The organism is Microbacterium sp. HA-8 (assembly GCF_046111165.1).
Classification (GTDB): domain Bacteria; phylum Actinomycetota; class Actinomycetes; order Actinomycetales; family Microbacteriaceae; genus Microbacterium.
Genome location: NZ_CP162025.1, coordinates 2279830 through 2392520 on the forward strand (window position 1 = coordinate 2279830; position 112691 = coordinate 2392520).

Genomic DNA, 112691 nt, shown 5'->3' on the forward strand with positions numbered 1-112691 from the left:
TCGGCATGTTCCCCTATCCCTCCGGCGACATGCACATGGGTCACGCGGAGAACTACGCCTACGTCGACGTCGTGGCGCGGTTCTGGCGTCACCGCGGCTACAACGTGCTCAATCCGATCGGCTGGGATTCGTTCGGCCTGCCCGCCGAGAACGCGGCCATCCAGCGCGGGGCCGACCCCCGCGAGTGGACCTACGCCAACATCGAGCAGCAGAAGACGAGCCTGAAGTCCTTCGGCACCTCGTACGACTGGAGCCGGGTGCTGCACACCAGTGACCCGGAGTACTACCGCTGGAACCAGTGGCTGTTCCTGCAGCTGCACGAGCGGGGCCTGGCGTACCGCAAGGAGAGCCCTGTCAACTGGTGCCCGAACGACCAGACGGTGCTCGCCAACGAGCAGGTCGTCGACGGTCGCTGCGAGCGCTGCGGCCACGAGGTGGTCAAGAAGAAGCTCACGCAGTGGTATCTGCGCATCACCGACTACGCCGACCGCCTGCTCGATGACCTCAACCAGCTCGAGGGATTCTGGCCGCAGAAGGTCATCCAGATGCAGCGCAACTGGATCGGTCGCTCGGTCGGGGCCGACATCGATTTCGAGATCGAGGGGCACCCCGACAAGGTCACCGTCTTCTCCACCCGGCCCGACACGCTGTACGGGGCGACCTTCTTCGTCGTCGCGCCCGACTCCGACCTCGCCGCCGAGCTCGCCGCCGGGGCGGACGCGGATGTGCAGGCGCGGTTCCAGCAGTACCTCGAGGGCGTGCAGCGCTCGACCGACATCGAGCGGCAGAGCACGGATCGGCCCAAGACGGGCGTCTTCCTGGGGCGGTACGCGATCAACCCGGTCAACGGCGTCCGCCTGCCGATCTGGGCTGCCGACTATGTTCTGGCCGACTACGGCCACGGTGCCGTCATGGCCGTGCCCGCCCACGATCAGCGCGACCTCGACTTCGCGCGCGCGTTCGACCTGCCGGTGACGGTGGTCGTCGACACCACGGCACCGATCACGGGCGCGATCCCGGTGATCGAGCTCGACGAGAACGGCGATCCGATCGATCCGGGCGACGACGGCGATGCGCTGGCCGACATCGACCCCGCGCGCACGGGAGTGGCTCTGACGGGCGAGGGGCGGATGATCAACTCGGGCCCGCTCGATGGCCTGTCCAAGCGCACCGCGATCGCCCGCATCATCGACCAGCTCGAAAGCACCGGCACCGGCCGCGCGGCCAAGTCATACCGCCTTCGGGACTGGCTGATCTCGCGGCAGCGGTTCTGGGGCACACCGATCCCCATGATCCACACCGCTGACGGGCGGGTCGTCCCCGTGCCCGCCGACGAGCTGCCGGTGCGCCTGCCGCAGGTCGACGGCCTGGATCTCACACCCAAGGGCACGTCCCCGCTCGGTGCGGCCGCCTCCTGGGTGCAGACCGTCGATCCGACGACGGGTGAGCCGGCGCTGCGCGACGCCGACACGATGGACACATTCGTCGACAGCTCGTGGTACTTCCTGCGCTTCCTGTCCCCGAACGCCACGGGCGAGGCGTTCTCGCCGCGCGAGGCGTCGCGCTGGGCCCCGGTCGATTCATACATCGGCGGGGTGGAGCATGCCATCCTCCACCTGCTGTACGCGCGGTTCCTGACCAAGGTGCTCTTCGACATGGGCCTGATCGATTTCACCGAGCCGTTCTCGACCCTCATCAATCAGGGCATGGTGCTGCTCGGCGGTTCGAAGATGTCCAAGAGCAAGGGCAACCTCGTCGAGTTCGCGGCGAGCATGCAGTCGCCGGGCGCCGACGCCGTGCGCGTGGCCATCGCCTTCGCGGGCCCCGTCGAGGACGATATCGAGTGGGAGGATGTCTCGACCACCGGTGCGCAGAAGTTCCTGGCGCGCGCGTGGCGCATCGCCCACGATGTCGTCAGCGAGCCCGACGTGATCTGGGCCGAGGGTGACCCGGCGCTGCGCCGGGTCACCCACCGCCTGCTCGCCGACGCACCCGGCCTGGTCGAGCAGACCAAGTTCAACGTCGTGATCGCCCGCCTGATGGAGCTCGTCAACGCGACCCGCAAGGCGATCGACTCGGGTGCGGGGCCCGCCGACCCCGCCGTGCGCGAGTCGGCCGAGGTCATCGCGATGGTGCTCGATCTCTTCGCCCCGCACACGGCCGAAGAGATGTGGGAGATGCTCGGGTACGAGCCTTTCGTCGGACTCGTGCCGTGGCGCCAGCCCGACCCGACTCTACTGGTCGAGGAGAACGTGACCGCCGTCGTGCAGATCGACGGCAAGGTGCGGGCGACGCTCGACGTGCCCGCTCGCATCGGTGCCGACGAGCTCGAGTCCCTGGCCCGCGGTGACGCGCGTGTGGTCCGCTCGCTCGGCGACCGGGCGATCGCGAAGGTCATCGTGCGCGCGCCCAAGGTCGTCTCGATCTCCACGCGTCCCGCCTGACCTCTCCTCCCCAGCCGGTCCCTCGCGGACGGGATGCCGGCATCCGTGCGACGCGTCGCGGCCGTCATCGACCCCGCCCCTAGCGTGGGGCGATGCCCGCCGAGCCGCCCACCGTGCTCCCCGACGCATCGATCCCCGACGCAGGGCCGGCCTACCGGCGCGCGCCCGCGAGGGTGCGGCTGACGGTCGGCGCCGTCCTCGTCGTCATCGTGCTGGCGCTGGGTGCGACCGTCGCGGTGGCGGTCCTCCGCTCCTCGACGGCGGCTCCCGAGACGATCGCGCCGACCGCCCCCGCGGCGCGCGTCGATCCCGCCGCGCTATACGTGCACGTCTCGGGTGCCGTCCGCGAACCCGGGCTCTACCGGCTCGACGGGAGTGCGCGCGTCGTCGACGCGATCGCCGCCGCCGCGGGGTTCGCCGATGATGCGGATCGAGACGCCGTCAACCTCGCGCGGGCGCTGAGCGATGGCGAGCAGCTCGTCGTCCCGGTCGAAGGCGCGAACGAGCTCGGCGTCGTTCCCGGAGCGGGCGGGTCGGTCTCCGCCCCAGCCGACGGGCTCATCGATCTGAACACCGCCGATCTCGCGTCGCTCGACACGCTTCCGCGCGTGGGACCCGCCATCGCCCAGCGCATCATCGACTGGCGCGAGACGAACGGCCGTTTCACGAGCGTCGAGGACCTGCTCGCCGTGCCGGGCATCGGAGACAAGATGCTCGAGAGCCTGCGCCCGCTGGTGCGGGTATGACCGCCGAGACCCGTGTGCCCGCCGTCGGGGCGATTCTGACCGCTGCCGCGGGCGTCTGGACGACGGCGCTCGTGGTGATCCATGTCCCGGCGCCGGCGGGGATCGCCTGTCTGTCGGCCTTCACGGCGGCGCTGCTGCTGAGCGGGTTGCTGTTGCGCCGCGCGGGTCGCCGGCGGTCCCTGCTCGCGACGACCGCCATCGTGCTCGCGCTCGCGGGGGCCGTCGCCGGACACGTCGCCCTCGCCGAACCCGCACGGGCGCGCGCGGGCGACCTCGCCGTCGACGGCGGGCGCGCGCTCTCGGTCTCCGGCGTCGTCTCCTCGAAGATCGAGCGCTCGGCCGTGGGCCTGCGGTTCGACCTCGACGCGCACTCCGTGCACACGGGCCCCGTCATGCAGACCATCGCCGCGCCGGTCACCGTCCGCGTGGCCCCGGGCGACGTGCTCGCGGGGCTGGACCTCGGCAGCGAGGTCGTCGTCACGGGCACGGCGCGCGCGGCGGATGCGGGCGACCGATCGGTGCTGGTCGTCTTCGCGTCGCGCGGGGTCGAGGTGCGGCATCCCCCACCCACTCTGCTGTCGGAGGCGGCGGCGTTGCGGCAGGGGTTCCTCGCGGTCGCGGCGACCCTGCCCGGGGCGGGCGGCGACCTCCTGCCGGGGCTCGCGGTCGGCGACACGTCGGCGGTCACCGACGACCTGGATGCCTCGATGAAGGCGAGCTCGCTCAGCCACCTCACCGCGGTCTCGGGCGCGAACTGCGCCATCGTCGTCGCGCTGGCCTACGCCGCGGCATCGGCGTGCCGGCTGCCGCGGCCCGCACGCATCGCGACCGCGCTGGTCTGCCTCGGCGGCTTCGTCGTTCTGGTCACCCCCGAGCCCAGCGTGCTGCGCGCCGCCACGATGGCGGCGATCGCCCTCATCGCGCTCGCTCTCGATCGCCCCGTCCGAGGAATGGGGGTGCTCGCGGTCGCCGTCATCGTCGCGCTCATCGCCGATCCGTGGCTCGCCGCGACGCTGGGGTTCGCGCTCTCGGTCGCCGCGACGGCGGGCCTGCTGCTGCTCACGCGGCCGCTCACCCGCGGCCTCGCGCGTATCATGCCGGGCGCGGTCGCCGCGGCCGTGGCCGTTCCGCTGGCTGCCCAGCTCGCGTGCGGGCCGCTGCTCATCCTCATCGACCCGGCGGTGCCGCTGTACGGCGTCGTGGCGAACATGATCGCCGGGCCCGCGGCCCCCGCCGCCACGGTGCTCGGTCTCGCGGCGTGCCTGGTGCAGATGCTGCCGCCCGTGGCGCAGGCTCTCGCCTGGGTCGCGTGGGTCCCCGCGGCCTGGATCGCGGGCGTCGCCGAGACGTTCGCGGTGCTGCCCGGGGCTCGCGCGCCGTGGCTCGAGGGAATCGGTGGGGCACTCGCCCTGCTCGCGGCGGGAGCGGCGGTCGCACTGGTGCTCGGCACGGGCGGCGCGCGGTGGCGGGTGCCCCGGGTGGCCTCGGCGCTGGCCCTTGCCGCGCTTCTCGGGGCCGGAGCGGGTCATGCCGTGCTCTCCGGGCCGCTCTCGACGCTGAGAGCACCGCAGACGTGGAGCATCGCGCAGTGCGATGTGGGGCAGGGGGATGCCGTCCTCGTGCGCTCCGGCGACGTGACGATGCTCGTCGACACCGGTCCGGAGCCCGACGCGCTGCACGCCTGCCTGTCGACGCTCGGGATCGCGAGCGTCGACCTCTTGGTGCTGACGCACTTCGACGCCGACCATGTCGGCGCCGCCGACATCCTGCGCGGGCGGGTGGGCACAGTCATGCACGGACCGGCGGCGGATGCCGAGGCCGACGCCGTCCTGCGACGGCTGGCGGGGGGAGGTGCACACCTGGTGGCGGGCACAGCCGGGATGACGGGCACGGTCGGCGCGGAGCGCTGGCGCGTGCATTGGCCGCGCGCGGCCGGCGCGGGGTTCGACGCCGGCAACGACTCGAGTGTCGTCCTCGAGATCGGCGCGGCCGGGGGTGCAGTGCCGCGCACCCTGCTGCTCGGGGACCTCTCCGAATCCGCGCAGCGGGCGCTGATGGCGCAAGGCTCGGTCCGGGGCGCCTTCGACGTCGTCAAGGTCGCCCATCACGGCAGCGCGGACCAGGCTCCGGAGCTCTACCGCACCCTCGATGCCCGCGTCGCCCTCATCGGCGTCGGCGCAGACAACGACTACGGGCATCCACGTGCGACGTTGCTGACGATGCTGTCCGATGAGGGGATGTCCATCGGACGCAGCGACACCGACGGCCTCGTGCTCGTCGGCAGCGAGGAGGGCGAGCTGCGCGTGTGGCGACAGCATCCCCGCGGCTGATGTCGGCGCGCTCGTTAGGCTGTTGCCATGGCCACGAAACCCCGTCGCGCGCCCGCCAGACCGGCGGCGCGCAGCAGCATCCCGCAGCTGTCGTGGCGACGCCCCGAGCCCGCGCCGCTCGTGTTGGTGTCGGGTCCCGAAGAGGTTTGCGCCGAGCGGGCGATCGCCGGGCTGCGCGACTATCTCAAAGCCGAAGACCCCTCCCTCGAGGTCACCGACGTACGCGCCGATGCCTACGCCCCCGGCACACTGCTGGCGGTCTCGTCCCCGTCACTGTTCGGTGAGCCCCGCCTGGTGCGCATCTCGGGCGTCGAGAGGTGCACGGACGAGTTCCTCGCCGAGGCGCTGTCCTATCTCGCCCAGCCGCAGGAGGGCGCGACGATCGTCCTGCGTCACACGGGAGCGAGCGTGCGGGGCAAGAAGCTGCTCGAGGCGATCCGCGGGGGCCAGGGCGGTGGCGTCGAGATCGCGTGTCCCGCCGTCAAGCGCGATTCCGACCGGTTCGACTTCGCGGCGGGCGAGTTCCAGGCGGCGGGGCGTCGCATCGCCCCGCCGGCATTGCGCGCGCTCACATCGGCCTTCGCCGACGACCTCACCGAGCTCGCCGCGGCGTGCCAGCAGCTCATCGCCGATGTCGACGGCGACATCACCGAGCAGATCGTCCGGCGCTACTACGGCGGGCGCGTCGAGACATCCGCCTTCACGGTCGCCGACACGGCGATCGCGGGGCGTTACGGCGAGGCTTTGGTCGCCCTCCGCCACGCCCTCGCTTCCGGCTCGGATCCGGTGCCGATGGTCGCCGCGATCGCGATGAAGCTGCGGGGCATGGCGCGGGTGGCGGGAACGAGGGAGTCCTCCGCGCAGCTCGCGGCGCGCCTGGGCATGAAGGACTGGCAGGTCGATCGAGCCCGGCGCGACCTGATCGGGTGGAACGACGATCAGCTGGGCATCGCCATTCAGGCCGCGGCACGCGCCGACGCCGAAGTCAAGGGCGCCTCGCGCGATCCGGTGTTCGCGCTCGAGCGTCTCGTGACCGTCATCGCCACGCGGGCGCCGTTCGCATCGTGATCGCGCCGCGGACCGCGCCCGCCCTCAACGACGAAGGTCCGCCACCCGGCAGGGGAGCGGACCTTCGTCGTCGAGCGGGGTGCGTCAGAGCGACGAAACCTGCTTGGCGATCGCCGACTTGCGGTTCGCGGCCTGGTTGCTGTGGATGACGCCCTTGCTGACGGCCTTGTCGAGCTTCTTGGTCGCGGTGCCGAGAGCGGTCTCGGCGGCGGCCTTGTCGCCCGCGGCGACGGCCTCGCGGGTGCGACGCACGGCGGTGCGCAGCTCGCTCTTGACGGCCTTGTTGCGCTCGTGCGCCTTCTCGTTGGTCTTGTTGCGCTTGATCTGCGACTTGATGTTTGCCACGTGTCGGGGTCTTTCCGTTAGGTGTCTGCCTGGATGAAATGCCGACGGCGAGAGAGGGATGCCGAACGGCGGTCGTGAGGGGAGTGAGACCCACACGCAAGCCAATCAAAGAGTCTAGCAGGTCGACGGCTCGGCGCCCGCGCGCGCCCGGGCAGGGTCGGTGTCGGGGGCAGGGGCGGCGCCGACGGTGGCGATCGCGAGATCGAGGACCGCGTTGAACACGCGCGGCCGCATGGCGGTGACGAGGTGGCTGGTGCGGGGAACCACGATGAGCTCGGCATGCGGGACGAGACGCTGGAACAGTCGCTCATTCGCGCGCAGCTGGTCGAACTGACCGTTCACGAACCAGGTCGGCACACGGATGTGCCGCAGGGCGTGCATGAGGTCGAGCATCGACAGCGAGCGCAGCGCGATGTCCTGCGCGTCGAACGCGTACCCGCCGGCGCCGAAGTCGGATCGGGTCTCATCCGGCAGGGTCCGGGCCAGGACCATCTCCGTGAGCCGCATGCCGCGATCGGGCAGGCTGTCGAAGCGTCTCGCCAGCGCGCGGTAGGTGGCAAGCCCTACGCCCCGGGGGATCGCCGTGCAGGAGGCGGCGACGAAGGCCGCGACGGGCGGCGGGTCGGGCGCGCCGACATACTCGCAGCTGATCAGCCCGCCCATCGAATGCGCTGCCAGCACGACGGGACCGCGTTCGGCTGCCGTGCGCACGGCCGTGTCGATGGTCTCGAACGCACCCTCGAGCGTGAAGGTCTCGCCCATGCGGGTTCCGTGCCCCGGAAGATCGATCGCGGTCGCCGCGATGTCGCGACCGTCCAGGTGCGCACGCTGGGCCCGCCACATCGTCGCCGAGGTGCGGATCCCGTGCACGAGGACGACCTGAACAGCCATACGTCCAGCCTAACTTTCGCCGGTGCAGCGGGCCCCGACGCGGAGCGGCCCCCGCCCGACGCGGGCGAGGGCCGATCCGGCGGAGCGGTTCTTAGAAGAGCACGCGCACACCGACCGTGCGGCTGGTCGACCCCTCGACCGCGCCCGGGTCAGCGGGTACGAACTCGGCCGTGTAGCGGTGTGTGCCTCGCGAGAGCCGGGGCAGCGTGGTGGCGGCCAACCCTGCGCGCGTGAGCGCCACCTCGGCGACGACACGGTCGCCTTCGCGGAACACGACCGTGCCCTCGGCGCGTCCCTCGGACTGCGAGACGTACGCGATGAGGCGCGAGTGCAGCAGGCCGTTGATGTGCACGGGCGGCAGGGCGACGAGCGTCGTGCGCGATGTGACCAGCGGGACGGGCTGCTCGATCGTGAGCGGGACCGTCACCGATGTGCCGCCGGCATCCGTCGTCAGAACCAGGGCCGAGGCGCCCGCTGCCGTGCCCGCGGGCACCGTGACGGCGACCGTGGCGGCCCCGGCCGTGACCGGCACCGTGGCGAGGGTCTGGCCGCCGAGGGTGACGGTCAGGGCGGTGACCTCGGGGGCGCCACGACTGGTCATGTTCACTCCCGAAACCGAGAACGACACCTCGGCGCCGGCCTCGACCGCGTCCGGCACACCCTGCACCGAAACCGCCTGCTTGGCGTAGGAGGGCTCGACGGGCGAGGAGTCGGCGAGGTAGTCCACCCATGCCTCGTAGTCCAGCAGGCCGGTGTCGACGTAGTCCGTGCCCTCGGTGAAGACGCGGAAGTTGTCGCCGCCCGTGGCCAGGAACGACAGCGTGCCGATCCGGTACTCGGCGTCGGGATCGAGCGGCTCGCCGTCGATCGTGACCGACGTGATCCGCGATCCCTCGGCGAGGTTCGGATCGTAGGTGTAGGTGACGTTGTCGGAGAGTCCCAGCTGCAGATAGGGCCGGCTCGGCACGTTGCCGGCCGCGTCCCGCTGCCACTGCTGCTCGAGCAGCGTCGTGAACTGCGCACCGGTGAGGGTGACGAGCGCCATCGTGTTGTTGAACGGCAGCACCGCGTTGGCCTGCGAGAACGAGACCGTTCCATCCGGCATGCCCGGCACCGCGGTCGCACCGAACTCCGCCTGCGTGTCGAACAGGTCGGCGCGCAGGCCCCCCGGATTGGTCACGCCGATCTGTGCACCGCCGGGCAGGGCGGAGAGCGAGTCGCGGATCGACGTGGCGACGAGGTTTCCGAGAGCCGATTCCGAGGCTCGGTCATCGCGCGTCCCACCCGTCCACACGCCGTCGACGAATGCGCCGCCGGAGTACGCCGTGGTGATGTCGTCCGAGACCTCTGCCACGGCGGTGTTGCCGATCTCGGCGGCGTCGGCGAGGGCCTGGGCGACGATCGCCTCCACCTCGGCGACGCGGGGGTATGCCGCGATCAGGTCGGCCGCCGGTGCGGTCGTGCGTGCGACGTTCTCCTGCGTGTGCGAGAGCACCGCTCCGGAGGACGCGTCCAGGGAGAGCGTGATCTTGCCGATCCGCGCCCCGTAAGAGCCCGTCTGGACGATCGGTCGGGTGCGGTCGGTGCCCGGAATCTCGGCGGACCACGCGTATTCCTTGTGTGTGTGGCCGGTGAAGATGGCGTCGACGTCGGCATCCGTGTCGTTCACGATGGCGGCGAACACGCCGCCGGCGGCCAGCTCCTGCTCGAGCGAGGATCCGTCGGGCGTTCCGGCGCCCGCGCCCTCGTGATACATCGCGACCAGCACATCGGCTTCGCCGTTGGACGACTCGCCGTCGCTGAGCTGCCCGGCCACCCGATTGACGGCGGCGACGGGATCACCGAAGTCGAGGTCGGTGATGCCCGCGGGGGAGACGAGTGCCGGAGTCTCCTCGGTGACGGCGCCGATGACGCCGACGGTCATGCCGTCGACCTCGATGAGCTCGTACTCCTGGAGTGCCGGCGTCTCGGTGCCGACCTCGTAGACGTTCGCGCCGAGGTGCCAGAAGTCCGCCTCGTCGGTCACCCGTCCGGTCAGATCGGCGAATCCGCGGTCGAACTCGTGGTTGCCCACCGCGGATGTCTGCAGGTCGAGCGCGTTCAGCACGTCGATCGTCGGCTGATCCTGCGCGACGGAGGAGGCGAAGAGCGACGCGCCGATGTTGTCGCCGGCGGAGAGGAACAGCGTCGGCCCCTCTGCCTGCGCGCGCAGCTGCTCGATCGTGCCGGCGAAGGCGACGGTGTTGGCGTCGATGCGACCGTGGAAGTCGTTGATGCCCAGGAGCGTCAACTCCACAGGAGCCGCTTCGGCGCTCAGGCCGACGATCACGGGGTCGTGGTCGGAGGAGCGGTAAGGCCCTTCTTCGTGGAAGAGCGTGCCGTGGTAGCCGTAGCGGCTGTACTCGAGCGCGACCGACTCGCCCGAGTTGATGTTCCAGATGTCGCCGCCGGTCGCGCGGGACAGTGCGGCGTCGTTGAGGAGGATGTGATCGAGCGAGCCGACCAGACCCGAGAAGGAGTAGCTCGAGGTGTCGATGTCGAAGGCCGCTTCGGCGCCGGTGTAGCCGGCCTCGTAGAGCACCTGGAGCGGATCCTCCTGGCCGTAGGAGTTGAAGTCTCCCGCCAGCAGCACGGCCTCGGTGTCGCCCTGGATCTCGGCGACCCAGTCGCGCAGCGCAGTCGCCTGACGCACGCGGGACTCGTTCGCGTTGCCCTGACCGTCGCCGGCATCGACGTCACCCGGCCACGGACCCGCCGAGCCCTTCGACTTGAAGTGGTTGACGACGAACAGGAACTCGGCGCCGCCGTCGGTGGGCGCGAAGACCTGCCCTATCGGCTCGCGTGCGTTCTGGAACGCCTCGCCGCTCTCGCTCTGGTCGCCGAGCGCGCGCGAGTCGCCGACGCGTTCGACGAGCGCGGGCTGGTAGATGATCGCGTTGGTGATGACGTCCTGACCGGATGCTGCGGGCAGCTCGTCCGAGGAGGGCACGAACGCCCATTTCTCGGTACCGGCGGCCGCGTTGAGGGCGTTCACGAGAGTCGCCGTCGCCTCGTCGACGCTCTCGCCGAGCGCCGCGGAGTTCTCGATCTCCATCAGACCCACGACCGCGGCATCCAGTGCCTCGATCGCATCGACGATCTTGGACTCCTGGCGCTCGAAGTCGGCATCCTCCCAGGCCCCGCGCTGGTCGCATCCCTCGCGCACCGAGACGGGGTCGCCCGACGGATCGGTGTAGGGCACGCACGTCGCGCCCTCGTCGCCGAGGGTGGTGAAGTAGTTGAGCACGTTGAACGAGGCCACGCTGACATCGCCTCCCACCGCCGCGGGGGCGGAGGTGCGGGTGTTCTCGAACGTCACGCCGTCGGCGCCGCTGCCGTCCGCGGTGAGCGCGCTCGTGGGGTTGAGCTTCCACGACCCGTTGCGCCAGTCCACGATCACGGGCTCGGTGAAGGTCGCGGCCGCGCCGACGATCACCGGTTCGACGAGCGAGACGTAGGCCGGGGTCAGCGCGCTGTTGGCTCCGGAGAGGAAATTGATGGACGCGCCGTCATCGAGGATCACCGCACGTGCGGCGTTGTCGGCGGCGACGGCAGCGGCCTCGGGGGAGCCGGGGCGTGCGACGTCCGTGGGCTGGCGCAGCGGTGTGGTGCCGGCAGCGAGGCCGACCTCGCCGTACTGGTTCGTGCTGTAGGTGTTCGACACCGTGAACTCGCCCTGGGGAGCGATGAGCATCGATTCGAGGGCCTCGCGTTCGGCATCGGTCGTCGGCCAGCCGATGGTTGCGGGCAGCGGTGCGGGCGCGTCGGCGAGCACCGTGGCCGCGCCGGGTGCGACGGTCAGCTCGGTCAGGCCGTTGAATTCGCTCACGACGCCGGTCACGCGCACGGTGTCGCCCAGGGCGACCTCGCCCTCGGCCCCGGGTGCGTAGACGAAGACGGCGTCGGATGCCGTGTGCGCTGCGGCGTCGATCGCGCCGCCGGTGCCGGAGGTCTGGATGACGTAGCCGCGGAAACCGCCGGTGGGGTAATGCGCGGTGACGACACCCTCCGTGGTGACGGTCTGCCCGGCGAGAGGGGATTCGGCACCGGTGCCCTGGATCGCATCGATCGCCACGACCACGGGGTCCTGTGGCTCCTCGGGATCGACGGGCTCTTCCGGTTCTTCTGGCTCCTCCGGCGTCGTGCCGGACGCCATCGGGGTGGGCGCGCCGGCCGTGAAGTCCGCCGCGTTGTCGGCGGTGTTGGTGTGCGTCTCGTCCCGCGTCGCGCTGGTGCTGTTGTTCAGCGCGGGCGCCGCGCCGGATCCCGCGAAGTCGCTCGCCGAGCCATAGCCGACGTAGTCCACGACGCTCTCCGCAGTGCCGGCGACGCCGGTGGCGCCGCTCAAGGGCGTCGCCTCGGAGACCAGGGCCACCTTGCCCGACCCCGCGGCCATCGCGATCGACCCGGTGGCATCCGGCGTCGGCAGCGGGGTCGTCCCGCCCGAGCCCTGCGCGTGCTGCACCAGATAGAAGCCCCCGGGCTCGATCGAGCCCGTCAGGGCCGTCTGCTGCCAGCTGCCCCCCGCGGAGGAGGCGTACTGCACCGTCCAACCCTCGAGCGACACGGGCTGGTCTGTGACGTTGACCAGCTCGACGAAGTCGTTGGTGAACGTCGCGCCGGAGTTGCCCCCACCGCCGTAGACCTCGTTGATCACGACCGGGGCATCGGTGCTCACCGCGGCCTGCGCGGCGGGCGCGAGCCCCACCGCGGCGAATGCCGTCACCGCCGCGAGAGAGGCGGCGAGCGCGGCGCGACCCCGGAGCGCGGGCGCCAGGGTCGAGGCTGACGGGGAGGCAGGGGGTGTCTGCTGTGGCACGAGCGTCTCCGAAGCGGCACGGGCGCGACTCTGGGGAAGCCGCGCGGGGACCGACCGCACTCTGAGCATTCTTTGCAGTCCGGGCGCCGCGCAAGTGTCTTTATGGTTAACAAACTCTCATCGACTGTTTACATCCTGCAAGCTGGCGTGTCCCCGCATCCACGGTCTAAAGTGCCGCGACGATCGACCGGTGGGCGCGTGCGCGGGGCCGTAGAATCGAGCGGATATGTCTCCCCGCGCCCTCACGCCCCTCGAGCCCGCCGCCACGCCGCCCGAGCGCATCCGAAACTTCTGCATCATCGCGCACATCGACCACGGCAAGTCGACGCTCGCCGACCGGATGCTGCAGATCACCGGGGTCGTCGCCGACCGCGACATGCGGGCCCAGTATCTCGACCGCATGGACATCGAGCGCGAACGCGGCATCACCATCAAGAGCCAGGCCGTGCGCATGCCGTGGACGGTCCCTTCGACGGGCTCAGGGACCGGGGGCTCGGGCTCAGGGACCGGGGGCTCGGGCTCAGGGACCGGCGCCGAGACGTTCGCCCTGAACATGATCGACACCCCCGGCCACGTCGACTTCACCTACGAGGTCAGCCGTTCACTCGCCGCCTGCGAGGGGGCGATCCTGCTGGTCGACGCGGCGCAGGGCATGGAGGCGCAGACCCTCGCCAACCTCTACCTGGCCCTCGAGAACGACCTGCAGATCATCCCCGTCCTCAACAAGATCGATCTGCCCGCCGCCGACCCGGACAAGTACGCGCGCGAACTCGCCAGCCTCATCGGCGGCAGCCCGGATGATGTGCTGCGGGTCAGCGGCAAGACCGGCATGGGCGTGGAGGATCTGCTCGACCGGGTGGTGGAGCAGATCCCCGCGCCGCAGGGTGATCCGACGGCGCCGTCGCGCGCGATGATCTTCGACTCCGTGTACGACTCGTATCGCGGCGTCATCACCTATGTGCGGGTCGTGGACGGGGCGCTGAGTCCGCGCGAGCGCATCCAGATGATGTCGACGCGCGCCGTGCACGAGCTGCTCGAGATCGGCGTCTCGTCGCCGGAGCCGACCCCGACGAAGGGTCTGGGCGTGGGCGAGGTCGGCTACCTGATCACGGGCGTGAAGGACGTGCGCCAGTCCAAGGTCGGCGACACGGTGACCAACGCCGCCAAGCCCTCGAAAGAGGCGCTGCCCGGCTACACCGACCCGAAGCCCATGGTCTTCTCGGGGCTGTACCCCATCGACGGCAGCGACTACCCGGTGCTGCGCGAGGCGCTCGACAAGTTGAAGCTGTCGGATGCTTCGCTCAACTACGAGCCCGAGACATCCGTCGCCCTCGGCTTCGGTTTCCGCTGCGGGTTCCTCGGATTGCTGCACCTCGAGATCGTGACCGAGCGGCTCGAGCGCGAGTTCGGTCTCGACCTCATCTCGACGGCGCCGTCCGTGACGTACGAGGTGATGACCGATGACAAGAAGACCTTCACGGTCACGAACCCGAGCGAATTCCCCTCTGGCACCAAGATCGCAAGCGTCACCGAGCCGATGGTCAAGGCCGCGATCCTCGCGCCGAAGGACTACGTCGGCACGATCATGGAGTTGTGCCAGCAGCGGCGCGGCACGCTCTTGGGCATGGAATACCTCGGCGAGGACCGCGTCGAGATCCGCTACTCGATCCCGCTCGGTGAGATCGTGTTCGACTTCTTCGACCACCTCAAGTCCAAGACGGCCGGGTATGCGTCGCTCGACTACGAGCCCAGCGGTTCCCAGGAGGCCGACCTGGTGAAGGTCGACATCCTGCTGCAGGGCGAGGCGGTCGACGCCTTCAGCGCGATCGTCCATCGCGACAAGGCCTACGCCTACGGTGTGCTGATGACCGAGCGTCTCAAGAAGCTCATTCCCCGCCAGCAGTTCGAAGTGCCCATCCAAGCCGCGATCGGCGCGCGCATCATCGCCCGCGAATCGATCCGCGCCATGCGCAAAGACGTCCTCGCCAAGTGCTACGGCGGCGACATCAGCCGCAAGCGCAAACTGCTCGAGAAGCAGAAGGAAGGCAAGAAGCGCATGAAGATGGTCGGCCGCGTCGAGGTGCCCCAGGAAGCCTTCATCGCGGCGCTGTCGGGGGATGTCGAGGCGAAGGCGAAGTAGGGTGGAGCGCATGCGCCGCGGGAGCTTCCGGGATGACACCGTCGACTACGCGGCCGTCGGGGCAACCCAAGCGGCCGACCTGATGCACTTTCCGCCCGAGCGCAGCATCCCCGCCGAGGAGACGCTGCGCATCGGCTCGGGTGAGGCGAGGTTCCACTCCGCCGGCGAGTCCCTGCTCTCGTGGGCGGCTCTGAAGGGCGCGGGTCTGCGCCTGTCGGATGTGCGTCCCGCGGCCGGTCCGATGTACACCGGTGTCGGCTTCGATGACGAGGGCAACCCGGTCGCCCCCGCCCGCAGTGAGAGTGAGCAGCGCTTCGACGCGGACGGCACGCCGTTCGTCGGCGCGGGTACGACCGTGCACGTACGAGGCCGGGCCGGCGGGATGAAGGCGGATGCCGAGCTGCGCGTGATCTTCGTCGTGGAGGAGCCGCGGCGCATCGGGTTCGCCCTCGGCACGGTCGGAGGATCGGTGGTCAGTGGCGAGGAGTCGTTCATGCTCGACTGGCGCACGAACGATGAGGTGTGGTTCACGGTCCGCGCGTTCGATGCGCCCACCGGTCTGCTCCACCGGGTGCTGCCGGGGCTCACCCGCCGTCGGCGCAAGGCCCTGTTCACCGGCTACCTGCGCGCCATCTCACCGATGTACAGCACACCCTCCTGACGTGGCCGGTCCTCTTCCCCCGGGCGATCCCGCTCCGGCCGACGGTCTGCTGCCCGCCGACGTCGCCGTCGACGCCCGCGCCCCGTTCGGCGTCTACCTGCACGTGCCCTTCTGCCGCGTGCGATGCGGCTACTGCGATTTCAACACCTACACCGCGACGGAGCTGCGCGGTACGACCCAGGCCGCGTACGCCGACACGGTGCTGCAGGAGGTCGCCCTGGCGCGCCGTGTGCGTGACGCGGTGACCGACAGCCGCCCCGTGCACACGGTCTTCTTCGGTGGGGGCACGCCGACGCTGCTGCCGCCGGGAGACCTCGCGCGCATGCTCGACGGTGTGCGCGAGGCGTTCGGCGTCGAAGCGGGCGCCGAGATCACGGTCGAGGCGAATCCCGACACGCTCAGCCGCGATGTCGCCGACGCCCTGGCCGCGGCCGGGGTCACCCGGGTCTCGATCGGCATGCAGTCCAGCGTGCCTCACGTCCTCGCGACCCTCGACCGCACCCACGACCCGCGCAACGTCGCCACCGCCGTGGCCGCGGCGCGCGAAGCCTCGCTCGATGTCAGTCTCGACCTGATCTACGGCACGCCGGGGGAGTCCCTGGCCGACTGGGAGCGATCGCTCGAGACCGCCCTCGCGCTGCGCCCCGATCACCTGTCGGCGTATGCGCTCATCGTCGAAGACGGCACTCCGCTGGCTCGGCGCATCCGCCGCGGTGAACTCGAGGCGCCGGACGACGACCTGCAGGCCGACATGTACGAGCTCGCCGACGGGATGCTGTCCGCCGAGGGGTTCTCCTGGTACGAGATCAGCAACTGGGCCCGAAATCCGCACGCCCGCTCGGAGCACAACCTGGGCTACTGGCGGGGCGGCGACTGGTGGGGCTTCGGCCCCGGCGCCCACAGTCATGTCGCCGGCGTGCGCTGGTGGAACGTGAAGCACCCCGCCGCGTACGCGCAGCGTCTCGCCGCCGACACGTCTCCCGCCGCCGCCCGGGAGCGGCCGGATCCTGCCACCGCAGAACTCGAGCGCGTGCTGCTTCGCACCAGGATCAGCGAGGGCCTGCCGCTCGATTCGTTGGCGCCGTCGGGCCGGCGCGCCGTGGCGGGCCTGATCGCGGACGGCCTCGTGGACCCCGCCGCGGCGCTCGGCGGGCTGGTGCGCCCGACACTGCGGGGTCGGCTTCTCGCGGACGCCGTGGTCCGCGCCCTCGTCGCGGACTGACCCGGTCCCGCTGCGCCTCGCGCGGGCCCTTCCCGGGTCGGGCTAGAATTGGCACTCAGACTTCTCGAGTGCCAGCATCCGGAGGGGGAGCCATGGTCAGCGAACGCGGACTGCAGGTGCTCCGTGCCATCGTGCAGGACTACGTCGAGACCCACGAGCCGGTGGGCAGCAAGTCGATCGTGGATCGGCACGCGTTCGGCGTCTCGGCCGCGACGATCCGCAACGACATGGCGCTGCTCGAGGACGAAGAGCTCATCGCGGCCCCGCACACCTCCTCGGGGCGCGTGCCCACAGACAAGGGCTATCGCGTGTTCGTCGATCATCTCGCCGAGGTGCGGCCCCTCTCGCCGGCCCAGCGCAGCGCCATCTCCACCTTCCTCGGAGACCCGGGCGATCTCGACGACATGCTCGCCCGCACTGTGCGTGTGCTCTCGCAGCTGACCGGTCAGGTCGCGATCGTGCAGTACCCCTCGTTCGCGCGCGCGACGATCACGCACGTCGAGCTCGTCGGTCTGGCCCCGACGCGGTTGCTCGTGATCATCGTCACCGACACGGGCCGGGTCTCGCAGCGCATCGCCGGCCTCTCGGCGCCGCTCGGCGACGACGAGATCCCGATCCTGCGCGCGCGGGTGACGACCCTGATCTCCGGGATGCCGGTGGGCGATGCCTCCGACCGGGTCGATGCGCTGCGCTCCGTGCCGCAGCAGGCTCCCGCGCCCGTGGAGGCTGCCCTGCTGCAGATCGCGCACGTCGTCTCCGAGGAGCTGGAGGAGTTCCGCCAGGATCGCCTCCTGATGGCGGGTGCCGCAAACCTCGCGCGGCGGGAGTCCGACTTCCGCGGCAGCATCTATCCGCTGCTCGAGGCGATCGAGGAGCAGGTCACGCTGCTGCGACTGATGACGGAGATGGTCGCGGACTCGCAGGGGCTCGCCGCGAGCATCGGTCGTGAGAACGAGCCGTGGGGTCTCGGCGAGGCATCCATCGTGACGAGCGACTACGAGACCTCCGGCACCGTCGCCCGCGTGGGGGTGCTGGGGCCGACCCGCATGGACTACCCGAGCAACCTCGCGACGGCGAGGGCCGTCGCCCGCTACCTGTCGCGACTGCTCGACGAAGACGAGAACCGGCGCTGACGCGCCCCGCCCGCCGCGCCCGCGTCGGCGGGCGCTACCTGTGAAAGGCGAATGTGGCTGACCATTACGAGGTGCTGGGTGTCGCGCGCGACGCGAGCACCGAAGAGATCAAGAAGGCCTACCGCAGGCTCGCTCGCGAGCTGCACCCCGATGTGAACCCCGGGGCTGATGCGTCCGAACGCTTCAAGCTGGTCACGCACGCCTACGACGTGCTCAGCAACCCCGAGGAGCGTCGCAAATACGACGTGGGCGGCGATCAGGCCTTCGGCGGCGCCGGGGGATTCGGCGGCTTCGGCGACATCTTCGAGACGTTCTTCGGCGGCGCGGGCGGGGGGCGGGGTGCGCGTCCCCGGTCGCGCCGTGAGCGTGGTCAGGACGCGCTCGTGCGAGTCACCCTCGAACTGGCCGATGTCGTCTTCGGCACCCACCGCGACCTCGAGGTCGACACGGCCGTGCTGTGCGAGACCTGTCAGGGATCCTGCTGTCAGCCCGGCACTCAGCCGGTGACGTGCGACATCTGCCGCGGCAGTGGACACGTGCAGCGCACGGTCCGCAGCCTTCTCGGCAACGTCGTCACCAACCAGCCGTGCGCCAGCTGCCAGGGGTACGGCACGACGATCCCGTACCCGTGCTCCACCTGCCAGGGTCAGGGGCGCGTCCGTTCGCGCCGCACGGTTTCGCTCGACATCCCCTCGGGCGTGGAGACGGGGCTGCGCCTGCAGCTGCCGGGGTCGGGCGAGGTCGGCCCTGCCGGCGGTCCGCACGGCGATTTGTACATCGAGGTGTCGGTGGCTCCGAACGAGGTGTTCAGCCGCGAGGGTGATGACCTGCTCGCGACGCTCGAGGTGTCGATGCCCGACGCGATCCTCGGCACCACGACGACGATCCAGAGCCTCGACGGCCCCGTCGAGCTCGAGGTGCGTCCCGGTGTCCAGGCCGGCGATGTGCTGACGATCAAGGGCCGCGGCATCACTCCGCTGCGGGGATCGCAGCGCGGTGACCTCCGCGTGGGCGTGCAGGTGGTCACGCCCACCCGGCTCGACGGCAAGGAGCGGGCACTGGTGGAGGAGCTGCGCAAGCGCACGAAGGCGCCCGCGCCCCAGCTCGCCCACTTCCACCAGGGTGTGTTCGCCAAGCTCCGCGACCGGTTCCGGAACGGCTGATGCCGCTGCACTTCGTGCAGGACGGCGCCGGTTCTTCGGAAGTGGGGGATGCCGTCGTCCTGACGGGTGCCGAGGCGCACCACGCCGCGGCGGTGCGCCGCGTTCGCGTCGGCGAACAGGTCACGGTCGGAGACGGGCGCGGTGTCTGGCTCGAGGGCGAGTGCGAGGCGGTGTCGCCGAAAGAGGTCGTCGTGCGTGTCGACTCGCGCCGATTCGTCGAGCCCCCGCATCCACGGGTCGTGCTCGTGCAGGCCCTCGCGAAGGGGGACCGCGACGAGTTGGCGGTGCAGTCCGCGACGGAGCTGGGCGTCGATGCGATCGTGCCGTGGCAGGCTGCGCGCAGCATCTCGAGGTGGGACGCGGCGAAGGCGGTCAAGGGCGTCGCGCGCTGGCAGAGCATCGCGCGCGAGGCTGCCAAGCAGGCCCATCGCGCGTGGCTGCCGGAAGTGGAGGATCCCGTCACGACCGCCGAGCTCGCCTCCCGCGCCGCGATCTCCCTCGTGCTGGTGCTCGAACCCACCGCCGACGAGCCCCTCACCGCGCTCGAGGCCATCGCGGCAGAGCGCGGCGACATCCTTCTCGTGGTCGGACCCGAGGGCGGGATCGCGCCCGAGGAGCTCGAACGGCTGCAGCGGGCGGGAGCGCGGACGGTGCGACTGGGGGACACGGTGCTGCGCACCTCGACGGCCGGACCCGCCGCGCTGGCGGTCGTCAGCGCCGCCCTCGGCCGCTGGTGAGTCGGCCTCGGTAGACTGGCGTGGTGTCAGACGAACCCTCGATCTTCACGAAGATCCTCCACGGCGACATCCCCGCCGAGATCATCGCCGAGACCGAGAACGTCTTCGCGATCCGCGACATCGCTCCGCAGGCGCCCGTGCATCTGCTGGTGATCCCGAAGCGGCAGACCTACCGCAACGTGGTCGAGCTCGCCGCGGGCGATCCGGGGTTGCTGGCCGAGGTCGTCGGTGTGGCCAACACCCTCGCCGCGCAGCACGCGGGCGGTGACTTCCGGCTGGTGTTCAACACGGGCGCCGAGGCGGGCCAGACGGTCTTCCACGTGCACGCGCACGTGCTGGGCGGCGGCCTCGCAGAGGGGAGCCTCGGTGGCTGACGCCGATTCCGAGATCGTCACCGAGCGTCTCCTCGCCGACGGCGTGGCGATGGTGCAGCTGCTCGGCCCGCAGGACCGCCTGCTCCGGGTCGTGGAGCGCGAGCACCCCGATGTCGACGTGCACGTGCGAGGCAACGAGATCGCGCTGAGCGGCACAGTCGAGGCCGTCGCGGCGGCGCGCACCCTCGTCGAGGAGCTGCTGACCATGACCAAGTCGGGCCACGCTCTCGGACCCACCGACGTCTCCTCGTCGGCGCGCATCCTCGGCCGAGACGGTCAGCGCCCCTCCGAAGTCCTCGGCGAGGCCATCCTGACCTCCCGTGGGCGGGCGATCCGCCCCAAGACCCTCGGACAGAAGGCGTACGTCGACGCGATCGAGCTCAACACGATCGTGTTCGGCATCGGTCCGGCAGGTACGGGAAAGACCTACCTGGCCATGGCGAAGGCTGTCCAGGCGCTGCAGCGCAAGGAGGTCAGCCGCATCATCCTGACCCGCCCCGCGGTCGAGGCGGGCGAGCGCCTGGGATTTCTGCCGGGCACGCTCAACGACAAGATCGATCCCTATCTGCGCCCTCTCTACGACGCGCTCAACGAGATGATGGATCCCGAGATCGTGCCCAAGCTCATGGCCACCGGCACGATCGAGGTGGCGCCCCTGGCCTACATGCGCGGTCGAACGCTCAACGACTCCTTCGTCGTCCTCGACGAAGCGCAGAACACCACGCCCGAGCAGATGAAGATGTTCCTCACACGGCTCGGCTTCAACACGCGCATGGTCGTCACCGGCGACATCACGCAGGTCGACCTTCCCGGCGGCAGCTCCGGCCTGCGGCTCGTGACCCGGGTGCTCGACGGCATCGACGACATCCACTTCGCGCGCCTCACGAGCGAGGACGTCGTGCGCCACACTCTGGTGGGCAAGATCGTCGATGCCTACAGCGCGTTCGACGAACAGCGCGCGGCGGCGCGGCACGAGCGCGAGCAGGCGGCCGAGTTCGCGAACCGCGCCGAACGCCGCTCGTCGACCCGACCCCTCGGTCCGAAGGACCGCCTGCCCAAGCGAGGCCGCTCATGACCATCGAGATCACCAACGAGTCCGGGTTCACGGTCGACGAGCCCAAGCTGCTGCGTCTCATGGAGCACCATCTCGCCGAGCTGCACGTCAGTCCCGAGGCGGATGTCGCGATCATCCTCGTCGACGAGGGCGCGATGGAGGCGCTGCACGTGCAGTGGATGGATGAGCCCGGGCCCACCGACGTGCTGAGCTTTCCGATGGACGAGCTGCGGCCCGGCACCGAGGATGTGCCCACCCCGCCCGGCCTGCTCGGAGACATCGTGCTGTGCCCGCAGGTGGCCGAGACCCAGGCGCGCGACAATGGGCAGTCCACCGAAGACGAGCTGCTCATGCTCACGACGCACGGGCTGCTGCATCTGCTCGGCTTCGATCACGCCGAACCCGACGAAGAGCGCGAGATGTTCGGTCTGCAGAAGGAGCTGCTGGTGGGCTTCGCGATGCGTGAGCGTCGCCGGCGCCGCGCATGACGCCGCTTCTGCTGATCATCGCTTCGGCGGTGCTCGTGGCCTTCGCGGGACTGATGGCCGCTCTCGAGGCCGCGTTGGGCGTGACGTCCCGGGGCGATCTTGTCGACTGGTCAGTGGGCGCGCGGACGGCGCGGTCTCTGCGCCGCATCGCCGAACAGCCCGATGCGCACACGAACGCGGTCGTCTTCATCCGCATCCTGGCCGAGACCGCCGCCGCAGTGTTCGTCACGACGGCGCTGACGATCATCTTCGGGTCGATCTGGTGGGCGATGCTGGCCGCGGTCGTGCTGATGACGGGAGCGAGCTTCGTGCTCGTCGGCGCGAGCCCGCGCTCGGTCGGGCGTCAGCACGCGACGGGGCTGCTCAAGACCTGCGCGCCGATCATCCGCTTCGTCCGCGTGATCCTGGGACCCCTGGCGAATGCGCTCGTCGCGGCCGCCAACCGCTCGACACCCGGGGGACGCAGCGCCGCCCCCTTCGCCTCCGAAGAGCAGCTGCTGAGCATGGTCGACGAGGCGGTCGAGGCCGACCTCATCGAGGACGAGGACCGCGAGCTCATTCACTCGGTGTTCGATTTCACCGACACCTTCGTCCGTGCGGTGATGATCCCGCGCACCGACATGGTGACCCTCGACGCGGGGGCATCGTCCGACGAGGCGATGGCGCTGTTGCTGCGCACGGGTGTGTCGCGGCTTCCCCTCGTCGAGGGCGATGACGACGACGTGGTCGGGATGCTGTACCTCAAGGACCTCGTGCAGTTCAGTTTCGGCGCGGTCGATGGCTGGCGCATGCACGGCGTGCGCGGCATCGCGCGCCCCGCGGTGTTCGTGCCGGAATCGATGATGGCCTCGACGCTTCTCGCGCAGATGAAGCGGGACGCGGTGCACGTGTGCATGGTCGTGGACGAGTACGGCGGCATCGCGGGACTCGTGACCCTCGAGGACCTCATCGAGGAGCTCGTGGGCGACATCGCCGACGAGTACGATCTGCCGCAGAACGAAGTGGTCGAGTTGGCCCCCGGGCAGTACCGCGTGAGCACCCGGCTCTCGCTGGACGACCTCGGCGATCTCTTCCACATCGAGCTCGAGGACGATGACGTCGACTCGGTCGGTGGTCTGTTCGGCAAGGCGCTCGGTCGAGTGCCGCAGCCGGGTGCGCAGGCCACGCACAGCGGCATCCGCATGACCGGCGGCGCCTCGCGGGGGCGCGGGCGCGGCATCAGCACGGTGTTCGTGGAGGCGACGCCCGAGCTTGCCGCCGCCGAGGAGGCATTCCTCGCGCTGTCGACGGGCGAGATCGCGACCGTGGACGGCAGAGAGGCGCGAGAGTCGCGCGAGAGCAAGAAACGCCGAGGAGAATCGCGTGACTGAGGACTCCGAAGAATTCCGCAGCGGCTTCGTGACCTTCGTCGGTCGGCCCAATGTGGGAAAGTCGACGCTCACGAACGCCCTCGTCGGCGAGAAGGTCGCCATCACGAGCGACAAGCCGCAGACGACGCGCCGCGCGATCCGGGGCATCGTCAACCGTCCCGCGGGTCAGCTCGTCGTCGTCGACACCCCTGGACTGCACAAGCCCCGCACACTTCTCGGCCAGCGCCTGAACGATCTCGTCGAACAGGTGCTCGGCGATGTCGATGTCATTGGCTTCTGCGTCCCCGCCGACGAGAAGGTGGGCCCGGGCGACCGGCGAATCGCCGAGTCCCTCGACGGATACGGCAGGGCGAAGAAGGTCGCGATCGTCACCAAGACCGACGCGGCGGGCCGCGACCAGATCACCGAGCGATTGCTCGAGGTCGATGCCCTCCGCGAGGACTGGGCGGCCGTCATCCCGCTCTCTGCGCTGACCGACGATCAGCTCGACGTGCTCTCCGACGAGCTGCTCGCGCTCATGCCCCCGGGTCCGGCCCTGTACGAGGCGGGTGTCGTGACCGACGAGTCGATCGAGGACCGCATCGCCGAGATCATCCGCGAATCCGCTCTCGAGGGTGTGCGAGACGAGCTGCCGCACTCCATCGCGGTGACGATCTCGGACATGGCACCGCGCGAGGATTCGGACCTGACCGATATCTGGGCGGACCTGGTCGTCGAGCGCGACAGTCAGAAGGCGATCATCATCGGCCACCGTGGTTCGCGGCTGCGGGATGTCGGGGCTCGTGCCCGCGCGCAGATCGAGCCGCTCGTGGGCACGCGTGTCTTCCTGAGCCTGCACGTGCGCGTCGCGAAGGAGTGGCAGCGCGACCCCAAGCAACTGCGGCGCCTCGGGTTCTAGGGTCGGCCGGTCGGTCGGGTTCGAACCCCTACTTGCGAACGGATGCGATTGAACCGTCAGGTCGGCTTCGACTCGCCGGGTGGAGCCGTGCAGATGTTTCGGCTGCGGACCGGGTGAAGTACTTCCTTCGAAGCGGGGACTTCCTTTTCCCTCCTGCACCGCGCCTTCCGCGGAGAGCTGTAGCCCACCTATGCAGCGAGCGGCGGGCGGCCGAGGCTCCCCGGCCGCCCGCATCGGGAATCAGTCGACCTTCGTCCAGTCGCCGCAGTGCTTCGACATGAAGTCCTGTCCGTCGCCCGAGCGGTAGATCGACCAAGAGCAGGTGTCGGTCGACGACGTCGCACGGCATGTGCCGGGCTCCAGCCGACTCGCGCTCGTACGCGCCTTCGGCGGGGTTGGTGCGGCGCTGGGCGTCGTCGTCGGGCGTGCTGTCGAGTGTGCTGTCGGACATGATCATGCTCTTTCGTCGGGCCTGACGCGATGCCGCTGTGCGCCACCGGCGGATGGCCAGTCGCGCAGTTGATCATGGGGCTCCGACATCGCCCGCGATTCACGTGCGTCTGACGACCCGGTCGAGCAGTCTCGTCTTCGAGGCGGTGGCGGCGCGCCAGGTGGGTCGGCCTTCGATCCAGGTGGGGGCGAGCACTTCGGGGACGCCGTGGTTCATGCGGATGCGCCAGCCGTGGTGGTCGAGGTGGCGGTGGTGGTACCAGCACAGCAGGACGCCGTTGTCGGTGTGAGTCGGGCCGCCCCGGGAGTGTTCGGTGACGTGGTGGATTTCGCACCAGCCCGCCGGTACCCCGCATCCGGGGATGATGCAGCCGCCGTCTCGGAGGGCGATGGCGCGGCGTTGGTGGCGGTTGAAGATGCGTTCTTCGGTGCCGATCTTGCGGATGCGTCCGTTGTGGCCGAGCATGACGCGTTGGATGACGCCGGCGCAGCCGGCGTGCTGTGCGGCGGCGCGTGAGACGGGTTCGTCGGCGCCTTCGACGTGCGCCCACCCGTTCTGGGTGAGGAGGTCTTCGGCGCGCACCGAGACGACCAGCGTTGGGGCGGCGCCGCCGATCGTCGGAAGGAGCCTGCTGGACGCGGCGACGGTGAGGACGGTCGCCAGGGCGTCGTGCATCTTCTGCGCACGGGTCCGCCCATCCGTCCCGTCATCAGGGGTGATCTCGTCGGAGGGCCGGAACATCACCGACCCCTCACCGTCGCGCACGCGTGGCGAGGTGATCGCGTCGAAGGCGAACTGCAGTTGTGCGGCGATCTCGGGCAGCATTGCGCCGCGGATCGGCACCACGCCATCGGTGGTGCGGCCCAACGTGAGGCCCCGCAGGCGGAGTGCCCGTGCTTCGCGGGGCTCCGCGCCGTCCTGATCGAGTGCCGCGCACCACACCTGCGCCTGCACGCGGAGTTGATCCGCAGTCGCCGGGGGAGCGGCAGCCGGTCCCTCACCGCGCGCTTCCGCAGCCAGCACGGCGTCTGCCATCCGCACGTCATCGAGCGGGACCCGGTCCGACATTGCATCCAACGGCCCGGCGACAGCGAGCAGTCCGTCCAGCCCGATGGTGCCGTCCATCAGCGTCGCGCGGATCGCGGGGAGCAGGGGTGGCAGGGGGTCGCCGTTGAACGCCTCCCGCACCCGCACCGGCTTCGCCCCCCGCTGCAGCCGCCCCACGGTCGCCGGTGCCAGGCGCGTGGTGCGCTGGACGAGCTCGCTCACGTCATGGCACCCGTATCGGGACGTCATCCGCAGTTCCCGGTCGCGCTGCACCGACCGGCGGGCCACCTCGCCCGTCGCCTCGACGAGGACGGCATCCGTCACCCTCTGGAGCTCGGCAGCCAGAGCGAGCGCACGCATGATCTGGTCATCGGACGCGTGAAGCACACCACCCTCGCCGAGGGCGGATCGCACCCGGTCGCGTACGGGCTCGATGACCTCTTGGAGGTGTTCGAGCAGTGCGTCCATACCCACAATTCTGCCGGGGGCCACCGACATTCGAACCCCGGATTACCCCAGTCCAGAAGAGAAATCCCGAAGAACATCCGATCAACGTCGCTGCTGATTCAGTGACTCTGCCGAGCTCTTCACCGGCTGGATCTACGACGCAGAAGCGCTCCCGCGCCCCTATGACTCGTCGTTCGCCGGGCTCTCACGCGCCATAGAGTTCACCGCGGCCGCCGGCCGCCCCGTCACTCTCAAGCTCGACGTCATCCGCACGATCGGCAACGACGCCGTGCACAAGGAGGCCCCCGTACCGATCGACCGTGCGCTGTCCTCGCTCGAGCAGCTCCATCAGGTGCTGCTGTGGCTCGCGCACTCCTACGGCGATCGGGATTCGCGCCGCCCGCGTGAGATCCCTCCCTCGTTCCTCCGCCGCTCGCGGGCGTCGTCATCCGCGCGCGCCGACCTCGAACGTCTTCAGGCGCAGAACGAGGCGAAGGACCGAGAGCTCTACATCGATCTGCTCCTGAACGAGGCGGGGCGGAAGCTCGACGAGAAGCGCGACCGCGAATGGCCGGTCTCCGGCATGCCGACGCCCTGGAGCGCGAGTTCGGACAGCGTCCGCTCATCTATGCCATCAACGGCTACGAGCACTGGCTCTGGGACGGGCAAGACGCGCACAGCGATCGCGCTGGTCGACGTGATGCAGCGTGCCAACTGGGCCAAGCGCGTGCTTTTCCTCGCCGATCGTACCGCCCTGGTCCGTCAAGCAGCGCACGCGTTCAAGATGCATCTGACCGACAGCGCCACCATGAACCTGATCGACGACAACGACACCGAAGGACGCGTCACAACACCTCCCGGCTGTTCGAGCTCGAGGACGGCGTGCCGACCGACGCATTCGAACTCGATGAAGCGATCACGGGCGGTTATCTCCTGCCACCCGTCGCCCGGCCGATCGAGCGCGGCTTCATGACCCGCCCGCAACAGCCCGCATCGCCGAGCGGATCACGACGGCGCCCTCGCCGTAGGTTGCATCCGCCGCGTCCTGCAGGGTTCCGTCGTCCCAGACGACATCCACCCACAGCCATCCGTTCTCGGGGTACGAGGCGAGCAGGCTGTCGCCGAGCAGTGCAGGCAGAGCATCCTGCATATCCGCCACCTCGGCGTCGTCCGCTGTTCCCGGTTCGCCGCCCGTCGGATCCGCCGGTGCCATCGGGTCGTACAGGGCGAGCATCACCGGATCGCCGGTCACCGCGAACGACGACCCGTCGTACCTGCCCTGCACGGCGTAGGCGCCCCACGTCACATCGCCCGACGTCTCCCACCCCTCGATCCCGTCCCACGACCACCCCTCGACCGGGATGCCGCTGCACTGCGGCGGGTAAGACTCGGCGATCGGGCCGAGGCACAGCTCGGCCGCGCCCCCGACATCCATCACGGTGCCCTGTGCCATCACCTCGCCGGCGGGCGGCGACGGCGCGTCCCACACGACCGCTCCGCCCGGAGAAGCTGTCGCACAGCCGACGAGCAGGAGAACGAATGCGGTGGCCAGGGCGCCGGCGGCGAGGAAACGGCTCATACCCGGGAGTGTCAGGGCGCGCGGGATCGTCTCACGTCGACGCATCCCTGCTACCATCGGTCCCATGCGTTTGCGCGGGCTTCTCCTCCTTAGCCGCCGCGACGAGGCTTCGATCTAGGGCCTTTCTCGTCGCGGAGCTTGTCGTTGGCCCCCACCAGTTCGATCAGAGAAGCGACGACATCATGGAGAACACCCAGAAGACCTCGGGGATGCCGGTGCACAAGTACCGCCCCTATCACGAGCAGATCCGCGTCGATCTGCCCGACCGCACCTGGCCGAGCACGCGGATCACGCAGGCGCCACGCTGGTGCGCCGTCGACCTGCGCGACGGCAATCAGGCCCTCATCGACCCGATGAGTCCCGAACGCAAGCGCGTCATGTTCGAGCTGCTGGTCAAGATGGGCTACAAGGAGATCGAGGTCGGGTTCCCCTCCGCGAGCCAGACGGACTTCGACTTCGTCCGGCAGCTGATCGACGAAGACCTCATTCCGGACGACGTCACGATCCAGGTGCTCACCCAGGCACGGGATCACCTCATCGCCCGGACCTACGAGTCCATCGCGGGTGCCAAGCAGGCCATCGTCCATCTGTACAACTCCACGAGCATCCTGCAGCGCGAGGTCGTGTTCCGCACCGACCGGCAGGGCATCATCGACATCGCGCTCGAGGGTGCCCGCCTGTGCCGGGAGCACGAGAAGAGCATCCCCGAGACGAAGGTGCTCTACGAGTACTCGCCCGAGAGCTACACCGGCACCGAGCTGGAGTTCGCGCTCGATGTCTGCAACCAGGTTCTCGAGGTCTTCGAGCCCCGTCCCGACCGCAAGGTCATCATCAACCTGCCCGCAACGGTCGAGATGGCGACGCCCAACGTCTACGCCGACTCGATCGAGTGGATGAGTCGTCACCTGAACCACCGCGAGAACGTGATCCTCTCGCTGCACCCGCACAACGACCGCGGAACCGCGGTCGCCGCGGCCGAGCTGGGGTACATGGCCGGCGCCGACCGCATCGAGGGGTGCCTGTTCGGCAACGGCGAGCGCACCGGCAACGTCGATCTCGTGGCGCTGGGCGTCAACCTGTTCACGCAGGGCATCGACCCGCAGATCGACTTCAGCGACATCGACCAGGTCAAGCGCACCGTCGAGTACTGCAACCAGCTCCCCGTGCCCGAACGCAGCCCCTGGGCCGGCGACCTCGTCTTCACCGCGTTCAGCGGATCGCATCAGGATGCCATCAAGAAGGGTTTCGAGGCGATGGATGCCCGGGCCGCGGCCGAGGGCGTCTCGGTCGACGAGCTCGAGTGGGCGGTTCCGTACCTGCCGATCGATCCGAAGGACCTGGGCCGCTCGTACGAGGCCGTCATCCGCGTCAACTCGCAGTCCGGTAAGGGGGGCGTCGCCTATCTGCTGAAGAGCGACCACGCGATCGACCTGCCGCGGAAGCTCCAGATCGAGTTCTCGGGTGTCGTGCAGGCGAAGACGGATGCCGAGGGCGGCGAGGTCTCGAGCGATCAGATCTGGTCCATCTTCCGCGACGAGTACCTGCCGGCCGACGAGGCCGACTCGCGCTGGGGCCGGTTCGAGCTGCTGGCGACGCGCACGCAGAGCGACATGAGCGGCGATGTCTCCCTCGAGGTCACGCTGCGTGACGGCAATGAGCGGTTCGAGGCATCCGGTCACGGCAATGGCCCTGTCGCGGCGTTCCTCGAGGTCGTGCGCGCACAGGGCTTCGACGTGACCGTGTACGACTACGTCGAGCACGCTCTCAGCGCCGGCGGCGACGCTCAGGCCGCGGCCTACGTCGAACTCCAGATCGACGGCGAGCGCCTGTGGGGCGTCGGCATCGACGGAGACATCTCGACCGCGAGCCTCAAGGCGATCGTGTCGGGTGTCAACCGCGCGATCCGCACGCGTCAGCTCGAGTCGCGCCTCGCCGCCGTCTGATCAGTCCGGTCGCCGCACGATCGGCAGGGCGCCGGTCTCCGCCGCGACACGGCGGCGATAGAGCACGCGCTGCTCGGGCAACGACAGGTCGAAGACCACCGCCAGCACGCGGATGACCGCCGTGAGCGCGATCCCGGCGATCGCGGCGGGCACGATCGGCACCCCGATCGTCGCGGCGCCGGCTAGCAGCAGGCAGCCGGCGCCCGCGGCGACGGCATAGAGCGAGCCGACGTGCATGATGGCGACGGGCAGCCCCATGATCACGTCGCGCAGCACCGATCCCCCTACGGCCGCGCACACGCCCACGAAGACCGCGGGAACGAGCGGCAGACCGACGGCGAGGGCCTTGCTGGTGCCGAAGGCGCCGAACATGCCGATGACAACGGCATCCAGCCCCACGATCAGAGCGCTCAGTCGCTGGAAAACTCCGGCCAGGAGCATTCCGACCAGCGCGGCGCCTGTGGCCGTGAGCAGGTACCAATTGCTCTGCAGCGTCGAGGGTGGAAGACCGAGCAGCAGGTCGCGGATGAGGCCGCCGCCCATGCCGATCAGGATGCCGATGATCGCGACGCCGAGCAGATCGAGTCGACGCTGCCCGCGGAATCCGGAGGCGAACAGCGCCCCCTGCACACCGCCCAGGCCGACGGCCGTGAGATCTGCCCAGAGCGGGATGACGAAGAGGGGCTGGTCCACGCATCCATTCTCGCTCGCGCGCCCTCGCCGGACAGGTCGCCCGCGCGGCGATAATGGTCCGATGCCCACCTTCCGCGACGAGGTCGTGGTCCTGCGCACCCACAAGCTGGGCGAGGCCGACAGGATCGTGACGATGCTCAGTCGTCGGCATGGAAAGCTGCGTGCCGTGGCGAAGGGGGTGCGCCGCACCTCGTCGCGCTTCGGATCTCGTCTGGAGCCCTTCATGGTCGCGGACGTTCAGCTGTACGCCGGCCGCTCCCTCGACATCGTGCAGCAGGCCGAGAGCATCGGGGCATACGGGGCCGACATCGTCGTCCACTACGACCGCTACACCGCGGCCAACGCGATGGTCGAGACCGCCGACCGACTGAACGAGGCCGAGGCGACGGCGCAGCAGTACCTCCTGCTCGTGGGCGGTCTGCGTGCGCTGGCCCGGGGCGATCACGGGTCCCGCCCGATCCTCGACTCCTACCTGCTGCGCGCCATGGCGCTGTCGGGTTGGGCGCCCAGTCTCGCCGCGTGCGGGCGCTGCGGGGCTCCGGGGCCGCACGACACGTTCGTCGCCCAGCTCGGCGGCATCGTCTGCCGCTCCTGCGCGCCTACGGGCAGCGCACGGATCGGATCCGGTGCCGTCGCAACGCTCGAGGCGCTGATGACGGGGGAGTGGCGGCTGGTCGAGTCCGCGGAATCCCGCGATCTTGCGGCGGCGTCGGGCGTGATCGCCGCATACACGCAATGGCACCTCGAGCGCGGCATCCGTTCCCTTTCGCATCTGGAGGCACCCCGATGAGTCCCAAGCCGTACACGCATCGGGATGCCGTGGCCTATCGTCCGCTCGATTGGACCGGTGTCCATCCGCCCGCCTTTGCGCGCGGGAGTGTTCCGGAGCACGTCGCCATCGTGATGGACGGCAACGGCCGGTGGGCGAACAGGCGCGGGCTCTCGCGCGTCGAGGGACACAGAGCGGGAGAGGCGGCGCTCCTCGATGTCGTGGCGGGCGCCATCCAGGCCGGCGTGAAGCACCTGAGCGTCTACGCGTTCTCGACCGAGAACTGGACGCGTTCGCCCGATGAGGTGCGATTTCTCATGGGCTTCAACCGCGATGTGCTGCACCGGCGCCGCGATCAGCTGAACGAATGGGGGGTGCGCGTGCGCTGGGCGGGCCGCAAGCCGCGCCTGTGGGGGTCGGTGATCAAGGAGCTGCAGTACGCCGAGGAGCTCACCGCCGACAACGACGTCCTGACATTGACGATGTGTGTCAACTACGGCGGGCGCGTCGAGCTGGTCGACGCGATGCGTTCCATCGCCGACGATGTCTCCGCGGGCCGCCTCAAGCCCTCGGCGGTGACGGAGAAGCTGATCCGTCGTCGCCTGTACATCCCCGACATGCCGGACGTCGACCTGTTCGTGCGTTCCAGCGGCGAGCAGCGGACCTCGAACTTCCTGCTCTGGGAGTCCGCCTACGCCGAGTTCGTCTTTCTCGACACGCTGTGGCCCGACTTCTCGCGCGTCGATCTCTGGGATGCGATCGGGATGTACCTCGACCGCGACCGACGTTTCGGCGGCGCGATCGACCAGCCGGACGCGCCCGCGCTCTGACGCCCGATCGCCCCCTGGGCGCGGGGCGCGCACGGGTGTATCGTTCGCCGCATCACCCACTCCTATCGAGTGAGGGGCGACGACGGTCGTCGCCGCTCAGGGAGGTGCGACGTGGACCGACACCGCCGGGAACCGGCCATCCGGGCCGCCGTGATCCTGTGCGCGCTCGTTCTCGGGCTCGCGGGATGCGCGGCGGCAGAGGATGACCCGGTGGATGCTCCGGTCGCGGTCGATGTGCCCGATCCCGGCCCGCAGTCGCCCCCCGATCAGGGGGAAGAGGGCGACGCCGTCGAGGACGGCGAGGCCGATCCCGCGCAGCAGACCCGTCGGAGCGGCATCGCGACGAACTTCGGCGGCCCCGCGCACGGCGATCAGGGCACGACCGATCTGGGTGACGGGACGTGGTGTCAGGGGGTCGCGCTGTTCTGGGGAGCGCAGGTGCCCGAAGGCGTGCGATTCACCGTCGACGGCGGCGCCGCGGACGCGGAGGGAATCGCGCTGGGTCGCGGTGCATGCGGTGATGTGGGCACCGACGGCGCGTGCATCGGCCTCGTTCTCTGGCACGACGATCAGACACTGTTCTGCAGTGTGCCCCTCATCCCCGCCGAGGGCTTCACGAACGGCACTCAACTCGCGCTCGTGGGAACGCTGGAATGCGAGGAGGCGACGGACTGCGATGCCGTCATCGCCCGCGAGATCGACGCGGGACCGCCCATCTTCGTCTGCGATCCGGTGTTCGTCGCCGAGGGAAACGTCTGCGATGCCACGGCCCGTGAGAGCGGCTGAGAAGGTGATCGACGAGGGTCCCGCCCGCGCGGCGGACGCGGACGCCGCGCACGGGCTGGGGTTCGAGCGATGGGTCGGCTTCCTCACGACGTTCGTCGCCCCGGCGACCTTTCTCACCGGGCTGCTGTTCTACTTCGGCTACGTCTCGTCTCGAGAGTTCTTCCTGTATTTCGGTGTGGACATCGACGCGATCGGACTGAGTTCGCAGGAGATCGTGATGCGCAGCCCCGGAGTGCTGTTCGTCCCCGTCATGGTCGTCCTCCTCATCGCCGCCGCTCTCGTCGTCGCGCATCGCATCACGCGGGCCCGCGTGCGCGAGATGTCCGAAGCCGGACGTCGCCGAGTGATCGCGGGGCTTGCCGGTGCAGGGGTCGCTGTGCTGATGGCGGGGCTCGTGCTGGCCTTCCTGTTCGCGCCGCTCGGTGCCTGGCCGCTGTATCCCTTCCTCACCCCTCTCCTGCTCGCCGTCGGCGCCGGCCTCGCCGGCTACGCCGCATCGACGGCGCGGGTGCTGCGCGGCGGGGGCGCGGGGCGCAGCACCGTCATCCTCCTCGTGAGCGTCATGGTCGCGGGGACCTTCTGGTCGGCCGCGACCGTGGCCCAGTGGTGGGGTCTCGGGCAGGCTCGCGCACTCGCCGCCGACCTCGGCGCGCTGCCGGCTGTGGTGTTGGATACGTCGGAGCGGCTGTACCCGGGTAACCCGGCGATCACCGCGCAGCCGCTCGAGGTCGCCGACGAGGGGCAGGTCTTCCGTTATCGGTACTTCGGATTGCGCCTGCTGGTGCACGGGGGTGACCGGCTGTTCCTCGTGCCCGATGCGTGGTCGGCCGACGCGTCCACGATCGTCCTGGCCGATGACGAAGCCGTGCGGGTCCGCTTCCGTTTTTTCCCCGACGAGGATCCTCCGACATGACGCATGTACGTGCCGGGGAATACATGCACGGAGTCGGCGGTTGTCCCGGGTGTGACGGATGCCATCAAGATCGACGTGTGGAGCGACATCGCCTGCCCCTGGTGCTACATCGGCAAGCGCAATCTCGAGGCGGGGCTTGCGCAGGCCGCGACCGATGACGACGCTCCGGTCGTGGAGGTCGTCTACCACTCCTACGAGCTCTCGCCGGACACCCCGGTGGATTTCGAGGGCGATGAGCTGGACTACCTGGCCGGACACAAGGGGGTTCCCCGCGAGCAGGTACGGGAGATGCTCGACCGGGTCACCGGCGTCGCCGCCGAGGCGGGTCTCGCCTATCGCTTCGACCTGCTGCGGCACACCAACACCGTGAAGGCGCATGAGCTGCTGCACGCGGCGAAGGCCCGCGGTCGTCAGCACGAGATGGCCGAACGCCTCATGGCAGCGTACTTCACCGAAGGTCGTCACGTCGGCCGCATCGAGGAGCTGGTCGACCTCGCCGTCGAAGCGGGACTCGACGGCGACGCCGTGCGCGCCGAGCTCGACGCGCAGACTCATCTGCCGGCGGTGCGTGCCGACCAGGAACAGGCCCGGGCCTTCGGCATCACCGGGGTGCCCTTCTTCGTGATCGACGGCAAGTACGGTGTCAGCGGGGCGCAGCCCGCCGACGCCTTCGCACAGATCGCGCGCCAGGTGTGGGGCGAACACCGCGACGCCGACCGCGCACCGGCCGAGGTCTGACCCGTCGCCCGCTCAGCGCGGCAGGTGGGCCTCGATGATCTCGACCACCTCGGGGTCATCGGGCTTCACCGAGGGGCGGAATCGGTGCACCCGCCCCGACGGAGTGATCACGAACTTCTCGAAGTTCCACAGGATCGGGCCATGCCCGCCCTCGGCGTCCTCGGCACGCTTGAGCGCCTTGTAGAGAGGGGCGGCTTTGGGGCCGTTGACCTTCACCTTGTCGAAGACGGGGAATGAGACGCCCCACGTGGTGGCGCAGTAGTCCAGGATCTGCTCCATGGAGCCGGGCTCCTGGCCCATGAACTGATTGCACGGAAAGCCGAGCACCGAGAAGCCTCGCTCGCCGTAGGTGCGCTGCAGCTGTTCCAGCTGCTCGTACTGAGGAGTGAGCCCGCATTTCGAGGCGACGTTCACGACGAGAAGGACGCTGTCGCCGAAATCCGCGAGCCGCGCCTGGCTGCCGTCGGCGGCGACGAAGGGGATGTCACGGATGTCCACAGCGCTCTCGACACTCATGACTCCACCATACGGGCGCCTACCGGAGGGAAGGCCGCTCGCGTCTGGGAGAATGGTCGGGTGACAGCATCCGCCCTCGCTTCCGCGCCCGCGCTGCGGATCGGCCCCCTCGATCTCGATGTGCCGGTCGTCCTCGCGCCTATGGCGGGCATCACCAACACCGCGTTCCGGCGACTGTGCCGCGAGTACGGAGCCGGGCTCTACGTCAGCGAGATGATCACCTCCCGCGCGCTGGTGGAGCGCAACGACACCACCATGCGTCTCATCCGTCACCACGAGTCCGAGACTCCGCGGTCGATCCAGCTGTACGGCGTCGACCCCGCCACCGTCGCCGAAGCGGTGCGGATCATCGTCGCGGAGGACCACGCCGACCACATCGACCTGAACTTCGGCTGCCCCGTGCCCAAGGTCACGCGCAAGGGCGGCGGCGCGGCGCTGCCCTGGAAGACCGAGCCCTTCCGCGAGATCGTGGAGCGCGCGGCGAAGGCTTCGGGTCCCCTTCCGCTGACGGTGAAGATGCGCAAGGGCATCGACGACGATCATCTGACCTATCTCGAGGCCGGTCGCATCGCCGAGGGTGCGGGGGCGGCCGCGGTTGCACTGCACGCGCGCACCGCGGCGCAGTTCTACTCCGGCCAGGCCGATTGGTCGGCGATCACGCGTCTCGTCGAGACCGTCACGAGCATTCCGGTGCTCGGCAACGGCGACATCTGGTCGGCCGACGACGCGGTGCGGATGCGCGAGGAGACGGGATGCGCGGGCGTCGTCGTGGGTCGCGGGTGCCTGGGCCGTCCGTGGCTGTTCGGGGAGCTGGCGACGGCGTTCGGCGCCGACGCCCCGCCCGTGGACGCGACACTCGGCTTCGTCGCGTCCGCGTTCCGGCGGCACGCCGAGCTGCTCGTGGAGTTCTTCGACGACGAGGGACGCGGATGTCGCGATATCCGCAAGCACGTCGCCTGGTACTTCAAGGGCTATCCGGTCGGCGGTGACACCCGGGCGGCGCTGGCCACGGCATCCTCCCTCGAGGAGATCGACGCGCTGCTGGCGACGCTCGATCGCGACGCGCCGTATCCGGGTGCCGCGGCCGAGGGACAACGGGGCCGCGCGGGCACGCCGAAGCGGCCGGCACTGCCCGACCGCTGGCTCGAGTCTCGGCTGCTCGATGACAACACGACGGCGGGCCTGGCAGCCGCGGAGCTGGACCACAGTGGCGGTTGAGGGGGAGCGGATGCGCGCGGATGGCTACGGCGCGCGCGACGCCGAGCGGTTCTACGCGGAGCAGCATCGATCCGAGCGCGACGACTTCGCCCGCGATCGTGCGCGTGTGCTGCACTCCGCCGCGCTGCGACGCCTGGCCGCCAAGACGCAGGTTCTGAGCCCCGCGAGCCCCGCGGACTTCGCGCGCAATCGCCTGACGCACTCCCTCGAGGTCGCGCAGGTCGGCCGTGAGCTCGCGACCTGGCTCTCCCTCGCCCCGGACGTCGTGGATGCGGCGTGTCTCAGCCACGATCTGGGGCATCCGCCGTTCGGCCACAACGGCGAGCGTGCGCTCAACGACTGGGCCGAGGAGATCGGCGGTTTCGAGGGCAACGCGCAGACGCTGCGGATCCTCAGCCGTCTCGAGCCCAAGGTGTTCGACGACAACGGTCGCACGCACGGCCTCAACCTGACCCGCGCGAGCCTCGACGCCAGCTGCAAGTACCCGTGGACCTCGGATCACCCGCTGCCCGATCCGGGCGGGCGCCTGAAGTACGGCGTGTACGCCGACGACGAGCCCGTCTTCCGCTGGATGCGGGAGGGCGCGCCCGGACGCGTGCGGTGCATCGAGGCCGAGGTGATGGACCTCTCGGACGACATCGCCTACTCGGTGCACGATTTCGAAGACGCCGTCACCAACGGCTACCTCGATCCGGCCCGGCTCACCTCGACCGCAGAGCACGAGGGTCTCGTGACGGCGATCCAGGCGTGGGTAGGGTTCGACTTCGCGAGGGACGAGCTCGACGATGCCCTCTACCGCCTCACCCGGATGTCGGAGTGGATCACCGAGTTCGACGGGTCGCGCGCCGCTCTCGGCCGTCTGAAGAACCTGACGAGCGATCTGATCGGGCGATTCGCCCGCGCCGCGACGACCGCCACTCGCGAGGCTTACCCGGCGCGAGCCCTCACCCGCTACTCGGCGCACGTCATCGTGCCCCGCGTCGTCGAGGCCGAGGTCGCCGCGCTCAAGGGCATGGTGGGCGCGTTCGTCGTATCGATCGACGGACGCAAGGAGCTGTATCGCGAGCAGCGGCGGATGCTCAAGCGGCTCGCGACCGCGCTGTGGGACGCCGGCCCCGCCGCGCTCACCCCCGCGCTGCGTGCGGACTTCGACGCCGCGGACGATGACACGGCGAGGCGCCGGGTGATCGTCGACCAGGTGGCCAGCTTCACCGATCAGGACGCCATCTCCTGGCACACCCGACTCGTCGGAGATGTCGATGCCGCCTCCCTCGGCATCTGGACACCGGCATCCCGCGCGCCCTCCGACGTGCTCGGCGAGGACTGATGGCCGGACGCATCCGCCAGGCCGACGTCGAGGAGGTCAAGGCGCGCACCAACATCGCCGACGTCGTCGGTGAACGGGTCGCGTTGAAGCCGGCGGGTGTCGGCTCGATGAAGGGCCTGTGTCCCTTCCACGACGAGCGCAGCCCGAGCTTTCATGTGCGTCCCCAGGTCGGCTTCTATCACTGCTTCGGGTGCGGCGAATCAGGTGATGTCTACACCTTCCTGCGCAAGATGGACCACCTCTCCTTCACCGACGCGGTCGAGCGGCTCGCGGGGCGCATCGGATTCGCGCTGCACTACGAAGAGGGCGGCGGTCCCGCCCCGGAGACCAGCGGACGCGCACGCCTGTACGCCGCGAACATCGCGGCAGCGGAGTTCTTCGCCTCCCAGCTCTCGAGCGCCGAGGCGGAGGCGGGACGGCGGTTCCTCGGGGAGCGGGGCTTCGACGCGGGTGCGGCGTCCCATTTCGGAGTGGGTTACGCTCCCCGCGGTTGGGAGGGCATGACCAAGGCGCTCACCGCACAGGGTTTCACTCGCGACGAGCTGGCGGCGGCGGGCCTGGTGTCGCAGGGTCAGCGCGGCGTGTACGACCGGTTCCGCGGGCGCCTCGTGTGGCCGATCCGCGATGTCACGGGGCAGACGGTCGGGTTCGGGGCGCGCAAGCTCTACGACGATGACCAGGGCCCCAAGTACCTCAACACCCCCGAGACGCCGATCTACCGCAAGTCGCAGGTGCTCTACGGCCTCGACCTCGCCAAGCGCGACATTTCCCGCGAGGACCGGGTCGTGGTCGTCGAGGGCTACACCGACGTCATGGCCTGTCACCTCGCGGGCATCACGACGGCGGTCGCGACCTGCGGCACGGCCTTCGGCAGCGATCACATCACGGTGTTGCGTCGGGTCATGGGCGATGACACGGCCTCGGGCGAGGTCGTGTTCACCTTCGATCCCGACGCCGCGGGTCAGAAGGCGGCGCTGCGTGCCTTCGCCGAGGAGCGCCGCTTCCAGGCGCAGACCTATGTGGCTGTGGCGCCCGAGGGCCTGGACCCCTGCGACCTTCGCCTGCACCGGGGCGACGGCGCGGTGCGCGCTCTGCTCGACCACAAGCAGCCGATGTTCGAGTTCGTCATCGACCGACGGCTCGCCGACTACGACCTGGCAAGTGTCGAGGGGCGCGTGGGAGCACTGCGGGCGGCCGCGCCGATCGTCGCCGAGATCCGCGATCCTTCGCTGCGACCGGGCTACACGAGGGTCCTCGCGCGCCGGCTCGGCATGGATATCGGCGAGGTGCGACCGGCGGTGGATGCTGCGGCTCGGCGCTCCGCCGTCCCCGCCGATGCGCGCGGTGGCAGCGAGGGTGAGCGCGGCCGGCCCCCGGCATCCGATCCCGACGACGCTCCGGCCGTCGCCGCGCCGAGGCTCGCGACGCTGCCGCGCACCCCCGATGTGATGCTCGAGCGCGAGGCCGTGATGGGGTACCTGCAGTACGGGCACACGATCCCCGATGTGCTGCGCGAGCGGGCCTTCGCCGAACCGCTGCGCCACCCGGCACTGGAGGCCATCCGCGCCGCGATCGCGGCGGCGGACGTGCACCGGGCGGGCTGGTCACTGACCGCGGTCGAGGAGGTGCGCGAACCCTACCGAGGGCTTGCCGCCGATCTGCTGGCAGCCCCCTTCCCTGCCCGAGACGAAGCGGGGGCCCGGGCCTCGGCCACGTCGCTCGCTCGGCGGATCGTGCTGCGCGCGTACGACGCGCAGAAGGCCGAGCTGCTCGGTGCCGTCCAGCGCGTGCCGGCCGATTCGCCCGACGGCCGCACGCTGCGGATGCGGCTGCGCGACCTCGATGCCGAACGACACGGCTGGGCCTCCGAGGAGTGATGCTGGCCCATGGGCCCGCCAGAGGGCAGGATGAACCCATGGGCCGACGCGAGGAGAGCACGACGCCGGTCGTCGTCGAGGACCTCAGCGTCGCGCACGCGTCGGGTTCGCGGCCGGGCGGCGGGCGTGCGGTCGACGGTGTCTCATTCCGCATCGAACGCGGTGGTGCGCTGCTGGTGCTCGGACCGACGGGGTCGGGCAAGAGCAGTCTCCTGCACGCGATCTCGGGACGCGAGATCGATGACCTCGAGGTCGTGGGCGGCCGGGCGGTTGTCGAGGGGATCTCGATCAAACGCCCCGGGCGGGCTCGCCGGGTTCTGACCTATCACGTCGGGCATCTGGCCCAGCGAGCGGGAGCGGACCTCCCCGCCCGGCTGACTGCGGAAGAGATCATCCACGCGCCCATCACGAGCCGCGATCGCAAGGTCAACACGCGAGCTCTGTCACTGCGGGTCGCGGCCCTGCTCGACGAGCTGCATCTTCCGCTGGGTACCGCGCAGAAGTTTCCGTACGAACTGAGCGCCGGCATGCGCCAGCGCGTGGCGGTGGCGAGGGCCCTCGTGCTGGCTCCGAGGGTGCTGGTCGCCGACGAGCCGCTCGCGAATCTCGATGTCGAGGCCCGTCGCGTGGTGCTCGACGCGATCGAGCACCGCCGCCGGGCATACGGGATGGTGACGCTCGCCGCCGCGAACGACGTGCGGATCGCGGAGGCTCTGGACGCCGACGTGCTGGTGCTCCAGCACGGGCATCCCGTCGCGCAGGGGCACCACGAACGCGTCGTCTGGTCGCCCTCCGCCGAGGCAGACGCCCGGCTGCTGGTCTCGTGACGGACTCGCCCGGCGGATGCGCCGTGCGTCTTGCCTCACGTCAAGATGTCCGGGAGTGAGTGATGCTTGCCTCACGTGAAATGTCCGCGTAGCTCAGGCGGCGGGGCGGGTGCCCTGGGTGCGGGCGGCGGCGAGTTCGATGAGTTGTTGCTGGATCTGGTTGATCCGTCGGGTGATCCGTGCCGGGTTCAGCTTCGCATGCTCGCGCTCCAGTCGGGCGCGGGTCTTCTCGTCGAGCACACCGGCGTCGAGCAACCGCTGGTAGGGGGTACGTGGCTTGTCGTAGACGCGCTTCTTCCGGCCGGCTGCGGTGTGGGTCCAGTCGATCGCTTTCACGCAGGGCAGCAGATGGTTCTTGCGGGCCATCACGAAATCCCAGAGCTCGTTGAGCAGGGTCATCTCCGCCTCGGTCTCGTAGCGGTAGCGGAACGCGTGTTTGCGGACCCAGTCGCCGTTGCGTTGCTCGACGTGCGCGTTGTCGTTGTGCTTGTAGGGACGCCCCCGGGTGACGGGGATCTCCTTCTTGTCCGCCCAGGCGATCACGCCCCAGTTCATGAACTCGGATCCGTTGTCGAAGTCGAGCCCGGCGACCGGGACGGGCGCGTTCTTCACCATCCATTCCAGGGCGCCGTGCACGTGCACGTAGGCGTTGTTGCGGATCGTGCGCAGCATCGTCCACCCCGCGACCGGGTCGGTGCCGGTCAGGGTGCGCAGGAACTCGCCTTTGAGGGAGTGGCCGCAGTGCGCGACGGTGTCCAGCTCCAGGAACCCCGGGACGGTCAGCGGGGCGTCCATGCTGGTGCGCGTCGGGATCGAAGAGCGCAGGATGTGGGACGGCTTCGTGCCCGAGACCGCGACCGGGTAGGCGGCGTCCTTGTGCGGTTTCAGGTACCGGTCGATCGTCGCGGCGCTCATCGATCGCAACTCGTCCAGCACCTCCGGTGTGACCCGCTGCTCGACCTTGCCGAGCTCACGGAAGCGGACGAGGCGTTCGAGGGTGTCGTCCATGATCGCCGCGAAGTACTTTCCCGACGGCTGCCCGGACAGCCGCCAGACTTCTTGCAGCACCACGAGCGCATCGTAGGAGTACTTCCGCTCACGCGGCTTACGCTGCTGATCGCGCGCGGCACCTTTGCGTGCGTTCGCGGCACGGATCGCGCGGCGCGCGTGATCACGCGTCCAGCCTGTCGCGTGCACAAGCTCGTCCAGCAGCCGGCCCTTCTCTTCCTTGCCTGCTTTCGCATACTCGCGGGCGAACTTCTTCGTGATCTCACGGCGCGCCGCCATCGACAACTCCCTGCTCATCACCCCAGGGAACTACGCGGACATTCCTACGTGAGGCACGCGCAGCCCTTCCCGGACCTTTTAGCTGAGTCTCGTCGCCGTGTCGTGGGACGCTCGCGGGGTTTGCTAACATAGTCGGGTTGCCCAGCGTCAGCCGGGCGCATTCCTCGGTAGCTCAATTGGCAGAGCAATCGGCTGTTAACCGATAGGTTCTTGGTTCGAGTCCAAGCCGGGGAGCACACGACGAACGCCTCACCGCACACGCGGCGGGGCGTTCTGTTTCTCAGCCGGCCGCGCGCGAGCGGGGGTCTTCGCCGAGCATGCTCCACACCGTGCGGGTCAGCTCCGGATGCTCGATCGCGATCTGGCGCAGTACCCGATAGTCACGCACGTGCGAGGGCATGCGTCCGCCGTCGGCGATGATCGCGTCCGCGCGCAGAGTGTGCACGACCAACTCGTCCACCGTGGGCAGCTCCTCCATGAAGGACCAGGGATCCTCGCCGTGGCGCAGACGCTCCTCGACGACGACGCCGAGTTCCTCCGCGGCCTCGGCCCGCAGCAGCTCCAGGCTGGCGCGGCGCTCGATCCGGATCTCACTCACCCTTCGAGCCTAACCGCCGTCGAGTCGCGACGAGGCCGCACGTCGACGCCTCGATGACCACGCGTCGACCTCACGCGTCGAGGTCATCGACTCCCGGCATCCACGAGTGCCCCTGGCGACCCCAGCCGCGCTTGCGGGCGAGCTTCTGCACCGTCTTCCAGTCGCCGTCGTCGAGTCGATCGATGTACAGAATGCCGTCGAGATGGTCGTACTCGTGCTGCAGGATGCGCGCGCGCCACCCGTCCACGTCGATGCTGACGGGGTCGCCCTCGAGGTCGGTGCCCGTCACACGCACCCGGGAGGAGCGGCGCAGCGCGAACCGTTCGCCGGGAAACGAGAGGCAGCCCTCGCTCTCCTCGTCGGGATCGGGCATGCCCGGCTCCAGCGGATGCATCCACAGCTCGGGATTGATGACGACGCCGCGCCAGGGAGCCCCCTCGTCGTCCTGATAGCTGTAGACGAACAGCCGAAGGGGTACGCCGACCTGCGGAGCCGCCAGCCCCACGCCGGGCGCGGCATCCATCGTCTCGAACATGTCGTTCACGAGCGCGCGGATGTCGTCGGTCACGGACTCGACCGGAGAGGCGGGGGAGTGAAGGACGGAATCGCCCATGATCATGATCGGAAGAACGGCCACGTCCTGAGCCTATCCAGCGGCGCGCGGGTAGTCTCGATGCCGTGATGTGGGCGGGCACGGTCGAAGAGGTGGGCGAACAGCTGGTCGGCGCGTTCCAGAACCCCGGACTCCTGCTCGGCATCCCGCTCGCCCTCGCCGGTGCGGTCTTCATGTCCTTCGGCGCGCAGTATCAGCACCGCGGTGTCATGAAGGTCGAGCGACTGAGCGGCCAGGATGGGGCGGCGGGCCTGACGATGGCTCAGCTTCGACGCCTGCTCACTCGTCCCTCGTGGGTGGTCGGCACGCTCATGCTCGGCATGGCGATCATTTGTCAGCTCGGGGCGCTCACCGTCGCGCCGCTCATCGTGGTGCAGCCTCTGGGCGCGATCGCGCTCGTCGTGACGACCCTCCTGAACTGGCGTGTCAGCGGCCATGCGCCCACCCGGCGCTCGCTCATGGCGATCATCGCGTGTGTGGGCGGCATCTTCATCTTCGTGCTGATCGCCGCCATCTACGCCACCGAGCGCACGCTGTCGGAGAGCGAGCTGATCACCGTCCTCGTGATCCTCGGCGCGGTCACGGTGGTGCTGCTGGTGCTGTGGATGCTGCTGCGACACCGCATGCGCGCGCTCTTCTACATCCTCGCGGCCGGTGTGGTCTACGGCTTCGTCGCCACCCTCGCGAAGGTCGTCATCAAACGGGTGCAGGCGGGCGACTTCGAGTGGCTGACGCTGCTGTGCCTCATCGCCCTGCTCGCCGCCACGGCCATCGGCGCCTACTTCGTGCAGACGGCGTACTCCGCGGGACCTCCGGATCTCGTCATCGCGGGACTCACGGTGATCGATCCGATGGTCGCCGTGCTCATCGGCCTGTTGGTGCTCGGCGAGGGTGCGGCGGCCCCGCTCTGGGCTCTCATCGGTTTCGGCGTGGCCGGCGCGATCGCCACCTGGGGTGTCGTCTCGCTCGCGCGGTATCACCCTCAGATCGTCAGCGACAGTCAGGAGCTGCCGCTGCTGCGCGGCAGTGAGACCACTATGACGCGGCGCGACGGCGCGGGAGAAGACCCGCTGGTCTGATTCGCCCTCGCGTCGCGGTTGGGTAGGCTCGTGGGATCAGGGGGCGGTGGCCAAGCTGGTCAAGGCAGCGGGCTCATAACCCGACGATCGTGGGTTCAAGTCCCACCCGCCCTACAGGAGAGCTCGACGAGCGAGACCGCTACATCGCCGCGCCGACGTAGGAGTACTTCACGAACACCTCAGCCGCGATACCGGCCTCGTCGAGCACGCCCTGCACCGCGGTCAGCATGTACTTCGAGTCCCAGCCCATATAGAGGAAGTTCTGCTCGTCGACCTCGTCCCAGTGTCCGTTCCAGGCTCGAGCGGGGTAGAGCGGCCCGCCGCGGCGCGCGCTGAAGGCCTCGACCGTTGCGCGGTGATCGGCCCAGAGACGCCTGAAGACGCGATTGAAGAGGTGTTTGACGTCGTACACCTCCCAGTGCTCTCCGCGGTACTCGACGTACTCGAACTCCCGTTCCCACCCGCGCGGCCAACCGCGCCGGCGCTGTGCGTCGAGGATCGGGGTCAGGCCGTCGTCGTCGATTCCCGTGACCTCGGGTCGTGCCCACACGCGCATGAACTCCTCGGACAGAGCGCCGGTCCGCTGGGAGATGGCCGCCGTTCCCCATGAGGAGGTGTGTGCGATGTCCCTCGTCAGGGCGAACGCGCTCTCGGGATAGAGCACGTCCCGCTTCTGGGGGAACGATGCCTCCCAGGCTCTTTCGGCGAGCGGATCCTCGAGGAGCGTCAGGTTGCCGAGGGTCGACGCGAGAGCGCGGTGGCTGTTCTGCTCGTCCTCGGTGTAGTCGCCCCAGGTGCGAAGCCCATCGCCGGTCCACGTGTCACCGGGAGCGAGCGGGACGACGTACTCGATTCCGACGCCGTCGAGATCGGTCACCCCTGCCAGCCGACCCAGCACGTACGCGGGGTGGGGGAGCGGGTTGTACTTCAGCTCGATGCGGACGCGCTCGTTCGAGGGCATGATGCGGGCGATCGCGTGCATCATGGCCGCGTGGCCATCCTCGCGTGCCCGGCACAGCCGCGCCACGAGCCTGTCGGTACCCAGGCCCACGACGGTGCGGCGCAGCAGCAGCGACTGGATGCCCTCGAGCGTGGCCAGCAGGTCGGCGCGGCTCGCGCGTCCCCGCGCATGCTCGTGCAGGACTCGCATCAGCAGGGGGTACATGCCGCGGCCGAAGATGTTCACTCCGGCGAGCCGGTCAGCGATGGCATCGTCCTGTTCCCGAGCGGGATCGAGCAGGATGCGATAAATCGCCGAGTACTCGCGCCAGGTGGCGGCATCCACGCGGAGTGAGGCCAGGTCAAGGCGCGGGAACCGCTGACGGAACGCGTCGTAGACGCTGCGCTCGCCCGCGACGGCCACCTCGCGTCCCGACGTCATGACCAGATAGTGCCGCCAGAATCCGGCGATCGCGTCACCGGTGTTGGATTCGATCGGGGCCCAGAATTCAGACTCGATCTCGGTCTGCTCGCTGTGGGTCAGACCCATGAGCACGTAGTTGTGGATGAGTTCGTGATCGCGCAGCGGTTCACCGGTCGAGTTGAGACTCTCGAAGATCTGCTGGGCGTTCGCCCCGACACCCAGCGTGATCGAGACGTGCTCGAGTTTCTGCAGGCCCCGCCAGATGCGCGGCACCTCGTCGAGACGGACCTGGCTGCGGAAGTAGGCGTAGTTGTCGTCGAAGCGGGATTCGCGCAGCTGTCCGCCTGCGCCGTGGTGACCGCGCACGACGCTCTCGAAGACGTCGGCCCACGCGCGATGAGGGCGGAGTTTGGTGCGCCCGGGACCACTCGCCCGCAAGAGCACGCGCCCGAGCTCGTCCGCGAGGGCGGGGTCGGTGTCTGCGATCGTGTGTCGAAGAGCGGCGATGAGCAGCATCAGGGTCGTGATGCGCTGCTGGCCGTCGATCAGCACCAACTCGCCGGGGGCCCCTTCACCCGGGCTCTCGGCGGAGAGGATGGAGCCGATGAAGTGCATGCTGCGCTCGTCGAGGTCGGCCACGGCGCGGATGTCGGCAAGGAGCTGCTCGCACCCGCCGATGTCCCATCTGTACTGGCGCTGGTAGACGGGAACGACGATCGCGGTCTGCGGCTCTGCCAACCAGGCGATGGTGTTGACCGCGTGCGCCTCGACGTTGGTGGCACTGCCCATGACTGCTTCGCCCCTCGTTGCACATCGGAACTGCGGGGCGAAACACCCGCGCGCGATCCAGTCTAAGCACCGCGGATCCGGTGTCCCTTATTTACGGCCGGGGCTTCGGGGAGCGTTCAGCGGCCCGAAGTAGGCTTGCCTAAGTTGGGCCTGTTAAAACGTGCTGGCCCTCTGACGAAAGGCATGTCACCTCATGGGTTACATCAAGTCCGCCGCTCTCGAGGAGACCGGCTATGTGGTGCTCGACTCCTACAACCAGGAGCTCGATCCCAAGGAATGGCTCGACATCGAGTACAACGACTGGAAGTCCTCGGGCGACACGCGCTTCGCGCCGCTGGCGAGCGCCTTCGGCGAGATCGAGTGCAACGGGTTCTGGAACCATAAGCCGCCGCGCACCGACAAGGACGGCGTGTGGATCGACTCGCAGGTCGCCAAGGCGCCGAACCTCACGCGCCGTGCCATGGAGCCGGGCGCGAACGTCGGCCGGTGCCGCGTGATCGAGCTTCAGCCGAACACCTACGCCGACTGCCTCTACAACCTGCACCAGGACGACAACAACCGGCTGAACCCGGACGGCACGGGCTGGGTCGTGCGCGGATTCTTCAACCTCACCGACGACAAGACGAGCTACTTCGTGCTGCGCGACAATCGCACCGACCCCGAGGGCGAGGTGCGTATCGCACTGCCGGCCGGGGCGCAGCTGATCGTCGACACCCAGCGGCTGTGGCATGCGGCGACGCACCCGGGCACCGAGCCGCGCTACTGCCTCATCACGTCGTGGACGTCGGGACCGGAGCTCGACGCGTACATCGAGAAGTACAACGGCGTCCCTCGTGTGCCCAACTTCGAGGTGCCGCAGGAGGAGCTCGACGCCGGTCAGGCCGAGCAGACTCGCCGGCTCGCCGCCCGTGCCGCGTACTACGCGGCCAAGGGTCAGGCCGAGAAGGTGGTGATGAGCGAGGCGTGAGCCACGCCGCGTCCAGGGGGTTTCGGTCGTGCGGCCGAAACCCCCTGCGTCGTCTCGCACCGTGATGACAGCATCCACGCCGTACACCGTCGCCACCGACGGTGCGTGCAAGCGCAATCCCGGGCCCGCCGGATGGGCATGGGTTGCCGAAGACGGTCACTGGTCGGCCGGTTCGCTGCTCGCGGGTACCAACAACATCGGCGAGCTCCTGGCCCTGCTGCACGCCGTGCAGGATCACGCTCACATCGAGCGTCTTGTCGTCCAGGCCGATTCGATGTACGCGATCGACACGTATCGATCATGGATGGATGCCCATGCCCGCCGCGGATGGAAGACCTCCACCGGCCAACCCACCAAGAACGCCGACATCTTGGCGGCGTTGATCGCTGCGCGCGACGCTCGGCGTCGGGCGGGGCTGGCAGACATCGTTCTGGAGCATGTGCGAGGCCACGCGGGTCACCGTCTGAACGGCTGGGCGGATGAGCGCGCCGTGCGGGCTTCTGAGCACGCCGCGGAGGGACGGGAGCTGATCTGGTCAACACACCGCACAGCGCCTCTGCTCGATGTCAGCGATGACGCCCCGCGCGCGGCGAAGGAGCGTGCGCGACGCGCCCGAACGACACGGCGTCTTGCCTCACGTCAAGATGTCCGGGAGTGAGTGATGCTTGCCTCACGTGAAATGTCCGCGTAGCTCAGGCGGCGGGGCGGGTGCCCTGGGTGCGGGCGGCGGCGAGTTCGATGAGTTGTTGCTGGATCTGGTTGATCCGTCGGGTGATCCGTGCCGGGTTCAGCTTCGCATGCTCGCGCTCCAGTCGGGCGCGGGTCTTCTCGTCGAGCACACCGGCGTCGAGCAACCGCTGGTAGGGGGTACGTGGCTTGTCGTAGACGCGCTTCTTCCGGCCGGCTGCGGTGTGGGTCCAGTCGATCGCTTTCACGCAGGGCAGCAGATGGTTCTTGCGGGCCATCACGAAATCCCAGAGCTCGTTGAGCAGGGTCATCTCCGCCTCGGTCTCGTAGCGGTAGCGGAACGCGTGTTTGCGGACCCAGTCGCCGTTGCGTTGCTCGACGTGCGCGTTGTCGTTGTGCTTGTAGGGACGCCCCCGGGTGACGGGGATCTCCTTCTTGTCCGCCCAGGCGATCACGCCCCAGTTCATGAACTCGGATCCGTTGTCGAAGTCGAGCCCGGCGACCGGGACGGGCGCGTTCTTCACCATCCATTCCAGGGCGCCGTGCACGTGCACGTAGGCGTTGTTGCGGATCGTGCGCAGCATCGTCCACCCCGCGACCGGGTCGGTGCCGGTCAGGGTGCGCAGGAACTCGCCTTTGAGGGAGTGGCCGCAGTGCGCGACGGTGTCCAGCTCCAGGAACCCCGGGACGGTCAGCGGGGCGTCCATGCTGGTGCGCGTCGGGATCGAAGAGCGCAGGATGTGGGACGGCTTCGTGCCCGAGACCGCGACCGGGTAGGCGGCGTCCTTGTGCGGTTTCAGGTACCGGTCGATCGTCGCGGCGCTCATCGATCGCAACTCGTCCAGCACCTCCGGTGTGACCCGCTGCTCGACCTTGCCGAGCTCACGGAAGCGGACGAGGCGTTCGAGGGTGTCGTCCATGATCGCCGCGAAGTACTTTCCCGACGGCTGCCCGGACAGCCGCCAGACTTCTTGCAGCACCACGAGCGCATCGTAGGAGTACTTCCGCTCACGCGGCTTACGCTGCTGATCGCGCGCGGCACCTTTGCGTGCGTTCGCGGCACGGATCGCGCGGCGCGCGTGATCACGCGTCCAGCCTGTCGCGTGCACAAGCTCGTCCAGCAGCCGGCCCTTCTCTTCCTTGCCTGCTTTCGCATACTCGCGGGCGAACTTCTTCGTGATCTCACGGCGCGCCGCCATCGACAACTCCCTGCTCATCACCCCAGGGAACTACGCGGACATTCCTACGTGAGGCACGCGCAGCCCTTCCCGGACCTTTTAGCTGAGTCTCGTCGCACGGTTGTGATTCTTCGTTGCGCTCCGTCATAATGGGCGCACAACCGGATAACAATTTCACATCATCGCCGCCACTCCGCGGCAGGTCGTAGGGGAAGACGTACCTGAGAAAACGGGAGTGGAAATGGCGACATCACAGGCGCGCGGAGTGATCTACATCCATTCCGCGCCACGAGCGTTGTGCCCCCATCTGGAGTGGGCGGTGGGACGCGCTATCGGGCGAGCCGTCGGCTTCGAATGGGCCGAGCAGCCCGTCCTTCCGGGCGCGCGTCGCGCCGAGTTCTACTGGGAGGGCCCCGTAGGCACCGGTGCCGCTCTCGCGACGGCGATCCGTGGCTGGGAGCATCTGCGGTTCGAGGTGACGGAGGATCCGACTCCGCGATCGGATGGCGGCCGGTGGCTGCACACCCCGGATCTCGGCATCCACTACGCGCAGACGGACACGGCCGGCAACGTCGTCATCGGCGAGGATCGCGTGCGGTACGCGATGGAACTTGCCGCCGGAGATCCGCGAGAGCTTCAGCGTGAACTCGGCGTCGCACTCGGAAGTGCCTGGGACGAGGAGCTGGAGCCTTTCCGACACGCGAGCGATGAGGCCCCCGTCGTCTGGCTGCACAAGGTCGGGTAACGGACAGCGGGGTGGCGCACAGGCCTGAAGCGTGCGTGCCTCGACCCGCGGACTGCTCGTGTCAGATAGGCGCGTGCCTCGATCGCGGAGTGCTCGCGTCAGAAGGGTGCGTCCTGTACGTCGGGCATGAATCCGATGGTGACCGGTGGTGGGGTGTCTGTGTAGTGGAGTCCGCCGGGTGATATCCACTCGATCACCCCGCCCGGGTGGTGTTTCACCCGCCAGGGCGTCTCACCCTTCAGAGTGTGATGTCGTCGACAGAGCGCGCAGAGGTTTCTGTGGTCGGTGGCTCCGCCGAGGGCAAAATCCTCACCATGATCCATATCGCACCGATGGGTGGGCATGCGGCAGCCCGGGAATCTGCAGTGCGGATCCCTCACCCTCAGATGTCGGGTGAGGTCTGCGGATCTTGTGTATCTGTCGACGGCGAGGACTCCGCCGGTGATGGGGTCGGCGAGTACGCGTTCCCATCCGGGTACCGAGGCGGCGAGGATCCTCGCGGTGTCGAGGTCAATCGGGGTGCGTCCGACGAGCTCTGCGGGGTCATCGGTCACGCCGGCGAGTGCGAGGGCGGGGACGGTGACGTTGACGGTTGCGCGGATGGAGGCGAGTCCGCCGTGTCCGTCGCCGAGCCCTTCACCGGTCTGGGGGTCGATGCGGTGGGTGAGGACCATCTCCATGAGCACGTCGGCACGCACCTGATCCAGGGTCCGAGAATCCACCGGGACTCCGTCACCCTCGGCCTCGGCGGCGTCCTCGCCCTCGACCTCGGCGGCGTCCGCGGCTTCGGCCGCGTCCGCGGTTTGGGCGGCGTGTGCGGTGTTGAGGACGTCGCGGGCGATGTGGGTGATCATGTCGTGGATGCCGTGCACCGGTACCGCCGGGCCCCGGAGGAGGAGTTCGCTCATTCCGTCTTCGACGTCCCGCACCCACACCCCGCCGCTCTTGCGCGCGACCTGATGCCGCTCCGCGAACGTCGTCGGCTGCACCTGCTCGACCAGGCGCGCCAGTTGCGGTCCGAGCCGCCCGGGTGTGGTGGACGCGGCCCGCTCCAGCGCCTCGGCTTCGAACGCGGCGCGCACCTCCGGGTCGGTGAGTTTCACCCCGTGCTCGACGATCGCCCGCACATGCCCCACCGACACGACACCCGCGGCCAGCGCCTCGAACGATGCCGCGAAGCGCGTCACGAGGGTGTGGGCGTCGTTCATCCGCCGCTGCACCGAACGATCGGGTTGCCGCGCACACGCACCCAGCTCCGCGGCGAGCGCCCGCAACGGGAGTTCGGCTTCGCGGCCCGCGCTGCGGGGGATCTCCGCCACCCGCTCCAACCCGACCGCCTGCGCCTCGGCGAGCACGCTCATCGCCTGAGCCTCGGCCGCAGCGATCGCTGCCACCGCGGCCGCGTACTTCGCCGCAAGGGCCGCCGCGACAGCGTCGACACGATCGACGTTGTCGTCGTGTGCGTCGCCGCCCGGCGTGGTGTTCATACTCGAACGCTACGCGCAGGCTCCGACATTGACCGTCGAAGATATGTGCTTCTGACGCCCCGCGGCGAGATTCTTGGTGAGACTTCTCTCATCTCCCTCGCGACCTGCGCGAGGACGGCAGCGTCGGTGTCAGACGAAGAGATTCGCCCGCTCGAGGTCCTCGGCGAAGTCGACCTCGACGGCGTAGAGATCCGAGATGTCGAGGGGCTCGAGCAGCAGCCCGTTCTCGATGATGGCGAGCTCGAGACCGCGCTCGAAGTAGTCCTGGTCATCGACCCGGCCGAGCTGGTGGATCAGCGCCTTCTTGTCCCGGCTCGAGATGTAGTTGATGCCGACGGCCTCGCCGATTCCGCCTTTGACGGTCTTGGAGAGCTCGGCGATGTACCCCTCGGGGTCGACCGTGTACTTGACTTCTTCGTCGCTCACCTTGGCGGTGTTGACGGTCACGAACGACTGATCGCGCTCGATCAGGTCGATCGCGCGGCCCAGAACTCGAGGGTCGAAGACGACGTCCCCGTTCATCCACAGCACTCCGCCGCGGCCCGTGGCCTTGAGGGCGCGCAGCAGCGACTTCGAGGTGTTGGTCTGGTCGTATCGGTCGTTGTGCACGTAATCCGCGTCGGGGAAAGCGTCGACGATCGTCTCGGCGCGATAGCCGACGACCGTTGTGATGCGTGCCTCACGGCCGAACGCGGCATGGATGTTGTCGTGCTGCTGCTGCATGATGCTGCGGCCGTCGCTGAGCTCGGTGAGCGGCTTGGGCAGGCTGCGACCCAGTCGCGAGCCCATACCGGCTGCGAGGATGACGATCTGTCGAGTCATGATGCTCCTGGGAGTAGTCGCTGTGTTCACCATCGATTCATCGATGCGACACTCCGTTGTGCCGTCCCCATGGTAGCGAGAGCACCTGGGAAGACACAGGGCACGGCCCCGTCGTTGCCTTTTCGTGACCCATCGGCGCAGGGTTGCGACATGCGCGGTCGCGCCGCCGTGGGTGTCGGGGATGGTTGATACGTTGGACCGGTGACCGCCTCGACGCCAGCCCCGCGGGAACCGCTCGACGACGCCTCCGGCGATGCGGACCGCGAGGCGAGCCGCCCCGCGAATACTGAGGCTGCCGAGGGGCAGTCCAAGGTCGCCTCCTCGGGCGTCGAGGAGGCCGAGCAGAAGGCGACGACGCCCAAGCCGCGCGCGCCGCGGCCGCGTGCGCCACGCAAGACCGCGGCGCAGCGCGCGGCTGAGTCCTCGGCATCAGCATCCGAGAGCGCCGTGGAGCCTTCGGCACCACGTCCGACGACGAAGACGACGCCCACGAAAAAACGTCCGGCCACACGGCCCGCTGCTCGTTCGGCTGCAGGCGGCACGAAGCCCGGCGCCCAGAGGCCGGCGCCACCCGTGTCCGAGTCGAAAGTCGACGACTCCGCGCAATCGTCGGGGCAAGGCGTCCAGGGTCCCGAGATCGGCACGTTCGCAGCGCCAGGCCCGCCTCCGCCTCTTCCCGTAGCTCCGCCCGTGTTCGTGGTGCCGCCGCCGCCACCTCTGCCCCCGCGTCCCCCGTTGCCGGATCTGACGGACCCCGCGTCCGAGCCCGAGGACGATGCAGCGGAGCTCGAGGACGATGCAGCGGGACCCGAGGGCGAGACGGAGCCGCCTGTCGTCACGGCTTCGCCCGCGCAATCCGACGAGGCCGGCGCAGCGCAATCCGACGAGGCGTCGCCCGCGCATGCTGCGGCAGCGGAACCCGACGAGGCTGAGGCAGAGCCCGAGAGCCTCGACGCCCTCATCCCCGAAGCTCCGGAAACCTCCGCACTCCTGCTGCGCGGAGTCGGCAAGGTCTTCGGCGGCCTGCCCGCGGTCGACGGGCTCGATCTCGAGATCCCCGCCGGCTCCTTCTATGGGCTCGTCGGGCCGAACGGCGCAGGCAAGACCACGACGCTGTCGATGATGGCGGGCCTCCTGCGTCCCGACGCGGGCACCGTGTCGGTCTGCGGTGTGGATGCCGCGCGCGAACCGGTTCGTGCGAAGAAGATGATGGGGGTCCTGCCCGACAGGTTGCGCACCTTCGACCGACTGACCGGACGTCAGCTTCTCTACTACTACGGCGTGCTGCGCGGGCTCGCCCCCGCCGTCGTGCATCGCCGCATCGCGGATCTGGCACGGGCCTTCGACCTGACGGACTCGCTCGGGCGCACGGTCTCGGACTACTCGGCGGGCATGACGAAGAAGGTCATGCTCGCGGGTGCGCTCATCCATTCACCCCGCGTCCTCGTGCTCGATGAGCCTTTCGAAGCGGTCGATCCGGTCTCCTCCGAGGTGATCCTCGACATCCTGCGGGCGTACGTCGAGGGCGGCGGCACCGTCGTCCTCTCGAGCCACGGCATGGCGCTGGTCGAACGCGTCTGCGATCGCGTCGCCGTGATCGTCGGTGGTCGGCTGCTGGCGGAGGGTACGGTCGCCGAGGTGCGAGGCGAACTCACCCTGGAGCAGCGGTTCGTCGAGCTGTCGGGCGGTATCGACGACGCGGAAGGCCTGGAGTGGTTGCACACGTTCTCCGGCTGAGGCTCGCCCTGCTGCTGGGCGCCTTCCGCGGTGATCGCCGACACATCGTCCGGTCCGTGGCCGGCGTGTTTGTGGTCATCCTGCTCACGGCAGGGGGATGCTGGGGTCTCACCGTCACGGCCGAGCACTCGGTCGCGGATCTTCGGATCGTCCTCGTCGGCGGAGGCTTCTCGCTGTTTCTCGCCTTCCTCCTCGCGGGGGCTCTGACGGGAGTCGAGGATCCGCTGGATCCGCGACGGTTCGTCGTCTTCGGGCTGCGCGAGACGACGCTCACCGGGGCGCTCGTCCTCGCGGGGCTGCTCAGCCTGCCTGTCTTCGCGCTGGCCGCCCTCGCGGTCGCCGCGGTCGTCCTCGTCGTCGATGCGGGCGCCCCGGTGCCCGGCGTCGTCGCGGCAGCGCTGGTCGGCATCCTCACGTGCGCCCTGGCAGCGCGGGTGGGCTTCGCGTCCGTCGCGGTCCTCGCGCCGCGTCGGCGTCGGACGCTCCGGCGGGGGATCGCGCTGCTCGCTCTGCTCGCGGTCGCGATCCCGGCATCCATCGGCGTCGTCGCCGCCACAGGCTGGGGCGGTGCGCCGCTCACAGCGACGCTCGCGCATGTCACCGATGCGCTCGCGCTGGTGCCGGGAGGTGCGTCCTGGGCTGTGCTCGTGCCCGGCAGCGGGGAGGATGCGCTCGCGTGGACGGTCGCGATCGCCACTCTCGCAGGTCTCGGCGCGATCTTCTTCGCTCTCGCGATACGGCTGCAGCGCCACACGCCCGCGGCGTCCGCACAGCGCGACCGCGGGCGTCTCGGCTGGTTCGGGCTCATGCCGGGCACTCCCGGCGGTGCGATCGCCGCGCGCAGCATGCTGTACTGGCTGCACGACCGCCGCTATCTCACCAACGTCGTGATCGTGCCGATCGCGGCGGTCATCGTCGTCGTACCGCTCCTGGTCGCCGGCGTTCCTCTGGGCACCGCGATTCTGCTCCCCGTGCCGCTGATCGCCCTCTTCCTCGGCTGGCTGCCCCACGACGACGTCGCCTACGACTCCACGGCTGTCTGGATGCACGTCGCGGCGGGGGTACCGGGAGTGTCGGATCGAGTCGGAAGGCTGGCCCCGCTCCTGTTCGTCGGCACTCCCGTCCTGGCTGTCGCCGTCCCCCTCGCGGTCGCAGTCAACGGCGACTGGAGTCTTCTCCCAGCCCTGGCGGGCGTGTGCGCGGGCCTATTCTTCTCGGGGCTCGGACTCTCGAGCGTCTCATCGGTCATCGCGCCCTACGCCGTCACGCGACCCGGCGATTCCCCGTTCCGTCAGCCGCAGCGCACGGGATCGTCGGGTCTCATCGCACAGGCCGGCGTTTTCATCGGCGCCCTCGCGGCGTCCGCACCGGCCCTCTGGTTCGCCTGGCTCACCTTCACCGGATCCAACGAGCACGCGATGTGGGCGCTGCTGTCGGGTGTCGCTGCGGGGGCGGTCGTCCTGCTCGTAGGGGTGGGCATCGGATCGCTCATGTTCAGCCGACGCGGCGGGCGACTGCTGGAGTTCGCCGAAACCGCCTGACCCCGGTGGCCCGGGCACGACTAGACTGACGACCCATGAGCACGCCTCTCGACAGCCCCGACCAGGGCGGCATCGCCACCCTCGACCGCGAGCTCGAAGAGCTCATCCGCGAAGAGAGCGTCGAGCCCGGCGACCATGAGCGCTTCTCCCACTATGTGAAGAAGGAGAAGATCCTCGAGTCGGCGATCACGGGCAAGCCCGTGCGCGCCCTGTGCGGAAAAAAGTGGACGCCTGGCCGCGACCCGGAGAAGTTCCCTGTCTGCCCGTCGTGCAAAGAGATCTACGAGTCGCTGCAGACGTGAGCGTGACGCTCAGCGCTCGACGTACACCGTCGGAAGCTCCGGGTCCGATCGACTGAGCGCCAGGGCGCTCACCGGCAGCTCCGCGCGTACCGCCCTGTGGTGCACCCGCGCGCCCGCAGTGCCCGCTGCGCCCTCGTGGGACCCTTCGATCTCGCCGTCCACGACCAGCGGGACCTGCAGCGCCCGCGCGCCCGGGTGCGCGGATGCCTCGTCGAGGGATTCGAATCCGTCCGAAACGGTGATGAGTTCGCTGGTGGCGACTCCGTCCTCGAGCGTGCGGAACGCGGCCTTGCGGCCACCGCGGGAGGCCTTGTCCAGGGATGCCTTGGCCACCGGGACCCACCCGCCGACCGCATCCTGACGCGCGACGAGCTTGTAGACCATGCCGGCGGTCGGGTACCCGGACCCCGTGACCACCGAGGTGCCGACACCGTACGCATCGATCGGGGATGCTGCCAGGGCGGCGATCGCATACTCGTCGAGATCGCTCGTCACGGTGATGCGTGTGCCGGTCGCGCCGAGGGCGTCGAGCTGGGCGCGCACGGAGGCCGCGACGAGCGGCAGATCACCGGAGTCGATGCGGACGCCGCCGAGATCAGGGCCGGCGACGCGAATGGCGGTCTCGACGCCGCGGCCGATGTCGTAGGTATCCACCAGCAGCGTCGTGTCCGAACCGAGCGCCGCGATCTGTGATCGGAACGCCTGCTCCTCGGAGTCGTGCAGCAACGTCCAGGCGTGCGCGGCGGTACCCATCGTGGGAACGCCCCACCGGCGCCCCGCCTCGAGATTGCTCGTCGCGCCGAAGCCCGCGATGTACGCGGCTCGGGCTGCGGCAACGGCCGACTCCTCCGCGGCGCGCCGCGAACCCATCTCGGACAGCGGGCGGGCGCCCGCGGCGATGCTCATCCGCGCCGCGGCCGTCGCCACCGCGGAGTCATGGTTGAGCACGCTGAGGGCCAACGTCTCGAGCACGACCGCATCGGCGAAGGTTCCCTCGACCGTCAGCACCGGCGAGCCGGGGAAGTAGATCTCCCCCTCCCTGTATCCCGAGATGGAGCCGCGAAAGCGGTAGTCCTCGAGGAAGCGCACGGTGGCGGCATCCACCACGCCCTCATCGCGGAGGAATCGCAGCTCCGGCTCCGCGAAGCGGAAGGCCCGCAGCAGCCCGAGCAGCCGCCCCGTGCCCGCGACGACGCCGAAGCGGCGACCGCCCGAGAGCCTTCGGGCGAACAACTCGAACACGCAGCGGCGCTCGGCGGTGCCGTCACGCAGCGCGGCATCGAGCATCGTGAGCTCGTAACGGTCGGTGTACAGGGCGGCGCTGCGGGGCTCGGGTTCGACCATGCGCGTCACTCTACCGATGCACCGTCGGGGGAGTGCCGGAGCGGGATGGGTAGGCTGGGGGACCATGGATGACGCGCCGATCGGGATCTTCGACTCCGGGGTCGGCGGACTCACCGTGGCACGCGCGATCGGCGATCAGCTGCCCCGCGAATCGCTGGTCTACGTCGGCGACACGCTGCACTCGCCGTATGGGCCGAAGCCCATCGCGGACGTGCGGCGCTACTCGCTCGAGGTGCTGGATTCGCTCGTGGCGCAGGGCGTGAAGATGCTCGTGATCGCCTGCAACACAGCCTCGGCCGCCGTCCTGCGAGACGCGCGCGAACGCTACGACGTGCCGGTCGTGGAGGTCATCGGCCCCGCCGTGCGCACGGCGATGTCGTCGACCCGCAACGGCCGGGTCGGCGTGATCGGCACGGAGGGCACGATCGGGTCGGGTGTCTACCAGGACATGCTGGGCGTCAACGACGCGCTCACGGTGTTCACCCGGGCCTGCCCGCGCTTCGTCGAGTTCGTCGAGGCGGGGGTGACCGGCTCGCCCGAGGTCCTCGCCGTCGCGGAGGAGTACCTCGCACCCCTGCGCGCCGCCGACATCGACACCCTCGTCCTGGGCTGCACGCACTACCCGTTCCTCAAGGGAGCCATCGGCTACGTCATGGGCGACGGCGTATCGCTCGTATCGAGCGACACCGAGACAGCCAAGGACGTCTACCGCCAGCTCGTCACCCGCGACCTGCTGACGTCGGCGACCGAGCCCGGATCCCACGTCTACGAGGCCACCGGCGGCTCGCCCACGGCCTTCATCGACCTTGCCAACCGACTCATGGGCCGCGAGGTGCGCTCCGTGCAGCTCGTGCAGACCGGCGCCATCGACCTGCAGGACGCCCGCTCCGAACGAACACGAGGATGACATGACCGAAATCACCCGCGCCGACGGGCGCAGCGCCGATCAATTGCGACCCGTGACGATCGAACGCGGATGGAGCGCGCACGCCGAGGGTTCGGCCCTGATCAGCTTCGGCGGCACCAAGGTGCTCTGCACCGCGTCGTTCACGAACGGCGTACCCCGCTGGCTGACCGGCAAAGGAAAGGGCTGGGTCACTGCCGAGTACGCGATGCTGCCCCGGGCGACCAACAGCCGCAACGACCGCGAGAGCATCAAGGGCAAGATCGGCGGGCGCACCCACGAGATCTCCCGACTGATCGGGCGTGCCCTGCGCGCCGTGGTCGACACGAAGGCGCTCGGCGAGAACACCATCGTCATCGACTGCGACGTCCTGCAGGCTGACGGCGGTACGCGCACGGCGGCGATCACCGGCGCGTACGTCGCACTCGCCGACGCGATCGAGTGGGGGCGGGAGAAGAAGTTCATCGCGCAGCGCTCGCAGGTGCTGCGCGACTCCGTCGCGGCGATATCGGTCGGGATCATCGACGGTGAGCCGATGCTCGACCTCGCCTACGTCGAGGATGTGCGCGCCGAAACGGACATGAACGTGGTGGTCACGGGTCGTGGCCTGTTCGTCGAGGTGCAGGGCACCGCCGAGGGCGCGCCGTTCGACAAGCGCGAGCTCGACGCCCTTCTCGAGCTCGGCGTCTCGGGGTGCGACGCGCTGCGGGTCCAGCAGCTCGCGGCGCTCCAGCCCGCCGCGGCGGAGTGAGCGCCGTGCCGAGGCGGGTCGTCCTCGCCACCCACAACCCGCACAAGGTCGCGGAGTTCGCGGCGATCGTCGCGGCGACCCGCCCCGACATCGAGGTGGTCGGGTACGAGGGCCCTGAGCCCGTCGAAGACGGCGTGAGCTTCGCCGAGAACGCCCTGATCAAGGCGAGGGCAGCGGTCGCTCACACCGGCCTGCCCGCCTTGGCGGACGACTCCGGCATCTGCGTCGACGTCCTCGGGGGCGCTCCCGGCATCTTCTCCGCCTACTGGGCGGGGCACGCAAAGGATGCCGCGGCCAACCTCGCGCTGCTGCTCGATCAGCTCTCGGACATCTCCGATCCGCATCGCACGGCACAGTTCGTCTCGACGATCGCCTTGGCGATCCCGACGGGCGCATCCACGGGGGAAGCCGTCGAGCACGTCGTCGAGGGGCGCTGGCCCGGGCGCCTCGCCACCGCCCCCGGCGGCGCGGGAGGGTTCGGGTACGATCCGATCTTCATTCCTGATGGACAGCATCCCGGGCCGGCCCGCACGGCGGGCGAGCTCACACCGGCCGAGAAGAACGCGCAGTCGCACCGTGCGCGCGCCTTCGCGGAGCTCGCGCCCCTGCTCGCCGCGCTGTAGGCGCCGCGCCGCGCCGCACTCGGACGCACACCGTGGGGATGAGAACCGGACTCATTCCCGACTTCGCGACACGGCGGTATCCGCGCGCGCCACGCGCCTAGCCTGATCTCATGCACGATCACGCACCGGCCGGAGGAGGCATCCGCAGCGCCTCGAGCAGGCGACTACTCGCGCTGTCACTCACGATCACGGCGAGCGTGATGGTCGTACAGATCGTCGGCGGCGTACTGAGCGGCTCCCTCGCCCTGTTGGCCGACGCGGCGCACATGTTCACGGACACGGCCGCGCTCGTCATCGCCCTGGCCGCGAACGTGGTCGCGGCGCGCCCGGCGAACGAGCGGAACACCTACGGGTACCAGCGCGCGGAGGTCTTCGGGGCTCTGCTGAACGCTGCCGTGCTGATCGTCCTGTCCGTGTGGATCGCGGTCGAGGGCGTCGGGCGTCTGCTGGTTCCCGCGGAGGTGGACGTGGAGGGCGGTGTGATGCTGGTGGTCGCCGTCGTCGGTCTCGTGGCGAACGCCGTCGCCCTGTGGCTGCTGAGCCGCGCGCAGCGGTCGAGCATCAATGTGCGGGGTGCGTACCTGGAGGTGCTCGGAGATCTGCTCGGCTCAGCGGCCGTCATCGCCGCAGCCATCGTGATCCTCCTGACGGGGTGGCTCCCGGCCGACGCGATCGCGTCGCTGCTCATCGCGGCGATGATCGTGCCCCGTGCGATCGGCCTGCTGCGCGAGGTCTTCTCCGTGCTGGCGGAGTCGGCGCCGAAGGGCACGCAGATCGCCGAGATCCGCGATCACATCCTGGGTGCGCCGGAAGTGGCGGACGTGCACGACATCCACGTCTGGCAGCTCACACGCGGTGCACCCGTCTTCACCGCCCACGTCGTCGTCGAACCCGAGGTGCTCGAGCGCGGCGGAGCGGCAGAGCTGCTGGCGAGTCTGCAGGGGTGCCTGGCCGATCACTTCGACGTCGAGCACTCGACGTTCCAGATCGAGCCTGCGGGTCACTCCGACCGCGATGCCGCCACCCACGCCTGACGTCGGGACTCTGCCGAGATCCTCTTCTCACGCCGAGTCGACCGCGAGTCAGTCCTCTCGCACAACGTCGGCGGGGGTCTTGTCGGGGCGGAGGCCCCGCCAGCGCGCATGACGCAGCGAGCCATCCCGGGTCCACTCGGCGAACTCCACCTCAGCAACGAGTTCCGGCCGTACCCATAGCGCATCCGAGGCATCGGCCGACGGGATATCGACGAACGGGTTCGTCTCCGTGCGTAGCGGTGTCAGCGCCTGGGCGAGTCGCGCGAGGGTGGCATCGCTGAACCCCGTTCCGACACGCCCCGCATACTGCAGCCCATCCGGACCCGGCACACCGAGCAGGAGCGACCCGATCGAACCGTTCCGGCCACCACGCCCCGGCCTGATGGCGCCGATGACGACCTCCTGCGTTCGCGTGAGCTTGACCTTGAGCCACGACTCGGTGCGGATGCCGCGGCGATACGTCGACTCGGGGTCCTTCACCATCACGCCCTCCAGGCCGAACTCGCGAGCCGTCGCGAGGGCGGCGTCCAGATCGTCGAAGACGGGCGGCGCGGACAGGGGAGGTCGGGCATCCGCCACGACACGTTCGAGCAGCGCCCGACGCTGGTGCAGGGGGAGGGCCCCGACATCCACTCCGTCGTGCTCGATGAGGTCGAACACGTAATACGTGACCGGAGTGCGCCGGGCCTCGGCGGCGATGTCCTGAGCCTTCTCCAGATTCATGCGGCGCTGTAGAAGCGAGAAGCTGGGTCGACCGGTCTCGTCAAGCGCGACGAGCTCGCCGTCGAGCACCGCGGCCTCGGAGGGAAGCCCGAGCGACTCGTCCGTGAGTTCGGGGTAGCGGGCGGTGATGTCGGTGCCACGGCGACCGATGAGTCGGAGCCTCTCACCGTCCCAGACCCCGAGGGCGCGGATGCCGTCCCATTTGAATTCGACCCACGGGTCCGCGCCGGCGCGTGCCGACCAGCGCCGGATCGCCCCGGCGGCGAGGCCGGGCGCAGAGCCCGTCGCGAGGGTCGGGCGGAGGCGCTCGGCGGGCGGTGCGTCGTCGTCCGCATCGGCGAGCGCGATGACGGGGGCCTCTTCGGGCTGCGGCGCACCGGAGGCATCCGTCTTCATCCGATGCAACAGCCACGTCGATCTCTCGCCCCCGCCGTCCGTGCGGATGAGCGCGAGGCGCACCGTCCCGAGCGGTCCTGCCGGTCGCCCCTTCAGGGTGAAGATGATCTCGTCATCGCGCCACTTCTCGAGGTCGTAGCGGCCGTCGTCCCAGATCGTCATCGACCCCGCACCGTATTCGCCCGCGGGGATCGTGCCCTCGAACTCGAGGTACTCGATCGGGTGGTCTTCGGTCTGCACGGCGAGGTTGTTGCGGGCAACTGTCGGGGGCACGCCCCGGGGTACGGCCCAACTCGCCAGCACGCCGTCGCGCTCAAGGCGCAGGTCCCAGTGCAGGCGGCTCGCGTGATGCTCCTGGATGACGAAGCGCGGGCGGTCGCCGGATGCCTCGGAGGCGCCGAGCGCGTTGGAGGGCACCGGCTCCGGGGTCCGTCTCGCGTCGCGCTTGGCGATATACACGGCGAGCGGTCCGTCATCGGCGGCGCGCCCACCGGCGTGGAACCCGAGATCTGCGAGCGGGTCGCGCTGCGCTTCGACGCGTTCGAGGACCGCGGCGACGTCGAGGTGCGCGAGGTCGGGATCGTCGAGTTCGTCCCAGGTGCGGGGCGCCGCGACCGTCGGGTGCGGGCGTCCGCGCAGCGAGTAGGGTGCGATCGTCGTCTTCGCGCCGTTGTTCTGACTCCAGTCGATGAACACCTTGCCCGGGCGTGCGGCCTTGCTCATCGCGCTGACAACGAGGTCCGGATGATCCGCCTCGACCGCGCGCGCGAGTTCCTTCGCGAACGCCGAGATCTGCTCGCTCGTCTGGGTCTGGTCCAGTGCGGCGTAGAGGTGGATGCCCTTGCTGCCGCTCGTGACCGGGTGCGCGTCCCAGCCCATGCCGCTGAGAATCTCGCGACACCATCGTGCCACCGCGGCGCATTCGGCAAGCCCGACGCCCGGGCCGGGGTCGAGGTCGAGCACGAGACGGTCGGGGTTGCCGCGGCCGCCCTCCGGCGTGAACCGCCATTGGGGCACGTGCAGTTCGAGGCTGGCGACCTGCGCGAGGTAGACGAGCGTGGCCACGTCCCCGACGAGCGGATAGTCCTTGGCGCCGCCCGAGTGCTCGATCGGGGTGCGCCGAACCCAGTCGGGCGCGCCGGGCTCGAGATCCTTCGCGAAGAACGAGGACTCGGGATGCTCCGCCGTGCCCACGCCATCCGGCCATCGCTTGCGGGTCACCGGCCGGCCGGTCACGTGGGGGATCAGGAACGGCGCGATGCGTGTGTAATACGCGATCACCTCGCCCTTGGTCGTGCCCGTGGCGGGATAGAGGACCTTGTCGAGGTTCGACACGCGCAGTCGCCGCCCCGCGACGCGCACGACCTGCTCTCCCGCCATCCGTTCAGGGTAGCCGGATGCCCCGAGTCGACGTCCGTCCGCCGTCGAGCGCTGGCATCCTCGGGCGGCGGGGGTGTCTACTGGTCACATGAGAGCGATCTGGAAGGGTGCCGTCGCGTTCGGCCTCGTCAACGTGCCGGTCAAGGTGTATGCGGCGACCGAGGACCACGACGTGTCCCTGCACCAGGTGCACAACACCGACGGCGGCCGGATTCGTTATCAGCGCATCTGCGAGATCGACGGCGAGGTGGTGTCGTACTCGGATATCGACCGCGCCTTCGACGACGGCGAGCGCACCGTCGTGCTCACGAAGGAGGATCTCGCCTCGCTGCCGTCGGAGCGCAGCCGCGAGATCGAGGTCGTGGAGTTCGTGCCTTCGGAGCAGGTCGACGCGATCACTTTCGACAAGTCCTACTACCTCGAGCCCGATTCCATGTCCCCCAAGGCATACGTTCTGCTCCGCAAGACACTCGAGCGGACGGATCGCACGGCGATCGTGCGATTCTCCCTGCGGCAGAAGACGCGGCTCGCGGCATTGCGGGTGCGCGGGGACGTGCTCGTTCTGCAGACGCTCCTCTGGGCGGATGAGGTCCGCGACGTGTCGTTTCCCGCTCTCGATGAGCCGGTGAAGATCTCGGCGAAGGAGCTGGAGCTCTCATCCAGCCTCGTGGAGAGCTTCTCGAGCGACTTCGACCCCGGCGAGTTCGTCGACGAGTATCAGGCGGAGCTGCGCACGCTGATCGAGGCCAAGCTCGAGAAGGGCGAAGCGCTCGACACCTCCGAGACGTTCGGCGAGGAGGCCGATGAGGGCGGCGGGGAGGTCATCGATCTGATGGAGGCGCTGAGGGCGAGCGTGGAGCGCTCGCGCGCGGCGCGATCCGGCGCGAAGGACCCCGGTGAAGACACGTCCGAAGCGAAGCCGAAGAAGAAGTCGGCCAAGAAGGCGTCCTAGCGCGGGGCGGCGCCCGTGGTGCCGGTCGTGCCGGGAGCCTCGCCATCGGGTGTCTGGTCGAAGACCTCGGGATCGAGGACGAGCTCGCGCGCCTCGCCCGCGTCGGTCGTGACGTCCTCGCCGGCCGCTGCCGCCGTGCGCGCCTTGCTGCGCTCACGCAGGTAGTGCCACAGGGTGACGAGCGCGGTGCCGCCGACCGCGATGAGGAGGATCACGTCGATGTACTCGGTGACGATGTCGCGCACCCAGGGGATGAACCCGATCACATAGCCGAACATCGTCAGTCCGAAGCCCCAGAGCACGGCGCCGATCAGGTTGTACAGCGTGTACTTGCCCTTGTGCATGTGACCGACGCCGGCCGCGACGGGGGCGAAGGTGCGCACGATCGGGACGAATCGGGCGAGGATGATCGTCAGCCCGCCGAAGCGCTCGAAGAATGCATTGGTGCGTTCGACGTTCTTGACGCTGAACAGGCCCGACTCCTTGCGCTCGAACACGGCCGGCCCCGCTTTGTGACCGATCAGGTATCCGACCTCACCGCCGACGAACGCGGAGAGCCCGATCAGGAGCGCGACCCACCACACGCTGATGCCGAAGACGCCGTTCGGCGCGATCGCCGTGGAGTGGGAGAGCAGGCCCGCGATGATCAGGAGCGTGTCGCCGGGCAGCAGGAAGCCGACCAGCAGGCCGGTCTCAGCGAAGACGATGAAGCACACGACCACCAGCGCCCATGGTCCCGCCCATTCGATGATCGCGGCGGGATCAAGCCAGGGGATGAGAGCTGCCGGCTGCACGTGGTGTTCCCGTCGTTCGTGGGCGGGGGAGGGATGCGCGGGGCGCGCCATCGGCGGACCGCGTGCGGAAGGTGGGACTTGAACCCACACGCCCGGAGGCACAGGAACCTAAATCCTGCGTGTCTGCCAATTCCACCACTCCCGCGAGTGCGCTCATTCTATCCGCAGGCCGCTCCGGCGAACCGGGCACCGACCTGTGGATAATTCCGCGGGCCGTCGGCGCCCGATTGGCAGGATGAGCCCGTGATCAGCGCCTCGCCCCCGCACCCCGGTCCCGAGTCGTCCGTCGCGTCGCGCGTCCGCGACCGCCTGCGGAGGGAGGGGATCGATCCTTCGCACGATCCGCTCACCGCCGAGCTGCTCGCGCGCACCGAGGTGCGGCGCCACAACGATCTCGCCCCGGGCCGCGGCGTGCCATTGATCGCGGATGAAGACGCCTGCGTGCGCGGCGTGATCGCACAGGTCGCGGGTCTCGGGCCTCTGCAGCACTATCTCGACGACCCCGGTATCGAGGAGATCTGGGTCAACGCTCCCGACCGGGTCTTCGTCGCCCGGCGCGGCGTGGCCGAGCGGGTGGCCGTGTCGCTCACCGACGCGCAGGTGCGCGACATCGTCGAGCGGATGCTCCAGTCGACGGGGCGGCGGGTGGACCTGAGTCAGCCCTTCGTCGACGCCTCGCTGCCGGATGGCTCGCGAGTGCACGTCGCCATTCCTGACATCACCCGCCGCCACTGGGCCGTCAACATCCGTAAGTTCACGCCGGCCTATCGCGATCTGGCAGCCCTCGTCGAGCTCGGATCGCTGCGAGAGGCGGATGCCGTCCGCCTTCGCGCCGCCGTGGCGGCGGGTTCCAGCATCCTGGTCTCGGGTCCCACCCATGCGGGCAAGACCACCCTGCTCGCCGCGCTCGTCGCGGCGAGCCCGCCCCATCACCGCATCATCACGGTCGAGGAGACCTTCGAGCTGGGTGTCGAGGTTCCCGACATCGTCGCCCTCCAGGGCCGGCAGCCGAGCCTGGAGGGCACCGGAGAGGTGTCGCTGCGGCGGCTGATCAAGGAGGCGCTGCGCATGCGTCCCGATCGGCTGGTGGTGGGCGAGGTGAGGGATGCCGAGGCTCTGGATCTGGTCCTTGCGCTGAACACCGGGGTGCCCGGTACCGCGTCGATACACGCGAACTCAGCTGCGGACGCGCTGGCGAAGCTCGCGGCGCTGCCTCTGCTGGCGGGACGCAACATCGACGCAGGGTTCGTTCTCCCCGCGATCGCATCCTCGATCGACCTCGTCGTGCACTGTGCGAGGGACGATCGCGGGCGTCGCTTCGTCTCGGAGATCGCGCAACCAACCGGTCAGGTCTCCGACGGCGTCGTCGAGGTGCGGTTGGTCCACGCCGGAGCGGCGAGATGATCCTCCTGCTCGGCGCGTGCCTGGCAGCCGGGCTTCTGCTCGTGCTCTCGCCGTGGTGGTGGCCGAAGCGCACGCGCACAGCCGAACGCCGGGCGCCGGCATCCCGCCGCAACGGCCTGGTGCGACTGCTCGAGGAGGCCGGGTTCTCCGGCGCGCGGCCACGGTCCGTCATCGCCGCGTCGTCGCTCGGCGCGCTGTTTGCGGGCTCGATCGTGTGGATCATTTTCGGGGTGCCGGTCATCGCGCTCGCGGCGGCCATGACAGCAGCGTCGGCTCCGGTGCTGTGGCTGCGCGCGCGGCGTGGTCGATTGGCGCGTTCACGACGAGCTCTGTGGCCCGATGTCTGCGATCACCTGATCGCCTCGGTGCGAGCGGGTGCGGGGCTTGCCGACGCCGTCGCGAGCCTGCGGACGAACGCACCCGAGCCGCTGCGGCCGGCCTTCGACGGCTTCGCACGCGACATCCACGCCTCCGGCCACTTCGATTCCAGCGCGGAACGACTCAAGGTCGTCCTCGCCGATCCCGTCGCAGACCGCATCGTCGAGACGCTGCGGATGGCGCGGCAGGTGGGCGGCACCGAGTTGACGGCGGTGCTGCGTGCCCTCGGAGCGTCGGTTCGCGCCGAAGCCCACCTGCGTGCGGAGGTCGACGCCCGCCAGTCCTGGATCCGCGGCGCCGCGGGGCTGGGGGTCATCGCACCGTGGGTGATCCTCGCGATGCTCTCCCTGCGTCCGGAGGGTGCGCAGGCGTACTCGAGTCCGGAGGGCATCGTCGTCGTCCTGACCGGCGGCGCGATCTCGGTGCTCGCCTATCGTCTGATGATCCGCATCGGCCGGCTGCCCGAGCCTCGGCGGTGGTTCGCGTGACCGGTCCGTTCACCGCAGCCGCGTTCGCGGTCGTTCTCGGCGGCGGTCTCGGACTCGGGCTCTGGTGCCTGCTCACGCTGTCGCCTCGATGGAGCGCGCCGGGCCTCGCGGACCGCGTCGCACCGTATGTGCGCGACGTGGCCGACCCGCGCGGGATCACACCGCTGGGGCGGCCGGCCGGCGGCGGGATGCTGTCGTGGCGCACCGCGGCCGAGGCGCTCGCCGCGAGGATGGGGCGGGCGGTCGGAGGGTCGGAGGTCATCGCGCGCCGCCTCGCCCAGGCCGGCGATGCGAGGGGCGTGGAGTCCTTCCGCGGCCGTCAGCTGTGGTGGACGGTGGCGGGGCTCGCCCTGGGATCGATCGCGGTGATCGCGCTGGCGCTAGCGGGCAGGATGAGCCCCGCGCTCGTCGTCGTGCCCCCGATCGCCGCGCTCGCGGCCGCGGCGCTGTGCGATCTGCGTCTTCAGTCCCGGGCGAGAGCGCGAGCATCGCGACTGCATGATCAACTTCCGGCGGTTCTGGAGTTCCTCAGTCTGTGCCTCGCCGCCGGCGAGGGCCTTCGTGATGCGCTGCGTCGTGTGGCTGGTGTGTCGTCGGGCGAGCTCACGGACGAACTGCGCACGGTCGTGCTCGATGTGGGCACGGGGTCCTCGCTCGCGGAGGCCCTGCGCGAGCTCGACGAGCGTGCGCAGCTTCCTGCGCTCTCGCGCGCCGTCGATCAGCTCGTCGGTGCGATGGAGCGCGGCGCACCGCTGGCGCACGTTCTGCAGGCCCAGGCGCACGACGCCCGCGAGGAAGCCAGGCGCAGCCTCATCGAGCGCGCCGGTCGCGCCGAGATCGCGATGCTCGTCCCGCTGGTCTTCCTGATCCTTCCCCTGTCGGTGCTCTTCGCCGTCTACCCCGGTGTCGTCCTGCTGAGGCTGGGGCTCGGATGAGCGCACACGCGGCATCACGGCTTTCGCAACCACACCCGATCGAAAGGACACCCTATGACCCTTCTGCTGACGAGGTCCGCGCGACTGCGCACCCGATTCGCCGAGCTGTCGGCCGACGATCGGGGGGATGTGCCGGGGTGGGTGTTGATCACGCTCATGACCGCCGGTCTCGTCGTCGTCATCTGGGCCCTGGCGGGTCCGGCGCTCGCGCAGCTGTTCGAGCAGGCGATCTCGAGCGTCGGCGCGATCTGACCGCGACCGATCCGGCCCGCGACCGGGGGTCGGGCACCGTGGAGTTCCTCTTCGTCGCGCTTGTGCTCACGGCGCTCACCCTCGGGGTGCTTCAGCTCGGCGTCGCCGTCTACGTGCGCAACGTCGTCCACGACGCCGCAGTCGAGGGGGCCTACGTGGCAGCCCTCGCCGATGCGGCACCCTCCGAGGGGATCGCACGCACGCGCCAGATCATCGAGCGCTCGGTCGGCGAGGCGTTCGCGGAGCACGTCTCGGTCGTCGAGAGCTCCGCACTCGGCCACCCGACGGTCGAGGTGAGGGTCGTGGGGGCGCTGCCGGTGCTCGGGATGCTGGGGGTCTCCGGCGCCCTGGAGGTGGTGGCGCATGCCCCGCGCGAATCGCTCGGCTGACGCCGGATCGGCCACGGACACGGGCTCCGCCGCCCTCGAGTTCGTGCTCGCGGGGGTGCTGCTGCTCGTGCCGCTGGTATATCTCGTGCTCGCGCTCGGTCAGATCCAGGCCCATGCGCTCGGCGCCGAATCCGGTGCTCGTCATATCGCCCGCGCCATCGCGTCGGCGAGCGGCCCGGCCGCGGCCGACGCACGCGCGCAGGCGGTTCTCGCCGCGACCATCGCCGAGTACGACCTGGCGCCGGACAGCGTGCGCGTGACGCTCTCCTGCGTGCCCGCGACCGCGACCTGCCCGGAAGCCGGCGGCACAGTCGTCGTGACCGTCAGCGCCCGCGCGCGACTGCCGCTCGTCCCCGGTGTGCTGGGGCTCGACCGCGTCGCCAGCGTTCCCGTGGAGGCGAGCGCCGCGCAGCGGGTCTCACGATTCTGGGGTGCGGGATGATGCGGAACAGAGACGATGACAGCGGCAGCATCCTCATCCTCACCCTGGGGTACGCGCTGCTCGCCCTGGCCCTCATCGTCGTGTGCGCCAACGCGACGAGTCTGCATCTCGCGCAGAAGCGGCTGGATGCGCTGGCGGATGCCGCTGCCCTCGCGGGCGCGAACGGATTCACGCTCACCCTGGAGGGAGAGGATCCTCGTGCCCGGCTGACCGACGAAGGCGTACGCGTTCAGGCGCAGGAGATCGTCCGCGTCGCGGGAGAGGGTGCGACCCTGGTCTCCGCCGTCACTCCGGATGGCCTCTCCGCGCGAGCCACGGTGGCGACGCGGTGGAAGCCCATCCTGGTCTCGGCCTTCGTTCCCGACGGCGTCGCGCTGTCGGCGACCGCGACGAGCCGCACGGCGCTGCGCTGACCCCGCGGGCGGACCTCAGCGCGCGCGGGGCACGAACCGCGGCACCCAGCGCACGAAGCCCGCCGCGCCGAGCAGGCCGATCGCCCCGACGATGCCCACGGCGCCCGGCAGCGACCAGGCAGCCGTCACCGCGGAGACGAGCAAGGGGGTGGTCGCGCCGCCGGCATCGGTGAGCGTGCGCCACGAGCCCAGGAACGGCGCCGGATCGGCGCGAGGTGCGAGGTCTGCGCCGAGAGTGAGCAGGATGCCGCTGGAGAGCCCGTTGCCGACGGCCAGCACCATCGCGAACGCGGCGAACCACACCGCGGCGCTCTCGCCGTCATGGGTGAATGCGAGCGCGAGGAACCCCGAGCCCATCAGCACCATGGCCGGGAGCGCTGCCCAGAGCCGGCCGAAGCGGTCCATGACCTGCCCGCTCGCGTAGAAGAGGGCAAAATCGATCGCGCCCGAGATGCCGATGATGAGGGCGAGCGTCTGCGCGTCGACTCCGATGGAGAGTCCCCAGAGCGGCAGCACGAGCTGGCGGGCGGACCGCACCGCCGACAGTGACGCCGCCGCCAGGCCCACGCGCGCCAGCACGCCGCGGAAGAGCCACATCGTGCGGAACACCCCGACGGGGGCCGCCGTGGGGATGCCCCCCGTGACGGGCTCGCCGGTGTCTTCGGCGATCTCGGCCGGATCGGCCGAGACGGTGTGTTCACGCGGCGCGACCGCCGTCTCGGGATCGGGGCCGAGCATCACGAGCAGGATGCAGGCGATCAGGCACGCCCCGAAGAACCACAGAGCGCTGTGCTCGTCGCCGAACAGCCAGAGCAGCAGAGCCGCCGCGAACGGGCCGATGAACATGCCGAGCCGGAACGTCCCGCCCAACAGCGACAGTGCCCGTGCGCGGTACGCGAGCGGGACACGGGTCGCCATGAACGAGTGACGCGCCAGGCCGAACGCCGCGGCGCAGACCCCGATGAGCAGGACGGATGCTGCCAGCACGCCGATGTGCGGAGCCCACAGCATCCCGGCGACCCCGACAAGCGCGATCATTCCCGCGATGCCCATCGTGAGCCGCTCGCCGATGCGGGAGACGGCCCAGCCGGCGGGGATGTTTCCCATCAACTGGCCGACGACGAGGGCGGACGCGACGAGCCCGGCGACGGCCAGGCTGGCACCGAGCTCGGCGGCCAGCAACGGCAGCAGCGGTAGCATCGCGCCCTCGCCGAGGGCGAACAGCACGGTCGGCCCATAGATCATCGGCGCGAGCCGGCCGATGATCGTGCCCACCCCCGGCCCGGAGTCGGGGGCGGGGGAGGAATGGGACACGAGTATCCACGTTAGTCTGGACTGTCATGCTCGACTTCGATCCTTCCGCCGAGATCCAGGCGCTGCGCGCCACCTTCGCCGACATCAAGGCGGTGGTCGACGTCGACGCGCTGCGCGCGGAGATCGCCCGCCTGAGTGAGGCCGCCGGCGCCCCCGACCTGTGGGACGACCCCGAGGCCGCGCAGAAGGTGACGAGCGCGCTGAGCCACCGTCAGTCCGAGCTTGCGCGTGTCGAAGCCGTCGAGCGTCGCCTGGACGACCTCGAAGTGCTCGTCGAGCTCGCGATCGAGATGGACGACGAGGAATCCGCCGAGGAAGCCCGCCGCGAGCTTGCGACGCTCGAGAAGACGGTCGGCGATCTCGAGGTCCAGACGCTGCTGGACGGGGAGTACGACGCCAGGTCGGCGGTCGTGACGATCCGCTCCGGCGCCGGCGGCGACGACGCCACCGACTTCGCCGAGATGCTCATGCGCATGTATCTGCGGTGGGCCGAGCGGCACAAGTACCCCGTCAAGGTCATGGACACCTCGTTCGCCGAAGGTGCGGGCATCAAATCGGCGACCTTCGAGGTGGACGCCCCCTACGCGTACGGCACGCTCTCGGTCGAAGCCGGCACCCATCGCCTCGCGCGCATCAGCCCCTTCGGCTCGGCCGACAAGCGGCAGACGTCGTTCGCCGCGGTCGAGGTGATCCCCGTCATGGAGGAGGCCGTCGAGGTCGAGGTGCCCGAGGGCGACATCCGCGTCGACGTCTTCCGCTCGTCGGGCCCGGGCGGTCAGTCGGTCAACACGACCGACTCCGCCGTGCGCATCACGCACATCCCGACAGGCATCGTCGTGTCGATGCAGAACGAGAAGTCGCAGATCCAGAACCGCGCGGCGGCAATGCGCGTGCTGCAGACCCGCCTCATGCTGCTGCAGCGCGAAGAGGAGGCGGCGAAGAAGAAGGAGCTCGCCGGTGTGATCACCGCGAGCTGGGGCGACCAGATGCGGTCCTACTTCCTCTATGGGCAGCAGCTGGTGAAAGACCTGCGCACGGGCTACGAGGTCGGCAACCCCGCGGTCGTCTTCGACGGCGACCTCGACGGGTTCATCGCCGCGGGGATCCGCTGGCGCAAGCGTCCCGACGAGGACTGACGCGCAGCATCCGCCCGGGATGCTCCCTGCCGGGTGTCGCTCGGGGGAGTCGGCGCCCACGCGCTTAGGCTTCAGAAGCCATGATCCGGTTCGACAGCGTCACGAAAACCTACCGGGGCTCCTCGAAGCCCGGGCTCAGCGGGGTCGACTTCGAGGTCAAGCGCGGCGAGTTCGTCTTCCTCGTCGGACCCTCGGGTTCGGGAAAATCGACGTGCCTGCGCCTGATCCTGCGCGAGGACGGCCCGACCACGGGTCGTGTCGTCGTGCTGGGTCGCGACCTCACGACCCTGTCCAACCGCAAGGTGCCGTACTTCCGGCGCCACGTGGGGGCGGTGTTCCAGGATTTTCGGCTGCTGCCCTCCAAGACCGTGTTCCAGAACGTCGCGTTCACGCTGCAGGTCACGGGGGCCTCGCGCGGCTTCATCCACCAGGCCGTCCCCGAGGCTCTCGAGCTCGTCGGGCTCGCCGGCAAGGAGAAGCGCCTGCCGCACGAGCTGTCGGGCGGTGAGCAGCAGCGTGTCGCGATCGCCCGCGCGATCGTCAACCGGCCCCAGGTCCTGCTCGCCGACGAGCCCACCGGAAACCTCGACCCCGCCACCTCGATCGGCATCATGCAGCTGCTCGCGCGCATCAACGCGGGCGGTACGACGGTGTTGATGGCCACACACGAGGCGGGATTCGTCGATCAGATGCAGCGTCGTGTGATCGAACTCGCGCACGGCGAGATCGTGCGCGACGAAGTGCACGGTGGGTACGGCGACACGTCGGGTCTGCCGAGCCTCGCCCCCGAGAAACCGCGCGGCGCCGAGGCGATCGCGGCTCTCACAGCCGTGCTCGAGCTGCAGCAGCGCGTCGCCGCGGGCGATGCGCCGCCGGCGACCGGCGAGGTGCCGCTGTTCACCCCGGATGTCGAGCCCGAGCCCCCCGTTGCGGCCGCCGCCGCGGAGGAGCGGATCATCGCCTCCTCGGTCATCCCGGACGCCGACGCTCTCGCCGTCGCGAACGCCGCCGTGTCGGCCGTCGCGGGGCAGGCCGCCGCCGCCGTCAGCCCGCCGCCCGTCGAGGTCGAGGGCGAGGGCGAGGGTGACGATGCACCGCGCGTGTCGCTGACCGGGCCGATCGAGATCGAACTGCCCGAGTTGCCCGAGGTCGGCGTCGCCGACCGTCTGGGGTTGGGCGAGAAGGACGAGGACGACACCGTGGGGCCGACCTCGTGAGGGCGCAGCTGATCCTGGCCGAGGCCCTCACGGGACTGCGGCGCAACGCGTCGATGGTGATCTCGGTGGTGCTCGTGACGTTCGTCTCGCTCACCTTCGTCGGCGCTGCGATGCTCATGCAGATGCAGATCGGCAAGATGCAGGACTTCTGGGTCGATCGCGCCCAGGTGGCCGTGTACATGTGCACCTCGATCTCGACGACGCCGACGTGTGTGGACGGCGTCGCCACACCCGAGCAGATCGACGAGGTGCGGGCCGCCCTCGAGTCCGATGCGCTGGCCCCGCTCGTGCAGCAGACGCGTTTCGAGACCCGCGACGAGGCCTACGCCAACCTCATCACGCAGATGGGTGAGGACTACGCGAGCGTCATCGCCCCCGAGCAGATGAACGAGACCTTCTGGATCAACCTGGTCGACCAGTCCCAGTCCGACGTGCTGATCGAGGCCTTCAGCGGCATGAACGGCGTCGAAGAGGTGGCAGACCAGCTGCAATACCTCGATCCGCTGTTCCAGGCGCTCACCGTCGCGACGTACATCGCGGTCGGGATCGCGGCGCTCATGCTGATCGCGGCGGTGCTGCTGATCGCGACGACGATCCGGCTCTCGGCCTACGCGCGCAGGCGTGAGCTCGGCATCATGCGCCTCGTGGGAGCATCCAACCGCTTCATCCAGACCCCGTTCATCCTCGAGGGTGTGCTGGCTGCGCTGCTCGGCTCAGGTCTTGCGAGCGTCGCCGTGTGGGCGGGACTCGAGTTCGGCGTCGACGGCTACCTGCGCGATCGCGTCGCATTCATCACGACGTGGGTCGGAGCGGGCGAGCTCGCGATCGTGATCCCGGTCATGATCGTGGTCGGGGTAGTGCTCGCGGCGCTCTCGGCGGGCTTCGCGATCCGGCGCTGGCTGCGCGCCTGACCCGGCGCGGCCCCTGCCCGTCGACCCGCCTGGGAGTGCCTGTGCTGATAGGCTGAGCGGCTGCCGTGCGCCCGCGCGGCGAGAGATCGGGAGGTCATCGTGGTCAAGGAACGCGGGGAGAAGGTCATCGCGACCAACCGTCGCGCGCGCCATGAGTACACGATCGACAAGACCTACGAAGCGGGCATGGTGCTGACCGGCACCGAGGTCAAGTCGCTGCGTCAGGGGCGCGCCAACCTCTCCGACGGGTACGCGTACGTCGACGGCGGCGAGATCTTCCTCGACTCGGTGCACATCCCCGAGTACTCGCAGGGCCACTGGACCAATCACGCCACCAAGCGCGTACGCAAGCTTCTGCTGCACAAAGACGAGATCGTCAAGATCTCGCACGCCGTCTCGGCGGGCGGGTACACCCTGATCCCTCTCAAGCTGTACTTCTCGGACGGTCGCGCCAAGGTCGAGATCGCCGTCGCCAAGGGCAAGCACGAGTGGGACAAGCGACAGACCCTGCGCGAGCGTCAGGACAAGCGCGAGGCCGAGCGCGCCATGCGCAGCCGCAACCGTCTGGGCGACTAGTCCGACGCGGGCATGCTCTCGGTCGCCGGAGCGGTGACGGCCACGGCGCGGTCGGTGAAGGCCTGCCGGGGAACGAACGCGAGCGCCACCGCTGCCACGAGCGCCGTCGCCCCGCACACCACCCACACGGTCACGTATCCGGCGAACGAACCCGCCGTGCCCTCTGCTGCCGCGCCGGTCGCTCCCTGCAGTAGCGCGATGCCGAACACGCACGAGGCGATCGCGCCTCCGACCGTCTTGACGGAATTCGTCAGCCCCGTCGCGACGCCGGTCTGGGTCGCGGGTGCGGCGGAGGCCGCCGCCGCGGGCAGCGCCGCCACGAGTGCTCCTGAGCCGAGTCCCACGACGACCATGTTGGTGATCACCTGAGCGTAGGTGTCGTGGAAGGGCAGGAACAGCAGAAAGCCGATCCCGACGAGCGTCGATGCGCCCATCAGCGTCCGGCGCGGCGTGGCGAGGCGCGCGACGAGGGGAAAGAGCAGGGCGCCGGCGATCATCGCAACCAGGTACACCCCGATGATGAGGGATGTCGCGAAGCCGGCCGTGCCGAGCCCGTACCCGTAGACGGCCGGGTCGGTGCGGGCGAACGTCGACAGGGGCGCCTGGGCGCCCAGCACGCTCACACCGAACAGACCGGCGGTGAGGAACACGGGGCCGAGGGCGGGGGAGCGGAACATGCGCACATCGATCAGCGGATCGCTCTGCCGCAGCTCCCACCGGGCGAACGGCACGACAAGCACCAGCCCCAGCGCCACCAGACCCCACGACAGCGGGTCGGCGACGCCGTTCAGGCGCAGAAAACTGAGGCCACCGGTGAATGCGATCAGGGCGAGGGAGATCAGCACGAGGCCGACGGTGTCGAAGCGTCCGCCCACCGGATCCGGCGACTCGTCGACGCCGAGCCAGATCACGAAGAAGCACGCGACGACCGCGAGGGCGGGAATGAGCAGCACGACCTGCAAGGGCAGGGCGTCGATGAGCGCGCCGCCCGCCAGCGCACCCGTGATCGCCCCGGCCTCGAGGGCGGCCACGAGCAGGCCCGCCGCCCTGGCGGTGATGACCGAACGTCCCGGCATGCCTCGCGAACGCGACCAGATCAGCGCGATCTCCAGCGGCAGCCACACGACATAGAACCCCTGCAGGGCCCACGCGATGAGGAAGACGGCGAAGGAGTCGGTGAAGGGCAGGACGAGGGATGCTGCCGCGGTCAGCGCCGTCGACACCAGCAGCATCCGCTTGTGCCCGACCATGTCGCCGAGTTTCGCGAAAGCGGGCACGACGAGCGCCGAGAGCATCAGCTGGGAGCCCTCGAGCCAGTTGACGTCCGCGTCGTGGATGCCGAGGTGCCGCGCGATGTCGGTGAGCATCGGCGTGTAGTAGCCCTGCAGGATGCCGCTGGTGAACTCCACGAAGGCGAGGAACCCGACGACGCCGGCGAGGGTGCCGAGGGTGACGCGGGTGCGGATCGAGTCGCTCACGCGGGCAGTCCTTTCAGCAGGGCGCGGTGGAAGAGCACGCCGCGCTCGAGTGAGGAGATCTCGACGCGCTCGTCGACGCCGTGGATCGCCGCGCGCTGTGCCTTGGACATGCGCAGTGGCGCGAAACGGTACACGGCGGGGCTGAAGCGGTGGAAGTACCGGGAGTCGGTCGCGGCCATCATGACGTACGGCACCGTGCGGGCTTCGGGATAGGAGGCCGCCACCGCGGCGGCGACGAGGGCGAAGGGGGCACCGTCGGTCGGCGACTCCGGCGAGGGCTCGCTCGCTTCGACCACCTCGACCGTGACCGCTCGATCCGCGATGCGTCGCCGGAGGCGGCGGACGGTTCCGGCGACGGTCTCGCCGAGGGCGATCCGCAGGTTGAGGGTCGCTGTCGCGGACGCGGGCAGCACGTTGTCGGCGGTGCCGCCGGCCTGCAGAGTGGCCGCGACCGTCGTGCGGACGAGCGCGGCCGGTTCGCCGCCCACCGCGGCGAATACGTGCGCCGTGAGGCGGGGCATCCGGGCGAGTGCGCGCAGAATGTGGCGCGCGATTCCGGTGCTCTGTTCGGCGAAGAGCGACAGCATCCGTGTGATGGCGTGCGGCGTGCGCGCGGGAAAGGTGCTCGGTGCCAGGCGGTCGACGGCGCGGGCGATGCGGCCGATCGCGGTGCGGCGCGGAGGCGCGGAGGCATGGCCGCCGTCGCCGCGCGCGGAGAGCCGGATCGTGGCGACGCCCTTCTCGCCGACACCGACCATCGCCGCTCGGCCTCCGACGAAGGGCAGGGGGGCGTCGACCACCGCGCCGCCCTCGTCGAGCACGATCCACGGCGTGATCCCCCGCTGCCGGAACGTATCGGCGATGGCGCGTGCGGCGGCGCCGTGGCTCTCTTCGTTGCCGCCGAAGCAGAGGTAGACGTCGCGGGCGGGGACAAAACCCTCGGCCAGGAGGGTCTCGACGGCGTCGAGAAGGACCACCATCGGCCCCTTGTCATCGAGCGCGCCCCGTCCGAACACCCAGCCGTCCTCGATCACGCCATCGAACGGGGCATGAGTCCAGCCCTCGGCGTGGGGGTCATCGCCCACCGGCACGACGTCGTAGTGGGCCATCAGCACCGCGGGATCCGTGTCCGGCCCGGTGCCGGGCAGACGGTAGAGCAGACCGAGATCGGTGATGCGCTCGCGTTCGCACCGCTCGTGCACGAGCGGGTACAGCTCGGCCACAAGTGCCTCGAACTCTCGGAACGGCTGCAGACCCCGCAGATCGATCTCGGCGCTGACGGTGGGCAGCCGGATCATGCGGGAGAGCCGCTGCGCCAGGGCGGGCGGGGCGGCGCGAGGAGCGTCTGACACGTCTCAGCGCGCCGCGAAGCGGCCCTCGACGCCCGCGGTGACGATGATGGGCTGCGGTTGCAGGTCGATGCCGGGACCTGTGCCCGCGGCATCCGAACTCATCATCGCGGCTCGCATCATGCGCGGTGCCGCCTGCGGAGGAGTCTCGGCGCGGGTGAGCAGGCCGGTGTCGGCGATCTCGAGGGGCGTCACACCCCCGCGGTCGATCGCCGTGGCGTACGCGGTCGCCCGAGACACGGCGATTCGCACGGCCTCGGCGGCGACCTCGGCCTCGACCGCGCGGCGCGTGGCGGGCGTGAGCTGCCACACCACGGTGTGCACCTGCACACCCTCGCGCTCGGAGACGGCGGTGAGCCACCACGAGAGCGCCGCGAAGTCGGAGAAGGAGGCGGAGAAGGAGACGGAGGCGTGGTGGACCGGAGCGAGCTGCTTGCCCTCGTTGTTCCACGGTCGCTCCGACCAGACCGCCGCGCGCTCGCTCGACCATTCGGCGACATCGCCGTCGGCCTGGCGTCGGGAGAGCTCGTCCCGTACCGGCGCGGCCAGAGCGGCGATGCGCTCGACGACGGGACCCCGCGAGGGGCCCTCGCAGCGCACGGAGATGTCGGCGATGCCGAGTTCGGGAGCCACCCGGGTCTCGTGCTCGCCGCGGACGGTGATGATGACCTCGCTCATGGCCGAGAGCCTACGCCCGTGCGGAGCGCAGAAATTCTCAACGCGGTGCATCCACGGGTGGGGCTGACACGGAACAACTCTTCAGCAGGCGCGAACGGTTCGCGCCGTCAAGGAGGAATCGTGCGTAAGACACTTGTGGCCGGCATGGTCGCCGGCCTCGTCGCGGCCGTAGGCTTTGCCGCTCCCGCTCAGGCGATCTCTGCCACCAGCGCCGACCTGTCGGTGCTGCACGGCATCCCCGACACCCCGGTCGATGTCTACGTCAACGGCGAGCTGACGCTCGACGATTTCGAGCCGGGTGACCTCGCGGGGCCGCTCGACCTGCCCGCGGGCGACTACGAGGTCGCGATCACGGCGCCGGATGCCGCCGATGCCAGTGCGCCCATCCTGGGCCCCGTCACCCTGAGCCTCGCGGCGAACAGCAGCTACACCGCCGTCGCTCACCTCGACGCGGCGGGTGAGCCCACGGCGACGCTGTTCACGAACGACATCGCCCAGACCGCGGCGGGCGAGGGACGTCTCACGGTGCGCCACGTCGCCGCAGCTCCCGCCGTGGACATCCTCGCGGGCGGCACGGCCGTCGTCAGCGGACTCGAGAACCCGGACGAGGCGTCTCTCGACCTGGCCGCGGGAACCGTCTCGGCCGCGGTCGCTCTCGCCGGAACGACCGACCCGGTGATCGGACCGGCGGATGTCACGGTCTCGGATGGCACCCTCACGATCGTCTACGCGTGGGGCAGCGCTGAGGACGGCAACCTCGAGCTCGCGGTGCAGACCGTCTCCGGGCTGCACTCGAGCCCGGACGGCGTCAACTCCGGGTCCGCGGGTCTTGCCGCCGAGAACGGCGCGCCCACGGCGCTGTTCTGGGGACTCGGCTTCGCCGGGCTCCTTGTCGCCGCAGGTGCCGCGCTGTTCGTCGCCCGGTCGCGTCCGAGCGCCTGAGACGCGGGGCAGACGGATGACGAGGATCACGCGTGCCGCTGCTGCGGCGCTGCTGATGCTCGTGCTCACGGGCTGCTCGCTCCCCGCCCCGTCCGGGGGGAGCGGGCAGCCCGCACCGTCGCTGACGCCGATGGCACCGACGCCGGACCCCGCCCCCACCGCGGCCGTGGACGTCCCGATCGTCTCCAGCGCACCGACGACCGCGCCCGCCGCCCAGGTGCCGACACGGGTGCGGGTGGATGCTGCGGCCATCGACATGCCCGTCGTGCCGGTGGGGGTGCAGTCCGATGGGCAGATGGAGCTTCCCGTCGAGCCGAGCGTCGCGGGGTGGTACCGCTTCGGTCCCGACCCGGGGAGCACCGCGGGCCGGGTTGTGATGGCCGCGCACGTCGATTCCCGCGTCTACGGTCTCGGTCCGCTCGCCAGGCTGCGCGATGTGGCGCCGGGCACCGAGATCGTCGTCGACGTCTCCGGCGGCGAGCCCGTCCGGTATGCCGTGCAGAGCATCACCTACTACCCCCGCAGCGCACTGCCCACCGACATCCTGTTCGCCAGGACGGGCGAAGCGGCGCTCGTGCTCATCACGTGCGGGGGCAGTTTCGACCCCGTGAACAGGTCGTACAGCGATAACGTGGTCGCCGTGGCGACGAGGGTGTCATGACGAGCCCGCCGCGCCGACGAAGGCGCACCACCCGAGACCAGGGGCACACCGTGGATGTCGACGACGATGCGCGCGCGGATGCGAGCCTCATCGATCGTTTTCGAGCGGGCGATGAACGCGCGCTCGAAGAGGTGTACCGGCGCTGGGCGCCGGTCGTCTACACACTGGCGATGCGTTCGCTCGCCGATCCTGCGGATGCGGAGGATGCCACGCAGAAGACATTCGTGGCGGCCTGGACGGGACGCGCGACGTACGACTCGTCGAAGGCGGGGCTGGCCACCTGGATCGTGACGATCGCGAAGCGGCGGATCGCCGACACGCACGAGGCGCGCGCCCGGATGCGTCGTCTGCAGGAGCAGCTGCAGCGCGTCACGACGCCCGACGAACTCACGGTGGCACCGCCGATCGATCTCGGCGAGACCCTGCTCGTTGCTCAGGAGATCGACAGGCTGGAGCCCGATGCCCGCGCTGTCGTACGGCTGGCCTTCTTCGACGACCTGACCCATCATGAGATCTCGACCCGGCTCGACATGCCGCTCGGCACGGTCAAGAGTCATATTCGCCGGAGCCTGGCCCGGATGCGCACCCGTCTGGAGGTAGGCCATGTCGCACGTTGACCCCGAGCTGCTGGCGCTGATGGCGCTCGGCGAGCACGTCGCCACGCCGGACGACGACCGGCACATCGCCGCCTGCGCCGAGGAGCTCACGGATCTGCGTCGTGCGGCGCGCGTGGGTCGCTCGACCCTCGCGGCCGGTCCGTTGCTCGCGCCGCCGGAGCGGGTATGGACGGCGATCTCCGACGAGCTCGGGCTCGCGTCCGCCGACACGGCTCCTGCGCGCGCGCGTGCGCGACGTGGACCGACGGCGCGGCGCGGGGCACGGACGCTGTGGGCGCTGGCCGCCGGTGTCGCGCTCATCGCGGCGATCGGGGCCGGCGTGTGGACCGCGGTGCGCGTGGGTGCTCCGGTCCAGGTCGCCGAGGCCCTGCTCGAACCGTTCCCCGATCACCCCGAGGCCCGGGGCGCCGCCGTGCTCGAGGAGGCCGCCGACGGGGAGCGCACGGTGCGGGTGCGACTCGATGCGGCGACCGAATCGGATTCGTACCGGGAGGTCTGGCTCATCACGCGGGACGCGTCGTCCCTGATCAGCCTCGGTGTGCTGAGCGACGACGAGCAGAGCTTCGTCGTGCCGCGGGGTATCGACACGTCGAACTACGCGCTGGTCGATGTCTCCGTCGAGCCTCTCGACGGCGATCCGGCGCACTCGGGTGATTCGATCGTGCGCGGGGAGCTGCGCGCCGAGTGACGCTGGTGCCGTCGATCAGGTCCAGCGAGGTGGGTCTGCACCCCACGTGTGCGCGGGGCGCGGGTAGGTCGAGGGCGCTGCGTCGAAGGCGAGCACCGGCGCCGCCGACGTGACGCGGTGCGGGCCGTCGGGCGCGTGTACGGTCTGAGTCACGGTCGTCTCGGCGGGATCCGGCCCGCCGTCGCCGGCGCCGCGTGGCGATTCGCCGTCGTGCGCGCTCGGCTCACCGCCGGCGAGGAGTTCCTGAGCGAGGCGGGCGAGGGCGATGCGGACGTGTGTCGAGCGTTCGGTGGCGCGCTGCCGTGCGAGCGCCGTCGCGACGCTCGCGGCGAGCAAGTGGCCGGCGGAGTGGTCCAGTGCCTGCACGGGCAATGCGCCGGGGGCGTCTCCCGTCGTGCTCTCGGCGAGCGCGATGCCGCTGGCCGCCTGCACGAGGCTGTCGAACCCGCGGCGGTCCTGCCAAGGGCCGGCGGTTCCCCACGCCGAGAGCTCGGCTGTGATGAGGGCGGGATATCGCGACGCGAGCGCTGCGGGCTCCAGCCCGAGCCGTGCGAGGGCGTCGGGTCGGTAGCCGAGCACGAGGACGTCGGCGCGCTCGAGCAGGTCATCGAAGCGCCGCCGGTCGCGGGCCAGGTCCAGATCCAACAGGGTCGAGCGTTTGCCCTGGCCCGTGTCGAGATGCTGCCACGGGATCTCGGGGAGGCGGGGCGAATCCACGCGCAGCACGTCGGCGCCGGCGAGCGCCAGATCCCGCGTTCCGACGGGCCCCGCGATCACCCGCGTCAGATCGAGCACCCGGATCCCCGCGAGGGGAGCGCCGTCGATGGACGGCCACGGTCGTGGGGTGTGCGGATCACCGAGCCACTGCGTGAGGAGCGGTTGCGCGGCGTGCTCCAGGGCGACGGGATGCTGTCGCCAGGCGTCGGCGGTGCGCACCGCGACCGCGAGGGCACCGCTCTCATACGCGGCGTGCTCGAGGTCGAGGCTACGCCACGTCGCGATCCGCGCGGCGGCTCGCTCGGTGACGCGGGACGGGTCGATCGAGTCAGACAGTCCCAGGAGGCGGCGGAGGCGGGATTCGTGGTGCGGATAGTTGCCGTGTGTCCGCACCCACCCGTCGGCCGTGCGCCAGAATCCCGATAGCGGGGACCAGACGGTGGGGGCTGCCCCGTCGATCCGGAAGACCCTCTCGCTTCCGAACGACGCCGCCACGCGGGCCGCCGACACCCGCACGGGTGCCGGTGCCTGGTCACCCGACCGCGCGGCGCGCACGACGTTCATCGCGAGAGAGGCCAGGGCGACGCTGTTCATCGCCAGTTCCCCGACTCGCAGTCGTGAACGCCAGGCGGGCATGGAGAGCGGGACGTGGATAGCGGCGCTCTGCTCCGCGGTCAGGCCGATCGCGGTGGCCGCCGAGGATCCGACGCCCTGCAGGCCACGATCCTGCGCGCTTTCCGAGTGCGGGGCAGCGGGTGGCTCTTCGTGCATGCTCTCTCCATCCGGTGTATGCTGAAGGGCTCGGTGCGAACCGAGCGAGACAACTCCACAGTGTGTGAACAGCGGCTCCTTCGACAAGAAGGCTCACGGGGATGATCGGTTTCGACATCGCCTGAGAATCTGTGAGAAGCGGGCCGAGGATGCAGGGTTATCTCGTAAACGATCTCTGCAAAACCATAAGTGCCGAATCCAAGCGCACTGACTTCGCCCTCGCTGCCTAAGCGAGCCCGATAGTCCGTCAGACCGTGGGTGTTCCCGCCACGGACCCTGGCGTCATTTAGGGGACTTGCTGCACGACGTCGCCTGAGCGTCGTGCGGGACTCTCTTCAGGCTGGGCCCGTCGACTTAGGTGTCTGTGACAAAGGTCGGGGCCGAGCAGAACGTCTGCACAGACTACGCCCGTAGAAGGCGCAGAAACACAGCGATGGACGGGGGTTCGATTCCCCCCATCTCCACGGCCGCGGTTCACACGCTGGAGAGCTCACCTGTCGGCGTGGGCCCCGTGGCGATGGGACTGCCCGGTGTGTTCGACCATTGGCTCCACGAGCCGGGGAACACCGCGACGTCGATGCCCGCCACCGCGCCCGCGAGGGCGAGGTGTGCCGCGGTCAGGCCCGACCCGCAGTAGGCGGCGACGGGAGAACGCTCTGTGACACCGGCGCCGGCCAGGGCGCGGTTGATCTCCTCCGGTTGTGCGAAGCTCGCACCCTCGAGATATGCGCTCGCGGGCAGGTTGATCGCGCCCGGGATGTGTCCCGCGACCGGGTCGTAGGGCTCGGTGTCGCCCCGGTAGCGTTCGGGCGCCCGCGCGTCGAGCAGAATGCCTCGGGCAGGCCAGGCTTCGGCCTCGGCGATCGTCACGATTCCTCTGCTCAGTTCGTCGAGTGCGATGGAACCGGGCTCGGGGACGACATCTCCCGTCTCGAGCGGAAATGCCGCCGCCGCCCATGCCGACAGGCCGCCGTCCAGTACGCGCACGCCATCGACTCCCGAATGGGTGAGCAGCCACCACGCGCGCGCGGCCGACACCGATCGGTAGTCGTCGTAGACGACGACGGTGTCGCCCGTGTGCAGCCCCCATCGCCGCGCAGCATCCTGGAGCGCTGCTCGCGAGGGGAGGGGGTGTCGTCCTTGTGAGGGATCGCCGTGTGTGGCGAGTTCCGTGTCCATGTCGACGTACACCGCGCCGGGAAGATGGCCGGCCCGATGGTCCGGTCGACCGTCGGGTTGCTCGAGTCGGTATCGCACATCGAGCAGACGAATCCGCTCACCGGCCTCGAGTCGTGCGTGAAGTTCGTCGGTCGAGATCAGGGGAGAGACCGGGGTGGATGCCACATCGCCATCTTCACACGCCCGAATCCGAGCGCGGGGAGAGCGCGTTCATGTCGCCGCCGCATCCGTACCGTGCATGGGCGGGGTGGGGGTCCAGCGCCAGTCGTTCCGAAGCCGGTACCACTGTTCTCGCGGCTGCCCAGATTCGCGTGCGATGTCGGTGAGCCAGATGGTGGCGTCGGGGCCCCACCCGCCGATCACCGAGCCATGATCGGCGTCCACGTCGATCAGCTGGTTCGCTGCGGAGAGGTATCCGAGCGTGGTGAGATGCACCGCGTCCCATTGCGCGGAGAGCCGCTCCCAGTCGGGAATCAGCCAGGGGCCCTCGCGACCGGTGACGCGGAACCAGTCGTGCCGACGGGATGCTGTCACTTCCATCGGATAGGCCCGACAGAGATCTGCCCAGTCAGCCGGCGATCGGACCTCGAGTATGCGACCCGCGCCGTGCACGGGAATGACCGTCGCGATTTCCCATCCCAGGGAGTCCTCGACCAGTTCGAGGGCATCCGGAATGCTTCCACGAGTGGTGAGCAGGCTCTGCGGCACGGACCACCATGTTCCCGAGAAGTTCGCGCGCACATCAGCGGGCCTCTTCGCCGATCTCGACTCGTCCTCGTGTTGGGTGCGAGTCCATTCCGCCAGTTGTGCCGCGGGGTCGGCGGGGAGCGGCGTGCTCTCAGCGAGGGGAGTCCAGGCGACGGCGTACTGTGCCGGGCCATGCGCCATCGACAGGTCGTGGACAGCCGGGCTCAAGTGGCGGGCGACGCGTCGGAGCGTGTCGTGCACGTCGGGGAGGGCGGCGACGGCATCGGTTCCGTCGGGCTCCTGCCAGTAGCGGGCAAGGTCGACGGACGCCTGCAGTGCTTCGCGCAGGCTACCGTCGCGGACATTCGTCAGGACGACCTTGTTGATGAGCGAAGCCACGTCGGCGCCGGTGAACTCCGGATCGGGCTCGCCCGCGGATGCCCCGTCGGTGAATCGGAGCGCAGTGCCTGGAGTCGGATCGAGGTCGCGGGCAAGCCAGAAAACGGCTTCCTGCACTGTTCTGTCCATGCGCACCGCGTATTCGAGGCACAACCGCCGTCCGCGGGTACCGCTCATGAGGGCGTCGACGGGATCGGTCATCACTCCACACTGCCCGACTCGTCCACCGCATCTCCACCGCCGGTCGCCTCGATCGGGGCGCGTCGTGTTAGAAGGGTGCGTCGTCGAGGTCGGGGATGAATCCGATGGTGACGGGTGGTGGGGTGTCTGTGTAGTGGAGTCCGCCGGGGGATATCCATTCGATGACCCCTCCGGGGTGGTGTTTCACCCGCCAGGGTGTTTCGCCCTTGAGTGTGTGATGTCGTCGACAGAGTGCGCAGAGGTTTCTGTGGTCGGTGGCTCCGCCGAGGGCGAAGTCCTGGCCGTGGTCGACGTCGCACCGATGGGTGGGCATGCGGCATCCGGGGAATCTGCAGTGCGGGTCCCGCACCCTCAAATGTCGGGTGAGATCCGCGGATCTCGTGTATCTGTCGACGGCGAGGACCCCGCCGGTGATCGGGTCGGCCAGGATCCGTTCCCATCCGGGGACGGATTTCGCGAGGATCCTTGCGGTGTCGAGGTCGATGGGGGTGCGTCCGACGAGTTCGGCGGGGTCATCCGTCACCCCGGCGAGCGCCAAGGCGGGCACGGTGACGTTGACCGTCGCGCGGATCGAGGCGAGCCCACCGTGCCCGTCGCCGAGCCCTTCGCCGGTCTCGGTGTCGATCCGGTGGGTGAGGATCATCTCCATGAGCACGTCGGCACGCACCTGATCCAGGGTCCGAGAATCCACCGGGACATCGTCACCCTCGCCCTCGCCCTCGCCCTCGCCCTCGGCCCCGGCCTCGTCCGCGGCTTCACCCGCGTCCGCGGGTTCGGGGGCGTGTGCGGTGTTGAGGACGTCGCGGGCGATGTGGGTGATCATGTCGTGGATGCCGTGCACCGGCACCGCGGGTCCCCGCAGCAGGAGCTCGCTCATCCCGTCTTCAACGTCCCGCACCCACACCCCGCCGCTCTTGCGCGCGACCTTGTGCCGCTCCGCGAACGTCGTGGGCTGCACCTGCTCCACCAGACGCGCGAGCTGCGGTCCGAGCCGCCCGGGTGTGGTCGACGCGGCCCGCTCCAGTGCCTCGACCTCGAACGCCGCGCGAACCTCCGGGTCGGTGAGTTTCACCCCGTGTTCGACGATCGCCCGCACATGCCCGACCGACACCACCCCTGCCGCCAGCGCCTCAAACGACGCCGCGAACCGGTTCACGAGGGTGTGGGCGTCGTTCATCCGCCGCTGCACCGAACGGTCCGGTTGCCGCGCACACGCACCCAGCTCCGCCGCGAGCGCCCGCAACGGCAGTTCGGCTTCACGGCCCGCGGAGCGAGGGATCTCCGCGACCCGCTCCACCCCCACCGCCTGCGCCTCGGCCAGCACGGCCATCGCCTGAGCCTCCGCTGCAGCGATCGCGGCCACCGCGGCCGCGTACTTCGCCGCAAGGGCCGCCGCGACAGCATCCACACCGTCGACGTTGTCGTCGTGCGCGTCGCCGCCGGACCCTGTGTTCATATTCGAACTCTATCCGAGGCCTCCGACATCGCCGTTCGTACGTATGTATCCCTGACGCCCCAACGCGAAATCTTTCGATGAGAGTTCATTCATGTCGAAGAGGCCCCGCTGTGACAGCCCCTCGCACCGACCGCGCGCCCTTCAGCGACCCGGTCGAAAGATGCACATTGAGCATCCATGCCCGGGTGCGCATAGGTTTGATATATGGCGTGCACACGGCAGGCCCGATTAGGAGACCCACTCATATGGATCTGTTCGGACTCATCGGCATCGCGGTAGCTGCCGGAGTCGCGCTCATCGGCTTCCTGGTGTTCCGAGCGTGGTATCAGGTGCCGAAGGCCGACGAGGCGATCGTCATCGTCGGTAAGAAGGCGCGCGACAGCACCGAGGGCGAAGCCAACAAGATGACCGTGATCAGCGGTCGCGGCGCCTTCGTCAACAAGCTGACGCAGCGATCCGACAAGGTGTCGCTGCGCTCCCGGCAGATCAAATTCGAGCCGACGGCCCAGACGATCAACGGCGTCACGATCGATCTGACCGGTGTCGCGCTGGTCAAGATCGGGTCGACGCCAGACCAGGTGCGCCGCGCGGCAGAGCGCTTCGCGTCGCAGGACGAGGCGATCGTCATCTTCACGACCGAGCAGCTCGAGGGCGCCCTGCGCGGCGTCGTCGCCAAGCTCACGGTCGAGCAGGTCATGCAGGACCGGCAGAAGCTCAGCGACGAGATCGCCGAGGGGATCTCCGGCGACCTGCTCGCTCAGGGCCTCGTGCTCGACTCGTTCGCGATCCAGGGCATCACCGACAAGAACAACTACATCTCCGCGCTCGGCGCGGTCGAGGTGCAGCGCGTCAAGCGCGAGGCCGACGTCGCCGAGATCGATGCGCTGCGTGAGGTCAAGAAGCGCCAGCTCGCCGCCGACGAGGCCAACCTGATCGAGCAGACCGCGCTCGACAAGAACAAGGCCGCCGCGATGTCGGAGGTCGGGCGCGCGAACGCACAGGCAGAGCAGTCCGAGAACCTCGCCCGCGCCGAGGCCGAGCAGGGCGTGCTGCTGCAGGAGGCGAACAACACCCAGGCGCGATTGGATGCCGAGGTCAAGAAGGTCGCCGACGCCGACAAGTACCGGCAGCAGACATCCGCGGACGCACGCGCCTACGAGGCGCAGATCGCGGCCGACGCGGAGGCGTACAAGCGGCAGAAGAACGCCGAGGCCGACCGCAGGGTCGCCCAGGAACGTGCGGACGCCGAGGCGTACGCTGTCAAGGCGCAGGCCGAGGCGCGCGATGCGTCGGCCGCCGCCGATGCCGCGGCCGTCCGCGTGCAGGCCGAGGCCGAAGCGGCCGCCGTGCGCGTGCAGGCCGAGGCGGAGGCCGAGTCCATCCGTCTCCGCGGTACCGCCACCGCAGACGCGATCGCGGCCGAGGCTTCGGCGCTGCGCGAGAACCAGGACGCGATCCTCGCCAAGGAGATCATCGGACAGCTGCCGCAGCTCATGGCCGAGTTCGCCAAGGGTTACGAGAAGGTCGGCAACATCACCCTCATCGGGGGCGACAGTGCCGCGACCCACCTGGCGCGCGAACAGTCAGCGAGCCTGTCGGCCACCTTCGAGAGCGTCAGATCAGCGACTGGGCTCGATCTCGGCGCCGTCATCCAGGGCCAGGCGCTGGGGCGCGGCATCGCGGAAGGACAGCAGGCGTAGCGAACGAGCCGCGAGCCGTGCGCGTACTCGCGCGCGGCTCTAGGCTGTCCGCAGCAGGGGGTGTGATGTCCGAGGACCGGGTGGCCGAGGTGCGCGCGCAGTTGGCGGCACTCGAGGATCCGCGCATGCGCGAGGTCAATGAGCGCCATGGTGACGACCACGGTGTGAACCTCACCCGCCTGCGCGCCCTCGCCAAGGCGCTCAAGACCGACCATGAGCTCGCGGGCGAGCTGTGGGCCACGGGCGACACGGCGGCGCGCCTCGTCGCCCTGCTCATCTGCCGGCCCCGGCAGTACTCGGCAGAGCAGCTCGACGGGATGCTGCGCGAGGCGCGGGCTCCGAAGGTTCAGGACTGGCTCATCAACTACGTGGTGAAGAAGAGTCCGCACCGTGAGCAGTGCAGGCGCGAGTGGATGGCCGACGCCGACGCGAACGTCGCGGCCGGGGGATGGGCCCTTGCCGCGATGGATGTCGCCGACAACCCGCACCTTCTCGACCTGGGCGGCCTGCTCGAGAGGATCGAGGCCGAGATGAAGACCGCTCCCGATCGGCTGCAGTGGCAGATGAACACGACTCTCGCGACGATCGGCATCCGGCATCCCGAACTGCGCCCGCGCGCGCTCGCGATCGGCGAGCGTCTCGAGGTGCTGAAGGACTATCCGACGGCACCGAACTGCACCTCGCCCTACGCGCCGATCTGGATCGACGAGATGGTGCGGCGCCAGAGCGCCGGTTGATCACGAAGTCTCGCCACCGTCATCCGCCCACAGCATGGAGATGGGGATGTCGGAGCCGACGATTCGCGAGGCCGCCCGGTGCCCCGACAGCATGGCTGCCGTCACGGTGGCGGGGTCATCCGTCCACGTCGCCTCGCCCGCGAGATGCAGCACACCGCCGATCGGGGTGGCGAGGTCGTCGTGATCGGCGGTCGTCGATCCCGGGATCATGTAGGCGTAGGACCCGCGGGCGAAGGGGTCGTCCTGCCAGTGCGTCCGGTGCACGTCGGTGGGCTCGACGACCCGGTCCGGGTAGAGACGACGCAGCTGGGTGAGGATCGAGTCCACGACCCGCTTCTGGCTCCACGCGCGAGTGTGGACCGCGGCGGGCCCCGCCGCGAAGGTGAGCAGGGTGGGCGCACCGTGCAGCGGCGTGAGGTCGTACCAGGAGTGCCACCATCGCGCCTCGGCCCCCTGCTGCCGGATCGCGTACACGCCTTCGTCCCAGAACCGGTGCGGGAAGCGCAGGAAGATCTTCTCGAACGCGTTCATCCGCAGACGGCCGAGCGCCCCCGCGACGGGCTGGGGCAGCGGGGGATCGATGACGAAGTCCGTCGACTGCAGGACGCCCACCGGCACCGTGATGACGGCTCGCCGTGCGTGGAACTCACCGCGGCCGGTGCCCACGACCACTCCCGCATCGGACCAGCGCGCGGTCGCGACGACGTGCTCGAGGCGCACGTCGAGACCCACCGCGAGGCGGGCCGCCAGCCGGTCGTACCCGTCGGGGAACACGACCTCGTCACCTTCGATGACATCGTCGTCGAGGCCGTGCGCGGCGAGGTCCTCGATCCACGCGCCGTACTGCTCCTCGCTCCGATGCTCGAAGTACTCCCGTGCCCGCTGCGTGCGCTCCGCGTCCCAGCCCTGCGCGGCGAGCGCCGCCTCCGTCACGTCGCGGTATGTCGCCGCGGGTGCGGACGTCGCGACGATCGTGGGCAGCAGCGCATCGAGGGCATGGATGTCGTCGGCGAAACGCCGTGCGGCAGCATCTGTCAGTCTGCGACCTGAGGGGTCGAAGGAGCGGATGGGGCGGCTATCCGGCTGGTAGCCGCCCACCGTGAACTCGAGGGTGCGCATCCCGAACGCCTCAGCGGCTGCCGCGACGGGGGAGTCCCTGATGCCGTGGATCCACGACGCTCCGAGGTCGGTCGCCAGTCCGCGCGAGCGGTCGGTGTGCACGCGCCCACCCACCCGGTCGCGCGCCTCGAGCACGACGACGCTGCGGCCCGCGCGACCGAGCAGACGGGCCGCGGAGAGGCCCGCGACGCCTGCGCCGACGACGAGCGTGTCGATCACCGTCATGGGGTGGATCCCCTCCCGAATCGAACCAACCGTCACGCTGCGGTAGGTTTGCTGAGGACGCACTCGCGCCCTCCCTCATCCTTCCCCCCGCCGGCGTTCGCCGACACCCGCGCATCGGAGCGCGATCCTCCCGTGTGCTCCCCGGAGCCCGAACGACAGGAGAGGTATGACCGCCGTCATCCCCGCTCGCGACGATCCCGCGCGCTATCGCATCGAACCCACCGTGCTGCAGGCGCTGCGCAACCCGCGGCTGCTGACCCGCGAGGTGCTGGCGGGTCTCGTCGTCGCGCTCGCGCTCATCCCCGAGGCGATCGCCTTCTCGATCATCGCGGGCGTCGATCCGCGGGTGGGGCTCTTCTCCTCCTTCGTCATGGCCGTCGCGATGGCCTTCCTCGGCGGCAGGCCGGCGATGATCACCGCAGCGACAGGTGCCGTTGCCCTGGTCGTCGCCCCCGTCGCGATGACCTATGGGCTCGACTACCTCATCGCGACCGTGCTGCTGGGCGGGCTCATCCAGATCGTCCTCGCCGTTCTGGGGGTCGCGCGCCTCATGCGGTTCATTCCGCGCTCGGTCATGGTCGGGTTCGTCAACGCCCTCGCGATCCTCATCTTCACCTCGCAGTTCCCCCAGCTGATCGGCGTGCCGTGGCTGGTGTACCCGCTCGTGGCCGCGGGACTTGTCGTGATGTATCTGCTCCCGCGCATCACGCGCGCCGTGCCCTCGCCGCTCGTCGCGATCGTCCTGCTGACCGTGGCGGTGGTGGTCGCCGGCATCGCCGTGCCCACCGTAGGCGATCAAGGCGAGCTGCCGGACAGCATCCCGATGCTGTTCATCCCCGATGTGCCGTTGACGCTCGAGACCCTCGGGATCATCGCCCCCTACGCCCTGGCGATGGCCGTGGTGGGACTGCTGGAGTCGCTCATGACCGCCAAGCTCGTCGACGACGTGACCGACACCCACTCCTCGAAGACCCGGGAGTCGTGGGGCCTGGGCGTCGCCAACGTGCTCTCTGGCGCGTTCGGGGGCATGGGCGGCTGCGCGATGATCGGTCAGACGATGATCAACGTCAAGGCTTCAGGCGCGCGCACGCGCATCTCGACGTTCCTCGCGGGCGTGTTCCTGCTGATCCTCGTCGTGGCGCTCGGCGAGGTCGTCGCGATCATCCCGATGGCCGCGCTCGTCGCCGTGATGATCATGGTCTCGATCGCGACGTTCGATTGGCACAGCGTGCGTCCCTCGACGCTGCGTCGCATGCCCCGCAGCGAGACGCTCGTGATGCTCGTGACCGTCGTCATCACGGTGTGGACGCACAACCTGGCGATCGGGGTGGGCGCCGGTGTGCTCACAGCCATGGTCCTCTTCGCCCGTCGCGTCGCCCATTTCGTCAGCGTCACACGCACCCTGCCCGGTGACGAGAGCGTGCCGACGGCGCACTACAGCGTCGACGGCGAGCTGTTCTTCGCCTCGAGCAACGACCTCACCACCCAGTTCGACTACGCGAACGACCCCGACCGTGTCGTCATCGACATGTCGCGCTCCCACATCTGGGATGCGTCGACGGTCGCGGCTCTCGACGCGGTCGTGACCAAGTACGAACACCGCGGCAAGCGCGTCGTCATCGAGGGCATGAACGATGCCACGACGGCCTTCCACGGGCGCCTCAGCGGTAACCTCGGCGGAGAGCACTGACCACTGCGCGAACGAGTCAGCTCTCAGACGCGCCAGTCGCGGGAGCCGGCAGGGGCCGGAACCGCCGCAGCCGCAGGCTGTTGGTCACCACGAAGATGGAAGAGAGCGCCATCGCCGCCGCAGCGACGAGAGGATTCAGCAGTCCGAGCATCGCGATCGGCAGGGCCGCCACGTTGTAGGCGAACGCCCAGAACAGGTTTCCGCGGATCGTGCCCAGCGTCCGCCGTGCCAGCCGGATCGCCTCGACGGCCGAGAGCAGGTCGTTCGAGACGAGCGTGATGTCGCTCGCTGCGATCGCGGCATCCGTTCCCGCACCCATGGCGAGTCCGAGGTCTGCCGCGGCGAGGGCGGCGGCGTCGTTGACGCCGTCGCCCACCATGGCCACGACCCTTCCCTCCGCCTGGAGTCCCCGGATCGTCTCGAGCTTCTGCTTCGGGCTGACGCCGGCGTGCACGATGTCGATCCCCGACAGTCGCGCCATATGCCGGGCGGCGCCGGGGCCGTCGCCGGTGAGCAGAATCGGTTCGAGACCGAGTTCTCGCAGCCGCGCGACAGCGATGACGCTCGAGGACGCGAGGGTGTCGGCGATCGCAAGCGATCCCAGAAGTCGTCCGTCACGGGCCACCGTCACGACGGTGGCTCCGCGTGCGTGGGCCTTGCCGATCCACTGTTCGTGGTCGGGGGGCATGGTGATCGCGGCGTGAGCCCGGACCCATTCGGGTCGGCCTGCGACGACGACCGCGCCCGCGACCGCGCCCTCCACGCCGAAGCCCGCGTGGGACCAGAAGCCCTCCAGAGCCGATGAACCCGGATCGGAGGTCGCGGCGACGATCGCACGTGCGACGGGATGCTCGGACCCGATCTCGACGGCGGCCACGGCCCGCAGCAGCTCTGCGCGATAGACGCCCGCGTGCGGAAGCGCGTCCTCGAGAGTCATGCGTCCCGTGGTCAGCGTGCCGGTCTTGTCGATCACGATCGTGTCGACGGATCGCGTCTGCTCGAGAACCTGCGGGCCGCGGATGAGGATGCCGAGCTGCGAGCCCCGGCCGGTGCCCACGAGAAGCGCCGTCGGCGTCGCAAGACCCAGCGCGCACGGGCAGGCGATGATGAGAGTCGCCACGGCGGCGGTGAAGGCGAGATCGAGCGGGGCCCCCGCGATGAGCCAGCCCACGAAGGACACGGCGGCGAGGGCGATGACGACGGGAACGAAGACGGCCGAGACGCGGTCGGCGAGCCGTTGGATCCGGGCTTTGCCGGTCTGGGCGTCCTCGAGCAGGCGCTGCATGTGCGCGAGCTCGGTGTCGGCGCCCACGCGCGTGATCTCGAGGCGCAGCATCCCGCCCACATTCACCGTGCCGCCCGTGACCCGTGCGCCCTGGGCGACCTCGACGGGTACGGACTCGCCCGTGAGCATGGCGGCATCGATCGCGGATGATCCCGCGAGCACGAGCGCATCGGAGGGGATCTTCTCTCCCGGGCGCACGACGACGACATCACCGACCGCGAGATCGGACACCGGGACACGTCGCTCGATCCCGTCGACGAGAAGGCCCGCCTCGCTCGCACCGACGCGCATCAGCGCCCGCAGCGCCTCGGCGGAGGAGCGCTTCGCGCGGGCTTCGGCATACCGGCCCGCGAGAAGGAAGACGGTGACGAGCGCGGCCACCTCGAGGTAGATCTCGTGGCCTCCGGATTGCGGCGAGCCGATGAGGGTGAAGCTCATCCGCATGCCCGGCATGCCGGCGCCGCCGAAGAACAGGGCGTACAGCGACCAGCCGAAGGCGGCGATGACACCGAGGCTGATCAGGGTGTCCATCGTCGCCGCGCCGTGGCGGGCGTTGACCGCCGCCGCGCGGTGGAACGGCCACGCACCCCACACCGCGACAGGGGCGGTGAGGGTGAGAGCGAGCCACTGCCAGTACTCGAACTGCCACGCCGGCACCATCGAGAGCACAGCGACGGGCAGCGCGAGCGCACCGCTGATGACGAGCCGGCGGCGCAGGGAGACGATCTCGGGGTCGTCGCCGGTCGCGGGTGCCCGATCGGAGATCTCGGGCTCGGGGGGAGCGGGGATGCTCGCGGCATATCCCGCCTCGGAGACGGTGCGGATCAGGTCGGCGATGGAGACGCCGTCTGCGTGCACACGGGCCTTCTCCGTGGCGTAGTTCACCGAGGCTTCGACACCCGGCATCCGGTTGAGCTTGCGCTCGATGCGGGTCGCGCACGACGCGCAGGTCATGCCCGTGATCGCGAGCTCGACGTCGGATGCGGTCATGCCTGGGGGACGAGCTCGTAGCCCGCCTCGTGCACGGCGTCGCGCACGGCATCGTCATCGAGCGGTCCTGCGCTTCGGATCGTCACGCGGGATGCCGCGCCCGGTGCGAGGTCGACGTCGACCGATTGGACGGCGGGGAGCGCGGTGAGCTCTTCGGTGACGCTGCGGACGCAGTGCTGGCAGGTCATGCCGGCCACGAGCAGGTGGGTGGCGTTTTCGGTCATCGTGTGCCTCTCGGTGGGTGCGCGATCAGGAACGGACGAGGCGCGCGATGGCCTCGTTCGCCTCGCGGATCTTCTCGTCGGCCACGGCGCCGCCCTCGGCGCTGGCCTGCGCGACGCAGTGGGTGAGGTGGTCGCCGAGCAGGGAGAGGGCGACGGTCTCGAGGGCCTTCGTCGCGGCCGACACCTGAGTGATGATGTCGATGCAGTACTTGTCCTCTTCGACCATGCGGGCGATGCCTCGCACCTGACCCTCGGCTCGGCGCAGTCGCTTGAGCAGGTCGTCCTTGTTTTCGACGTAGCCGTTCATGCTTCTACTCTACCCCCGTAGGGTATGCCCTGGCCACGGCGAGCTCGGGCACGATGCGAGCAGACTCAGTCCGCTTTGCGGGCCAGCGCCATGAGAGGGCTGACACGATAGGGGATGATCTCGCCCATCACGAGGGAGGTCTCGGTGCGCTCGACACCGGGGACGGCGAGGATCCGGGCGTCGACATCAAAGAGGTGTCGTGCGTCACGGCATGCGACGTGCACGAGCAGATCGACCTGACCGCTGAGCCCGTACGCCTGGATGATCTCGGGGATCTCGGCGATGCGGGCGGCGATCGAGGGCAGCTCGGTCTGGCGCACGAGCACCGAGATGGCGGCCTGGAGGGGATAGCCGAGGGTGTGCGGTGCGATGGTGCGCTCGAAGGAGAGGAACACACCCGCGCGTTCGAGCTTTGCCATGCGTGCCTGCACGGTGTTGCGCGAGAGGCTCAGCCGATCCGCCAGGGCGACCACGGTGGCTCTCGGGTCGTCGGCGAGCGCGCTCAGCAGCGCGAGATCGACGTGATCCAGCTTGCTCATAGTGCGGGACTTTATCACGATGCGACCCGCCACTTCGGCGCATCCTGCTCAATACGCACGCGCATGCTTGAGCGTCGTGCGAATCTTCGTACACTCGAATCAGCGGCGACGACGCCGCAGCTCGACAGCGTCCCACAAGGACCGACGAGACCCAGGAGGGCCGCGATGACGCACCCGATCTCCACTGTCCACCCCGGCGCGATCGCCGCGGACGACGACCTCGCCCAGGTGCTGGACGCCGAGGGCGAACGCCACCCGGATCCCACGCTCGATCCGTACATCGCGGATGTCGACGCCGACCTTCTGCGCGGTCTGTTCACCGATATGAGCATCGTTCGGCGACTCGATCGCGAGGGCGTGGCCCTCCAGCGGCAGGGTCAGCTCGCACTCTGGGCGCCGTGCCTCGGGCAGGAAGCCGCGCAGGTCGGCACGGGCCGGGCGCTGCACGCCGCCGACTTCGTCTTCCCGAGTTACCGCGAGCACGGTCTGGCGTGGGTGAGGGGCGCCGCGCCCGTCGACCTGATCCGCGTCTGGCGCGGGGAGGAGAACTCGTCGTGGGATCCCGCGGCGGTGCGGATGGCGCCGCCCCAGATCATCATCGGCGCGCAGACGCTGCACGCCGTCGGGTACGCGATGGGCATCCAGCGGGACGCCGCGCTCGAGCGGGGCGGCACGGCGGGCACTGCGTCGCCGGTCGAGGCCGCCGAGCGGGAGATCTCAGTGGCGTACTTCGGCGACGGCGCGAGCAGTCAGGGGGATGTGCACGAGGCGATGGTGTTCGCGTCGTCCTTCCGCGCACCCGTCGTCTTCGTGTGCCAGAACAACCACTGGGCCATCAGCGAACCCGTGGGCGTGCAGGCGCGGCGCCCCCTGGCCGGGCGGGCGCCGGGCTACGGCATCCCGAGTCTGCGGGTGGACGGCAACGACGTCCTGGCGTGCTTCGCAGCGATGCGGTGGGCGGCGGATCATGCGCGATCGGGTCGCGGACCCGCCTACATCGAGGCGGTGACCTACCGCATGGGGCCGCACACGACGGCCGACGACCCGACCCGCTACCGCCGGGATGCGGAGGTGGATCGCTGGGGGCACCGCGACCCGCTCGCCCGCGTGGAACGGCATCTGCGCGCGCAGGGCGCCTTCGACGACGAAGTCGCCGCGGATGTCGCCGCCCGATGCGATGCACTCGCGCGGGCGGTGCGCGAGGCAGCCCTGACCTACCGATCCCGCGCCCCGCTCGCCGTCTTCGACGACGTGTACGCCGAGCCCCACACCGCGATCGCGCGGGAGCGCGCCCACTTCGCCGCCTACCTCGACGGGTTCGTCGACGCCGGCCACGACGGGGAGGACGCACGATGAGCGAGATGACGATGGCCCGCGCGATCGGCGCAGGGCTGCACCGTGCGATGACGGACGACCCGCGCGTGCTCGTCATGGGCGAGGACATCGGGCGCCTCGGCGGTGTCTTCCGTGTGACCGACGGCCTGCTGGCAGAGTTCGGTGCCGACAGGATCATCGACACCCCTCTCGCCGAAGCGGGCATCGTCGGCACGGCCGTCGGCCTCGCGTACCGCGGCTTCCGGCCGGTCGTCGAGATCCAGTTCGACGGCTTCATCTACCCCGCCTTCGATCAGATCGTCTGCCAGGTCGCGAAGCTGCACTATCGCACCCGCGGGCGCGTGAAAATGCCGCTGACGATCCGGGTGCCGTGGGCAGGCGGCGTGGGTGCCGCCGAACATCACTCCGAATCCCCCGAGGCGTACTTCGTGCACACGGCGGGGCTCCGCGTGGTCGCGGTATCCCACCCCGGCGATGCGTACACCATGCTGCGGCAGGCGATCGCCTGCGACGATCCCGTGGTGTTCTTCGAACCCAAGCGGCTGTATCACAGCAAGGGTGAGGTGGACCTCGACCGCAGCCTCGCCGATGCGCCGCCGATGGGTCTTGCGCGCATCATGCGCCCGGGAAGGGACGTCACTCTCGTCACGTACGGCGCGCAGGTGGCCGTGGCGCTGGATGCCGCCCTCGCGGCCGAGGATGAGGGCGTGTCGATCGAGGTGGTCGACCTGCGCTCGCTCTCGCCGATCGATCACGCGACCCTCGATGCGTCCGTGCGCAGAACGGGGCGCGTCGTGGTGACCCACGAGGCGGCGCTCCAAGGGGGACTGGGCGCCGAGATCGTCGCGGGAGTCACGGAGCGGTGCTTCGCCGATCTCTCGGCCGCGCCCGTCCGGGTGACCGGGCACGACATCCCGTACCCGCCCGCCAAGCTCGAACGCCATCATCTGCCGGATCTCGACCGCATCCTCGACGGTGTGGACCGGGTGCTCGGCCGACCGAACTCACTCACGGGGGTGACGCTGTGACCTACACCTTCGCGTTGCCGGACCTCGGAGAGGGCCTCACCGACGCCGAACTCGTGCACTGGCAGGTGGCGGTGGGGGAGCACGTCGATCTGAATCAGACGATCGCCGAGGTCGAGACCGCCAAGGCGGTCGTCGAGCTCCCCTCGCCGTGCGCCGGGACCGTACGCGAACTGCTCGCCGACGTCGGTCAGACCGTGCCCGTCGGTGGTGGCATCATCACGCTCGACGAGGATGGCGAGCCCGTGCTCGACGCCGGACCCGACGCGGGGCCGGCCCCGCACCTCGTCGGCTACGGCGCGCCCGCGTCTCCGGCCGGACGCCCGCATCGGCGTCCCCGCATCCCGCGCCCTGCCGAACCGCCGGCGCCGCGTACAGAGCAGCCCGCGGTCGCCGAAACGCGAGCGGACGAGCGGGTTCCGATCCGCGGACTGCGACGCCGCACGGCCGAGGCCATGGTGCGAAGCGCCTTCACCGCGCCCCACGTCACGACGTTCCTCGACGTCGACGTGACACGCAGCGTCGAGCTGGTGGACGCGCTCCGCGCGGACCGGTCTCTCTCGGCCCACAGGATCGGCATCCTGACGGTCACCGCGCGCGCGGTATGTCTGACGCTTGCCTGTCATCCCGAGCTGAACGCGTCGTGGGACGACGCCGCCGGCGAGATCGTGCGTCACACCGCGGTGAACCTCGGCATCGCGGTGGCGACGGAGCGCGGACTCGTCGTGCCTGTCGTCCGGGGCGCCGACGCTCTTGCGCTCCCCGCGCTCGCCGACGCCGTCGACGAGCTGGCCCGCACGGCCCGCGAGGGTCGCACGAGCCCCACTGCGATGACGGGCGGAACATTCACGATCTCGAACATCGGCGTCTTCGGGGTGGATGCCGGCACGCCGATCCTGAATCCGGGCGAGGCGGGCATCCTCGCCCTCGGCGCCGTGCGGCGACGGCCGTGGGAGCACGGGGGTGAGATCGCGCTGCGCGAGATCATGACGCTCTCGCTGTCGTTCGATCATCGGCTCGTCGACGGAGCCGAGGGCGGGCGCTTCCTCGCCGATCTCGGGATGCTGCTGACCGATCCCGCACGGGCGATGCTCTACGCATGAGTCACGCGGACGCGGCGGGCGACGCAGACGGCGACGCGTCGACCTTGGGATAGAAGAGCCCGGGAGCGTGCGCGGCGAGCACCGCGTGCGCTTCGGCGTAGGTCTGCGGCTCGGGGTCGCCGGGCTGACCGTAGCGGGCCTGCAGCAGGCCGAGCAGACCCTTGCCGGGCTGACTCAGGGGCTTCAGGCGATGCTTGCCGTGGGCGAGGTCGGCGAGTGCGTCCTCCTCCGCGTTCTGCTGCACCCACATCGGGTGCACGGCGGGCCACGTCGCGGGGTCGCGGGGAGCGTCGAGGTTGACGATCGCGAACAGGTCGTTCGCCCCCTCATCGCGACGTGTCAGCGGTGCGAGCCCGTGCAGGCGGCAGAGGGTGCGAATCACGGCGGCGTGGTGCATCTCGTCGTGCACGATCGTCCCGCGTCGCGTGTAGGCCGAGACGGCGATCGCCGGCACACGCAGCCCGAGCCGGTCGAACGCGAATCCCATCTCGCCGGCGGGTGCGTCCGCTGTGGGGGGTGTCGCGCGCGGCGGCGGCATGTGATCGTAGGTGCCGCCGTGCTCGTCGAAAGTGATCAGCAGCAGGGTGTTGAGGGCGTTCGATCCGTCGGCGCTCGCGCTCGTGCGGACCGCGTCGTACACGCTCGCCACGAGCGCCTCGCCCGCGCGCACGTCCGAAACGGCCGAATCGGCGATGTATTCGCCGTCGACCTCGCTCTCGCGCAGCGCCCCGAACGGCGGGTGGAAGTCGTTGTGGTTGTACACCATGCGCGGCTCGATGAATGCATAGGCGGGCAGGGTGCCCGCCGCCGACTCGTCGAAGAACTCCGACATGTAGCCGAAGCGTCCGGTGCGCCAGTACTGCTCGAGCACAGGGGCGTGCATGACACCCGTGAGTGAGACGAGCTGGAGTTCGTCGAAGTAGATCTTCCAACTGATCCCCGCCTCTTCGAGGCGATTGAAGATCGTCGGATCCGGGTTCGCGTCCAGCCACTTGGCGTAGCCGCTGCCGCCCCGATTGGTCACGTAGCCGTGCGAGGTCGAGGCGTGGAAGAACGACCGGTTGCAGTAGGTCTGGCTCGGCACCGCGGCGAACCAGTTGTCGAAGACGGCGAACTCGCGAGCGAGGGTCGAGAGCACAGGCAGCATCTCGGGCGAGAATCCGCCCATGATCTGCGCGACCTCTTCGGCGCTCGGAGCCTTGCCCCGGTGCATCCGCTCGTAGTTGATGCGGTAGTCGGCGACGAATCCCTCCATCGTCGGCGTCGCGTCGGCGTCGGGTGCGTTGTAGGGGGCGGCCATCTCGTCGACCCACAGGCGTCGATTGCCCTCGGGCCGCACGGTGCCGAAGAGCTGGGTGTTCACATGCGGGAACTCCTCGCCCGGATCGGGGTCGGGCGAGCCCATGATGACATCGGTCGAGCCTGTGTAGACGTGCGCCGGCACGCTCCTGCCGTCCTGATCCGCATTGGCGTACTCGCCGAACGCGAGGCCCGCGAATCTCTCGCCCGCCGGGATCGTCGCGGGGGTGTACAGCCATCCGAGGAGGTTGTCGAAGGAGCGGTTCTCGCCCATCAGCACGACCACGTGGGCGAACCCCGGCTCGTCGCGAACCTCCTGGGCCGCCGACCCCGACTCGCGCACGCCCGCGGCATGCCCGAACGCCGCACCGGCGGCGCCTCCGGCGACCCCGCCGACGAGCAGGCCCGCAGCGGCGTACCCGCCTGCGCGCAGAAAGTCGCGGCGGCTGCGCTGCGACGCGTGCTCCCGCTCGAGTGAGTCCTCATCCGCCATGTCGTGCCCCCTTCTGCGCCGCAGTCAGCGTATCGGCGCGGCGGTGGGGTCAGGCGCGCAGCGCCGCGCGGGCCATTGCGGTGAGCACGGCGCGGGCCGCCGCATCCGTCGCGCCTGCCCCCGCATGCGGCGTGGAGTTCATGAGCCCGAAGGCGGCGTGTGCGCGAAGGCGGGCTTCGGCGACGGCGCGCGCCGGGTTCTCGGCGCACAGCGCGGCCACCCAGAGCTCGACGTAGGCACGCTGCAGGCGCCGGACGGCGGCGCGATCCTCGTCGGACAGGGCGGCGAGGTCACGGTCCTGAACGCGGATGACGTCGGGACTGCGCACCGCGAAGTCGATGTGGAATGCGATGAGCGCATCCAGACGCTTCGCGGGATCGGGTGTGGATGCCGCAACCTCGGCGCCGTCCTCGTGCAGCTGCTCGCTCGCCTCGCGCAGGATCACCCCCAGCAGCGCCTGCTTGGTGGCGAAGTGGCGATACACGGCCGGACCCGAGATCCCCGCCGCCGCGCCGAGATCCTCGATGCCCACTCCGGAGAACCCCCGCTCGGCGAACAGGCGAGTGGCGGTCCGGATCAGTTCGTCACGACGCTCGGCCTTGGCGAGGGCGCGAGCGGAGCGCGGGGCGGGTGTGACATCCCGGACTGTTGCCACGTCCCGCCTCCCGGAGTAGTCTGCTGTCAGTTAGTGAACACTAACCGAAATTCGAACGGGGCGGCAACGCCCGCGGCGATCGACGGAGACGCCATGATCGAACGAGCCGAGGCAGAAGCCCCGCCGACCCAGCGCACTCTCGCCGAGCAGCTGCGACGACGCCTTGCCACCGTCGCGCAGGGGGGACCGCGGGCCGCGCGCGATCGTCACCTCTCCCGAGGCAAGCTGCTGCCGCGCGAGCGTGTGGAGCGACTCCTCGATCCGGGCAGCCCCTTCCTCGAGATCGCGCCTCTCGCGGCGTGGGGGATGTACGACGGTGAGGCTCCGGCAGCGGGCGTGATCGCCGGCATCGGGCTCGTGCACGGCCGCCACATCATGGTCATCTGCAACGACGCGACCGTCAAAGGCGGCACCTACTTCCCCCTCACCGTCAAGAAGCACCTGCGCGCGCTCGAGATCGCCGCCGAGAACAAGCTGCCCTGCGTCTGCCTCGTCGATTCCGGCGGCGCCTACCTTCCGTTGCAGGACGAGGTCTTCCCCGATCGTGATCACTTCGGGCGGATCTTCTATGCGCAGTCGCGGCTCTCGGCGGCCGGCATCCCGCAGATCGCGGCGGTGATGGGCTCCTGCACGGCCGGCGGCGCGTACGTTCCGGCGATGAGCGATGAGAGCGTGATCGTGCGCGGCACGGGCACGATCTTCCTCGGCGGGCCGCCGCTGGTGAAGGCCGCGATCGGAGAGGTGGTCACGGCCGAAGAACTCGGCGGCGGAGACCTGCACGCCAGACGTTCGGGCGTCGTCGATCACCTCGCCGACGACGATGCGCACGCCCTCGAGATCGTCCGCGACATCGTGCGCACCCTGCCCCCGCCCCAGCCGCAGATCTGGCGGGTGGAGACCACGACGCCGCCGGCCGTGGATCCGGCGACACTCGTCGATGTCGTACCCCTCGAAGCTGCCGCGCCGTACGATCCGCGCGTCGTGATCGATCGCCTCATCGACGGCGGCACCTGGCACGAGTTCAAGAGCGAGTTCGGCACCACCCTCGTGACGGGTTTCGGCCGGCTGCACGGCCACCCGGTGGGCATCCTCGCGAACCACGGGGTGCTGTTCTCGGACTCGGCTCGGAAGGGCGCGCACTTCATCGAGCTGTGCGACCAGCGCGGGATCCCGCTGCTGTTCCTGCAGAACATCTCGGGTTTCATGGTCGGGGCGGACGCGGAGGCGGGTGGCATCGCCGCGGACGGCGCGAAGATGGTGACGGCCGTTGCGACGACCCGCGTGCCCAAGCTCACGGTGATCGTCGGAGGCTCCTTCGGCGCCGGCAACTACGCCATGTGCGGGCGGGCGTACTCGCCGCGCTTCCTCTGGTCGTGGCCGGCGAGCCGCATCTCGGTCATGGGCGGCGCGCAGGCGGCCGCGGTGCTCTCGACCGTACGACGCGAGCGACTCGAGGCCGAGGGAGGGGAGTGGTCCGCCGACGACGAGGAAGGGTTCCGCGCCCCTATCCGGGAGCGCTACGAGCGCGAGGGAGACCCGTATCACGCGACCGCGCGGCTCTGGGACGACGGCATCCTGGATCCCGCCGTGACCCGCGACGCACTCGGGCTCGCCCTCGACGTCGTGTCGCGCTGTCCGCTGCCCGACCCGCGCTTCGGCGTGTTCCGGATGTGAGCGCCATGCCCCTCTTCGAATCGGTGCTCGTCGCGGGCCGCGGCGAGATCGCCGTGCGCATCGTGCGCACACTCCGTCGCCTCGGCATCCGCTCGGTCGCGGTCTACAGCGACGCCGATGCATCGGCACCGCATGCGCGTGCGGCGGATGAGGCGGTGCGGCTGGGACCGGCACCGGCCGCCGACTCGTACCTGCGCGCCGACGCCGTCGTTCAGGCGGCCCTGCTCACCGGAGCGCAGGCCGTGCATCCCGGCTATGGCTTCCTCTCCGAGAGTCCTGTGCTGGCCGGCGCGTGCGCCGATGCGGGCATCGTCTTCGTCGGCCCCCGGACGCGGGCTCTGGAGATCATGGGCGACAAGATCGCCGCTCGCGAGCACGTCGCCGCCCACGGCGTGCCCGTCATCCCGGGCCGCTCGGGGGCAGACCTGGACGAGACGCAGCTGGCCGACGCGGCGGCATCCCTCGGCTTTCCCCTGCTGATCAAACCCTCCGCGGGCGGCGGAGGCAAAGGCATGCAGATCGTGCGCGACCGTCGCGACCTGCCCGAAGCGCTGGCGTCGGCGAGACGCGTCGCGCGTGCGGCCTTCGGCGACGACGCCCTGCTGCTCGAGCGGCTGATCGAGCGGCCGCGCCACATCGAGGTGCAGGTGCTCGGCGACGCCCACGGCACACTCATCCATCTGGGTGAGCGCGAGTGCACCCTGCAGCGCCGGCATCAGAAGGTCATCGAGGAGGCTCCCTCGCCCCTCGTCGATGCGGCCCTGCGGGAGCGGCTGGGGGATGCTGCGCTGCGAGTAGCCGCGAGTGTGGACTACGAGGGCGCCGGCACCGTCGAGTTCCTCGTGTCGGCGGACGCGCCCGACGAGTTCTTCTTCATCGAGATGAACACGCGGCTGCAGGTCGAGCACGCGGTGACGGAGCTCGTGACCGGCATCGACCTGGTCGAACAGCAGTTGCGGATCGCCGCCGGTGAGCCCCTCCCGTCCGCAGTGCACGACGCGCGATCGTCGGGGCACGCGATCGAGGCGCGCATCTACGCGGAGGATCCCCGTCGGGGCTTTCTGCCATCCACGGGCACGGTGGGGCGTTGGCGTGCGCCGCGGGGTGAGGGAGTGCGGGTGGATGCCGGCATCGAATCCGGCGCGGACGTACCGGCCTTCTACGATCCGATGGTGGCGAAGATCATCGCGCACGGAGTCGATCGCACCCAGGCGCTGGAGCGTCTCGACAGCGCACTCGCCGAGACGATCCTGCTGGGGATCGAGACGAACATCCCCGCCCTGCGGGCGCTTCTGGCCGACCCTGCCGTGCATGCCGGCGAGCTGGATACGGGGCTCATCGAGCGTCAGGCGCCGCTGCCGGACCCCACCCCCTCCGTGACCACGCTCGAGCGGGCGGCCTCCGCGTGGATCGCGGCGCGAGCGCAGTCCACCCATGCCGTAGACGCGTCACCGCTGTGGCGGGAGCGCGGCGGGTGGCGTCTGGACGGCGAGATCGGGGTCGCCGTCGGCTTCGACACCGGTCGCGGGGAGGCCCACGTCCGCGTGACGCCGGGGCGGGCCGTAGACGCGCACGGTGCGGAGATCCTCATCGCCGGCGACGATGTCTGGATCCACGCCGACGGCGAAGCGCTCCGACTGACTCCGATCGACCGGCGTGCGGCATCCGCCCGTCAGCGCACGCCCCGGGACCGCGCGGCGACGGGGACGTACGGCGAACTCCGGGCGCCGATGCCCGGAATCGTCACGTCCGTGCACGTCGCCGACGGCGCGCGGGTCGACGAGGGCGGGCGGATCGTCACGATCGAGGCCATGAAGATGGAGCACCCCGTCAGCGCCTCCCACGCCGGCATCGTGCGGTTGCGGGTGGGTCAGGGCGCCCGGGTCGGTCGCGACGAGATCGTCGCGACGCTGGTCGCGCCCGAGGAGCCGGACGGCTCCGGTCGGGTGCGAGTGCGTGACGAGGAGGCATCGGATGGAGTATGACCTGAGCGAGGAGGAGCGGGCGCTGCAGGCGATGGTGCGCGATTTCGCCGACGACGTCGTGGCGCCCCGTGCGTACGAGGCGGATCGTGATCACACCCTTCCCCTGGATGTCGTGGCGGGCATGGGCGAGCTCGGACTGTTCGGGCTCCCCTTCCCGGAGGACGTCGGAGGGCAGGGCGGCGACCTGTTCGCGCTGGGCATCGCGATCGAGCAGCTGGCGCGCGTCGATCAGTCGATCGCGATCACCCTCGAGGCGGCGGTGAGCCTCGGCGCGATGCCCGTGCACCGCTTCGGGACTGCGGAGCAGCGCGCACGGCTCCTGCCCGATCTGCTCGCCGGAACGGCTCTCGCCGGGTTCGGGCTCACCGAACCCGACGCGGGGTCGGATGCCGGCGCCACGCGCACCACCGCCCGCCGCGACGGCGACGAGTGGGTGATCGATGGAGCAAAGCAGTTCATCACCAACTCGGGCACCCTCATCACGAGCTTCGTGACGATCACGGCCGTGACGGGCGAGCGGGCGGACGGGCGGGGAGAGATCTCCACGATCATCGTGCCCTCCGGCACGCCCGGATTCACCGTGGGACCGGCCTACGACAAGGTCGGCTGGCGCGCCTCCGACACGCACCCGCTGTGGTTCGAGGGCGCCCGCGTGCCGGCCGCGAACCTGCTCGGCGAACAGGGGCGCGGATTCTCGGGATTCCTGCAGATCCTCGACGAGGGGCGCGTCGCCATCGCGGCCCTCGCGACGGGGGCGGCCCTCGGCTGCCTCGAGGCGGCACTCGCCCACGCGAGGGACCGTGTGGTCTTCGGCGCACCGCTGGCCACGCGGCAGAACGCGCAGTTCACCATCGCGCGCATGCAGGCCCGCGTCCACACGGCGCGCCTCGCCTGGCACCACGCGGCGCGCTTGCACGGCGCGGGGCGGGCGTTCGCAGCCGAAGCCGCCGTGGCCAAGCTCGTCGCGAGCGAGGCCGCGATGGACAACGCCCGGGAGGCGACCCAGCTGTTCGGCGGCTACGGCTTCATGAACGAGTATCCGGTCGGGCGGCACTATCGCGACTCCAAGATCCTCGAGATCGGCGAGGGCACCTCCGAAGTGCAGCTGCTCGTCATCGCCCGCTCGCTCGGACTCGCGGGGTAGCGTGGCCGGCATGAGCGAGGCGGCAGACGTCGGGTCGGACGCGGGATCGGAACGCAGCATCCACCAGCGCGGACTGTGGTTCGACGAGCTCGAGGTCGGCGTGCGCTACGTGCACACCCCCGGCCGCACCGCCACGGAGGCCGACAACGTCCTGTTCACCACGCTGACGATGAATCCGCAGGCGCTGCACCTGGATGCCGCCTTCTCGGCGACGCAGCCCTTCGGGCGCACCCTGATGAACTCGTTCTGGACGCTCGCGACCATGGTGGGCCTCTCGGTCGCGCAGCTGACGCAGGGCACCCTCGTGGCGCAGCTCGGGCTGCGCGAGGTGAGGTTTCCGAATCCGCTGTTCGTCGGCGACACCATCACGGCCGAGACCGTCGTCATCGATGCGCGGCTTTCGCGGTCACGGCCGGGGCAGGGAGTTGCGACGATGCGGCACACGGCGCGAAACGAGCAGGGCCGGATCGTCGCGATCGCCGAACGCTCCGCGCTGATGTGGTGCCGTCCTCACGCGCCCGAGGCCGATGGGGGAGCGCGAGCATGAGTGTTCTCGAGCATGGACCCGCCCTCCTGTTCTGCCCCGCCGATCGGCCCGAGCGATTCGAGAAGGCGATCGAGCGCGCGGATGCTGTCATCCTCGATCTCGAGGACGCCGTCGCGGCCGACGCCAAGGTCCTGGCGCGCGGTGCCGTCATCGAATCCGCGCTCGACCCCGACCGCGTGATCGTGCGGGTGAGCGCTCCGGGCTCCGCCGCGTACGCTGCCGACCTCGCAACCCTCGCCCAGACCGATTACCGCACGATCATGGTCGCCAAGGCCGAGCAGGCCTCGCCGATCGCGAGGGTCGACCCCCGCTTCCGCGTCATCGCCCTGTGCGAGACCGCGAAGGGCGTCCTCGCGGCCGAACGGCTCGCGGCACTCGCGAACGTGACGGCACTCATGTGGGGCGCGGAAGACCTCGTCGCAAGCATCGGCGGCACCTCGAGCCGCAAGCGCCACGGCCGCTACCGTGACATCGCCCGGCATGCGAGGTCGCAGGTCCTGCTGGCCGCGGGCGCCGCGGGTATCGACGCGATCGATGCCGTGCACCTCGACATCGCCGACGACAAGGGGCTGCGGAGAGAGGCGCGCGACGCGGCCGCGTCGGGGTTCGCCGCGAGCGCGTGCATACACCCCGGTCAGGTCGGGATCATCCGCGCCGCATACCGGCCCGCGCCCTCGGATCTGGCCCGGGCAAGACGCCTGGTCGCGGCCGCCGAAGGACAGCCCGGAGTCTTCGTCCACGAGGGACGCATGGTCGATGAGCCCGTCCTGCGGCACGCGCGCACGCTGATCTCCCGAGCGGGCTGATCTTCCGAGCGGGCTGAACGCCCGAGCGGGCTGATCGCCGCGCGAGGAAGCCTCCGCCGGGGCTTACGCCGCGGCGACCGCGGAGTACGAGAGCAGACGCAGCGCGTCCCCGTCGATGTGGAACATGTGAGCCGATCCGTTCTCGATCCGCTCACCCGCCAACGGCAGCGTGTCGCCGCTCGCGTGGCGGATCATCTCGCCGATCAGAGCGCCGTGGGCGACGACGATGACGGATGCCGCGGTCGGCGCGCTCTCGCTCCGCACATCGCGCGCGACGCGGCGCAGGGCCCGCACGCCGCGGGCGCGCAGCTCCGGGCGCGTCTCGGCGCCCGGGATGTTGTCGCGGTCCCAGCTGCCGAAGCGCGCGAGGAAATCCTCGATGAACACGCCCTCGGCCTCTCCGTAGGCGCGCTCGCGCAGCTCGCGGTATCGCTTGCGCGGTGCGTCGAGACCGAGCCGGTCGGCGATGATCTCGGCGGTCTCGCCCGCGCGGCTCAGGTCGCTCGCGACGACGACCGTGGGGCGGGTGAGATCGAGCATCTCCGCAAGTGCGGACGCAGCATCCCCCGCCTGCCGGCGCCCCGTGTCGTTGAGCGGGACATCGGTCTCTCCCTGAATGCGTCGGGCGAGGTTCCAGTCGGTCTGTCCGTGGCGCACGAGGGTGAGGATCGTCACTCCTCGAGCCTACCCGGGCCCGACGGCGTCAGCGCGCGGCGGGGAGCGCCCGAGCCAGAGTGCGCAGCACCTCGCTGGTTCCCGCATCGATCTTGACGGTCGCCTTGCCGTCGGCGCGGGTCACGCCGCGATTGACGATCACGACCGGCTGCTTGCGACGGCGCGCCCGCTCGACCAGCCGGATGCCGGAGTTGACCACGAGCGAGGATCCGGCGATGAGGAGCGCGTCGCTCGAGTGCACGAGCTGTTCGGCCTCGCGGAACTTCTCGGCCGGAATGAACTCGCCGAAGAAGACGACGTCGGGCTTGAGCATCCCCCCGCAGACGCTGCAGTCCGGCACCACGAATCCGTCGGTGCTCTCGGGGAGGACGTCGCCGTCCGGCCCCAACGGCACGTTGTCGGGCACCGCCACCCACGGGTTGTCGGCCTCGACGCGCTCGGCGATGTCACGCCGGTCGAACACCTGCCCGCAGTGCGTGCAGAACACGCGGCGCATCGTGCCGTGCAGCTCGACCACGCGGCTGCTGCCGGCGCGCACGTGCAGACCGTCGACGTTCTGCGTGATGACCCCGGCCGCGACCCCCTGCGCCTCGAGCTCCGCGACGGCGGTGTGCCCGGCATTGGGCCGGGCGGCGGCGAACGCCTTCCAGCCGAGGTGACTGCCGACCCAGTACCGACGACGCGCGCCGGCGTCGGCGACGAACTGCTGCGCCGTCATCGGGGTGCGCGTGGGCGCGCCCTTGCCGCGATAGTCGGGGATGCCCGAATCCGTCGAGACCCCGGCGCCCGTGAGCACCGCGACGCGCCTCCCGGCGAGGGCGTCTATCGCCCGGCCGATCAGGGCCGACGTGGCAGGGTCGAAGGCGACCTCGCCTGGCGCGGTGAAGACCATCGCAGAGTCCCTCCTCGGGTGGCTCAGTGTAGACGGCGGGCTTTACCGGGATGTTACGCGTACCGTGGAGCGGTGCCGACGAGAGGATGCCGATGCGCATCGAGCAGGTGACCGATCCCGCCGACCCCCGGCTGAGCGACTACCGCGACCTCACCGATGTGGCCCTGCGTCGCGTGCTCGAGCCCGCGGGCGGGCTCTACCTCGCCGAATCCGCGAAGGTTCTCGCGCGCGCCCTCGCCGCCGGGCATGAGCCGCGCTCGGTGCTCACGCAGGAGAAGTGGATGCCGCAGGTCGAGGCTCTGCTCCACGACCGCGACGTTCCCGTGCTTCTCGCATCCGCGGAGGTCGTCGAGGGTGTCACGGGATACGCGGTGCACCGCGGGATGCTGGCCTCGATGCACCGCCCGACCGACAGGCCCGTCGTCGACGTGCTGGCGGGGGCGCGGCGCGTCGTCGTGCTCGAAGACCTCGTCGACCACACCAACGTCGGCGCCGTCTTCCGCGCCGCGGCGGCGCTCGGGGCCGATGCCGTGCTCGTAACACCGCGCTGCGCCGATCCGCTCTACCGGCGCAGCGTCCGGGTGTCGATGGGAACCGTGTTCCAGGTGGCGTGGACGCGCCTTCCCGAGTGGCGTGACGCCCGGGAACTCCTGCACGACGCCGGCTGGCACATCGCGGCGCTCGCCCTGACCGAGGACGCCGTTCCGCTGGACGTCTTCGCCGCCGGCGCACCCGAGCGTGTCGCGCTCGTCGTCGGAGCCGAGGGTGATGGCCTCAGCCGGCGCGCTCTCGACGCGGCCGACACGATCGTGACGATTCCCATGGCGGGAGGCGTGGACTCGCTCAACGTCGCGGCCGCGAGCGCCGTAGCGATGTGGGAGCTGCGCGCGCGCTGAGTTCGCGGTGGCGGGCGGGCGGCCGTGCTGCGCGGCGTCAGACCTGCTCGCCCCGGTCGGCTGCAGCATCCCGGCCCGGTGCGAGGAACTGCACAGGAGCGGGATCCGGGCGCTTCGCGGTGATCCGATCGCCCGACGATTCGTGCCGCAGCCGCCGGAGCACCCACGGCACGAGGTGGGTGCGGGCCCACACGAGGTCGCTCGCGCGGGCGGTGCGCCACGTCGTGACCGGGTAGGGGTCGGGCTGCATGGGAGTGAGATCGTTCGGCACATTGAGCGCACGCAGCACCATCCGCGCGACCTCGTGGTGACCGAGGGAGTTCAGGTGCAGACGGTCGGCATCGAAGAAGCGCGGGTCCTGGATCTCTTTCAGCGCCCACTGGTCGGCGACGACGCAGTCGTAGCGGTCGGCGATGGAGCGCAGGTTCTCGTTGTAGATCGCGATCTTGCCGCGCATCGAGCGGAAGACGGGCTGCCAGCCGACGTCGATACCGGTGAAGATGACGACCGTCGCGCCCGTGCCGGCCAGGCGCACGACCGCATCCTCGAAGATGGAGGCGACGGTGTCGGGGTCGGCACCGGGGCGGATGATGTCGTTGCCCCCCGCGCACAGGGTGACCAGGTCGGGAGCCAGGGCGAGCGCGGGATCGATCTGCTCCGCGACGATCTGGCCGATGAGCCTCCCGCGCACCGCGAGATTGGCGTACGCGAAATCGGGCACCTGTGAGCCGAGCACCTCGGCGACACGGTCGGCCCAGCCGCGATGACCGCCGGGCGAGGCGGGCTCGGGATCGCCGATACCCTCGGTGAACGAATCGCCGATGGCGACGAAACGCCGCCAGGGATGTGGGCCGGCATTCACGTCGTCGCCGACGCGGGGGAGCACGTGATCTGTGTCTGACATGGCTCTTTCCTCGGTTCGTGACCGTTATCGACCCTAACGCCGGCATGCCGCCCGGTCGATCGGTCAGTGCTCCCCCGAGAAACGGCGGGCGCCCGCCTCGGGCTGTCGGGGGCGTCGATTATCGTGGTCAGTCGGCACGGGGAGGGTCCCGATCCGCGTGCGCGGTCGGCGTGCGCGACCGATCCGCGCCGGAGGGAGGGGGTGTCGTGACCGAAGAGATGCCGGGCGCCCACGTGGGCAGCTTCGCCGCCGAGCACCTCTCGCCGTCCTACCCCCAGCGCGCCCCCTGGGGAACAGCGCAGCGTCTGCGCGCCTGGCAGGCCGAGGCCCTCGACGAGTACTTCGCGCTCGACGGCCCCGACGGACCGGGCAAGGGCCCACGCGACTTCCTCGCGGCCGCGACACCCGGCGCCGGCAAGACCACCTTCGCGCTCCGACTGGCGACGGAGCTCCTGCGCCGGCGCGTGGTCACGCGCATCGTCGTCGTGGCACCCACCGAGCACCTCAAGACGCAGTGGGCGGATGCCGCCGCGCGCGTGTCGCTGCGGCTCGATCCCGCGTTCAGCAACCGGCACGCGATGCCCGCACGGCACTACCACGGCGTCGCGGTGACCTACGCGCAGGTCGCGGTGAAGGCATCCATCCATCAGCGGCTGGTCGACGATGCGCGCACGCTGGTGATCCTCGACGAGGTGCACCACGGCGGTGACGCGCTGAGCTGGGGTGATGCGCTGCGCGAGGCCTACGGTCGCGCGACCCGTCGGCTGCTGCTGTCGGGCACCCCGTTTCGCAGCGACACCGCGCCGATCCCGTTCGTGGAGTACCTGCCCGATGAGAAGGGCATCCGCCTCTCCCGCACCGACTACGCGTACGGGTACCGGCGAGCGCTCGAGGACGGCGTCGTGCGTCCGGTGATGTTCCTCGTCTACGCCGGAAAGATGCGCTGGCGCACGCGCACGGGCGATGAGATGGAGGCCCATCTCGGCCAAGACAACACCAAAGACGTCAACGCTCAGGCGTGGCGCACGGCGCTGAACCCCGACGGCGACTGGATTCCGGCGGTGCTCCGCTCCGCCGACCGTCGCCTGACCGAGGTGCGGGAGCAGATTCCGGACGCGGGGGGCCTGGTCATCGCGACCGACCAGACGGCCGCCCGCGCCTACGCCGCGATCCTCGCGCGGCTCACGGGGGAGCAGCCGACGATCGTGCTCTCGGACGAGGCCGAGGCCTCCTCCCGCATCGAGACGTTCTCCTCGTCGACGTCGCGCTGGCTCGTCGCCGTGCGGATGGTCTCCGAGGGTGTCGACGTCCCGCGCCTGGCGGTGGGCGTCTACGCGACGAGTGCGTCGACCCCGCTGTTCTTCGCCCAGGCGATCGGGCGGTTCGTCCGTGCCCGCCGCCGGGGCGAGACGGCGAGCATCTTTCTGCCCAACGTGCCGCAGCTGCTCGCCCTGGCCGGCGAGATGGAACGTCAGCGTGATCACGCCCTCGACCGCGACAGCGAGGGCGACGACGAATGGGCACTCGATGACGACCTCATGGACGCCGCGGAGCGCGAGGACAAGGCCTCCGACTCCCTGACGGAGGAGTTCTCGTTCCAGGCACTCGGCTCGCTGGCGCACTTCGATCGGGTGATGTTCGACGGCCGGGAGTTCGGCGAGCTCGCCGTACCCGGAACGCCCGAAGAGGAGGAGTTCCTGGGGCTGCCCGGACTGCTCGAGCCCGAGCATGTGCACGAGCTGCTCATGCAGCGACAGGCGCGGCAGACGCGGCACCGCAAGGTGCGGGAGGCAGCCGAGGGCGCCTCCGGTGAGACGGTCGAGACCGTGGAGTCAGCCCCGCCGCAGGCGCTGCACCGCACGCTCAAGGAGCAGCGCCAACTGCTCAACAGCCTCGTCGGCCTCTACGCGCGTCAGAGCGGCGAGGCGCACGGTCTCGTACACGCCGAGCTGCGTCGCATCTGCGGCGGGCCGGCGGTCTCGCACGCGACGGTCACGCAGCTGCAGGCGCGTATCGAGGTGCTGCGCAAGCGGGTGCGCTCCTAGCGACCGGGTCGGGTTCGGAACCCCGAAATGCTGTCAATCCGGGGATATCGACGGTGACGCCGCGATGCGGATCCTACGGTGGAGGCATCCCCCCGACCCCCGCCGCCGATCTGGAGGCCGCATGATCGCGCCCGCGATGCAGACCCCGACCGCCGCCGACCGTCGACGGTGGACGCGGTACCTCGTCGACGAGCGCGCCGAGGCGCGCGTGTATCGCGATCTGGCCGCGCGACGCGACGGCGAAGAGCGCGACATCCTCCTGGCCCTCGCCGCCGCCGAGGGGCGTCACGAGGCGCACTGGCTGACCCTTCTCGGGGGCGAGCCGGCTCGCCTGCCGCGGCCCGGGGCAGGAACACGGATGCTGGCGTGGATGGCGCGCCGATTCGGCTCGATCTTCGTGCTGGCGCTGGCACAGAACGCCGAGGCTCGCTCGCCGTACGACACCGAACGTTTCGCGACCGCGGCCATGCGCGCCGATGAGAAGATCCACCACGAGGTCGTCCGCGGACTCGCCGCGCGGGGCCGGCGTCGACTGTCGGGCACATTCCGCGCCGCCGTCTTCGGCGCCAACGACGGCCTGGTCTCCAACCTCGCGCTCGTCATGGGCATCGGTGCCACGGGGGTCGCTCCGCAGTTCGTGCTCTTCAGCGGAATCGCGGGCCTGCTCGCCGGGGCGCTCTCCATGGGTGCGGGGGAGTTCGTCTCCGTGCGCTCACAGCGCGAGCTGCTCGACTCGACCG

Annotated in this window: 102 protein-coding genes, 3 tRNA genes and 1 other RNA gene (2 of these 106 only partly in view); 70 read left to right on the forward strand and 36 right to left on the reverse strand. The window is 69.9% G+C overall.

The features are described from left to right. The 4 genes from leuS to holA form a co-directional block, all read left to right on the forward strand. Nucleotides 1-2444: the 3' portion of a leucine--tRNA ligase gene (gene leuS / locus AB2L57_RS10920; RefSeq protein ID WP_292812183.1), read on the forward strand. Its footprint begins 142 nt before the window's first position; the window shows 2444 of its 2586 coding nt (coding positions 143-2586); its start codon lies beyond the left edge, outside the window; its stop codon occupies nt 2442-2444. Between the two features lie 92 nt (nt 2445-2536). Beyond that, nucleotides 2537-3190 (forward strand): helix-hairpin-helix domain-containing protein, encoded by a 654-nt coding sequence (locus AB2L57_RS10925; RefSeq protein WP_292812181.1) that lies wholly within the window; start codon nt 2537-2539, stop codon nt 3188-3190. Next, entirely contained in the window at nt 3187-5520 is a 2334-nt protein-coding gene (locus AB2L57_RS10930; protein ID WP_409047093.1) for a ComEC/Rec2 family competence protein, read from the forward strand. Before AB2L57_RS10925 ends, AB2L57_RS10930 begins: the two co-directional genes overlap by 4 nt. Nucleotides 5521-5547: 27 nt before the next feature. Continuing rightward, entirely contained in the window at nt 5548-6588 is a 1041-nt protein-coding gene (gene holA / locus AB2L57_RS10935) for a DNA polymerase III subunit delta (protein WP_292812177.1), read from the forward strand. Nucleotides 6589-6672: 84 nt separating this feature from the next. On the opposite strand, the gene rpsT is transcribed toward holA, so the two are convergent. The 3 genes from rpsT to AB2L57_RS10950 all read right to left on the reverse strand — a co-directional run bounded on the left by rpsT (nt 6673) and on the right by AB2L57_RS10950 (nt 12682). Continuing rightward, nucleotides 6673-6933 carry a 30S ribosomal protein S20 gene (gene rpsT / locus AB2L57_RS10940; RefSeq protein ID WP_292812175.1) on the reverse strand — a complete coding sequence of 87 codons (261 nt, stop codon included), beginning with the start codon at nt 6931-6933 and terminating at the stop codon, nt 6673-6675. A gap of 114 nt (nt 6934-7047) precedes the next feature. Continuing rightward, nucleotides 7048-7824, reverse strand: a complete 777-nt coding sequence (locus AB2L57_RS10945; RefSeq protein WP_409047094.1) for an alpha/beta fold hydrolase — start codon at nt 7822-7824, stop codon at nt 7048-7050. Between the two features lie 91 nt (nt 7825-7915). Beyond that, nucleotides 7916-12682, reverse strand: coding sequence for an ExeM/NucH family extracellular endonuclease (locus AB2L57_RS10950; protein WP_409047095.1), 4767 nt, complete (start codon nt 12680-12682; stop codon nt 7916-7918). 226 nt (nt 12683-12908) lie between these two features. On the opposite strand from AB2L57_RS10950, the gene lepA reads away from it, so the two are divergent. The 11 genes from lepA (at nt 12909) to era (ending at nt 23922) form a co-directional block, all read left to right on the forward strand. Then, nucleotides 12909-14822, forward strand: coding sequence for a translation elongation factor 4 (gene lepA / locus AB2L57_RS10955; protein ID WP_409047096.1), 1914 nt, complete (start codon nt 12909-12911; stop codon nt 14820-14822). A gap of 10 nt (nt 14823-14832) precedes the next feature. Continuing rightward, the gene (locus tag AB2L57_RS10960; protein ID WP_292813692.1) at nt 14833-15483 is read left to right on the forward strand and encodes a DUF1990 family protein; all 651 of its coding nucleotides are present in this window, start codon (nt 14833-14835) and stop codon (nt 15481-15483) included. A gap of 1 nt (nt 15484) precedes the next feature. Then, entirely contained in the window at nt 15485-16705 is a 1221-nt protein-coding gene (gene hemW, locus AB2L57_RS10965) for a radical SAM family heme chaperone HemW (RefSeq protein ID WP_292813695.1), read from the forward strand. A 92-nt stretch (nt 16706-16797) separates the two neighbouring features. Then, complete coding sequence (gene hrcA, locus AB2L57_RS10970; RefSeq protein WP_292813722.1) at nt 16798-17838, forward strand: heat-inducible transcriptional repressor HrcA; 1041 nt, start codon at nt 16798-16800, stop codon at nt 17836-17838. Nucleotides 17839-17891: 53 nt separating this feature from the next. After that, nucleotides 17892-19001, forward strand: coding sequence for a molecular chaperone DnaJ (dnaJ, locus tag AB2L57_RS10975; protein ID WP_292813698.1), 1110 nt, complete (start codon nt 17892-17894; stop codon nt 18999-19001). Beyond that, nucleotides 19001-19738 (forward strand): 16S rRNA (uracil(1498)-N(3))-methyltransferase, encoded by a 738-nt coding sequence (locus AB2L57_RS10980; protein ID WP_292813701.1) that lies wholly within the window; start codon nt 19001-19003, stop codon nt 19736-19738. Before dnaJ ends, AB2L57_RS10980 begins: the two co-directional genes overlap by 1 nt. 23 nt (nt 19739-19761) lie before the next feature. After that, entirely contained in the window at nt 19762-20112 is a 351-nt protein-coding gene (locus AB2L57_RS10985) for an HIT domain-containing protein (protein ID WP_292813703.1), read from the forward strand. A gap of 49 nt (nt 20113-20161) precedes the next feature. Further along, the gene (locus AB2L57_RS10990) at nt 20162-21187 is read left to right on the forward strand and encodes a PhoH family protein (protein WP_409048619.1); all 1026 of its coding nucleotides are present in this window, start codon (nt 20162-20164) and stop codon (nt 21185-21187) included. Next, nucleotides 21184-21654, forward strand: a complete 471-nt coding sequence (gene ybeY, locus AB2L57_RS10995; RefSeq protein ID WP_292813708.1) for an rRNA maturation RNase YbeY — start codon at nt 21184-21186, stop codon at nt 21652-21654. Before AB2L57_RS10990 ends, ybeY begins: the two co-directional genes overlap by 4 nt. After that, nucleotides 21651-23024: a hemolysin family protein gene (locus tag AB2L57_RS11000; protein WP_409047097.1), complete on the forward strand. Its 1374-nt coding sequence runs from the start codon at nt 21651-21653 to the stop codon at nt 23022-23024. The genes ybeY and AB2L57_RS11000 overlap by 4 nt, the downstream gene beginning before the upstream one ends. Beyond that, complete coding sequence (gene era / locus AB2L57_RS11005; RefSeq protein ID WP_292813714.1) at nt 23017-23922, forward strand: GTPase Era; 906 nt, start codon at nt 23017-23019, stop codon at nt 23920-23922. The genes AB2L57_RS11000 and era overlap by 8 nt, the downstream gene beginning before the upstream one ends. Nucleotides 23923-24472: 550 nt before the next feature. Here era and AB2L57_RS11010 read toward each other — a convergent pair. Beyond that, complete coding sequence (locus AB2L57_RS11010) at nt 24473-25888, reverse strand: HNH endonuclease signature motif containing protein (protein WP_292813717.1); 1416 nt, start codon at nt 25886-25888, stop codon at nt 24473-24475. Between the two features lie 268 nt (nt 25889-26156). Here AB2L57_RS11010 and AB2L57_RS11015 point away from each other — a divergent pair, with 268 nt between their 5' ends. Next, nucleotides 26157-26840, forward strand: a complete 684-nt coding sequence (locus AB2L57_RS11015; protein ID WP_409047098.1) for a DEAD/DEAH box helicase family protein — start codon at nt 26157-26159, stop codon at nt 26838-26840. Here AB2L57_RS11015 and AB2L57_RS11020 read toward each other — a convergent pair. Continuing rightward, the gene (locus AB2L57_RS11020; RefSeq protein ID WP_409047099.1) at nt 26835-27446 is read right to left on the reverse strand and encodes a hypothetical protein; all 612 of its coding nucleotides are present in this window, start codon (nt 27444-27446) and stop codon (nt 26835-26837) included. The genes AB2L57_RS11015 and AB2L57_RS11020 overlap by 6 nt on opposite strands. A 182-nt stretch (nt 27447-27628) precedes the next feature. On the opposite strand from AB2L57_RS11020, the gene leuA reads away from it, so the two are divergent. Next, nucleotides 27629-29389 carry a 2-isopropylmalate synthase gene (gene leuA / locus AB2L57_RS11025; protein WP_409047100.1) on the forward strand — a complete coding sequence of 587 codons (1761 nt, stop codon included), beginning with the start codon at nt 27629-27631 and terminating at the stop codon, nt 29387-29389. Here the strand turns inward: leuA and AB2L57_RS11030 are convergent, their stop codons facing one another. Continuing rightward, entirely contained in the window at nt 29390-30082 is a 693-nt protein-coding gene (locus AB2L57_RS11030; protein WP_409047101.1) for a trimeric intracellular cation channel family protein, read from the reverse strand. It abuts the gene before it with no gap. 61 nt (nt 30083-30143) lie between these two features. Between AB2L57_RS11030 and recO the strand changes: the two genes are divergently transcribed. From recO to AB2L57_RS11055, 5 genes are all read left to right on the forward strand, one after another. Then, nucleotides 30144-30872, forward strand: a complete 729-nt coding sequence (recO, locus tag AB2L57_RS11035) for a DNA repair protein RecO (protein WP_292812973.1) — start codon at nt 30144-30146, stop codon at nt 30870-30872. Continuing rightward, nucleotides 30869-31681: an isoprenyl transferase gene (locus tag AB2L57_RS11040; protein ID WP_409047102.1), complete on the forward strand. Its 813-nt coding sequence runs from the start codon at nt 30869-30871 to the stop codon at nt 31679-31681. Before recO ends, AB2L57_RS11040 begins: the two co-directional genes overlap by 4 nt. A gap of 111 nt (nt 31682-31792) precedes the next feature. Further along, nucleotides 31793-32467 (forward strand): hypothetical protein, encoded by a 675-nt coding sequence (locus AB2L57_RS11045; RefSeq protein WP_409047103.1) that lies wholly within the window; start codon nt 31793-31795, stop codon nt 32465-32467. After that, entirely contained in the window at nt 32454-33380 is a 927-nt protein-coding gene (locus tag AB2L57_RS11050) for a hypothetical protein (RefSeq protein WP_292812982.1), read from the forward strand. Before AB2L57_RS11045 ends, AB2L57_RS11050 begins: the two co-directional genes overlap by 14 nt. A 51-nt stretch (nt 33381-33431) precedes the next feature. Beyond that, complete coding sequence (locus tag AB2L57_RS11055) at nt 33432-34118, forward strand: DsbA family protein (RefSeq protein ID WP_292812984.1); 687 nt, start codon at nt 33432-33434, stop codon at nt 34116-34118. Between the two features lie 12 nt (nt 34119-34130). Here AB2L57_RS11055 and AB2L57_RS11060 read toward each other — a convergent pair whose 3' ends face one another. After that, nucleotides 34131-34634, reverse strand: coding sequence for a glutathione peroxidase (locus tag AB2L57_RS11060; RefSeq protein WP_292812987.1), 504 nt, complete (start codon nt 34632-34634; stop codon nt 34131-34133). 60 nt (nt 34635-34694) lie between these two features. Between AB2L57_RS11060 and dusB the strand changes: the two genes are divergently transcribed. Genes dusB through AB2L57_RS11080 form a run of 4 tightly spaced genes read left to right on the forward strand, consistent with a single transcriptional unit; the run spans nt 34695 to nt 39883 of the window. After that, the gene (gene dusB / locus AB2L57_RS11065) at nt 34695-35852 is read left to right on the forward strand and encodes a tRNA dihydrouridine synthase DusB (protein ID WP_409047104.1); all 1158 of its coding nucleotides are present in this window, start codon (nt 34695-34697) and stop codon (nt 35850-35852) included. Nucleotides 35853-35862: 10 nt separating this feature from the next. Further along, nucleotides 35863-37179: a deoxyguanosinetriphosphate triphosphohydrolase gene (locus AB2L57_RS11070; RefSeq protein WP_292812992.1), complete on the forward strand. Its 1317-nt coding sequence runs from the start codon at nt 35863-35865 to the stop codon at nt 37177-37179. Next, nucleotides 37179-39056: a DNA primase gene (gene dnaG, locus AB2L57_RS11075; RefSeq protein WP_292812994.1), complete on the forward strand. Its 1878-nt coding sequence runs from the start codon at nt 37179-37181 to the stop codon at nt 39054-39056. The genes AB2L57_RS11070 and dnaG overlap by 1 nt, the downstream gene beginning before the upstream one ends. A gap of 38 nt (nt 39057-39094) precedes the next feature. After that, nucleotides 39095-39883, forward strand: coding sequence for an ATP-binding cassette domain-containing protein (locus AB2L57_RS11080; RefSeq protein WP_292812997.1), 789 nt, complete (start codon nt 39095-39097; stop codon nt 39881-39883). A gap of 93 nt (nt 39884-39976) precedes the next feature. On the opposite strand, the gene AB2L57_RS11085 is transcribed toward AB2L57_RS11080, so the two are convergent. Continuing rightward, entirely contained in the window at nt 39977-41188 is a 1212-nt protein-coding gene (locus tag AB2L57_RS11085; protein WP_409046856.1) for an integrase, read from the reverse strand. A gap of 143 nt (nt 41189-41331) precedes the next feature. On the opposite strand from AB2L57_RS11085, the gene AB2L57_RS11090 reads away from it, so the two are divergent. After that, nucleotides 41332-41404: transfer RNA gene (locus AB2L57_RS11090), tRNA-Asn, on the forward strand. Between the two features lie 46 nt (nt 41405-41450). Here AB2L57_RS11090 and AB2L57_RS11095 read toward each other — a convergent pair. Then, the gene (locus AB2L57_RS11095; protein WP_292812999.1) at nt 41451-41768 is read right to left on the reverse strand and encodes a tryptophan synthase subunit alpha; all 318 of its coding nucleotides are present in this window, start codon (nt 41766-41768) and stop codon (nt 41451-41453) included. A gap of 70 nt (nt 41769-41838) precedes the next feature. Beyond that, nucleotides 41839-42405: a peptide deformylase gene (def, locus tag AB2L57_RS11100; RefSeq protein WP_292813002.1), complete on the reverse strand. Its 567-nt coding sequence runs from the start codon at nt 42403-42405 to the stop codon at nt 41839-41841. Nucleotides 42406-42449: 44 nt separating this feature from the next. On the opposite strand from def, the gene AB2L57_RS11105 reads away from it, so the two are divergent. Both AB2L57_RS11105 and AB2L57_RS11110 read left to right on the forward strand, forming a co-directional pair. Continuing rightward, complete coding sequence (locus AB2L57_RS11105; RefSeq protein WP_292813010.1) at nt 42450-43460, forward strand: DMT family transporter; 1011 nt, start codon at nt 42450-42452, stop codon at nt 43458-43460. A gap of 40 nt (nt 43461-43500) precedes the next feature. Then, a tRNA-Ile gene (locus AB2L57_RS11110) sits at nt 43501-43574 on the forward strand. A 25-nt stretch (nt 43575-43599) separates the two neighbouring features. On the opposite strand, the gene AB2L57_RS11115 is transcribed toward AB2L57_RS11110, so the two are convergent. Beyond that, on the reverse strand, nt 43600-45612 hold the full coding sequence (locus AB2L57_RS11115) for a DUF262 domain-containing protein (protein ID WP_409047105.1): 2013 nt from the start codon (nt 45610-45612) through the stop codon (nt 43600-43602). A 193-nt stretch (nt 45613-45805) separates the two neighbouring features. Between AB2L57_RS11115 and AB2L57_RS11120 the strand changes: the two genes are divergently transcribed. Continuing rightward, complete coding sequence (locus AB2L57_RS11120; protein ID WP_292813008.1) at nt 45806-46579, forward strand: hypothetical protein; 774 nt, start codon at nt 45806-45808, stop codon at nt 46577-46579. Nucleotides 46580-46643: 64 nt separating this feature from the next. Beyond that, the gene (locus tag AB2L57_RS11125) at nt 46644-47237 is read left to right on the forward strand and encodes an RNase H family protein (RefSeq protein ID WP_409048620.1); all 594 of its coding nucleotides are present in this window, start codon (nt 46644-46646) and stop codon (nt 47235-47237) included. A gap of 34 nt (nt 47238-47271) precedes the next feature. Here the strand turns inward: AB2L57_RS11125 and AB2L57_RS11130 are convergent, their stop codons facing one another. Continuing rightward, complete coding sequence (locus AB2L57_RS11130) at nt 47272-48483, reverse strand: integrase (protein ID WP_409046856.1); 1212 nt, start codon at nt 48481-48483, stop codon at nt 47272-47274. Nucleotides 48484-48685: 202 nt separating this feature from the next. Between AB2L57_RS11130 and AB2L57_RS11135 the strand changes: the two genes are divergently transcribed. Then, nucleotides 48686-49189, forward strand: a complete 504-nt coding sequence (locus AB2L57_RS11135; RefSeq protein WP_409047106.1) for a DUF3145 domain-containing protein — start codon at nt 48686-48688, stop codon at nt 49187-49189. Nucleotides 49190-49287: 98 nt separating this feature from the next. On the opposite strand, the gene AB2L57_RS11140 is transcribed toward AB2L57_RS11135, so the two are convergent. Beyond that, nucleotides 49288-50676 carry a DUF222 domain-containing protein gene (locus tag AB2L57_RS11140; protein WP_409047107.1) on the reverse strand — a complete coding sequence of 463 codons (1389 nt, stop codon included), beginning with the start codon at nt 50674-50676 and terminating at the stop codon, nt 49288-49290. 129 nt (nt 50677-50805) lie between these two features. After that, the gene (locus AB2L57_RS11145) at nt 50806-51498 is read right to left on the reverse strand and encodes an NTP transferase domain-containing protein (protein WP_409047108.1); all 693 of its coding nucleotides are present in this window, start codon (nt 51496-51498) and stop codon (nt 50806-50808) included. A 735-nt stretch (nt 51499-52233) separates the two neighbouring features. On the opposite strand from AB2L57_RS11145, the gene AB2L57_RS11150 reads away from it, so the two are divergent. From AB2L57_RS11150 to AB2L57_RS11160, 3 genes are read left to right on the forward strand one after another with little or no spacing between them, the layout of a single operon-like run. Continuing rightward, nucleotides 52234-53235: an ABC transporter ATP-binding protein gene (locus tag AB2L57_RS11150; protein WP_409047109.1), complete on the forward strand. Its 1002-nt coding sequence runs from the start codon at nt 52234-52236 to the stop codon at nt 53233-53235. Further along, nucleotides 53211-54776: a hypothetical protein gene (locus tag AB2L57_RS11155; RefSeq protein WP_409047110.1), complete on the forward strand. Its 1566-nt coding sequence runs from the start codon at nt 53211-53213 to the stop codon at nt 54774-54776. Before AB2L57_RS11150 ends, AB2L57_RS11155 begins: the two co-directional genes overlap by 25 nt. Before the next feature lie 35 nt (nt 54777-54811). Then, nucleotides 54812-55078 carry a DUF3039 domain-containing protein gene (locus AB2L57_RS11160; protein ID WP_292811136.1) on the forward strand — a complete coding sequence of 89 codons (267 nt, stop codon included), beginning with the start codon at nt 54812-54814 and terminating at the stop codon, nt 55076-55078. A gap of 9 nt (nt 55079-55087) precedes the next feature. On the opposite strand, the gene AB2L57_RS11165 is transcribed toward AB2L57_RS11160, so the two are convergent. Next, nucleotides 55088-56422, reverse strand: coding sequence for a nicotinate phosphoribosyltransferase (locus AB2L57_RS11165; protein WP_292811134.1), 1335 nt, complete (start codon nt 56420-56422; stop codon nt 55088-55090). A 64-nt stretch (nt 56423-56486) separates the two neighbouring features. Between AB2L57_RS11165 and murI the strand changes: the two genes are divergently transcribed. From murI to AB2L57_RS11185, 4 genes are all read left to right on the forward strand, one after another. Next, a complete protein-coding gene (murI, locus tag AB2L57_RS11170) occupies nt 56487-57329 on the forward strand; it encodes a glutamate racemase (RefSeq protein WP_409047111.1) in 843 nt (280 codons plus the stop codon). A gap of 1 nt (nt 57330) precedes the next feature. After that, the gene (rph, locus tag AB2L57_RS11175; RefSeq protein ID WP_409047112.1) at nt 57331-58077 is read left to right on the forward strand and encodes a ribonuclease PH; all 747 of its coding nucleotides are present in this window, start codon (nt 57331-57333) and stop codon (nt 58075-58077) included. A 5-nt stretch (nt 58078-58082) separates the two neighbouring features. After that, nucleotides 58083-58700, forward strand: a complete 618-nt coding sequence (gene rdgB, locus AB2L57_RS11180; protein WP_409047113.1) for an RdgB/HAM1 family non-canonical purine NTP pyrophosphatase — start codon at nt 58083-58085, stop codon at nt 58698-58700. A gap of 110 nt (nt 58701-58810) precedes the next feature. Beyond that, on the forward strand, nt 58811-59734 hold the full coding sequence (locus tag AB2L57_RS11185; RefSeq protein ID WP_292811127.1) for a cation diffusion facilitator family transporter: 924 nt from the start codon (nt 58811-58813) through the stop codon (nt 59732-59734). A gap of 48 nt (nt 59735-59782) precedes the next feature. Here AB2L57_RS11185 and AB2L57_RS11190 read toward each other — a convergent pair whose 3' ends face one another. Beyond that, nucleotides 59783-62233, reverse strand: coding sequence for an ATP-dependent DNA ligase (locus AB2L57_RS11190; RefSeq protein ID WP_409047114.1), 2451 nt, complete (start codon nt 62231-62233; stop codon nt 59783-59785). Between the two features lie 88 nt (nt 62234-62321). On the opposite strand from AB2L57_RS11190, the gene AB2L57_RS11195 reads away from it, so the two are divergent. Continuing rightward, on the forward strand, nt 62322-63185 hold the full coding sequence (locus tag AB2L57_RS11195) for a Ku protein (RefSeq protein WP_409047115.1): 864 nt from the start codon (nt 62322-62324) through the stop codon (nt 63183-63185). Here AB2L57_RS11195 and AB2L57_RS11200 read toward each other — a convergent pair. Together AB2L57_RS11200 and AB2L57_RS11205 are read right to left on the reverse strand one after the other, a co-directional pair. Next, on the reverse strand, nt 63182-63979 hold the full coding sequence (locus tag AB2L57_RS11200) for a DedA family protein (RefSeq protein WP_409047116.1): 798 nt from the start codon (nt 63977-63979) through the stop codon (nt 63182-63184). The two genes, AB2L57_RS11195 and AB2L57_RS11200, sit on opposite strands and share 4 nt — an antisense overlap. A gap of 63 nt (nt 63980-64042) precedes the next feature. Further along, nucleotides 64043-64124 (reverse strand) — tRNA-Leu (locus tag AB2L57_RS11205). Between the two features lie 98 nt (nt 64125-64222). On the opposite strand from AB2L57_RS11205, the gene AB2L57_RS11210 reads away from it, so the two are divergent. The 7 genes from AB2L57_RS11210 to AB2L57_RS11240 are packed head-to-tail and all read left to right on the forward strand — an operon-like array spanning nt 64223 to nt 68680. Then, the gene (locus AB2L57_RS11210; RefSeq protein WP_409047117.1) at nt 64223-65383 is read left to right on the forward strand and encodes a CpaF family protein; all 1161 of its coding nucleotides are present in this window, start codon (nt 64223-64225) and stop codon (nt 65381-65383) included. Beyond that, entirely contained in the window at nt 65380-66249 is an 870-nt protein-coding gene (locus AB2L57_RS11215) for a type II secretion system F family protein (RefSeq protein ID WP_409047118.1), read from the forward strand. The genes AB2L57_RS11210 and AB2L57_RS11215 overlap by 4 nt, the downstream gene beginning before the upstream one ends. Continuing rightward, a complete protein-coding gene (locus AB2L57_RS11220; RefSeq protein ID WP_409047119.1) occupies nt 66246-67184 on the forward strand; it encodes a type II secretion system F family protein in 939 nt (312 codons plus the stop codon). Before AB2L57_RS11215 ends, AB2L57_RS11220 begins: the two co-directional genes overlap by 4 nt. A gap of 54 nt (nt 67185-67238) precedes the next feature. After that, a complete protein-coding gene (locus AB2L57_RS11225) occupies nt 67239-67436 on the forward strand; it encodes a hypothetical protein (protein WP_292811117.1) in 198 nt (65 codons plus the stop codon). 38 nt (nt 67437-67474) lie between these two features. Next, the gene (locus tag AB2L57_RS11230) at nt 67475-67825 is read left to right on the forward strand and encodes a TadE/TadG family type IV pilus assembly protein (protein WP_292811115.1); all 351 of its coding nucleotides are present in this window, start codon (nt 67475-67477) and stop codon (nt 67823-67825) included. Further along, nucleotides 67800-68267 carry a TadE family protein gene (locus AB2L57_RS11235; protein WP_409047120.1) on the forward strand — a complete coding sequence of 156 codons (468 nt, stop codon included), beginning with the start codon at nt 67800-67802 and terminating at the stop codon, nt 68265-68267. Before AB2L57_RS11230 ends, AB2L57_RS11235 begins: the two co-directional genes overlap by 26 nt. After that, nucleotides 68264-68680, forward strand: coding sequence for a pilus assembly protein TadG-related protein (locus AB2L57_RS11240; protein WP_409047121.1), 417 nt, complete (start codon nt 68264-68266; stop codon nt 68678-68680). The genes AB2L57_RS11235 and AB2L57_RS11240 overlap by 4 nt, the downstream gene beginning before the upstream one ends. 15 nt (nt 68681-68695) lie before the next feature. On the opposite strand, the gene AB2L57_RS11245 is transcribed toward AB2L57_RS11240, so the two are convergent. Further along, nucleotides 68696-69925: an MFS transporter gene (locus AB2L57_RS11245; RefSeq protein WP_292811141.1), complete on the reverse strand. Its 1230-nt coding sequence runs from the start codon at nt 69923-69925 to the stop codon at nt 68696-68698. A gap of 95 nt (nt 69926-70020) precedes the next feature. On the opposite strand from AB2L57_RS11245, the gene prfB reads away from it, so the two are divergent. From prfB to smpB, 4 genes are all read left to right on the forward strand, one after another. Further along, entirely contained in the window at nt 70021-71130 is a 1110-nt protein-coding gene (gene prfB, locus AB2L57_RS11250) for a peptide chain release factor 2 (RefSeq protein WP_292811110.1), read from the forward strand. An 80-nt stretch (nt 71131-71210) separates the two neighbouring features. Further along, nucleotides 71211-72347, forward strand: coding sequence for a cell division ATP-binding protein FtsE (gene ftsE / locus AB2L57_RS11255; protein ID WP_409047122.1), 1137 nt, complete (start codon nt 71211-71213; stop codon nt 72345-72347). After that, the gene (ftsX, locus tag AB2L57_RS11260; RefSeq protein ID WP_409047123.1) at nt 72344-73258 is read left to right on the forward strand and encodes a permease-like cell division protein FtsX; all 915 of its coding nucleotides are present in this window, start codon (nt 72344-72346) and stop codon (nt 73256-73258) included. The genes ftsE and ftsX overlap by 4 nt, the downstream gene beginning before the upstream one ends. Nucleotides 73259-73357: 99 nt before the next feature. Continuing rightward, nucleotides 73358-73834 (forward strand): SsrA-binding protein SmpB, encoded by a 477-nt coding sequence (gene smpB / locus AB2L57_RS11265; RefSeq protein ID WP_292811104.1) that lies wholly within the window; start codon nt 73358-73360, stop codon nt 73832-73834. Here smpB and AB2L57_RS11270 read toward each other — a convergent pair. Genes AB2L57_RS11270 through AB2L57_RS11280 form a run of 3 tightly spaced genes read right to left on the reverse strand, consistent with a single transcriptional unit; the run spans nt 73831 to nt 77339 of the window. Then, nucleotides 73831-75312 carry an MFS transporter gene (locus tag AB2L57_RS11270; protein ID WP_409047124.1) on the reverse strand — a complete coding sequence of 494 codons (1482 nt, stop codon included), beginning with the start codon at nt 75310-75312 and terminating at the stop codon, nt 73831-73833. The two genes, smpB and AB2L57_RS11270, sit on opposite strands and share 4 nt — an antisense overlap. Then, nucleotides 75309-76664, reverse strand: a complete 1356-nt coding sequence (locus tag AB2L57_RS11275) for a M20/M25/M40 family metallo-hydrolase (RefSeq protein WP_292811100.1) — start codon at nt 76662-76664, stop codon at nt 75309-75311. Before AB2L57_RS11275 ends, AB2L57_RS11270 begins: the two co-directional genes overlap by 4 nt. Before the next feature lie 3 nt (nt 76665-76667). After that, complete coding sequence (locus AB2L57_RS11280) at nt 76668-77339, reverse strand: SIMPL domain-containing protein (RefSeq protein WP_292811098.1); 672 nt, start codon at nt 77337-77339, stop codon at nt 76668-76670. 120 nt (nt 77340-77459) lie between these two features. Here AB2L57_RS11280 and AB2L57_RS11285 point away from each other — a divergent pair, with 120 nt between their 5' ends. Genes AB2L57_RS11285 through AB2L57_RS11300 form a run of 4 tightly spaced genes read left to right on the forward strand, consistent with a single transcriptional unit; the run spans nt 77460 to nt 80247 of the window. Beyond that, nucleotides 77460-78281 (forward strand): DUF4397 domain-containing protein, encoded by an 822-nt coding sequence (locus AB2L57_RS11285; RefSeq protein ID WP_409047125.1) that lies wholly within the window; start codon nt 77460-77462, stop codon nt 78279-78281. Between the two features lie 16 nt (nt 78282-78297). After that, a complete protein-coding gene (locus AB2L57_RS11290; RefSeq protein WP_409047126.1) occupies nt 78298-78942 on the forward strand; it encodes a class F sortase in 645 nt (214 codons plus the stop codon). Further along, nucleotides 78939-79559: an RNA polymerase sigma factor gene (locus AB2L57_RS11295; RefSeq protein WP_292811091.1), complete on the forward strand. Its 621-nt coding sequence runs from the start codon at nt 78939-78941 to the stop codon at nt 79557-79559. Before AB2L57_RS11290 ends, AB2L57_RS11295 begins: the two co-directional genes overlap by 4 nt. Then, complete coding sequence (locus tag AB2L57_RS11300; RefSeq protein WP_409047127.1) at nt 79546-80247, forward strand: anti-sigma factor; 702 nt, start codon at nt 79546-79548, stop codon at nt 80245-80247. Before AB2L57_RS11295 ends, AB2L57_RS11300 begins: the two co-directional genes overlap by 14 nt. Before the next feature lie 15 nt (nt 80248-80262). Here AB2L57_RS11300 and AB2L57_RS11305 read toward each other — a convergent pair whose 3' ends face one another. Continuing rightward, complete coding sequence (locus tag AB2L57_RS11305; protein WP_409047128.1) at nt 80263-81735, reverse strand: CoA transferase; 1473 nt, start codon at nt 81733-81735, stop codon at nt 80263-80265. Between the two features lie 97 nt (nt 81736-81832). Between AB2L57_RS11305 and ssrA the strand changes: the two genes are divergently transcribed. After that, nucleotides 81833-82202, forward strand: a transfer-messenger RNA (tmRNA) gene (gene ssrA / locus AB2L57_RS11310). A 7-nt stretch (nt 82203-82209) separates the two neighbouring features. On the opposite strand, the gene AB2L57_RS11315 is transcribed toward ssrA, so the two are convergent. From AB2L57_RS11315 to AB2L57_RS11325, 3 genes are all read right to left on the reverse strand, one after another. Then, a complete protein-coding gene (locus tag AB2L57_RS11315) occupies nt 82210-83079 on the reverse strand; it encodes a sulfurtransferase (protein WP_409047129.1) in 870 nt (289 codons plus the stop codon). A 45-nt stretch (nt 83080-83124) separates the two neighbouring features. Further along, the gene (locus AB2L57_RS11320) at nt 83125-84201 is read right to left on the reverse strand and encodes a hypothetical protein (protein ID WP_409047130.1); all 1077 of its coding nucleotides are present in this window, start codon (nt 84199-84201) and stop codon (nt 83125-83127) included. A 67-nt stretch (nt 84202-84268) separates the two neighbouring features. Then, on the reverse strand, nt 84269-85657 hold the full coding sequence (locus AB2L57_RS11325; protein WP_409047131.1) for a DUF222 domain-containing protein: 1389 nt from the start codon (nt 85655-85657) through the stop codon (nt 84269-84271). Nucleotides 85658-85902: 245 nt separating this feature from the next. Here AB2L57_RS11325 and AB2L57_RS11330 point away from each other — a divergent pair, with 245 nt between their 5' ends. Continuing rightward, nucleotides 85903-87357 carry an SPFH domain-containing protein gene (locus AB2L57_RS11330; protein WP_409047132.1) on the forward strand — a complete coding sequence of 485 codons (1455 nt, stop codon included), beginning with the start codon at nt 85903-85905 and terminating at the stop codon, nt 87355-87357. Nucleotides 87358-87422: 65 nt separating this feature from the next. Further along, nucleotides 87423-88094, forward strand: coding sequence for a DNA alkylation repair protein (locus AB2L57_RS11335; protein ID WP_409047133.1), 672 nt, complete (start codon nt 87423-87425; stop codon nt 88092-88094). On the opposite strand, the gene AB2L57_RS11340 is transcribed toward AB2L57_RS11335, so the two are convergent. Further along, nucleotides 88095-89438, reverse strand: coding sequence for a flavin monoamine oxidase family protein (locus tag AB2L57_RS11340; RefSeq protein WP_409047134.1), 1344 nt, complete (start codon nt 89436-89438; stop codon nt 88095-88097). It lies immediately after the preceding gene. A 166-nt stretch (nt 89439-89604) separates the two neighbouring features. Between AB2L57_RS11340 and AB2L57_RS11345 the strand changes: the two genes are divergently transcribed. Next, nucleotides 89605-91128, forward strand: coding sequence for a SulP family inorganic anion transporter (locus tag AB2L57_RS11345; protein ID WP_292814842.1), 1524 nt, complete (start codon nt 89605-89607; stop codon nt 91126-91128). Nucleotides 91129-91144: 16 nt separating this feature from the next. Here the strand turns inward: AB2L57_RS11345 and AB2L57_RS11350 are convergent, their stop codons facing one another. The 4 genes from AB2L57_RS11350 to AB2L57_RS11365 form a co-directional block, all read right to left on the reverse strand. Further along, nucleotides 91145-93403: a heavy metal translocating P-type ATPase gene (locus tag AB2L57_RS11350; RefSeq protein ID WP_409047135.1), complete on the reverse strand. Its 2259-nt coding sequence runs from the start codon at nt 93401-93403 to the stop codon at nt 91145-91147. After that, on the reverse strand, nt 93400-93627 hold the full coding sequence (locus AB2L57_RS11355; protein ID WP_409047136.1) for a heavy-metal-associated domain-containing protein: 228 nt from the start codon (nt 93625-93627) through the stop codon (nt 93400-93402). Before AB2L57_RS11355 ends, AB2L57_RS11350 begins: the two co-directional genes overlap by 4 nt. Nucleotides 93628-93652: 25 nt before the next feature. Further along, entirely contained in the window at nt 93653-93934 is a 282-nt protein-coding gene (locus tag AB2L57_RS11360) for a metal-sensitive transcriptional regulator (RefSeq protein ID WP_409047137.1), read from the reverse strand. Nucleotides 93935-93999: 65 nt separating this feature from the next. After that, nucleotides 94000-94473, reverse strand: a complete 474-nt coding sequence (locus AB2L57_RS11365) for an Lrp/AsnC family transcriptional regulator (protein WP_292814966.1) — start codon at nt 94471-94473, stop codon at nt 94000-94002. Nucleotides 94474-94638: 165 nt separating this feature from the next. Between AB2L57_RS11365 and AB2L57_RS11370 the strand changes: the two genes are divergently transcribed. The 3 genes from AB2L57_RS11370 to AB2L57_RS11380 are packed head-to-tail and all read left to right on the forward strand — an operon-like array spanning nt 94639 to nt 97936. Next, complete coding sequence (locus AB2L57_RS11370) at nt 94639-95829, forward strand: thiamine pyrophosphate-dependent dehydrogenase E1 component subunit alpha (RefSeq protein ID WP_409047138.1); 1191 nt, start codon at nt 94639-94641, stop codon at nt 95827-95829. After that, a complete protein-coding gene (locus AB2L57_RS11375; RefSeq protein ID WP_292814961.1) occupies nt 95826-96836 on the forward strand; it encodes an alpha-ketoacid dehydrogenase subunit beta in 1011 nt (336 codons plus the stop codon). The genes AB2L57_RS11370 and AB2L57_RS11375 overlap by 4 nt, the downstream gene beginning before the upstream one ends. After that, nucleotides 96833-97936, forward strand: a complete 1104-nt coding sequence (locus AB2L57_RS11380) for a dihydrolipoamide acetyltransferase family protein (RefSeq protein ID WP_292814959.1) — start codon at nt 96833-96835, stop codon at nt 97934-97936. The genes AB2L57_RS11375 and AB2L57_RS11380 overlap by 4 nt, the downstream gene beginning before the upstream one ends. Before the next feature lies 1 nt (nt 97937). Here the strand turns inward: AB2L57_RS11380 and AB2L57_RS11385 are convergent, their stop codons facing one another. Together AB2L57_RS11385 and AB2L57_RS11390 are read right to left on the reverse strand one after the other, a co-directional pair. Then, nucleotides 97938-99728: an alkaline phosphatase family protein gene (locus tag AB2L57_RS11385; protein WP_409047139.1), complete on the reverse strand. Its 1791-nt coding sequence runs from the start codon at nt 99726-99728 to the stop codon at nt 97938-97940. Nucleotides 99729-99777: 49 nt separating this feature from the next. Next, complete coding sequence (locus tag AB2L57_RS11390) at nt 99778-100383, reverse strand: TetR/AcrR family transcriptional regulator (RefSeq protein ID WP_409047140.1); 606 nt, start codon at nt 100381-100383, stop codon at nt 99778-99780. A 93-nt stretch (nt 100384-100476) separates the two neighbouring features. Here AB2L57_RS11390 and AB2L57_RS11395 point away from each other — a divergent pair, with 93 nt between their 5' ends. From AB2L57_RS11395 to AB2L57_RS11415, 5 genes are read left to right on the forward strand one after another with little or no spacing between them, the layout of a single operon-like run. Continuing rightward, nucleotides 100477-102057, forward strand: coding sequence for a carboxyl transferase domain-containing protein (locus AB2L57_RS11395; RefSeq protein ID WP_409047141.1), 1581 nt, complete (start codon nt 100477-100479; stop codon nt 102055-102057). 5 nt (nt 102058-102062) lie between these two features. Next, a complete protein-coding gene (locus tag AB2L57_RS11400; protein ID WP_409047142.1) occupies nt 102063-104042 on the forward strand; it encodes an acetyl/propionyl/methylcrotonyl-CoA carboxylase subunit alpha in 1980 nt (659 codons plus the stop codon). Then, nucleotides 104032-105186, forward strand: a complete 1155-nt coding sequence (locus AB2L57_RS11405) for an acyl-CoA dehydrogenase family protein (protein ID WP_409047143.1) — start codon at nt 104032-104034, stop codon at nt 105184-105186. Before AB2L57_RS11400 ends, AB2L57_RS11405 begins: the two co-directional genes overlap by 11 nt. A 10-nt stretch (nt 105187-105196) precedes the next feature. Next, nucleotides 105197-105733, forward strand: a complete 537-nt coding sequence (locus AB2L57_RS11410; RefSeq protein WP_409047144.1) for a MaoC family dehydratase — start codon at nt 105197-105199, stop codon at nt 105731-105733. Further along, nucleotides 105730-106539, forward strand: coding sequence for an HpcH/HpaI aldolase/citrate lyase family protein (locus AB2L57_RS11415; protein ID WP_409047145.1), 810 nt, complete (start codon nt 105730-105732; stop codon nt 106537-106539). Before AB2L57_RS11410 ends, AB2L57_RS11415 begins: the two co-directional genes overlap by 4 nt. Nucleotides 106540-106602: 63 nt before the next feature. Here AB2L57_RS11415 and AB2L57_RS11420 read toward each other — a convergent pair whose 3' ends face one another. Then, nucleotides 106603-107214 carry a histidine phosphatase family protein gene (locus AB2L57_RS11420; RefSeq protein ID WP_292811669.1) on the reverse strand — a complete coding sequence of 204 codons (612 nt, stop codon included), beginning with the start codon at nt 107212-107214 and terminating at the stop codon, nt 106603-106605. Nucleotides 107215-107242: 28 nt separating this feature from the next. Next, nucleotides 107243-108106, reverse strand: a complete 864-nt coding sequence (locus AB2L57_RS11425) for a Sir2 family NAD-dependent protein deacetylase (protein WP_292811671.1) — start codon at nt 108104-108106, stop codon at nt 107243-107245. A 92-nt stretch (nt 108107-108198) separates the two neighbouring features. Here AB2L57_RS11425 and AB2L57_RS11430 point away from each other — a divergent pair, with 92 nt between their 5' ends. After that, the gene (locus tag AB2L57_RS11430) at nt 108199-109002 is read left to right on the forward strand and encodes an RNA methyltransferase (protein ID WP_292811673.1); all 804 of its coding nucleotides are present in this window, start codon (nt 108199-108201) and stop codon (nt 109000-109002) included. Nucleotides 109003-109039: 37 nt separating this feature from the next. Here the strand turns inward: AB2L57_RS11430 and AB2L57_RS11435 are convergent, their stop codons facing one another. Further along, entirely contained in the window at nt 109040-109906 is an 867-nt protein-coding gene (locus AB2L57_RS11435) for an SGNH/GDSL hydrolase family protein (protein ID WP_409047146.1), read from the reverse strand. Nucleotides 109907-110124: 218 nt separating this feature from the next. Between AB2L57_RS11435 and AB2L57_RS11440 the strand changes: the two genes are divergently transcribed. Continuing rightward, nucleotides 110125-111951, forward strand: a complete 1827-nt coding sequence (locus AB2L57_RS11440; RefSeq protein WP_292811700.1) for a DEAD/DEAH box helicase — start codon at nt 110125-110127, stop codon at nt 111949-111951. Nucleotides 111952-112072: 121 nt separating this feature from the next. Continuing rightward, nucleotides 112073-112691, forward strand: the 5' portion of a protein-coding gene (locus AB2L57_RS11445) for a VIT1/CCC1 family protein (protein ID WP_292811678.1). The gene runs 476 nt beyond the window's last position; 619 of the gene's 1095 nt are visible here — the first part of the coding sequence; it begins with the start codon at nt 112073-112075; its stop codon lies beyond the right edge, outside the window.

What these genes read in the sequence shown, in the direction of transcription:
- AB2L57_RS10925 (WP_292812181.1), top strand. Translation starts at nt 2,537, where the DNA reads ATGCCCGCCGAGCCGCCCACCGTGCTCCCCGACGCATCGATCCCCGAC.
- AB2L57_RS10930 (WP_409047093.1), top strand. Translation starts at nt 3,187, where the DNA reads ATGACCGCCGAGACCCGTGTGCCCGCCGTCGGGGCGATTCTGACCGCT.
- holA (WP_292812177.1), top strand. Translation starts at nt 5,548, where the DNA reads ATGGCCACGAAACCCCGTCGCGCGCCCGCCAGACCGGCGGCGCGCAGC.
- AB2L57_RS10945 (WP_409047094.1), bottom strand. Translation starts at nt 7,824, where the DNA reads ATGGCTGTTCAGGTCGTCCTCGTGCACGGGATCCGCACCTCGGCGACG.
- lepA (WP_409047096.1), top strand. Translation starts at nt 12,909, where the DNA reads ATGTCTCCCCGCGCCCTCACGCCCCTCGAGCCCGCCGCCACGCCGCCC.
- AB2L57_RS10960 (WP_292813692.1), top strand. Translation starts at nt 14,833, where the DNA reads ATGCGCCGCGGGAGCTTCCGGGATGACACCGTCGACTACGCGGCCGTC.
- hrcA (WP_292813722.1), top strand. Translation starts at nt 16,798, where the DNA reads ATGGTCAGCGAACGCGGACTGCAGGTGCTCCGTGCCATCGTGCAGGAC.
- AB2L57_RS10980 (WP_292813701.1), top strand. Translation starts at nt 19,001, where the DNA reads ATGCCGCTGCACTTCGTGCAGGACGGCGCCGGTTCTTCGGAAGTGGGG.
- AB2L57_RS10990 (WP_409048619.1), top strand. Translation starts at nt 20,162, where the DNA reads ATGGTGCAGCTGCTCGGCCCGCAGGACCGCCTGCTCCGGGTCGTGGAG.
- ybeY (WP_292813708.1), top strand. Translation starts at nt 21,184, where the DNA reads ATGACCATCGAGATCACCAACGAGTCCGGGTTCACGGTCGACGAGCCC.
- AB2L57_RS11000 (WP_409047097.1), top strand. Translation starts at nt 21,651, where the DNA reads ATGACGCCGCTTCTGCTGATCATCGCTTCGGCGGTGCTCGTGGCCTTC.
- AB2L57_RS11010 (WP_292813717.1), bottom strand. Translation starts at nt 25,888, where the DNA reads ATGGACGCACTGCTCGAACACCTCCAAGAGGTCATCGAGCCCGTACGC.
- AB2L57_RS11020 (WP_409047099.1), bottom strand. Translation starts at nt 27,446, where the DNA reads ATGAGCCGTTTCCTCGCCGCCGGCGCCCTGGCCACCGCATTCGTTCTC.
- leuA (WP_409047100.1), top strand. Translation starts at nt 27,629, where the DNA reads ATGGAGAACACCCAGAAGACCTCGGGGATGCCGGTGCACAAGTACCGC.
- recO (WP_292812973.1), top strand. Translation starts at nt 30,144, where the DNA reads ATGCCCACCTTCCGCGACGAGGTCGTGGTCCTGCGCACCCACAAGCTG.
- AB2L57_RS11040 (WP_409047102.1), top strand. Translation starts at nt 30,869, where the DNA reads ATGAGTCCCAAGCCGTACACGCATCGGGATGCCGTGGCCTATCGTCCG.
- AB2L57_RS11060 (WP_292812987.1), bottom strand. Translation starts at nt 34,634, where the DNA reads ATGAGTGTCGAGAGCGCTGTGGACATCCGTGACATCCCCTTCGTCGCC.
- AB2L57_RS11070 (WP_292812992.1), top strand. Translation starts at nt 35,863, where the DNA reads ATGCGCGCGGATGGCTACGGCGCGCGCGACGCCGAGCGGTTCTACGCG.
- dnaG (WP_292812994.1), top strand. Translation starts at nt 37,179, where the DNA reads ATGGCCGGACGCATCCGCCAGGCCGACGTCGAGGAGGTCAAGGCGCGC.
- AB2L57_RS11080 (WP_292812997.1), top strand. Translation starts at nt 39,095, where the DNA reads ATGGGCCGACGCGAGGAGAGCACGACGCCGGTCGTCGTCGAGGACCTC.
- AB2L57_RS11085 (WP_409046856.1), bottom strand. Translation starts at nt 41,188, where the DNA reads ATGAGCAGGGAGTTGTCGATGGCGGCGCGCCGTGAGATCACGAAGAAG.
- AB2L57_RS11105 (WP_292813010.1), top strand. Translation starts at nt 42,450, where the DNA reads ATGTGGGCGGGCACGGTCGAAGAGGTGGGCGAACAGCTGGTCGGCGCG.
- AB2L57_RS11115 (WP_409047105.1), bottom strand. Translation starts at nt 45,612, where the DNA reads ATGGGCAGTGCCACCAACGTCGAGGCGCACGCGGTCAACACCATCGCC.
- AB2L57_RS11120 (WP_292813008.1), top strand. Translation starts at nt 45,806, where the DNA reads ATGGGTTACATCAAGTCCGCCGCTCTCGAGGAGACCGGCTATGTGGTG.
- AB2L57_RS11125 (WP_409048620.1), top strand. Translation starts at nt 46,644, where the DNA reads ATGACAGCATCCACGCCGTACACCGTCGCCACCGACGGTGCGTGCAAG.
- AB2L57_RS11130 (WP_409046856.1), bottom strand. Translation starts at nt 48,483, where the DNA reads ATGAGCAGGGAGTTGTCGATGGCGGCGCGCCGTGAGATCACGAAGAAG.
- AB2L57_RS11135 (WP_409047106.1), top strand. Translation starts at nt 48,686, where the DNA reads ATGGCGACATCACAGGCGCGCGGAGTGATCTACATCCATTCCGCGCCA.
- AB2L57_RS11140 (WP_409047107.1), bottom strand. Translation starts at nt 50,676, where the DNA reads ATGAACACCACGCCGGGCGGCGACGCACACGACGACAACGTCGATCGT.
- AB2L57_RS11145 (WP_409047108.1), bottom strand. Translation starts at nt 51,498, where the DNA reads ATGACTCGACAGATCGTCATCCTCGCAGCCGGTATGGGCTCGCGACTG.
- AB2L57_RS11160 (WP_292811136.1), top strand. Translation starts at nt 54,812, where the DNA reads ATGAGCACGCCTCTCGACAGCCCCGACCAGGGCGGCATCGCCACCCTC.
- AB2L57_RS11165 (WP_292811134.1), bottom strand. Translation starts at nt 56,422, where the DNA reads ATGGTCGAACCCGAGCCCCGCAGCGCCGCCCTGTACACCGACCGTTAC.
- murI (WP_409047111.1), top strand. Translation starts at nt 56,487, where the DNA reads ATGGATGACGCGCCGATCGGGATCTTCGACTCCGGGGTCGGCGGACTC.
- rph (WP_409047112.1), top strand. Translation starts at nt 57,331, where the DNA reads ATGACCGAAATCACCCGCGCCGACGGGCGCAGCGCCGATCAATTGCGA.
- AB2L57_RS11185 (WP_292811127.1), top strand. Translation starts at nt 58,811, where the DNA reads ATGCACGATCACGCACCGGCCGGAGGAGGCATCCGCAGCGCCTCGAGC.
- AB2L57_RS11190 (WP_409047114.1), bottom strand. Translation starts at nt 62,233, where the DNA reads ATGGCGGGAGAGCAGGTCGTGCGCGTCGCGGGGCGGCGACTGCGCGTG.
- AB2L57_RS11195 (WP_409047115.1), top strand. Translation starts at nt 62,322, where the DNA reads ATGAGAGCGATCTGGAAGGGTGCCGTCGCGTTCGGCCTCGTCAACGTG.
- AB2L57_RS11215 (WP_409047118.1), top strand. Translation starts at nt 65,380, where the DNA reads ATGATCCTCCTGCTCGGCGCGTGCCTGGCAGCCGGGCTTCTGCTCGTG.
- AB2L57_RS11225 (WP_292811117.1), top strand. Translation starts at nt 67,239, where the DNA reads ATGACCCTTCTGCTGACGAGGTCCGCGCGACTGCGCACCCGATTCGCC.
- AB2L57_RS11235 (WP_409047120.1), top strand. Translation starts at nt 67,800, where the DNA reads ATGCCCCGCGCGAATCGCTCGGCTGACGCCGGATCGGCCACGGACACG.
- AB2L57_RS11240 (WP_409047121.1), top strand. Translation starts at nt 68,264, where the DNA reads ATGATGCGGAACAGAGACGATGACAGCGGCAGCATCCTCATCCTCACC.
- AB2L57_RS11245 (WP_292811141.1), bottom strand. Translation starts at nt 69,925, where the DNA reads ATGATCTATGGGCCGACCGTGCTGTTCGCCCTCGGCGAGGGCGCGATG.
- prfB (WP_292811110.1), top strand. Translation starts at nt 70,021, where the DNA reads ATGCTCGACTTCGATCCTTCCGCCGAGATCCAGGCGCTGCGCGCCACC.
- ftsE (WP_409047122.1), top strand. Translation starts at nt 71,211, where the DNA reads ATGATCCGGTTCGACAGCGTCACGAAAACCTACCGGGGCTCCTCGAAG.
- AB2L57_RS11280 (WP_292811098.1), bottom strand. Translation starts at nt 77,339, where the DNA reads ATGAGCGAGGTCATCATCACCGTCCGCGGCGAGCACGAGACCCGGGTG.
- AB2L57_RS11290 (WP_409047126.1), top strand. Translation starts at nt 78,298, where the DNA reads ATGACGAGGATCACGCGTGCCGCTGCTGCGGCGCTGCTGATGCTCGTG.
- AB2L57_RS11295 (WP_292811091.1), top strand. Translation starts at nt 78,939, where the DNA reads ATGACGAGCCCGCCGCGCCGACGAAGGCGCACCACCCGAGACCAGGGG.
- AB2L57_RS11300 (WP_409047127.1), top strand. Translation starts at nt 79,546, where the DNA reads ATGTCGCACGTTGACCCCGAGCTGCTGGCGCTGATGGCGCTCGGCGAG.
- AB2L57_RS11305 (WP_409047128.1), bottom strand. Translation starts at nt 81,735, where the DNA reads ATGCACGAAGAGCCACCCGCTGCCCCGCACTCGGAAAGCGCGCAGGAT.
- AB2L57_RS11320 (WP_409047130.1), bottom strand. Translation starts at nt 84,201, where the DNA reads ATGACCGATCCCGTCGACGCCCTCATGAGCGGTACCCGCGGACGGCGG.
- AB2L57_RS11325 (WP_409047131.1), bottom strand. Translation starts at nt 85,657, where the DNA reads ATGAACACAGGGTCCGGCGGCGACGCGCACGACGACAACGTCGACGGT.
- AB2L57_RS11330 (WP_409047132.1), top strand. Translation starts at nt 85,903, where the DNA reads ATGGATCTGTTCGGACTCATCGGCATCGCGGTAGCTGCCGGAGTCGCG.
- AB2L57_RS11335 (WP_409047133.1), top strand. Translation starts at nt 87,423, where the DNA reads ATGTCCGAGGACCGGGTGGCCGAGGTGCGCGCGCAGTTGGCGGCACTC.
- AB2L57_RS11340 (WP_409047134.1), bottom strand. Translation starts at nt 89,438, where the DNA reads ATGACGGTGATCGACACGCTCGTCGTCGGCGCAGGCGTCGCGGGCCTC.
- AB2L57_RS11345 (WP_292814842.1), top strand. Translation starts at nt 89,605, where the DNA reads ATGACCGCCGTCATCCCCGCTCGCGACGATCCCGCGCGCTATCGCATC.
- AB2L57_RS11350 (WP_409047135.1), bottom strand. Translation starts at nt 93,403, where the DNA reads ATGACCGCATCCGACGTCGAGCTCGCGATCACGGGCATGACCTGCGCG.
- AB2L57_RS11355 (WP_409047136.1), bottom strand. Translation starts at nt 93,627, where the DNA reads ATGACCGAAAACGCCACCCACCTGCTCGTGGCCGGCATGACCTGCCAG.
- AB2L57_RS11360 (WP_409047137.1), bottom strand. Translation starts at nt 93,934, where the DNA reads ATGAACGGCTACGTCGAAAACAAGGACGACCTGCTCAAGCGACTGCGC.
- AB2L57_RS11365 (WP_292814966.1), bottom strand. Translation starts at nt 94,473, where the DNA reads ATGAGCAAGCTGGATCACGTCGATCTCGCGCTGCTGAGCGCGCTCGCC.
- AB2L57_RS11370 (WP_409047138.1), top strand. Translation starts at nt 94,639, where the DNA reads ATGACGCACCCGATCTCCACTGTCCACCCCGGCGCGATCGCCGCGGAC.
- AB2L57_RS11375 (WP_292814961.1), top strand. Translation starts at nt 95,826, where the DNA reads ATGAGCGAGATGACGATGGCCCGCGCGATCGGCGCAGGGCTGCACCGT.
- AB2L57_RS11385 (WP_409047139.1), bottom strand. Translation starts at nt 99,728, where the DNA reads ATGGCGGATGAGGACTCACTCGAGCGGGAGCACGCGTCGCAGCGCAGC.
- AB2L57_RS11395 (WP_409047141.1), top strand. Translation starts at nt 100,477, where the DNA reads ATGATCGAACGAGCCGAGGCAGAAGCCCCGCCGACCCAGCGCACTCTC.
- AB2L57_RS11400 (WP_409047142.1), top strand. Translation starts at nt 102,063, where the DNA reads ATGCCCCTCTTCGAATCGGTGCTCGTCGCGGGCCGCGGCGAGATCGCC.
- AB2L57_RS11405 (WP_409047143.1), top strand. Translation starts at nt 104,032, where the DNA reads ATGGAGTATGACCTGAGCGAGGAGGAGCGGGCGCTGCAGGCGATGGTG.
- AB2L57_RS11410 (WP_409047144.1), top strand. Translation starts at nt 105,197, where the DNA reads ATGAGCGAGGCGGCAGACGTCGGGTCGGACGCGGGATCGGAACGCAGC.
- AB2L57_RS11415 (WP_409047145.1), top strand. Translation starts at nt 105,730, where the DNA reads ATGAGTGTTCTCGAGCATGGACCCGCCCTCCTGTTCTGCCCCGCCGAT.
- AB2L57_RS11425 (WP_292811671.1), bottom strand. Translation starts at nt 108,106, where the DNA reads ATGGTCTTCACCGCGCCAGGCGAGGTCGCCTTCGACCCTGCCACGTCG.
- AB2L57_RS11430 (WP_292811673.1), top strand. Translation starts at nt 108,199, where the DNA reads ATGCGCATCGAGCAGGTGACCGATCCCGCCGACCCCCGGCTGAGCGAC.
- AB2L57_RS11435 (WP_409047146.1), bottom strand. Translation starts at nt 109,906, where the DNA reads ATGTCAGACACAGATCACGTGCTCCCCCGCGTCGGCGACGACGTGAAT.
- AB2L57_RS11440 (WP_292811700.1), top strand. Translation starts at nt 110,125, where the DNA reads ATGCCGGGCGCCCACGTGGGCAGCTTCGCCGCCGAGCACCTCTCGCCG.